This window comes from Rhodococcus sp. NPDC057297 (assembly GCF_042667435.1).
Lineage (GTDB): Bacteria > Actinomycetota > Actinomycetes > Mycobacteriales > Mycobacteriaceae > Rhodococcoides.
Map to the genome: position 1 here is coordinate 115,344 of NZ_JBHUZE010000001.1, position 111,684 is coordinate 227,027.

The window sequence follows — 111,684 nt, forward strand, 5'->3', positions numbered from 1 at the left end:
TACTCGAGGCGCACCTCGCTGAGCCAACTGCCCGCGTACACCAGGTAGGTCCAGATGGTGCTCGTGTTCGTCTCGACGCGTTCACCTGCGTTGAACACAGGCCCGTTGCCCGCCAACAGGTTGCGCACCGTGCGGAGGACGATCAACCCGTCGTCGGCGATCCAGCGCCGTTCCCAGGCACCGATGAAGAAGAGCACCGACGTCACGACGACGCCGACGGCGAAAATCGCCTTGCTCGTCAGGCCCCCGCGTGAAGCCTGCTGATCTACCTCAGCCGGCGACGTATACAGCGACACCGACTACTCCGATCCACGCAAGAGCCAGCACCTGCAGCACCCTGTCGCCGAGCGCGATCTCTTCGGGCTCACCGGCCTGCCCACCGTCGACGTCCACGGCGTAGCGCAGGATCGCGATCGTGAACGGAATCATCGAGATGGCGAACCAGTTCGAGTTCGTCTCGGCGTCTTGTTCGAAGGCCCACAATCCATAGCAAATCACGACTGCCGTGGCGGAGAGCGTCCAGACGAAGCGAAGGTAGGTGGTGGTGTAGTTCTCGAGGGATTTGCGGATCTTCGCGCCGGTGCTCTCGGCGAGCTGAAGCTCGGCGTAGCGCTTGCCTGCGGCCATGAACAGCGAACCGAACGCCATGATCAACAGGAACCACTGCGACAGCGGAATCGACGCGGCGACGCCACCGGCGATCGCGCGCAGCAGGAAGCCGGACGACACGATGCAGATGTCCAGCACGGCCTGATGCTTGAGGCCGAAGCAGTACGCCAGCTGGATCGCGATGTAGACGCCGATGACCAGCGCGAGCTTCCAGTTGGCGATGAACGAGAGGCCGATCGCACCGCCCAGGCACACCACAGCCATCGCGTACGCGAGGTTGACCGGAAGGACACCCGCGGCGATCGGACGGAAACGCTTGGTGGGGTGGGCCCGGTCGGCCTCGACGTCCATCGCATCGTTGACGAGGTAGACACCCGACGCCGCGAGGCAGAACACGACGAACGCCAGCGCGACCGGCGCCAGCACGTCGGCCTGCGTCACCGAACCAGCGGCGAGCGGCGCCGCGAGAACGAGAACGTTCTTGACCCACTGACGTGGACGAAGCGCCTTGATCACACCGTCGAGCAGATTCTTCGGTGGCGCTCCGACGGCGGTGGCTTCCTCGCTCATTTGTCTCCTTCGAACTTGCACACTGCGGCTGCAGACAAAGCGCCGAGCGCAGATCCTGCAAGAACATCTGTGGGGTAATGCACGCCGAGCACCAGCCGCGACAGCAACATCGGCGGTACCAGGACCGCAGGCAAGGGTAGCCCCGTCAACCGACCGAGCAACACGGCGGCTGCTGTGGTCGACGTGGCGTGCGAGGACGGGAAGCTGAGCTTGCTCGGTGTCGACACGTTGATCTTCACCGACGGATCGTTGGGACGAGGGCGCCTGATGACACGCTTGACGACTATCGACGCGGCGTGCGCGCCGACTGCTCCGACGGCCACTCCGGCCCACTGCCTGCGCCGGCCCGGGTCGGCGACGGCACCGATGCCGGCAACAGCCACCCAGCCGAGGGCGTGCTCGCCGAAGTGGGACATGCCCCTCGCGACCGACACCACGCCGGGCTGTGCACCGATCGTCGACTGGATCGCCGACAGGATGCGTACCTCGGCGGCGGATTCGGTCTGGTTCTTACGCCTCGTAACGAAAGACACGTTCCCAGGTTTCCTTACTGGTGAGGTGAGGGACGGCGTCGCGGTAGCGACCCTTCAGTTCGGGGAACCGGCGCGACAGCTCGGCTCGCAGCGACATCGCTTCCTTCAGCAGCGCTGCTGCCTTGTCTCGGTCGCGCTGGCGGTAGACGACCCCTCGCCCGTCGGCGGTGGTGACGGTGACGCCGTCCACCTGCGACAGCAGGAACCAGCGAGCGTCGAGCGTCGGGACATTGAGCTGCGGCCGCTCGTGGTGCCGCTCGTGGGCGGGCCGGACATTGTGCAGCAGTCCCGATGCGAGGCGCTTGACCTTCGCGAGCGGATTCTTCGGCTCGCCGACGGCTCCGACTTCCTCACCGGATGCGTGCGGTAGTTCCGTCGAGGATCCGACGACGACGGCGTCGGGATAGGTCTTGCGCAGGGCGTGCACTTCGCCGAGCGACGTCGGAAGGATGTCGAGAATGTGCTCGGGTCCGGCGAGGAAGTCGCGGATCGCCTTGTTCTGGATCGCGACCGTCGAGTACTCCAGGCACAGCAGGTGCTTGACGGTGGCCTTGACGGTGTCGACCACGATGCCGCGTCCGTTGCCCGGAGCGTGCAGCGCGGCGACCACCAGACGGTTACGGAGGTGGAAGTACGCCTGCCAGTCGATGGCGTCGTCCTTGTCGCTCCACGCCATGTGCCAGATCGCGGCACCCGGCAAGGTAACTGTCGGGTATCCGGCTTCCCGTGCGCGCAAACCGTATTCGGCGTCGTCCCACTTGATGAACAGCGGCAGCGGTTGGCCGATCTCCTCGGCGACGACGCGCGGGATCATGCACATCCACCAGCCGTTGTAATCGACGTCGATGCGGCGATGCAGCAGCTTCGACGAGCGCAGCGGGTCTTCGGAGAAATCGTGGTCGTACTCCACGTTCTGAGCGCCGGTCCACATGAAGTTGCCGCGATTGATCACTTCACCCATGACGTGCAGGTGGCTGCGCGCCTGCAGGTTCAGCATCTGACCGCCGACCAGGGTGGGAACCTTGGCGAAACGCGACATCGCGAGCGCACGCAGGATCGAGTCCGGCTCGATCTCGATGTCGTCGTCCATGAACAGAATGTGCTGCGCCGACGTGTTCTTCAGCGCCTCGTACATGATGCGGCTGTATCCGCCGGAGCCGCCGAGGTTCGCTTGATCGTGGACCGCCAACTTGCCGCCGAGACCGGCTGCGGCCTCGGCGAACCCGGGCTCGTCCTTGGCTTTGCGGGTGCCCTGGTCCGGCATGATGACGGCCTCGACGACGTCGAGGACCAGCGGGTCCGAGCCAAGCGCGACAAGGGCTTTCACCGCGTCGGTGGGCCGGTTGAACGTCGGGATGCCGACGGCGACGCTCGCCTCCCCCGGCGCGTCGATCGGCGCGTACCAGCCGGCGCTCTCGAGGACGACCTCGGAGTCGGAAGTGATGTCGAACCAGATCCAGCCACCGTCCTCGAAGGGACCGAGGTCGATCTCGAATTCCTGCGCCGCATCGCTCGGGGTCACTTCGCGGCCTTCGACGTGAATGCGCGACGCATCGGCCTTCGACCGGTAGACGTCGACTCGGCAGTGCCCGGAAACCTCGACACGCAGCACGACGGACTTCAGGATGCTGTAGCGACGCCAGTAGCTCGCCGGGAACGCATTGAAGTACGTCGCGAAGGACACCTCGGACTCCGCACCGATGGCGACGGACGTACGCGAGACCGAGTGTGCCCGTCGGGCATTGGTTTTGGCTTCTTCGAGGTACAGGGTTCGTACGTCGAGCGGCTCCCCGGACCGCGGCAGCAGAATCCGCTGCAGCAGTGATTTACCGAGAACAGGTGCTACGTCGGCGATTCCGTCGTCGAGCAGATGTTTGGCCGTCATTTGTCCCCCGCCAGCGACGCACCGGTCTCGAAATGCGGTGCGAGCGTGTTGTCGTACAGGTTCAGCGCACTGGCGATGGCCATGTGCATGTCCAGGTATTGGTAGGTGCCGAGCCGGCCTCCGAACAGCACCTTGTTCGACGCGGTTTCGGCCTTGGCGCGATTCCGGTACGCCTCGAGCTTCTGCCGGTCGTCGGGGGTGTTGATGGGGTAGTACGGCTCGTCGCCGCTCTCGGCGAACCGAGAGAACTCGCGCATGATGACCGTCTTGTCGGCCGGGTACTCCCGCTCGGGGTGGAAGTGACGGAACTCGTGGATGCGGGTGTAACCAACGTCGCCGTCGTTGTAGTTCATCACCGGCGTGCCCTGGAAGTCACCCGTCGGCAGCACCTCTGTCTCGAAATCGAGTGTGCGCCAACCCAGTTCGCCCTCCGAGTAGTCGAAGTACGCATCCAACGGGCCGGTGTAGACGATCGGCGCGTCCGGGCTTTCCTTCGTCAGTTCCTCGCGGACGTCGAACCAATCGGTGTTCAGACGAACCTCGATGAGGTCACTGGCCGCCATGTTCTCGAGCCACGCGGTGTACCCGTCCACAGGAAGGCCCTCGTAGGTGTCGTTGAAGTAGCGATTGTCGAAGTTGTAACGCACCGGCAGGCGCGTGATGTTGCCCGCGGGCAGATTCTTCGGATCGGTCTGCCACTGCTTCGCCGTGTAGTCACGGATGAACGCCTCGTACAGAGGGCGGCCGATCAGCGAGATGGCCTTCTCCTCGAGGTTCTGCGCATCCTTCGCGTCGAACTCGCTGGACTGCTCCTCGATGAGAGCTCGAGCCTCCGCCGGCGAGTAGTACTTGCCGAAGAACTGAGAAATAAGGCCCAGCCCCATCGGGAACTGGTACGACTGACCCTTGTGCATCGCGAACACACGGTGCTGATAGCTGGTGAACTCCGTGAACTTGTTGACGTACTCCCACACACGCTTGTTCGAGGTGTGGAACAAGTGGGCACCGTACTTGTGGATCTCGATACCCGTCTCCGGCTCCGCCTCCGAATAGGCATTACCGCCCAGGTGGTGGCGACGATCCAACACGAGCACGCGCTTGCCCAGCTGGGACGCTGCACGCTCCGCCACGGTCAGGCCGAAGAACCCCGATCCGACGACGATCAGGTCGAATCGGCCGGTCACGGATGCATCGGATGAGGTGGGCTCAGGGCTTACAGCAGTCACGGGCAACCAGGGTATCCGACAGCCGAGCATTCACTTCCCATGGTCACTCCTGCAGGCTCCGCTCCCGACTTCCCATGGTCACTCCTGCAGGCTCCGCTCCCGACTTCCTATGGTCACTCCTGCAGGCTCCGCTCCCGGCCTCCCATGGTCACTCCCGAAAGACCCCGCAGGTACTCGTCAGCGCCGAGCACGCAGTACGTAGATATCCATCACCCAGCCGTGTCGAGCCTTCAGCTCGGCCCGGATCGACACGATCTCGTCGACCACGTCGTCGAGAACGCCCGCCACCAACTTTTCATCTTCCGTTCCCAGGTTGGCACCCCAGTAGATGTCCCACGGCCGCGATCCGACCAGCTCCCGGCAGGCCAGGCCGCCGTCGAGCATCACGACGAGGTTGTCCGCCCCCGCCGCGACGTCCTTCTGCAAGGCCCGGCCGGTGGTGATCACGATCGGTCCACCGATGCGGTTCAGCACGATGCGATGCGACGCCGCCAGCATCGACACACTGCTCACACCTGGCGTGACGTCGAACTCCACGCCCAATTGCTCGACGACACGAATAGTGCTGTCGTAGAGCGACGGGTCACCCCACACCAGAAAACCCACGACAGTGTCCGACGGCAGGCCGTCCAGGACCTCCCGGTACGCGTGCGCCCGGGCCTCGTGCCAGTCGGTCACCGCCGTGCCGTAGTCACTCGGCGTTCGATCCCGCGCCGGGTCCGGCACCTGAACGACCCGGTAGTCCCCCGTCACATGGCGCCGCAGAATCTCCGTCCGCGCCTCCGCCAGATCGCCGACTCCGTCGCCCTTGTCGGCAACGAGAAAGACATCCACCTGCTGGAGCTTCTCGATCGCCTGCACCGTCACCTGATCCGGATGCCCGCCACCGACACCGACGAGATGGACCTTCATGTCCTGGCTCGGTTCACGTCGTACAAATGAGACTCCACAGCAAGCCTCTCGGGTCGTTCCGCAGGCTCCACTCCTGGCCTTTCGGGTCGTTCCGCAGGCTCCACTCCTGGCCTTTCGGGTCGTTCCGCAGGCTCCACTCCTGGCCTTTCGGGTCGTTCCCGTCCGGGAGTACGGCCGAGGGCCGGGCCGACCAGAATCACCGCTGCTTGTTTCAGACCTGCGGCGTCGACCTGATCCGCGATGTCGGCGAGGGTGCCCGTCAACGTCAACTGGTCCGGCTTGCTGGCGTGGAAGACGACGGCGGCCGGGCAGTCGGCACCGTAGTACCCCGCCAGCTCGTCGGCGAGCTGCCTCGTGCGCGTGATCCCCAGATGCAGCGCGAGCGTCGATCCGGTCGCTGCGAACGCGGCCAGCTTCTCGCCGTCGGGCATCGCCGTCGAACGGGCGTGAGCTCGAGTCAGCACCACCGACTGCGCTATCTCCGGGACCGTGAGCTCGACGCGCAACTCGGCCGCAGCAGCCGCGTACGCGGGCACACCCGGCGTGACGTCCCACGGAACACCCGCTTCGTCGAGACGCGCGGACTGCTCGGCGAGCGCCGAGTAGAGAGATGGATCACCCGAGCACAGCCGTGCGACGTCTTCCCCGCGCTCGTGCGCGCCGACGAGTTCCGCAGTGATCCGATCCAGGTCGAGCTTCGCGGTATCGACTTTCCGGGCGCCCGGAGGGCAATGGTCCAGAATCGCGTCATCTATGTAGGTACCTGCATAAACGCATACCGGGCTGGTGCGCAGATGCTCGACGGCTCGCAGCGTCAGCAGATCTGCTGCGCCCGGTCCCGCACCGATGAAGTGAACAGTCACGGAACAAACCTATGCCGACGCGCCGCGGGCCGGTCAATCCATGAGCTGGCTAACTCTCAAGCTAAGGTTTAGCCTTGTGTCGGATGAGGTTGATGTGACTCCTGTGACAGAAGAGTAGTCAACCTCGAAGCAATTCGCAAGCCTGTTCGAATCGTGTCGGACAGGCACGCACCAACAACCAGGGAGTACCGCCTTGCACCGTCGAACGAAGCCGTCGATCGTTCTCGGCGCTGTCGCCTTGCTGGCCGTCGCGAGTCCCGTGGCGGTCTACAGCATTTCCGGCGACTCCGCGTCCACCGATGTTCGATCGGCAAACGAGACCACCCCTGTGACCGTGCCGACCAAGATCGTCGAAACAGCACTGACTGCGGCACCGGACATCGTCATTCCTCTGCAGGAATTGACGGGTCTGCCGTTGCCCGACCTGCGCCTGTCCGATCTGAAGTACCTGCCGCTTCCGGACAACATCACCATCCCGCCGATCCAGATTCCCGAAATCCCCGGCATCACCGTGCCGTCCCCGACGAGCCCGTCGGCTCAGGCGCCGGTGCCGGGCCGCAACGACGTCGCGGCCCCGATCGCCCCGCCTGCTTCTCCCCCGGCCGGCGACGACCCGGGCGCCCCGCTCGGAGCGGTCGTGAAGGAACTGCGTCAGGACGATCCGTTCAGCATGGTCGCGTTGACGTCGACCGCCGTGGACGGTGCCGTCGCGCAGGTTCGTCGCCAGCTCGACGACGGGTCCTGGGGCCCGTGGATCGCAACCGAGCCGATCGACACCGCAGCCAGCGACGTGGCGGCCGAGCCGGACAAGAAGGGCACCGAGCCCATCTTCGTCGGAGCCACGAAAGCCGTTCAGCTTCTCCTGACACCGCCCGCCACTCCGGCAGCGCCGGCACCCGAAGCGGCACCTGCCCCAGCACCTGCTGCGGCCCCCGCACCGGAGCAGGAGCTGGGATACACCCCGGCGTCGGTCTCGAAGCCGCTGCGCCAGCAAGAGACCCCGGTGGCAGATGCGCTGGCCGACATCAGCGCCGTACTGATCCAACCCGGCAGCTCCCCCGCCGACTCTGCACTCTCCGACATCGCGACTCCAGTCGCAGGCAACGCAGGACCGAAGGTCATTTCGCGGTCGCAGTGGGGCGCCGACGAGTCGATTCGTTGCGCCACACCGACGTACGACGACTTCCTCGGCGGCGCGACGGTGCACCACACCGCGGGCAGCAACGACTACTCCAAGAACGAATCGGCCGAGATCGTGCGAGCCATCTACGCCTACCATGCACAGACGCTCGGCTGGTGCGACGTCGGCTACAACGTGCTCGTCGACAAGTACGGTCAGATCTTCGAAGGCCGCGCAGGTGGACTGGACCGTCCCGTCCAGGGCGCGCACGCCGGTGGCTTCAACGAGAACACCATGGGCATCGCGATGATGGGCGACTACTCCAGCGAAGCACCGTCGACCGAGACCCTCGATTCGGTGGGCAAGTTCCTCGGATGGCGTTTGGGCAAAGCAGGTCTCGACCCACACGGTGAAACGACGATGACGAGCGAAGGCACCAACTTCACGTTCGTCGGCAAGGGCCAGAGCGTCGACCTGCCGGTCATCTTCGCGCACCGCGACGTCGGCAACACCGCATGCCCCGGTGACGGTGCCTACGCCCGGATGGACGAAATCCGCGACATTGCCGCCGCCAACCTCGGAGGCGGCGGAAGCGTCGACACCGCCCCGGCACCGTCCGACAGCACGGACACCGAGGTCAACTCCGACTCGTCCGTACCCACCTCCGATGCGAGCAGCACGCTGGGAGAGAACATTCCAGGACTCGTCGACGAGTTGGTCCGTCTCGCCAGTTCCAACCCCATCGCCCAGAAGTGGCTGGCGTCCGGCGGCGAAACCGGCACCCTCGGTACACCCGTCAGTGGCCTCGTTCAGGTCAAGGGCGGCGGAGAGGCCGCCCAGTTCGCCAACGGCTCGATCTTCACTTCCCTTGCCGGCCAGGCTGTTGCAGTGATCGGAAAGATCTTCGAACAGTTCATGGCACTCGGCGGAGAGAACGGCGAACTCGGCTTGCCGACCACCGACGAGTACCGCGTCCCCGAGGGTCTGCGCACCGACTTCGAAAACGGTTCACTGATCTTCAACGAGCTCACCGGCATCGTCACCACGGTCATCAAGACCTACAACGACACCTACGAGCAGCAGATGCAGAACCCCGTCGCAGCCCCGATCGAGCCGGCCCCGGCCCCGGAGCCCGCACCGGTCCCGTAAATCACCACCCACAGTCGAGCGGCGATTCCGATCCACGAATCGCCGCTCGACTAGTCTCCGCCCCTCCCCCACCGACCCCACCGATGACCGACCCCACCGATGACCGAATGAACCGATGACCGAATGAACCGTTCGGTCACTTGAAGTGACTGAACGCCACGTTCGCTCCCGTCCGGGGGGCGACACCCGCATTCGTACGCGCCCGATGCAATGGATTGCCCGATACTTCGACGAATAGCGGAAGTCCGCCGATTTCGGAAGTATCGGGCAATTCATCTCACTGCGCATGCACCGGCGCCGCTCAGCTACCTGCCTTCCGGCAGCAGCGTCGACGCGATCGTCGTCAGAGCCTTGACTGCCGATGTGGCGTCGAGCTGGCACTGAGCTTGTACAACAGCACCATCGATCGCCACTGCGAGCGCTTGTGCCGCGCGGGTTCGGTTCGGGCCCTGCGGAAGTGTCGCTTTGATAGCCCCGACCATATCCGCCTTGTGGCGAGTGGCGATCTCGTGCACCTCCGGCAGTTCAGCCCCGATCTCGTTGACACTGTTGATGAAGGCGCATCCTCGGAAGGTATCCGAGGTCAGCCACTCCTCGACTGCCGAGACCACCACGGGCCTGCGACGGTTGCCTGCAGCGTAGCGGTCCAACGCGTCGACGAACCACTCCATCCAACGCCGATGCCGTAGGTCCAGGAACGCCAGGATCAGCGTGTCTTTGCTTGGGAAGTGGCGATAGAAGGTCACCTTTGTGACACCTGCCTCCGCGATCACTTTGTCCACACCGGTTGCTCGTATTCCTTCGCGGTAGAACAGCCGATACGCGGTGGCCAGTATGCGCTCCCGAGCGGGGAGGGCCGACACGTCGACCTGCGGATCAAGAGTCTGGGAGATGCTCACGTCGCAAGAGTAGACAAATCTGTCCACCGGCGCCACATGCATGTGGACAAGTCTGTCTACATGGCGTACGTTCTTGTCATGTAGACAGCGTTGTCTACATGGGCAGAGCACCTCGACCAACCCTTGAAGCAAAGGACGATCAATGACCGCAAATGTGGAAACCACCACGAAGCCACCGGTTCCGCCGTTCACCGACGAATCAGCGGTGCAGAAAGTCAGGCTGGCCGAAAATGCCTGGAACAGCCGAGATCCCGAGGTGGTTGCGCTGGCCTACTCGATCGACAGCGTCTGGCGGAATCGGTCCGTTTTCGTGACCGGCCGTGCGCAGATCGTCGAATTCCTGAGCGGTAAATGGAACCACGAGCACGAGTACCGCCTCATCAAGGAACTGTGGGCGCACAGTGACGACCGCATTGCCGTCCGCTTCGCCTATGAGTATCAGGATGATTCGCGTCAGTGGTTTCGAGCCTACGGCAACGAGAATTGGCTCTTCGACAAGGACGGCCTGATGACGCACCGCCACGCAAGCATCAACGACGTACCGATCGACGAAAGCGAGCGCAAGTTCTTCTGGGACCGGAATGCACCGCGACCGGCAGAGCATCCGAGCCTGTCCGACCTCGGCTTGTGACCACCTGATGCGCCGCGTTCCGCTCCGCCCGCGCACCAGCCAACCGTCGAGGCGAGGGCGACTGAATGAACCGTTCGATCACTTGGAGTGACCGAACGCCACGTTCGCTCCCGTCGGGGGGTCAAATCCGCATTCGTACACGCCCGATGCAATGGATTGCCCGATACTTCGACGAACAGCGGAAGTCCGCCGATTTCAGAAGTATCGGGCAATTCATCTCACTGCGCATTCACCGAGTGCACTTCACAGTGCGACGTCACGATGTCGACGGCACCGGTCAGCGATTGCCGTCATAATTTCTTCGGTTGGATTGGACAGCATCCATATTGTCCTGTGCCCAAGTTCTGAGGTGGCGGGCGGTGTGGTGGAGTGAAATGCCGAGTTCGGTCATGTCGTAGTCGACCGTGACGGGTACGGTCGGTGTGACCTTTCGGGTGATCAGCCCGTCTCGTTCCAGAGATCGCAGTGTCTGGGTAAGCATCTTCTCGCTGACTCCGGCGATGATGCGAGAAAGCTCCGAATATCGGAGAGCTGCCGGGTGTGCTGTGCCGTCCGGTCCATCGCCCCCGAGCGCGCACAGGACCAGCACAACCCATTTGTCGGAGAGCCGATCCAGCAATTGACGGCTCGGGCATGCCGCGAGCATTGCGTTGTAGGCGTTCTTGTCTCGGTCGCGCTTCTGGGCAGCAGTGGTAGTGGCCACGAGGATCTCATTTCACGTGCGGTGGGCTACGCACCCTCAGGTGCGTACTTCCCATCAGAGAGTTGCTCTCCAATACTGGATCACATGGGGGGCGAACGCTACCCCGCACCAGAAAGAAGGAAGGCAGACCGATGACTACGAACTCCACCACACTTCCCGGTGGCACCTGGAGCCTCGGCGACCGCGCTGTCACTCGCTTCGGTTATGGCGCCATGCAGCTCTCAGGTCCCTGGGTGATGGGACCTCCAGCCGATCGCCACGGTGCACTCGCAGTCCTACGTGAAGCAGTCGAGCAGGGCATCACTCACATCGATACCAGTGCGGCCTACGGCCCCCACGTCACCAATGAGCTGATCCGTGACGCGCTCAGCCCCTACCCTGACTCGGTTCTCATCGCCACCAAGGTCGGAGCGAACCGCGACAGTGCGGGCGGATGGCCCACCGCTCGCACGCCCGACGATCTCCGTAAGCAGGTCCACGAGAACCTCGTAGACCTGGGTGTGGATCGCCTCGATCTGGTGAACATGCGCATGGGCGACGCCGATGGGCCGCAGTCCGGTTCGATCGGAGAGGCCATGGAGACTCTCGCCGAACTCCAGCAGGAGGGACTGATCACCCATCTCGGGGTCAGCAATGTCACCGCAGACCAGGTGGCCGAGGCTCGGACGGTCACGCCGATCGTGTGTGTACAGAACATGTACAACCTCGCCAACCGATCGGACGACGCTCTGATCGATGACCTTGCCGCGGACGGCATTGCCTACGTTCCCTTCTTCCCCTTGGGTGGATTCACACCTCTGCAGGCTGACGCCCTGTCCTCTGTCGCAACAAGACTCGATTCAACACCGATGGGCGTCGCACTTGCCTGGTTACTACAGCGGTCGGACAACATTCTGCTCATCCCGGGTACGTCCAAAGTTGCGCACCTGACGGAGAACATCACCGGTGCCGCACTGACACTGTCCGATCAGGACGTCGCTGAACTCGACGGCATCAGCGGCTGATCGCGCCGGCCGCGGGCGGAAACTCCAGCGCCCGACGCGCCCACCTCCAGGTGGGGACGATGCCGGCGGTGATTGTGCGGGAGCGACGAGACCGGCCAGGCTCGGTGTCGCGGTAGCGCGAAGTCCCGAAGCCTGGGCGACGGAGGTCACCACCAGCGTTCGAGGACCCTTGCCACGCCGTCGTCGGCGTTGGTTGTGGTGATTTCGTCGGCCGCTGCAGCTGCTTCGGGGTGTGCGTTGCCCATTGCGACGCCCAGGCCGGCCATTCGAAGCATGGGGACGTCGTTGGGCATGTCGCCGAATGCGGCGATGTCGGCGGCGGGGACGCTCAAGCGTTCGGCGACGAGGGCGAGGCCCGATGCTTTGGTCACGCCGGGTGCGGAGAGTTCGATTAGTCCGTTGTCGGTGGAGAAGGTGATGTCGGCCCGGCCGTCGAGGAGAGGTGCCAAAGCGGAGACCATGTCCCCGCTGGACGCGCTGGAGAGCCGGATCAGCAGTTTCACGGCAGGGACGTCGATGACCTCCGCCAACGACACTTCGGTGTTGTCGGGGTTGAGCCATGCGTGTTCGTAGCCGGGCGAGCTGACGAACTGCGGTGTCGCAGCGTCGTGCGCTGTTTCGCCGACGCGTTCCGCGGCCAGCCCGCACCCGGGCAGGGCCTCGTACGCGAGATCCGCGAGCCAGCGCAGCGTCTCGCCCGTCAGAACCTCGGCGTCGATGATTCTGTCGGTGCCGGCGTCGTAGATCACGGCGCCGTTCGCGCAGACGCACATGGGCGCGAAGCCCAGTTGATCGACGACGGGTGGAATCCAGCGCGGCGGGCGACCCGTCGACAGCACGAACGGTGTGCCGTCCTCGACCATCGCCAGTACAGCGCGTCGGGTGCGCTCGGTGACCTTCTCGCGGTGGTCGAGGAGCGTTCCGTCGACATCACTGGCGACGAGGCGGGGTGCGCGGCTGGTGGTAGGCATCGAGGTCATTGTGCCTGAGATGGCTCCGGCAGTGCCCGCCGCTGGGTCCCTTAGACTTGCGAACCGACGAGGGAGGGAGCCGACGATGCCCGGGGTGTCCGAGGACTCGCCCGACGCTCGGATCGTTGCGGCGCTGGTCGCAGGCGAACTTCCGGGCCTCGGCGACGCGTACGACAGGCATTCCGGCCACCTGTTCAGCTACGCGAAGGCAATGCTGGCCGACGAGGACGCCGCTGCCGACGTCGTTCACGACGCGATGCTGATCGCAGCAAGGCGGATCTCCGTCCTTCGCGATCCGGAACGATTCCGATCCTGGTTGTACGCGATCGCACGGGGCGAATGCCTGCCTCGGCGACGCCGCGACCGGTGTGACTTCAGATCCACGATCGCGTCCGACGCCACCGACGAGGAACGGTCCGTTCAGGAGGTCGTCGCGACGGCGGCAGCGACCTCCAGCCCCGAGCATCGTGAAGTCCTCGACCTGAGCATTCGCCACGGTCTCGCCGACGCCGAGGTCGCCGCCGTGCTGGGGATCGGGACGCATCGCGCGTCGACCCTGATCTCGCGCGCGCGCGAGGAGCTCGAGCGTTCGACCGGCACCGGCCGGATTCGCGTCGCCGGAGCGGCCGCGATTCTCAGGCTTTTCCCGCTGGCAACCGCGCCGTTCGGCCTGCGCGAGAAGATATTGACCGACTCCGAGATGGGGGTCGTCGTGAATACGACCACCCTCGATCGGACCGACCGACACGGCTTCCCGACGCATGGTCCGGCCTCCGGGAAGGTCGTGTGGGCGGCGGCGGCCGGATCTGCTCTGCTGATCGCGGCGGGGATCGGATTCCTGGTGGCAGAGCCCGCGAGCCGCCCGACGGCACCGGCGCAGGTCGACGTCGCGCCCGGCCCCGTCCCGAGGACCATCCCCGCCACGACGAGCGAATCGCCGTCCCCGTCGCCCGCGCCGCCGACGACTACCCCCGCCCAGGTCAACACCGTGGTCCCGGAAGCGCCTGCCCCCGTCGTCGTACCTCCCGCACCGGCGCCCGTCACCACCACTGCCGTAGTGCCGACGACGACTGCCCCACCGGTGACGACCACCGAGCCACCCGTCACGACGACCGAACCCACCTCGACGACGTCGAACGCTCCCGTCACCACGACGACCCAACCGCAGCCCGAGAACGGCTGAGTTTCTCAGCATCGATCCGTACACTCGGCGGGATGCTCATGACGCAAGATGCTGCGAGGGCGGCTCGCTGGCGCGGATTCCACGCGTATCTCGACGTTGCCGTCGTCGTGCTCGTGTTGATCGCAACGAACCTCATCGCGCATTTCACGACGGTGTGGGCCAGCATCGCGACGGTCCCGATCGCCGCGGTCGTTCTCGTCGCCTTGACCAGGCGCCGGGGTCTGGGCTGGTCCGAGCTCGGTCTGTCGCCCAAGCAGTGGAAGACCGGTTCGATCTACGCTCTCGCAGCCGTGGGGCTGGTCCTCGCTGTCATTGCGATCGGCGCACTGTTGCCGATCACACGGCCGTTCTTCATGGCCGATCGATACGCAACCATCTCGGCCGCGCTGGTCGCGTCGATGATCGTCATCCCGCTGCAGACCGTCATCCCGGAGGAACTCGCCTTCCGCGGCGTTCTGCACGGCACCCTGGGACGGATCTACGGGGCGCGCGGAGTGTTCGCGGCCGGCTCGCTGCTGTTCGGCCTCTGGCACATCGCGTCGTCGCTCGGCCTCACCGCCAACAACACCGGCTTCAGCAACTTCCTCGGCGGCGGACTGTTCGGCCAGGTCGTCGGCATCGTCGGGGCGGTGATCGCGACAGCTGCGGCGGGATTCGTGTTCACCTGGCTTCGCAACCGGAGCGGCAGCCTCATCGCTCCCATTGCCTTGCACTGGTCCCTCAACGGCCTCGGCGCCCTCGCCGCTGCGTTGGTCTGGCACGCCTCGACCAGCTGAGCAGTCGAGGGACAGTCGACTATTCCTTCGCCCTCCGGGCCTTTTCGTCCGCTTCGATGATCGCTGCTTCGTCGAGGGTGGGTGCGCTGCCGCCCAATCGTGCGGGTACCCACCGGGCACCTGCCGGGTGCTCGTAACCTTGCTGCGCCGCGCCGAGAGCGCTTTCCAGTCCACTGCGCAGGGCTGTGGTGAGTTCGTCGGGGGTTCCGTGCGGCGCAATTGCTTGTCCGACGGCGATGTGCACGGGAAAGTTGTGTCTGCCCAAAGCTTTCGGCATGTCCTTGGTCATGATGCGCTGCGACCCCCAGATGGCGACCGGAACTACCGGAACGTTCGCTTCCAGCGCCATCCGCGCTGCGCCCGATTTGAACTGCTTCAGCTCGAAGCTTCTGCTGATGGTGGCCTCCGGGTACACGCAGACGAGCTCACCGTCCCGAAGCGACTGCACGGCAGCGGCATACGACTCGGCTCCGGCTGCGCGGTCGACTCCGATCGCTTTGCAGTGACGCATCAGGAACCCGACGACGGGATTGCGCCCGAGTTCCTTCTTCATCATGTAGCGAACTCGTCGCTTACCTTGGCGCGCAACGAGTCCGACCTGCATGAAGTCGAGGTACCCGGTGTGGTTGACGGCGAGTACGACGCCACCACTTCGCGGAATGTTCTCGGTTCCCCGATAGGTGATGCGTAGGCCCTGCACAGCGGTGATCGCACGAACCAGCCCGGTCAACGCGGCATACACCGGTTCGCGCGACATGGCGTCAGCCCTCCCTTTTCGCCTTTCTTGCTGCCGCGTCCGCGGCGTCGAGCTTGTCCGCTTCTTCGAGTGTCGGAGCGCTGCCACCGAGGCGTGCCGGCACCCAGTACGCACCCTGCTCGTGCGGGTATCCGTCCTGCAGTGTCAGCAGCATCTCTTTCATCGTGGAATGCAGCTTCTCGGTCAGCTCGTTCGCCGGGCCGACAGGCTCCAGCGGCGCGCCGACGGCGATGCGGATAGGAGTGTTGGTGCGGCCCAGCCTCTTGGGGAATCCTTTGGTCCAGACGCGCTGCGCACCCCAGATGACCGTCGGGATGATGGGAACACCTGCCTCGATGGCCATGCGTGCCGCGCCCGACTTGAATTCCTTGATCTCGAAGCTGCGGCTGATGGTCGCTTCCGGATACACCCCGACCAGCTCGCCCTTGCGTAGATCAGCGACCGCGGCCTTGTAGGACTCCGCGCCGGCGCCGCGATCGACAGGAATGTGCTTCAGGGACCGCATGATGGGACCGGAAATCTTGTTGTCGAACACTTCCTTCTTGGCCATGAACCGGATGTACCGCTTCACCCGCCGGGGCGGCAGCCCGGCATAGGTGAAGTCCAGGTACCCGGTGTGGTTGACGGCGATGACCGCGCCGCCACTGGCAGGAATGTTCTCCTCCCCCTCCACCTCGAACTTCAGGCCTTGGGACGCGAAGACGACGCGGGCGATGCCGATGACAGTTCGGTAGACGGGTTCCACAGTCGGCTAGCGTAGTCGTATCGGGCGGTCGCGAGAAGAACGCTCCGGGGAGAAGCCGTGAACGGGGAAGGTCAGCTGAACATGAGTTCGCTTAGCAGAATCGCTCGTGCCGGTGTAGGGCTGCTGGGGGCAGTCCTGGTACTCACCGCATGCGAGGGTGACGGCCAGCAGGGCATCCCCACCGATCCACCGTCGGCACCCACGACGGACGAGACGGCCACAGCGACAACCCCGACAACGACCCCGACGACGACCCCGACGACGACCACGCCCGAACCGCCTCCAGGACCCGCCGTCGGCGACGTTCCGGGCAATCCGCAGGCTGCGTCTGCCCTGCGGGCGTTCCTGACCGACCTGCAGGCCGGAGGGCCGCCGGCTGTGACGCCGACGTGTTGGACCGTGCCGCCGGCGGACATTCCGGTGCGATACTCCGACGTCGCCTCGATTCTCGACGCGGCCGGTCAGCCCGGCGTCGACGGTCAGTACGCGGTGACGTGGACCGGCCCGGTGTCGACGGTGTCGATCAAGCGCAGCGAGATCGCCTCCGGTTATGCCTGCCCGAGCGTCTACCCGACCGGCACCGCACCGGTCTTCACCGACCTCGACGCGACGTACACCGTCGAGCGGTACCTCGGGCGATTCACGGGAGCGCCGGTCGACCCCGCCGACCTCGAGGGCGACTACCCCCTCGTCTGCGACACTCGCCCGACGTGGGATCCACAGGGAACAGGCGTTCCCACGCCCGCGCCGCTGGCGAACAACCCGGGCAGGCTCACCGGGTCGGCGTCGTACGACCCGGCGAGCGTCTACGTCGCCTTCACCAACGGGGACTACAAGACGGTGTACGCCGACGTGACGAACGTGTCGGGATTCGAACAGAACCAAGTGTTCACACTGGGCATCGGGGCCAACGGGTACTGCATAGGCGACATCGCCTGACGCAGCGTCCACGAACGGGGGGTACGACACGATGCTGGGGATCGACACCAAGATACTGCTGCTGCTCGCCGGGCTGATCCTGCTGTGGGCACTGGGCCTCGGCGTGTGGAAGTACCGTCAGATGGCGACGTCGCCGACGGCTCTGGCTCACCCCTACGTCGACATCGCACACCGCGCCGCACTGATGTACTCCTTCGCGACCCTGATCCTCGCAGCCCTGGCAGAGTTCTCCGGTTTTCCGACGGCCGTGAACCTGATCGCCGGACTGGTCGTCACCTTCTTCTTCGTCGCGGCCATCGCCAGCTACATGGTTCACGGACTGTTGAAGGACACGGACAACCAATTCGAGAACCCCGTCCACGGCACCCACGGCTTCATGTGGACCCTTGCCGTCGCCGAAATCGGAGGAACCGGGGTGCTGGTTGCCGGCTTCGTCGTCGGGCAGTTCTTCTGAACCCATGGCTACCCGACGTGTACGTTCGGCCGTCGATCTCGGTCGGGTTCCGCCCGGCGCAATACTTCTCTGGTCACCGGAGCGACTTCGCCGACGCCGATGAAGAGGAAACGCAGTAGGTTCACCAGCGGATTGCCCTCGGACCATTCGAAGTAGACATCGGGGCGTACATCGGTCACGTCTCTGATCTGCAGCAGCACTGCGGCAATGGAATTGGGTACGGCCGAGGCGTCGACCCACAGCACCCGGTAGTCGCCCTTCTGCTCTCCGTGGACGAGGAGGTCCGAGCTGAAGTCCGAGGCGTCCCGGATGTTGGCCTCCAGGAACAGGATCGGCTCGTCCGCGGGAATGTTGCTGTCGCGGCGCTGCTGCTTTTCCTTCGCGGCGTACTCCGCCGGGTCCAGATGCCGGGCGTCGTGGCAGACGATGCGTATCCGGCCGCGTGCGGCTGCTTCCTCGATGAACTGCAGTGACTCCTCGTCGAATTCGACGGAATCTGTGCGTAGTTCGAACGACCTCGTGACCCTCGACCAGAACGACACGGTCATGATCACCAGAATGAAGAACGACGCCACCTTGACGCCGTCGGGACGCTCGAAGATGTTGGTGACGGTGGTGTAGACGAAGACGACGGCGATGACCGAGAAGACCCACATCTGCACACGCTGACGGTTGCGCGCAGCGGAGATCGCGACTGCAACCGACGCGGAGGTGATGAGTACCAGAACACCCGTCGCGTAGGCAGAGCTCTGAGCGTCGACGCTTGCCTCGAAGTAGAGCGTGACGGCCATCGCGATCAACGAGAACACAAGCACCAGTGGTCGAATCGCGCGAGCCCACTCCGGTGCCATGCCGTACTTCGGCAGGTAGCGAGGGACCAGGTTGAGCAGTCCCGCCATCGCCGACGCCCCAGCGAACCACAGGATCGCGATGGTGCTGACGTCGTAGGCGGTGCCGAACACTTCGCCGAGGTATTCGTGCGAGAGATAGGACAACGCGCGTCCGTTGGCTCCCCCGCCGCTCTCGAACTCGTCCTGCGGAATGAGGACCGTGGTGATGATGCTCGACGTCAGCAGGAAGCCACTCATGATGAGGGCAGCCGTGGTGATGAGTCTTCTGGCGTCGCGAATCCGGTTGGGAAGCGCATCGTCACCGTCGGCGGCGATCTGAGGCATCACGGCGACGCCGGTTTCGAAACCGGACAGGCCCAGTGCCAGTTTGGGAAAGACGATGAGGGCGACGGCAATCATCATGAGCGGGTTGCCGTGCTGCGCGGTCATGGCGTGCTGCCAGTCGGACAGCAGCGACGGATTCTTCGCGATCTCCCAGAATCCGACGAAGACGACGACGAGGTTCAGCGCGAGGAACGTCCCGACGAGGACGACGGCGATTCCGATCGCCTCGGTGAACCCTGTGAGGAAGACCGCGGTGAGCAACGCAAGCAGCACCAGGGTGACGATCACCTGCGCACTGTCCAGACCTGCTGGTGCGAATGGGTTTTCGATCACGTGCGCCGATGCGTCGGCCGCGGACAGCGTCATGGTGATCAGAAAGTCGGTAGCCGCGAAGCCCAACAGAACGAGCACCAACACCTTGCCGCCCCACTTCGGCAGCAGCTTCTCGAGCATCGCGATGGAACCTTCACCCGTCGGGCTCTCTCGGGCGACGCGCCGATAGACCGGGAGAGCCCCGAACAGCGTCAACACGATCAGTACGACGGTGGCGAGCGGTGCAAGAGTGCCCGCGGCGAGGGCCGCGATTCCCGGCTGATAGCCGAGCGTCGAGAAGTAGTCGACGCCCGTCAGGCACATCACTTTCCACCACGGGTGGGTGTGTTCGGCTTCGGTGGGTTTGCGGTACGGACCCAGATGCCCGGATGGGTTCTCGGTCACCTCACCGAGGAACCACGAGCGCAGACGCACCATGCGACAGAGCGTAAACCCGCCGGGCGGCACGCGGCGGAACTACTGTGGATCCCATGACTCACGTGGTGGTAGCGGGTGCCGGTCTTGCCGGAATTGCATGTGCGCACGATCTAGGCCGAAAGGGCGTCGACGTCACCCTCGTCGACCGCAACGACTATCACCAGTTCCAGCCCTTGCTGTACCAGGTGGCGACGTCGCAGCTGCCCGCCGAGGACATCGCCCGGCCGTTGTCGTCGATCTTCGAGTCGATGAAGTCGGTGCGCGTCGTCCAGGCCGAGATCACGGATCTGAACTTCTCCGAACGCTCCCTCGTAGCGGGTGGCGAACGGGTGTCCGGCGACTACCTGGTGGTGGCTGCGGGTGCGACGGCCAACTTCTTCGGCACACCGGGCGCCGAGGAACACTCGTTTCCGCTCTACTCCGTCGCCGACGCCGAGAAGCTGCGTCACCACGTCAGCGACCTACTCCGGGGCGAACACGACCCGCTGGACGTGGTGATCGTCGGAGGCGGTCCTACCGGAGTCGAAACCGCGGGCGCGTTCGCCGAGCTGTTCACGGCGCTGCGCAAGATGAACCACCCGGGCGGTCGCGGCGAGGCGTGGTTGATCAACCACGGGCCCGCGCTGCTCGCGCCGTACAGCGAACGCTCCCACGAGTACGCCCACGACAAGCTCGTTCAGCACGGTGCGAAGGTGCGGCTCGGCGTCGGTGTGGCATCCGTCGACGCCGACGGTGTGCTGCTCTCCGACGGCTCTCGCCTGGCCTCCCGCACGGTCGTCTGGGCAGGCGGGGAGTCCGCGTCACCCATCGCGTCCACGGCGTCGGTGACGCCCGGCCACGGCGGCCGCATCGACGTACTCGCCGATCTGACGGTACCGACGTTCGACGACGTGTACGCCGTCGGCGACGTGGCCAACATCCCCGGTTCCGACGGAAAGGCATTGCCTCAGTTGGGATCCGTCGCGCAGCAGGCAGGAGCGTGGACCGCCCGCAACATTCTGCTGTCGATCGCGGGTGAACCTCGAAAGCCGTTCGCCTACAAGGACAAGGGCATCATGGCGATGATCGGACGCGGCGCCGCCGTCGCCGAGGTGGGAGCGCACCGTCACCAGGTGGAGGGTCCCCTCGCGTTCGCGGCCTGGTTGGGTGTGCACGCCGCCCTGCTCAGCGGCGCTCACAGCAAGGTCGACGCCTTCCTGTCCTGGGCGTGGGACTATTTCGACAGCGACCACGCTGCCATCGTCGAATGCCACGGCGACCCCAAACGCATCGCCTGGGCAGGCGACGCCAAGCCGACGATCTGACGCTAGGGCCTGCTTCGGGCGTAGTGCACCACTCGGCGCGCCGATCGTGCGACGGCCTCGTCGATCAGACGTCCGTTCTTGTCGACGCCGACGCCGGATGTCGCGCGCGCAAGGGCCTCCAGGATCTCCTCGGCCTCCTGCACCGCCTCCGACGTCGGTACGAAGGCATCCCGTGCCGGAGCCACCTGGGCCGGGTGGATGCACGCACGGCCGCGGAATCCCAGCCTGCGCAGTTCCACGGTGTCGGCAGCGAACGCATCGGTGTCGCGGAACTCGACCGAGACCGCGGCAAGGGGCGGTTCGAGTCCCGCTGCCGCGCTCGCGACGACGACCTGACTGCGTGCGAACAGCAACGCGCGACCGTCGCCGCCGGGCTCGATGGACAGGTCGGCGGCGAGGTCGACCTCGCCGATCTGCAGGAACCGCAGCCTCGGGCCCGTCGCGATCGCCGGTAGGGCGAGTAGCCCTTTTCCCGTCTCGATCAGCGCCGAGAGTTCCGCGTGCGGTGCGACCGAATCCAGAATGCGCGCGGCTGCTTCGATCTCCTCCAGCGATTCGACCTTGGGTAGCCAGATCCCGGTGAGGTTCGGGCCGGCAACCGCACGAATGTCCGCATCCTGCAGAGCACCCGGATTCACCCGCACCCAGATCTCGACCTGGCCCGGTTCGCAGGCCGCCAACCACTTGGCGACGGTGCTGCGCGCCTCGTCCTTGTTCGACGCCACGACTGCGTCTTCCAAGTCCAGGACCACGGCGTCCGCTCCGGATCTCGACGCCTTGTCGAAACGAGCGGGTACGTCGCCCGGCACGTACAGGAACGTCAGTGCGGTCATCCGATCACTCCGTGGCCTGCCACGAGTGCCTTGGCGATGACGGTGCGCATGATGTCGTTGGTTCCTTCACCGATCGCCATCAGTGGGGCATCTCGGTACAACCGCTCGACCACGAATTCCGTGGAGTATCCGTAACCGCCGTGAATGCGCATCGATTCCAAGCTGGCTTCGATCGCGGTTTCGGAGGCGAAGTACTTGGCCATCCCGGCTTCCATGTCGACGCGTTTGCCCGAATCAGCCTGTGATGCTGCCCAATACGTCATCAATCTCGCGGCTTGTAACCGTGTGGCGATGTCGGCGATCTTCAGTTGGATGGCCTGGAAGTCCGCAATGGGTTGGCCGAATGCAGTGCGTTCCTTCGCGTACTTCAGTGCGGCATCGTAGGCGGCCTGGGCGATTCCGACGCTGCGGCCCGCGATGTTGAGTCGCCCGATCTCCAGCCCGGACAGCGCCTGCTGCAACCCACGACCCTCGACACCACCGAGGAGGGCCGACGCTGGAACGCGGACGTCCTGGAGGTGGATTTCGCACGACTCGGTGCCCTTGTAACCGAGCTTGCCGAGATCGCGCTGTACTTCGAATCCCTCGGTCTCGGTGTCGATCAGCAACAAGCTCATGCCCTTGTGCGCTGGATCGGCGGTGTTGTCGGTCTTCACCAGCGTCGGCAGGACATTCGCGTAGCGGGCGTTGGTGATCCACGTCTTGGTCCCGTTGACGATGTAGTGGTCACCGTCGCGCTTGGCGGTCGTCCGAATTCCCTGCAGGTCGGTTCCGGCACCGGGCTCGGTGAGGCCGACACCGGTGCGATACACACCTGCCGCGAGTTTCGGGAGCAACTGTTCCTTCTGCTCCTGGGTACCGTGCTTGGCGATCATCCAGCAGGACAGGTTGTGACTGCCGAGGATGCCCGCCACACCCATCCACCCACGTGCGAGTTCCTCGTAGACCAGAGTGAAGGACACCTTGTCCAGGTCCAGTCCGCCGAACTCTTCGGGAGTGGTGATTCCGAACAGGCCCATCGCTTTGAGATGTTCGACGATTTCCGTCGGGTATCGGCCGCTGCGCTCGTATTCGCTTGCAACCGGGATGATTTCCTTGTCGACGAACTTTCGCAGTGCGGATCGAAAGTCCTGCTGTTGCTCGGTGAACGTGAAATCCATGACGTGTCCTAGGAGTCGGTTGTTCGGGAGATCTCCGCTGCCAGATCGAGCACGCGGGTCAGGTCGGGTTCGAGTTCGAGATGCGCGACGATGTCGGCCAGCTCGGCGGCGCGTGGATGCTCACCACAGTTGGCCAGGAACTTGGCGCGCAGTTCGTCGTCGGTCAACGGCGAACTCGGCGTCCCTCGGCTGCCACCGACCTCACCGGTGAGCGTGGAACCGTCGCGCAGGGTGATGACGGCCTTGCCCGGTGCTGCGGCGGCCGGACCGTCGGTGGGCGCGTCGATCACCTCGACCGCCTTGGCGATCTGCAGAACATCACTGCGCGAGATCGATTCGTCGGTGTAGGTCGCGATGGTCACCGACCCGTCGACGAGCAACGCGGCCACGCTCCACGGCAAATCGAACTTGGCATCGTAGGTACTCCGCGGTGCGGCCGTACCCGCGTGCTCGCCGCACACGAAGGGCGACGAATCCGGATGTACGTGTACCTGCACGGACACGATGTCCGACGGGTCGACGACGGTTCCTGCCGTCGCTGCGGTCACGGCATCGAGGGTCACGTGCATGAGCTGGCACGCCGGGTACGGTTTGATGCCGATCTGCGTTGCTTCCCAGCGTGTTCCGAGATCCTCGGTCAGCACGGCGAAGTCGACGGGCCGATCGGCAAGCGCTGCGTACACACCCCGGCGACCGTCGAGCACGGTGCGTGGTCCGGTGGCACCGGCGGCGGCGAGACGGGCGGCGAGAATGCCGTCGACACTCGCGCTACCCGGGTGCAGCGACTTGGTGTCGGCTGCCGTGTCGAGGAATTCGAGGAGCCCGCCGCTCGAGGATCCGGCGATACCCAGTGCGTCGACGACGGTGTCCTCGTGCGAGCCGACGAGTTTCGATGCCACCACGGCTGCGGCGAGTGGTCCTGCTACCGCAGTGGCGTGCAGGCCTCGTGCATGGAATCCGTGCGGACTGACGGCGCCGAGCCGGCACACCGTCTCCATGCCGATCACCGACGCCGTCACCACCTCGGCACCCGTCGCGCCTACCTCCTGGCCGACAGCGAGTGCGGCGGGAAGCACCACTGCAGTGGCATGCACGAGTCCGCCGGCGTGGGTGTCGTCGAAATCCAGTGCGTGCACCATGATTCCGGTTGCCATGGCAGCGGCAGGCGCAGAGAGTGCGACGTCTCCGCTGAGCGCTCGGGCTTCACCCGGCCCACCGAGCGCGTGCGCGACGGCCCACCCGGGAGCGCCCGCACCCAGCCTCCGCGCGGCGATGGCGTCGCCGATCCCGTCGAGGAGGTGCCGTTTCACGGCATGGGCGACGTCATCCGGAACGTCGTCGGAACCGAGTGAAACAACCCATCCAGCAAGGGTTTCCGATGCAGTGCTCATACGGTGATGCCTACTGCATTCTTTCCGAACGCACCGCTGCGGCGAAGTTCGGCGGCTGTCTCGGCGTCGTAGCCGAGCGAGTCGAGCACGTCGTCCAAGTGTTCTCCGCGGAGCGGGGCGCGGGTGTAGACGGCGGGCTCGCTGCCGAATCGAACGGGCGATGCGACCTGTTTGATCGTGCCGAGATTGGGGTGTTCGGTCTCCACGATGAGGCCGCGAGCGAGAGTGTGCGGTTCGGTCAGCGCCTCGGCGATGTCGTTGATCGGCCCGGACGGCACACCCGCCGGGCCGAGCAGCGAAAGCCAATGCGCCACGGACTCCGTCGCGAAGATCTTCTCCAGTATCGGCAGGAGAGCGTCGGCGTTCTTTCCGCGTTCGGTGAAGTTCGCGAACCGTGGGTCCGACGCCAGGTCCGGCGCACCGATGGCCTCGACAAGGCGCTGCCAGAACTTCTCCTTCGCACAACCGACCACGAGCCAACCGTCCGACGCCTCGAAGGCCTGGAACGGAACGAGCGACGGATGAGCCGAGTTCTTGGTCCGGACCGGTTCGAACCCTTCGTTGAGATGCCACGTGGCCGGATAGGTCAGCAGTCCCATGGCCGTGTCGTACAACGACAGATCGCAGTCGCCGCCGACGCCGTCACGCCGTGCCGCATGAAGGCCGGCGAGAATGCTGATGGCCGCCACGAACCCGCCCGAGTAGTCGACAAGGGACAGACCGGATTTGGTCGGTGGACCGTCGGGATCACCGGTGACGGACATCCACCCGGCCAGGCCCTGGAGAATGTAGTCGTACCCCGGTTCCTTCGCGCGTGGGCCGGTCATGCCGAAGCCGGTGAGGCTGCAGCACACGATGGCAGGATTCAGATGCTTCAGGTCGTCGTAGGTGATGCCGATCTTCGCCGGCACGTCGCCGCGGAGATTGGAGTAGACGACGTCGCTTTCTCGCACCAGATCCTCGAAGACGCGGCGACCGGACTCGGTGTTCAGGTCGATGGAGATACTGCGCTTGTTCCGGTTGAAGGTCTCGAAGAACAGCGAATCCTCACCCGACGCGTACGGAGGCACGTACCTCCCCACGTCACCTCCGACACCGGGGTCCTCGACCTTGAGGACGTCGGCGCCGAGGTCCGCCAGGTGGAGGCTGCCGAACGGGCCGGCACCGTACTGCTCGAGCGACAGGATCCGTACGTCTTCCAGTGGTCTCATTTCGCCACCCCGTTGGTGCCGGTCGAGACGAGGGCCGACAGTTCCAGTGGTCCGGCCTTGGCGTCGGGGAAGTAGTTCTGGCCGATTCCGCTTGCGCGAGTGGCGATCATGACCGACCGCTTCCAGGAGATGATTTCGTCGCCGTCCTGATTCAGCCCGCGCGTGATCATCGAGATGATCCCTGCATACGGCCTGGACTTGGATTCGCGTTTGTCCGTGCAGAGACTTTCCGCGTACAGGGTGTCGCCTGCGTACAGCGGGTGACTCATCTTGATGTCGGTGAACGCGAGGTTGGAGATCGCGTTCTGACTCATATCGAGCACCGAGATACCGAGAACAACGGCGACGGTGAGCCCGGAATTGACGATCACTCGTCCTTCGGTGATCGGATTCTGTTCTGCAACATGCGCGTTGAAGTGATTCTGGTTGGTGTTCATCGAGAGCAGCGTGATCCACGTGTTGTCGGCTTCGCTGATGGTGCGACCGAGCGGATGCTGGTACACGTCGCCGACGACGTAGTCCTCGAAGAATCGTCCGAGCGTTGCGGGGTGAGTTGCCACGGTGCCTCCTCAGGCTTGGGCTGTAGCGTTGCTCACACCATAAACATCAGATGTTTAACGAGTCAAGGGTTGCGCGAAGTCGATAATGGGTGCAGCTCCGCCGTCTTCTCGGCCAGGAGGCCACGTCTTGACGGGCTAAACATCTTATGTTTAAAGTTAGATATCTGTTACTTACGTCTCATTCACCACTGTGAGTGGCCGAGGTCATCGAGGCGGCGCTGCGCCGCTCGAATCCGCAACAAGTCTACGAGGCCTGCCATGTTCCTTCATCGAACCGCCGCCCTGTCGGTGGCGTTGACACTCGCTCTCGGACTCACCGCCTGTGGGTCGGATCCGGGTCCCGACGCCGACCCCGAGAACCCCGTCACCATCGACGTCACCGTGTCCGCAGCCGCGGAGATCTACAGCATCCCGTGGCTGGTCGCCCAACAGCAGGGCCTCTTCGAGAAGCACGGGGTCATCGTCGAGAACATCGTTCCGGGCAAAGGCGGTAGCGCCACCATGCGCACGCTGCTCGACGGAAACATCCCCATCGGCGAGGTCAGCTATCCCTCCATCGTCCAGGCCGACGCAGGCGGTTCCGAACTTCGGATCGTCGGAGGTGGTACCCAGGGGCCGTACCCGATGAACTTCTACGCACTGGCATCGAATCCGTCGATCAACTCCATCGAGGACGTACGCCGGTGGGCGTACACCCGCCCCAACTCCGCCTCCGATGCGCTCACTCTTCTGCTACCCGACCTCGCGGGTGTCGACGCGAGCAAGATCGAGCGGGTGTCGTCGGGCGGCATCGGTGAAGGCCTGGCTCTCCTGGAAGCGGGCTCCGTCGACATCGCGCTCATCCCCTCCATCGTCGCCGAGCAGCGACCCGAGGACTTCAAGCTCATCGTCAGCAGCCCCGACTACATGCAGAGGTTCCTGCAGTCCACGATCACCACCACGAAGGACTACGCCGAATCCAATCCAGGTGTCGTCCGCGCCATCAACGCCGGTTACACCGAGGCCGTGGCGTCGATCAAGGCCGATCCCGAAGCCGCGGCGCAGATCTACGCCGCGTACACAGGGTTCGACGCCGAGTCGGCACTGGCGGTGGTGGAACGTGCATCTTCGGTCGACACGTGGGGCGGCGGATTCGACCCGGCTTCCGTGACATCCGCACAGGCAGGCGTCGAAGCATCCGGTAGCGACCGCGAACCCGACTTCTGCACTCTGTTCGACCCCGATTTCCTGGCCGACGGCGTCGCACGCGACATGCCGATCGACTGCACCACCTGACGTCCACTCCGCCTGCACGAGAGGGTATTCCACGTGACACAGACAGACGATCGACCACGCACCACCACCACACCGAACATTGCCGTCGCCGACTCGGTGTCCCGGCACTTCGGCGACGTGACCGCTCTGCACGACATCGACCTGACGATCGGCCGGGGTGAGTTCGTCTCGATCGTCGGCCCCAGCGGATGCGGCAAATCCACGCTGCTCGAGATCTTCGCGGGCCTGCAGGACCACGACGGGGGCACCGTCACCGTCGACGACCGTCCACTCACCGGCCCACGGAGCAAGACCGCCATCATCTTCCAGGAATCGGCGACGCTTCCGTGGCGGACCGTCCGCGACAACGTCGCGTTCGCGCTCGAGGTCAAGGGCGTCGGAAAGAAGGAACGACGGGCACGCGCCGACGAGCTGCTCGCCACCGTCGGACTGTCGAAGTTCGGCGATCATTTTCCGACGCAGTTGTCCGGCGGTATGCGCCAACGCGTCGCCATCGCCCGATGCCTGTCGATGGAACCCGATCTGATTCTCGCCGACGAACCGTTCGGCGCGCTGGACGAGCAAACTCGGCTCGTCATGTCCTACGAGCTCTTGAAGATCGTCGAAAAGCTCACGTGTGGAGTCCTGTTCATCACCCACAGCATTCAGGAGGCGGTGTTGCTGTCCGACAGGGTGCTCGTGATGAGCGCGCGGCCGGGCAGATTCATCGACGAGATGCCCATCGATCTTCCGCGGCCGCGGTCGGAGGACGTCTTGTCCAGCCCCGAGGCCATCACCGTTCACGAGCGAATCTGGTCGACTCTGCGGGACGAGGCCAAGAAGACGATGAGCGTGGAGCCATGACGACCACGTCCACCGCGGCAGAAACTACGCGACAACGCTCCGTCGTACCGGGTTATCTGCGTCCCGCACCGAAAGCCGTGCTGAAGATTCCAGCTGCCGGCTGGACCGCAGCGGTCATCGTCCTGGCTGTGCTGGTGGTGGAGGTGTACGCACGCTCCCCATTGGCCTCGCCACTCGACATCGTGCCGGTATCCGACATGGCCGCCACAGCACTACAGCTCATGACCGATCCGGATTTCCTCGTCGACGCACTCGGGCGGACCCTCGGCATCATCGTCGTCGCATTCGTTCTCAGTTCGCTGCTCGGAATCGGCGCGGCCTACCTGCTGTGGCGGTTCGATGTGTGGGACAGAGCATTTCAGCCCTACCTCAACGTGTACTACGCTGTGCCCACCTTCGCGCTGTACCCCATCATGGTCGTACTCTTCGGTAGCGGCATCGCCCCCATCGCCATACTCTCGACCATCTTCGCGTTCGGTGTCGTCGCGATGAATGCTCGAACAGGGTTCAACTCCGTCAGCCCCATCGTCGCCAAACTCGGGTCGACCTTGAGATTGACTCGGTGGCAGTACTTCCGGTCGATACTCCTGCCCTACGCATTGCCCAACATCGTCACCGGGCTCAAGCTCGGCCTGTCCTACGCCATCATCTCCGTGCTCGCCAGCGAGTTCATCCTGTCGACCCAAGGCCTCGGTCACTACATCTCCATCGCCTACGACAGCTTCGACATCGCCGAGATGTACGCAGGAATCCTGGTCGTCACCGCCCTCGCCCTTCTCGCCACCCTCGGCATCTCCGCTGCCCTGAACCGATTCGATTGGAGGCGTCGCCGATGAGCACCGTGACCGCGAAGGTTGCCACCGCACCGAGTGCCGCACCGACACGCTCCCCCTCGACGAAACCCAGCCTGCTGCGGCGGTTCGCACCCCCGGTCGTCGTCGCAGTCCTGGCCGTCGCTCTCTGGTGGCTCGCCGCCGTCGTGGCGGACAGCCTGATCTTTCCGACGCCCGCCGAGGCCATGTCTTCCCTCGCCGACGACCTGGGCAAAGCCGAATTCCGTGCGAACGTTCTCGATTCGTTGCGCATCCTCGCCCTCGGCTACCTCGCGAGCACCGTGGCCGGGTCGCTGCTGGGACTCGCTCTTGGAATCAGCCCGTTCTGGACTCGGTCGATCCTTCCCATCTTCTATTCCATCAACAGTATTCCCAAGATCGTCCTGTACCCGATCTTCCTGTCGTTCCTCGGAATCGGCGAACTGAGCCGAGGCGGTTTCACGTTCTACGCGGCCTTCGTACCCATGTTTCTCGTCGCCGTCGAGAGCACCGCGTCGGTCCAGCAGATCCACCTGAAGATGGCAGCGTCACTCCAGGTCAGCTGGCCACGGCTGATCCGTCAGATCGTCATCCCCTCGGCGCTGCCGGCGTTGGCCACCGGAATGCGCATGACGTTCGGCCTGGCGTTCCTGGGATTGCTTCTCGCCGAGATGTTCTCGTCGTCCAGCGGCATCGGCTACGAACTGCTACGCAACGTCAGCCTGGTCCGCATGGAGAACATCATGGGCACCGTCGTACTGATCATGGTGATGGCGCTGCCACCCACCATCGCACTCCAATGGCTCGAGCACCGCATCACCGCCAAGTTCGGCGGATGACCCCGCGCGTCAGCGCAGAACATCCGTTCCGACGAAGGGCACCAACGCTTCCGGTACCCGCACGGTACCGTCGGCCTGCTGGTGATTCTCGAGGATGGCGACGATCCACCGGGTCGTCGCCAGGGTGCCGTTGAGCGTCGCCGCGATCTGAGGCTTGCCGTGCTCGTCGCGGTACCGAACGCCGAGACGACGCGCCTGGAAGGTCGTGCAGTTCGAGGTCGAGGTGAGCTCGCGGTAAGCGTTCTGGGTGGGCACCCATGCCTCGCAGTCGTACTTGCGGGCGGCCGACGAACCGAGATCGCCACCGGCGACATCGATGATGCGGTACGGAAGCTCCACCGCGGCAAGCATCTCGCGCTCGAACTCGAGCAGCTTCTTGTGCTCGGCCGCAGCGTCCTCCGGCTTGATGTAGGAGAACATCTCGATCTTGTCGAACTGGTGGACCCGGATGATGCCGCGGGTGTCCTTGCCGTAACTGCCTGCCTCGCGGCGGAAGCACGACGACCAGCCCGCATAGCGCTTGGGACCGTCGGACAGATCGATGATCTCGCCCGAATGATAACCCGCAAGAGCAACTTCCGACGTTCCGACGAGATAGAGGTCGTCGGCTTCGAGCCGATAGATCTCGTCCGCGTGCGCCCCGAGGAAACCAGTGCCTGCCATGATCTCCGGCCGCACCAGCACCGGCGGGATCATCATCGTGAAACCGTTCTTCACGGCCTTCTGCGCGGCGAGTTGCAGCATTCCCTGCTGCAGCAGGGCGCCGTACCCGGTCATGAAGTAGAACCGTGAACCGGACACCTTCGCGCCGCGTTCCATGTCGATCAGGCCGAGCGACTCGCCCAGTTCGAGGTGATCCTTCGGCTCGAAATCGAACGTCGGAATATCGCCGACGGTCTCGAGCAGTACGTAATCGTCCTCGCCGCCTGCAGGTGCGCCCTCCTCGACGATGTTGGAGATCTTCCGGGCCGCGACGTCGAGGGCCGCGTCGGCCTCGTTCTGCGTCGCCTCGGCAGCCTTGACCTGAGCCGCCAACTCGGACGCACCGGCCAGCAGAGCCGGGCGCTCGTCGGGAGACGCCTTGCCGACCTTCTTGCCCAGCGCCTTCTGCTCGGCGCGGAGTTGATCCCCGGCCAACACAGCTGCGCGACGAGACGCATCCGCCTCGAGCAACGCGTCCACCAGTGAAGGGTCTTCACCACGTGTGCGCTGCGAGGCTCGAACTACGTCAGGATTCTCGCGGAGGAACTTGAGGTCGATCACGGAGACAAACCTTACTTGCCGAGCAACCCCAGGTAGTCCTCGCGTCCGAACATCCGAGCTGCATCGATCGCCGACGGGTGACCCCCGGCCGGGTCGGCACCACCGTCGACGAGCGCCTTCACGACGTCGTCCTCACCCTTGAACACGGCACCGGCCAGTGGCGTCTGACCTTTGTCGTTCGGCCGATTCACGTCCGCACCCCGCTCGACCAGGGCATTCACCGTCGCCGCATGCCCGTGGTACGCCGCGAGCATCACCAGCGTGTCCCCGGCAGAATTGTTCAGATCGACCGGAACACCCGCATCGACGTACGCCGTCAGCGCCTCGGTGTCCCCCGCACGAGCCATGTCGAACAGCCGTCCGGCGAGCTCGGCAACGTCGTCGGCGTCATCAGGTCCCGTCATGACAGTAGAAGTTACTCGGGCATGATGGAAGGCGATGTCCAGCAAGCCCGAGAAACCGAACCAGCGCACCGTCACCGCCCACGTCGCGCGTCGTGGCCTGGTGCTCGTCGCCATCGGCGCCGTCGCCGCCGCAGCGATCACCCTCTTCGTCTCCGACGGTTTCTCCCAGCCCGAGAAGATCACGACGCATTCCGAAGCAGGTCCCGCCACCGACGGCCCGGTGTCCGCGTCGTCCTTCGGCTCGGCCGACCCGGGCACCTGCCTCGACTGGACGCCGACCGACGACCCCGAGACCGACCGCCAGGATCTGGCGGAAGTCTCCTGCGCCGAGCCGCATCGATTCGAGGTCGCCAAGGATGTCGACATGACCGCCTACCCGGGCCTCGAGTTCGCCCCGGGAGCCGCGTACCCCGGGGCCCTACGGTTCGGGCAACTACGCGACGAACACTGCATCGACGTCGTCGACGACTACCTCGGCACCAAGTTCGATCCCAGTGGCAAGTTCAGCGTCGGGCTCATGTTCCCCAGCCAGGCCGGGTGGGCGTCGGGCGAACGAACGTTGCGCTGCGGAATCCAGCAGTCCTCCAACACCGGCATCCCGCAGGAGATGAGCGGCTCGGTCCAAGGTCAGGACCAATCGAACGTGTGGGACGTCGGAACCTGCATCGGCATCAACCAGAACGTCCCGGCCGACCCCGTCGACTGCGCCCAGGCACACGCCTTCGAAGTCGCATCGATCATCGACCTGCAGCAGCAGTTTCCCAGCGGCATCCCCACCGAAGCCGACCAGGACGCCTACCTCGAACAGACCTGCACCGAAGCCGTCAACGGCTACCTCGGCTCGGACACCGCGCTGCGAGACAAGACGCTCACCCTCTTCTGGAACACCATCGACGTCACCAGCTGGCTCGCCGGCTCACGCCAGGTGAGCTGCTCCATCGGCAAGGAACTCGACGAAGGCGGCTTCGCGACCATCGCCGGATCCGCGAAGGGCGACATCCTCATCAACGGTGAAGCCCCCGTGCCGCCCCCCGCCGCTCCCGACGGCCGAGCCCTCCCCACTCCGCTGCCCGGCGCAGCGCCGATCACTCCCGGAGGGTGACATTCCCACCGACATGACCCGCGCCGAGTTCGAAGAAGCCGTCGCCGACGCCCTCGACACTCTCCCGCCCGACATCACCGACCGCATGGACAACGTCGTCATCCTCGTCGAAGAAGAACACCCGACGGAAGACATCCTGGGCCTGTACGAAGGCGTCGCCCTCACCGAGCGCTACGAATACAGCGGGCACCTACCGGACGTCATCACGATCTACCGGCTACCCATCCTCGACATGGTCGACGACGCCGACACCGCCAAACGCGAAATCGCCATCACCGTCGCCCACGAAGTCGGCCACCACTTCGGCATCGACGACGAACGCCTCCACGAACTCGGCTTCGGCTGACCCCCGGCCCGGCTGCGGGCGGGAGGCGCTAGGCCGAGACGGATTCCCGCGTAGGAGACGAGGCGCGGTCGGTGAGGAAGGCGAAGACCAGGCCGAGGCCGAGCCACAGTGTTGCCTGGGTCGCCAGGGACGACAATCGGAATTCCCAGAGCAGTGTGGCGGGGAAGTCGTCGCCGACCTCGTTGATTCCGGGTAGCAGGACGTACCCGAGTGCCGCAACGACGAGGAAGGTCAGGGCCGGGGCCCCGATGCGGATGGCGACGGAGGTCTGCGTCGACACGAGCCTGGCAACGTAGACACCGATGCCGACAGCGGCGAGTCCCAGAACCACTGCTGCCAGCCACAGCCAGGTTCGTTGGGTGATCGTGTCCGGGTCTCCGACGGCGGGTGGGTTCGCGGGGTACTTGAAGAACGGGACCGCTTCGATAGCCACCCACCCGAGGAACGCCGTCGCGAGCGCGAGGATCGATCCGGGCAGTGCGGTGAATCGTCGGGCGTAGTGCAGTACCGCGGCGAAGATCGCTCCCAGAGCGAGACCGGCCAGCCCTGTCGCGAGGAACAGTCCGGCGCGTTGTCCGTCGCGGCTGACGAGCGCTTCCTCCTCGTCGTGCGAGTGTCCGGCCGCGGCCTCTTCACCGTGCGAATGCTCGCCCGCGCCTGCGGCTTCTTCGATGGCGATGGCCGAGTCGATGTGTGGCTCACCGATGGTGAAGGCCACCGCTCCAGCGAGTAATCCGGCGATCAGGCCGGCCAGCAGACCGCGCACGAGAAGCTGGAGGAACGTGCCTCCGAGTGTGGTCAGTGGCACGGGAGCCCCAGCAGGTGGCGTCCGTCGTGCATCAACTCGTGCATGTACATCCCGCTTCGCGAGATGGCGCCCTGGTCGAAGCCGACCAGGTAGAGCACGAGGAATGCGAGAAGGATGACCGCTCCCACCACGAGGGCGAGGGCTGCGGACTCCGCGGATCTGCTGGGATGGACGACTGTAGCCATGATTCGGTGTTGCCTCCTGGGATTGTGCGTCCCGTAGAAACGTCCACGACGTGTGAGTTTTCTGGCTGACAGGCCGGGGCCTGCTCACAGTGGCGCAACCGCTCCGGATTTTCATCGGATTACCTGCACACGTCGCACTTACCCGCGAACTGTGGCACCGATCTCCCACAGCTGTCAATCGAAACTACAGTGACGAGCGTGGGCAATTCGGTGCTGCGACTGACGCTGGTCAGCCATGCCGTCACCGCAGCGCAGCGTGGGGCGCGCTTCGAATCGGACGAACCGGTCATTTCCCCTGTCGCCGTTCGGTATCCAGGCATCGCCGACGCCGTCCTGATCGCTCCTGAACTGCGCGCCCGGCAGACTGCGGAGGGGCTCGGATTGACGGGCTCGACCACGCAGGCGATCGCGGACATCGACTACGGCGACTGGCGTGGCTCGACGATGGATGAACTCCCCGAGCCCGACGTTCTGGCGTGGCTGACGGACACTTCGTTCGCGCCGCCCGGCGGTGAATCCGTCGACGATCTCTTCTCTCGGGTCACCGGTTGGATGGATCGTGTCGCCTCCGATCCGATGAGGGTCTGTGCGGTGACCCATCCCGCGGTGATCAGGGCGGCGGTCGTGAGAACTCTCGACGCACCGAGGCTGTCGTTCTGGCGCGTCGACATTCCGCCGCTGACCTCGACGACAGTGCAGTGTCGGGCGGGTCGATGGACGCTCCGCTCGGTCGCGGAAAAAATTAGCTGAGCTTTTTCTCGTTCTGCTGGAACCGATCGGGTTCCGGTCTCGTCCAATCCATACGAAGGGCGAATTCTCGGCAGCGAGGGCCGCCCCGCATCGCGAAAACAACGTGAACGAGGAGTGAGCATGCCAGGTACCGTGCGGGTCGATCCTGTGGCCCTCGACGCTGCTGCAGCGGATCTCGATGCCGCGGCCGCGCGGTTGCAGGCGAACCTCACCGCGGTGTCACTGCCCATTCAACCGATCCCCTCCGGTAGCGAGGAAGTTTCTCTGCTCGCCAACCGGTTCTTCAGGAATTCGGCGGGCACGTTCTCCCCGGCCGCGGCCCAGGCGGTGGAGGAACTGATCGAGACGGCAGCCGCCCTCCGTGCGCAGGCCGCGGCCTACCGCAACGTGGATTTCGAGCACGGAAAAGCGCTGGGCAGCTGACAACCTCCGCGCGCCGAAGAACCTTCTTTCACGCCCACTCATCCTTGGGAGCAAAACGATGACACTCGGAGTCACCGGTGTGGTGTGGATGCCACGCTTGGCGATGGTCAACTCGACGTCGCTGTTGGCAGGTGCGGGCGCTGCGCCGTTGGCCACTGCCGGCGGAGCCTGGCAGGCCGTCGCTGCTGCGTACGCGGACACCTCGATCACCCTCACTCGCGTGATGGCCGTACTCGCCGCCGGGTGGGAGGGTGAGGCCGCCAATGCCGCTCAGGAGCGACTCGGTGGTTTCCTCGCTTGGACGCAAGGCGTCACGGCGAAGGCCACTCAGATATCCGGAATGGCTGCCGGCGAAGCCGCGGCGTACTCGACGGCTGCGCTGACCATGCCCAATCCCGTCGAGATCGGCGCCGTGCAGAGCGCCAAGATCGCCGCCTACGGTGCCGGTGGTGCGCTCAACGGGAGCGCCCAGGCGCTCGAAGTCGCCGAGCGAGCCCTCGACGTCCGGGCGGGCCTGGTCATGGAGGGCTACGAGGCCGCGACGACACCCCTTGCACTGCAGGTATCGTTCGATCATCCGCCGAAGATCGTCAACGACTCTGCCGTGAGCGGAGCCGTCGACAGCGCCGGTCGCCCCATCGACTCTGCGCGATCTCATTCGGAGACAGGCATCTTCGGCTTCAGCGCCAACACATCCCCGGCTCAGGCAGCTCTCGCCGCCGTCGGGTCCGCGCTGCAGAATCCCGCGTTGGCGAGTGCCGCGGGCCAGATTGCGAGCACGGCAGGTTCGGTGGCCGGGTCGTCGGTCACCACCGTGGCGTCGGCGGCAACCAACATCGGCAGCGCCGCGGTGTCGTCGCTGATGAGCTCCAACTCCAGTTCCACCGGGCAGGCGTCGTCCCCTGCATCGTTCAGAACGGAGTCCCCGACGGCGGGGACGACGTCCACCCGTGCGGTGTCCGCGTCGAACGTCGGCGTGCCGGGCGCCGGTGGGCTGCGCTCGGGCGGCGGATTCGGTTCGGCTGCAGGTTCACTCGGCAGTCCGGTCGCAGGGGCACCGAGTTCGGGCCCCGGGGTGGGCAGCGAACGCGCAGTCGGAACCGGGTCCATGTTCGGCTCTGCCGCACCGGACGGCGCCGCGGCGGCACGGGGAGCCCACGGCGCAGGACCCGTCGGTGCAGGCCACAGCGGCAACAACGAAGACGACGAACACGACACGCCCGGTTACCTACGTCAGTTCGAGCATTTCTCCGACGGGCGCACGGTTGCTCCCTCGGTGATCGGGGCCGATCCGTCCTGGAACGATCGTTGATCGACTTGGGAACCCAACCGCTCGGCCATACTCTCCCGTTCGCCGAGTTGGACGCGGACAGAACAGATTTCCTCGTCGACAGTTTGAGCATCGTCGAGCTGCCTGTCGTTCTCGACGTGTTCCCTCGCTACGACTCGTTCGAGAAGAAACACGAATCGCTTGCACGCGGCCATGCAGGCCTGGTCCAGGACAATCTGATCGTCGACGGCTTCATCCACCCGGACCTGGAGGCGTGGCTCCGGATTCTCGAGCAGCCACGATGGTACGTATCGGCACGTCGAGTTCCCACGCCGTACACGGAGGACAGTCCGATTCTACGAATCTGCCTGGCAGGCAACAGCACCGGCACCGTGATCGCAACCAAGACGGAAGGCCGTCTACGGCTGCGCATTGCAGCTGCCGACGCGGCCGTCGAACTGTTCACCGAGCTCGGTAGTGGCCGGGCGCTGGAGTTCCGTGGCGTGTCGGCTCCGACGGATGGACTCGCGGAGGCGCTCGACGCTGCGCCTACCGACTCCCGAGCTACCGCGTCCCGCCTGGCACACCTCGGAATCAACGGCGACGTGGCCCGAGAGGTGGCGTCGGCGATCAGTATGTGTTCGGCGCAGGCCGAGATCACCTCGGTCACCGTCGAATCCGGGAACAGATCGGCAGGCGCTCACCCCGTCGCCATTTTCGACACCCCCCGGGGACGGATTGCCGCGACGTCGAGCCGCGCTGCCGACGGGAGCCACTGGACCACCCTGTCTCCCGGCACCGACACCCGCATCACGGCGGCCCTGTCCGAACTGATCGGCAGGGCACTCTGATCGCCAGGACGCTCCGATCGGCAGGGTTCTAGGAGATCGGGTTGTCCGCCGTAGTGCTTCCCTTGCCTTCGAACGGCGGCAGGAACGTGCCCCAGCGCTCGCAGGTCCAGCCCGTGCCCGACGGCACCAGCTCGATCGTCTCGGTGTTGTCCAGATGGTTGTCCGCAGCGAATGTGCCGTCGACATCGGCGAGGACGGCGGCGACCAATCTGATCACGGCGCCGTGGCTGACCACGACGACATCGGCGGACTCCGGGGACGTCAGGTACTGCTCGCGCAGCTCGTCGAGAACCGGCACGTATCGGTCGAGGATACTGCGCCCACTGTCCCCGCCGGGGACCGTGGCGTCGAGATCGCCTGCGTGCCAACGTCCGTAGATTTCGGTGAAGCCCTTGTGCGCGGCGTCGTCGCCCCGGTCCTCCCATTCACCTGCCTGCGCCTCGTGAATACCTTCGCGCTGTTGGGGCTCGAGTCCGGTGGCGTCACCGATGTGCGTCGCTGTCTGCACGGCACGGATCGCGAAGGACGACACCAGAACGCTCGGAGGCGTCGCCGCGATCGAGGCGCCGTAGCGCCTGGCTTGTTCGTGACCGTGATCGGTCAGCTGTGCCCCCGGCAATTTCGTGTCGAGGAGCTTGTCCACGTTGGAGAACGTCTGTCCGTGACGGACGAGTACGAGCTTGCCCGTCATCGATCCTCCTCTTCGTCTCGGTGCGCACCCCCACGAAGCGCACTCAACCATTCGATCTCCTCCTCCAACGACGGAGGACGGTGCCCTGTTCCCGTCGCGACGGGCCAAGATCCGAGGAATCGCAATTTCATCTTGCGGTGCAATGCACGCAGTGCCTCACCGACGGCTTCGTCGTCGATGTGACCGGCGAGGTCGAGATAGAACCAGTAGGTGCCGAATTGCTCACGCGTCGGCCGTGATTCGATGCGCGTGAGATCGATGTCCCTGATGCCCAACTCCGCGAGAGCCCGGTTGAGCACACCGGGAACGTTGTCCGGCATGAGCACCAGCGCGGTGCGATCGGCACCGGTTCGCGGCGGCGCGGATCTCGGCGGCGCGACGAGCACGAATCTGGTGCGCGCGTTGTCGACGTCGGCGACACCCGCGGCAAGCGTCGGCAATCCTGTTTTCTCGCCGGCCAGCGGCGTGGACACCGCCGCGTCGGCCAACCCGGCCGCAACGTCCTCCGCCGCAGCGGCATTCGAGGAGGCGAATTGCACCTCCGCACCCGGGATCGTGGCGTCGATCCATTGCCGAACCTGCGCCGCGGCAATCGGATACGCACGAATCGTACGAACGTCGGACAGCGCCACACCGGGCGCGCCGAGAATCGAGAACGCGACGTCCACCTCGGTCTCGGCGAGAATCTGCAGCCTGCTGCCCGCCCCGAGAGCGTCGAGAGTGGGCGAGACCGAACCCTCGACGGAACTCTCGATGGGCACCACCGCTGCGTCGACGTCGCCTGCCCGGACCGCGTCGAGCGACGCCGGCGGACTACCGAGTGGACGTCGTTCGATATCTCCGACGAAACCGAGATCCGCGAAGACGCCCTGCGCTTCGAACTGGCCGAGTGCCATCTCGGTGAATGTTCCCGATGGACCGAAATACGCGATTGTGGGCACGGAAGACGAGATTACGCCGACGGTGCCGGAACCAAGCCCGCTGCCGCGAGATCGTGATGCGCGGCGGTGGCATCGTCGACCTCGATGCCGAGAAGTACCGTCCGCACCGCCTCTGCGGCCTCGGGCCGCAATGCCGCCAACGCGGCCGTGTCGGGGTTCGCCCATGCGGTGGCGATGTCGTCGCCGCGCAGGGCTGCGACGGTGGCGGACAGCAACGCGATGACCTCGGAACTGGACCGCGCCCGCGCGAAGAATCCGCCGTCGGCGTGGGCGACGACGGCGAGCACGTCGGCGACCTGCCGCGGCGACGCCGACGCGATCAGACCGGGGATGCGGTGCGCTTCGACGATCTGCGTGACCGCGTCGAGCGTCGGTCCGTCACCGAGGTCGGGAAACAGAACCAGCGGCGACGGGACGCGCAGGGCGGTGGCGTCGTCGATGGTCTCGGCGTCGACGTCGAGGTGGAACCGGACGGCTTCGTAGACGGCGCGGGATCCTCGGAGTTCCTCGGGATCGATGTCGAGGTCGACGACGAGTCTGCCGAGCGCGGGTTCCCCCGGGTGGTCGCGCAACACCGATGCGGACACGATTGCCGGACCGCTCGTCACCTCGTCGGCATCCCGCGCGACGCGCTCGGAGCTGCGGGAACGCTGGTGGAGGAGGCCGGCGACGAGGGCTCCCGGTTCCGGCCGGTGGGGTACGCCCAGGGTCAGGGGAATGGACACGGCTCTCACGCTAGCGCGGAGGAATTTTGGACGTGCACTTGCGATACCGGCTTCCGTGATTTAACTTAGGTTTGCCTCACCTACTAGCAATCGCATCGGAGGAGCCCATGATCGGCGCCACGACGACCGGACCGTCCACCGCAGAACGAGTCCGCAGCGCCTGTGCGCGTGCCGAGGATGCGGCATTGGCGATCGAAGGCAGCGAACCCGTCGTCACCACGCTCCATCACCTACGTTCCAACGGTGAAGTAGTGCTGGCGGTGCCCAGCGATTCTGCTACCGGCGCCATTGCGTGGCAGTCGACCCGTGCAGGGGTCCCGGCTGTCCTCGAACTGACCGATCACGCACCACTGGCGTTGCGTGAACCGGTTCGTTCGTTGGTGTGGCTGCGCGGCGAGCTGCGGCCCGTACCGGAGTCGCTCATGCGACCCATGGCCGGTGCCGTCGCCGCCGAGCACCCACACCCCGCACTGCTCGACGTCGGACATTCGACGGTGTTACTGAGGCTGATCCTCACCTCGGCCGTCGTCGCGGACAGCACCGGCGCCGAGCCGGTCGCCGTCGACGACCTGCTCTCCGCCGAGCCGGATCCGTTCTGGGAGATGGAAACCAGCTGGCTGCAGCACCTCGACGAGGACCATGCAGATCTCGTCAACCAACTTGCCCGACGCCTCCCGCCGTCGCTGCGGCAGGGACGCATCCGACCTCTCGGCATCGATCGATACGGCATCAGGTTGCGCATCGAGAGCGACTACGGCGACAACGACGTTCGCCTCGGTTTCGCCGAACCCGTCGACGACACCATGGCACTGAGCCGTGCACTCCGCGTACTCGCTGGATGCCCGTTCCTGAACGGATTGCGCGCACGGGGCTAGCTCATACTTGATCCGTGATCGATCTGAAGGGCTGGATCAACCCGCCGAACTCGGCCGTCGACCCACCGCTGGAACCGCGAGAACGACGAGTGATCAAGATCGAGATCGCGATCGTTCTGCTGGTGACCTTCGGGCTCAGCGGCGCGAGCAGCATCCTCTCCCTCGTCGAAGATGCCTTGCTCGCGGGCAGTCTGTCCGACCAATCGGTAGCGCTGAACACGTCGAACTCCTCCCTCGGTGTCATCGATCTGCTGTACCAAGTACTGCGCATCCTGCGACTGTGCGCGTGGGGGGCCCTCGGTCTGTACCTACTGTGGCGCGCGGGGCTGGGGCCCAGGCTCGTCGGGCTCGCGAAACCGAAGCTCCGGAAGGATGTGCTGGCCGGCGTCGGGCTCGCCGCGCTGATCGGCCTGCCAGGCCTGGTGTTCTACCTCGTCGGAAACGCCGTCGGACTCAATCTCACCGTTGTCCCCAGCACGATCGACGACACCTGGTGGCGCATTCCCGCCCTCGTGGCCTTCGCCTTCGCCAACTCCGGCGCCGAGGAGATACTCGTCGTTGCCTACCTGATCTCCCGATTGCGGAAGCTCGGACTCGGCGAGAACTCGTCACTGCTGCTCTCCGCCCTGCTCCGCGGCTCGTACCACCTCTATCAGGGCCTCGGAGCCGGCGTCGGGAACTTCCTGATGGGCCTGGTGTTCGGACGGTTCTGGCAGAAGACCAACCGTCTGTGGCCCCTGCTCATCGCCCACGCCCTCATCGACATCGTCGCTTTCGTCGGCTACGCCCTCCTCCGCGACCATCTCTCCTGGCTACCCTAGATTTGTAGGTACATTCGACGGGTGAACGACGACGACCGCAGAAGACGAGGCACCCCGCCACAGGGTCCACCTGCTGCGCCTCGAAATCCAGGGCGTCGTACACCTCCGCCCGGCTACCGGCCACCGCCGCCGGCCGGGTCTCAGCCGCCGGCCGGTTCTCCGCCTCCGGCCGGTCATCGTCAGCCGCCGCCTCCGGCCGATCGCCGCCCGCCTCCCGCCGGCGGCCGGCCGCACGACGGTTATCGGCCGCCCCCTCCCGGTCCTCGCCCGCCGCTCCCGCCGCGGCAGGAGGGCACTCAGATCATTCGACGCGACGGTCGGCCGGACTCGCACCGGCCATCGGCGTCGCAGCAGGCGTGGTCGCAGGCACCCGAGCCGGGAGTCGTTTCACGCGATCGCACCGCCGGATATCGCCCGACCGAGCAGTATCCGCCTCGGGACAGAGCCGATCGCTACAACGGCGATCACGCGCCGCGGCAGACTCCTCAGCCGTACGTCGAGGAACCTCCACGTCGCCGAACTCCTCCGCCCCCGCAGCGGGCCCTTCGACGGCCCGAGCCAGCGAAGCCTCCGCGGGTTCGCAAGAAACGGCACTGGGGTCGACGCTTCGGCCTGACGTTCCTGGTGCTGCTTCTGGTCGTCGGCGGGTTGGTCTACTACGTGGACAGCTCGCTCACCCGCGTCGATGCGCTGACGAGCTACGACGGACGCATCGCGGACACACCGGGCACCAACTGGTTGCTCGTCGGCTCCGATTCTCGAACCGGTTTGACGCCCGAGCAGGAGGCATCGCTGTCGACGGGTGGCGAGACAGGTCCGTCTCGCACGGACACGATCATTCTCATCCACATTCCCGAGGGTGGCGGCGCCACGACGATGGTCAGCCTCCCGCGTGACTCGTACGTGTCGATCCCCGGTTACGGCCAGGACAAACTGAATGCGGCATTCGCGTTCGAAGGCGCGCCCCTGTTGGTGCAGACAGTGGAAGGTGCGACGGGTCTGCGCATCGACCACTACGCGGAGATCGGTTTCGGCGGCTTCGCGGGAATTGTCGACGCTGTCGGCGGCGTCGACGTCTGCCTGCAGAACGCGATTTCCGATCCCCTCGCCGGGATCGATCTGCCCGCCGGATGCCAGGAACTGGCCGGATCGGACGCCCTCGGATTCGTTCGCACCCGCGCGACCGCGCTCGCCGACATCGACCGCATGAACAATCAACGCCAGTTCATGTCCGCCCTGCTGGACAAGGCGACGAGTCCGTCGACGTTCCTCAATCCGTTCCGTCTGTGGCCTTTGGTCAAGGACGCAGCCGGGTCTCTCAGCGTCGACGACGGTGATCACATCTGGAATCTCGGCGCCCTCGCCTGGGCCATGCGCGGAGACCTCGTCACGACGACGGTGCCCGTCGCTGGATTCGAGAACACCGACGTCGGCAACGTCCTGCTGTGGGATTCCGACCGCGCCTCGCAGTTCTTCGGACTGCTGGCGGACGACCAGCAGATTCCGGAGGACCTCAGGACGTCAGGGCCCTGACGCAGGAGTGGAGCCTGCCGAACGACCAGGCTCGAGCAACCCCCAGCGGTAATCTGGGGTGCATGACTTCGAGCGACGGCAGCAACGCTTTTCACGACCTACTCCGCGCTCAGGTGCATCACGAGTTCACGGCGTCTCATCAGTACTTCGCGATTGCAGTGTGGTTCGAGACCAACGATCTCCCTCAGCTCGCGGCGAGGTTCTACGCACAGGCGGCCGAGGAACGCGGGCACGCTTTGATGATCGTGCATTACCTCATCGAGCGAAAGGTGAAGGTCGGGATCTCGGGGATCGGCGACGTCGTCGACGAGTTCTCGAAGGTCGCCGAACCTGTCGAGTTGGCGCTTGCTCAGGAGAAACGGGTGACCGAGCAGATCACCGCACTCGCGCGTACGGCACGGGACAACGGTGACTACATCGGCGAGCAGTTCATGCAGTGGTTCCTGCAGGAGCAGGTCGAGGAAGTGGCCAGCATGAGGAGCCTGCTGAACATCGTGCACCGGGCAGGCAATCAACTGTTCGACGTCGAGACGTACGTTGCGAGGGAGACCGCCGCGCGAGTGAACCGCACCACAAACGCTCCGAAACAAGCCGGCGCAGTATGACTTTCTCGCTGGTCATAGTCAAGAATTAGGGCCTGTTTATTTAGGCAACCTTGACCTCAATAAGGGTGAACTTGGGTGACAACAGCCCCTGACCTGCATATTCTCTTCACCATGAGCGCAGACGTCAAAGAAACCAACCACTCCAAATTCCACGCACTCCTCCGCGATCAGATCCGGAACGAGTTCAACGCGTCGCACCAGTACATCGCCACGGCGGTCTACTTCGCCAACACCGACCTGCCGCAGTTGGCCAAGCACTTCTACGCGCAGGCCGTCGAAGAGCGCAACCACGCCATGATGATCGTCCAGTACTTCCTGGACCGCGACATCACCGTCGAGCTCACCGGAGTCGACGGCGCGAAGTCCGTCTTCACCGATGCCCGCGAGCCGATCGCTCTGGCGCTTGCCCAGGAAGAGACCGTCACCGAGCAGATCATCGCGCTCGCGAGCACCGCACGCGAAGAGGGCGATTATCTCGGCGAGCAGTTCATGCAGTGGTTCCTCAAGGAGCAGGTCGAGGAAGTTGCGAGCATGAAGACGCTGCTCAACGTCGCGGACCGTGCCGGACACAACCTGTTCGACCTCGAGCAGTTCGTTGCTCGTGAGTACAGCAACACTGTCCCCTCGGACAGCGGTGCACCTCAGGCTGCCGGCGGCGCCATCTAAGTCGCACGTCCCGCGCTCGTGAGTGGAAATGTGTCCTAGCGGACACATTTCCACTCACCACGGATTACCTGAGCGTCACCTGACGCCCGCGCAGTCCGTCGCGCGACCGCCGCTGCTCCGAGGTCAGCGGCGCATCCACAGCCAAAGCCTCGGCAAGCTTGCTTCCGAACTGAACGGTGGGCGCGGCCCATTCCGTCGGGTGCATCTCCGGATCCAAATCGAACACGGGCACGAGCAGCCCGTGAGTCCGGAACGAACCGGCGTATCGAGAGCCCTCGCCGAGCGTCAGATCACCGGCAGCGTGCAGACGCGCCAACGCGAGCATCAGCTCGTCCTCGCTTTCCGGACGAACCCACCGCAGGTGCGCTTTGTCGCCCGCATCGACCCACCACGCCGCAGTCAGGCCCTCACCTTCGAGGCGAGCCGACGGCATGATGGCCCCATTGGCACGCTCCACCGTCGCCGCGACGTCGGCAGCAGGCTCAGCGCCCTCGGGAAGCCACCAGTTGAAATCCTGGTGCACGGTGATGTCGAGTTCCAGCGTCGGATCCAGCACCTCCGACAGCGCAGGAGTGTTGCCGTCCGGCCCAGCCGACTCCAACGACTCACCCGGCTGCGCGATGGACGCCCACGACAACGCACTGGACAGGTCAGCCGCGACATTCGGCGAATGCACCTGAACCTGCAGGCCAGCGAAGCCCCGCACGTCCCCGCTCTCCTCGCGCACCAGCGCAGCAACCGCACCGGGCAACACCGTCGCCACCGTCAGCGTGCGACCGTCGACCACGACCGGTGCCGTCGCCGACGGAACGAACTCACGCATCGCAACGAGATCGCACTCGGCCTGCACACCATGGAACGGCCGCACCGGCGCCGCGGACAGGTTCTCCCGCTCGGCCGCACGCTGAGCGAGCTTCGCTGCGCGATTACTGTCCTGCTTCGGACCACTGTTTCTTTTGCTCTTACCCACGACCGAAACCTACAGGGTCTCCCCACCTGCACGTCCAGCAAGCCCAATGCTCCAGCTCACTCCGCAGGCTCCGCTCTGCCTCACCGGCTCACTCCGCAGGCTCCGCTCCCGCCTTACCCGGTCACTCCGCAGGCTCCGCTCCTGCCAACCAGGCGCGGGTGCGCGCTGGGTTGTTCGTGGCAATCCACCCGACGCCCAGTTCACGGCACAGGTCGACATCAGCCTTGTCGTCGACGGTCCACACATACGTCGCGCGTCCCGACGCCGCAGCCCGGTCGACTATCGACGGGTGCTCGCGCAGGCTCTTGATCGACGGCCCTACTGCCGTGGCACCGACGGTGGTGGCCGCGCCGCCCCCGAGATAGTGCGACGAGTCGCCGAGGAGAACTGTCGGCAGCATCGGCGCGGCTCGTCTGATTCGCCACACAGCGGTGGCCGCGAAGGACATGATCACTGCCCGCGAATGGTCGGCGGACGCAGGTTGGCCGATGCCGAAACGGTGGAGTTCGGCCAGCACCTTGCTCTCGATGAGCGACCCGTAGCGCACCGGATGCTTGGTTTCGATGAACAGCTTCGTCGGTTTGGACGTCCAGTCCAGCACCAGCTGAATCAGGTCGCTGAGTGTCAGCAGATCGGCGGGCTCGGCGCCGTCGCCGTAGTCGTAACCCCGGAGGGTGTCGTAATCCAGCTCGCTGACGATTCCGGTGCCGGAGGACGTGCGGTCGATTCTCCGGTCGTGCACGCACACGATGTGGCCGTCGCGGGTGAGCCGAACGTCGCACTCGAGGCCGTCGGCACCGTCGCGAAGCGCCAGATCGTACGCAGCGAGCGTGTGCTCCTTCTTTTCCGCCGACGCTCCGCGATGCGCAACGACGAACGGTCCACGACGATCTCCGCTCACGACGCCGCCGCCTTCTCCGTTTCGGTGACCGAACGTGACGTTCGGTCACTCTGAGTGACCGAACGGTTCGTTCGGTCCGGGAGGGGGACGTCGGCGACGGTTTCACGTGGAACCGAGACGACCCATCGCGTCGGCGAGGGTTTGTGGGTCCCGCGCCAGCCGAGGTCGTCGATGCTGTGGAGGAGGTGGACGGTCCACAGGGCGGTGAGGACGCCCACCAGGGCGACGATGGCGGAGAGCAGTACGCCGTCGGCCTGTGCTTGGAGGGAGTCGCGCAGCCGCCAGAGGGATGCGGCGACGACGAGTGCCCAGTTCAGGACCCACAGTCCCCACCAGATGCGGATGTCACGGACCAGACGTGGCTTGCCGACGCCGGCTTTGGCGTCGGCCAACTCGGTGAGAAAGACCCCAGGCAGCGCGAGAGACAGCACCGGAACGAGTGTTCCGACGAAGATGGTGCGCGACGAGCGTGGATCTCGTGTTCCGGCTCGTTCGAAGAAGATCCGTCGTCGATCCACCAACCAGCAGGCGGATCCGACGGCTGCGGCGATTCCGATGACGATCGACGCGGTCTCGGCGAACAGCACCAACGCATCGGACGTCACGAGGGTCGTCTGCCCGACGAGGCGCGTGCGGTTGTACAACAGGATTCCGTACCGGAACAGCTCCGCTGCTGCGGCGAGGCCGAGCAACGACGCGGCCAGTACCAGCAGACCGGGCGCGGCGCCTGCCCAACGTCGAAGTCGCGGTTCCCGTTCCTGGACGTTCGATACGGGTTGATCTATCAGACCCCAGCGCGGGATCTCGTCATACTTCGGTGTCGCGGTGCGGCGTGGATGCGACGGACCGGCCGGCCGCGAGGTCTTGTTCCGTGGTTTCTTGGCGACCCAGCGGAAGTTGCGGGTACCGGTTGCGGGCGCTTGCGCGGACACCGGAGACAGCAGCACGCCGTGGCAGCGCGGACACCACACTGCCGGTCGCGTTCCGACGGGCCACCGCGTCGCGCAGCGGGCACAGACCTGAAAAGCGGACACTAGACGATTCTCGCCTCGGCGCCGTCGTCGCGCACGAGTGGACGGCCTGCGTGCTGCCACGCCGACATGCCGCCGTCGACGTTGGTGGCCTCGTATCCGATCTGCGCGAGGTATTCGACGACGCGGAGCGAGCGCCCGCCTGCCTTGCACACGACGTACAAGTCCGCGTCGGCGTCGATCTCACCGATGCGGGACGGCACTTCGGCCATCGGGATGTGCACGGCACCGGGTGCGTGGCCCTGTTGCCACTCCTCGTTCTCACGGACGTCGAGCAGAATCACCGACTCGCTCAGCTCGGTGGGTAGCTGGGCGACGGTCACTGAGGGCAGATCCGGAGCAGACACAAAACGATCTTGTCACGCAATCCACTGGCCCTGCCACCCGTTCCCTGTGGATGGAGGGAGGAAGTTATCCACACTATCCACAGACCGATCCACAGAAACCGGACATCTGCCGGTTTCATCCACAGGCCCGGAGGGTCTCAGCTCGATTCCCTAGACTCGATTCCATGGCCTCCATCGAACTTCGTATCTTCACCGAACCTCAGCAAGGCGCCACCTACGACGATCTTCTTCGCGTCGCCCAGACTGCAGAAAATCTGGGCTACGGCGCGTTTTTCCGCTCCGATCACTATCTGGCGATGAACTCGGACGGCCTGCCCGGTCCGACGGACGCGTGGATCACGCTCGCCGGAATTGCACGCGAAACGAAGACGATCCGCCTCGGAACTCTCGTCACATCGGCCACCTTCCGTTATCCCGGGCCGCTGGCCATCAGTGTCGCGCAGGTCGACGCGATGAGCGGGGGCCGAGTCGATTTCGGTCTCGGCGCGGGATGGTTCGAGGAGGAGCACTCGGCGTACGGCATTCCGTTCCCGCCGCTGGGCGAGCGCTTCGACAAGCTCGAGGAGTCGCTGGCCGTCATCACCGGCCTGTGGGAGACCCCCGTCGGCGAGACGTTCTCGTACGACGGCAAGCACTTCCCCATCGTCGACTCGCCTGCGCTTCCCAAACCCGCGCAGTCCCCACGCCCACCGATCCTGATCGGCGGTGGCGGCAAGAAGCGCACCCCGGCGTTGGCCGCGAAGTACGCCGACGAGTTCAACATCCCGTTCGCCTCGCTGGAGGCCACCGGAACGCAGTTCGATCGAGTGCGAGCGGCAGCGGCCCAGACCGGACGAGAACTGGTGTATTCGAGCGCGCTCGTGCTGTGCTGCGGCAAGTCCGAGGAGGAGATCGCTCGACGCGCCGCTGCGATCGGTCGTGACGTGTCCGAGCTGCGGGAGAACGGTGCAGCTGGTTCCCCCGCGGAACTGGTGGACAGGATCGGGCGTTACGGCGAACTCGGGGCATCCCGGGTGTACCTGCAGGTCCTCGACCTGGCCGATCTGGACCATCTGGAACTGGTGGCGTCGGAGGTCATGCCTCAGCTCTGATCCCTCAGCTCTGATCCCTCAGCTCTGAACCCTCAGCTCTGAACCCTCGGCTCTGAACCCGCTTCGGCCCGTGCGCGCCTGCCTCAGGCGTGCGCGGGTCGACGCAGTCGGCCGCCCAGCCAGCGTGCAGCGGGAGTCTCGACCCATCGGTAGACGATTTCCGACACGGCGGCCGTGGCGACGAGAAACGCGAGGACCGCGCCCGTCGGGCCGGTGTACGGAACGACGTTCTCGTACACCCGATAGAGAATCAGGGTGTGGACCAGGTAGATCGCGTAGCTGCGGGTCCCCGTCCAGCGGACGATCGCCCAGTGCGCGATCCTGCCGTCGTACCGCGCGAGGAGCAGGACCAGACCGGTGACGACGACGATGGTCCACATGTACTGATCACCCGCCCAGTACGCGTGGACGTCGGTTGCCAGTCGCACCACCTCGGCCTGCGCGATGACCGAGACGACAACCCATCTCCAGCTGATGATCCTGGCCCAGCCGAGGTAGACGATCTGCCCGAGGAACAGCGTCGGGAGCGTCGCGGCGATCTTCGACAGCATCGGCACCGACCACGGCTGCGGGATGTAGAGGTTGTAGATCAGCACCGCCGCACACAGAAAAGCACCGACGAGGGGAACGACGACGGGCCACTTCCGCAGGATGTCGCGGGCCGCGACGCAGTACAGATAGAACATCAGCTGGACCGTCAACGTCCAGGTGACGCCCAGTACGGCGACTTCGGGCTTCAAGAAGAATCCGCCGAGCACGAAGCTGAGCGCGGCTTCGGAGTTGCTGATCCCGTTCTGACCGCTGAACATGCCGTTGATACCGAGACGCACCAGCAGAATGGCCAGCGCGACGGAGACCCACAGGGCCGGGACCAGGCGAGAGAGCCTGCTGACCGCGAAATCCCGTCGCGATTGCCGCATCGCCGAGCGGGTCACCAACAGTCCGGTGAGGAGCATGAAGATCGCGACGCCGACGAACGAGAGATGGTTGTTGAGGCCGGCTTCCTGGATGAACACCCGGTAGACGACGTCGATCATCCACCAGCCTTCACCGCGGTCATCGATCAGGTAGAACGAGATGTGCGAGTAGAGAACGGCGAGCACCGCGATCAACCGCAGCAGGTTGGCGCCGTCGAGTTGAACCCTCGGCGCGTACACGTCCGTGACCGCCTGTCGGGCGTCGACCGCATCGGTCGACCTGCGATGGGGGCTCACGGCGGCCAGTCTAGATTCCTGTTCACCTGCCGGACCAATCGTGGCGCCGAGCTGTGACCTCGCCGTGACCTCCCGAGGCTGCCACGCAGGCGTGGTTTTATTCCGAGAAATGCGTCTCGAGTACAACAGTTGCACTGGGGGTACTAATGAGATTGGGTTGAACCCGAGAGAAGATCCGCAGCATTACGCGCCGCACTTCGTTCGATGAAGCCGGCGTCGACAAAGAAGGGAACCACGTGTCCGAGTACACCTTGCCCGACCTTGATTTCGATTACTCCGCCCTCGAGCCACACATCTCGGGCGAGATCAACGAACTGCACCACTCCAAGCACCACGCAACGTACGTCGCCGGCGCCAACACTGCGCTCGAGAAGCTCGCTGCAGCCCGCGAAGCCGAGGATCACGGCTCGATCTTCCTGCTCGAGAAGAACCTCGCGTTCCACCTCGGCGGCCACGTCAACCACTCCATCTGGTGGAAGAACCTCTCCCCCAACGGTGGCGACAAGCCCGAGGGCGAGCTCGGCGCAGCTATCGACGACCAGTTCGGTTCGTTCGACAAGTTCCGCGCACAGTTCACCGCTGCAGCCAACGGTCTGCAGGGCTCCGGCTGGGCCGTCCTCGGCTACGACTCGCTCGGCAAGAAGCTGCTGACGTTCCAGCTCTACGATCAGCAGGCCAACGTGCCGCTGGGCATCATCCCGCTGCTCCAGGTCGACATGTGGGAGCACGCCTTCTACCTGCAGTACAAGAACGTCAAGGCCGATTACGTCAAGGCGTTCTGGAACGTCGTGAACTGGGCCGACGTCCAGGCTCGCTTCGAGGCAGCCACGTCGAAGACTCCGGGTCTGATCTTCCCGTAACTCTTCCGCACCGCAGAGGGCCATCACGCATCGCCGTGGTGGCCCTTTTCGTATTGTGCTCGTTAGCACTCGACACGGCTTGTGTGCCAGCACGTTTCTGGGTCATATTGGGGTGTACCCAGCGTGGCGTACCGGATATTTCTGGGCGAACGAGGAGTGCACATGAGCGATCGCGATCTGATCGGCGTTTCCCCTTTCCATGCCGCAGGGCTGCTGCGCGGGTTCGTGATCTCCGGGCGGTGGCCGGATACGACGAAGGAATGGGCGCAGTTTCTCGTGCTGGCCGTCCAGGTCGCATCGATGCCGGGCCTACTCACGACGTCGACGGTCTTCGGGGCACGCGAGGAGCTTCCCGACGATCCGGCCCCCGGAACCATAGGTCTCGTCCTCGCCGAGGGGCCTGTCGTGGGTGAGACAGCTGTCACACCCGAACGGTTCGCGCACCACCAGCCGGCGGCGATGTTGATGCTGCATCCACCGTCGGAAACCACCCCGTCGCTACCCGAATGCGCGGGTGCGGCGTCCGGATGTGTCCTTCTTCCCGGCCTGCCGCATCTCGGACTCGATCACCGTGCTGCCTGGGTGGAAGCCGAATCCGACGGGACCGTGACCTCGATGGTGAGTCGCATCGGCCTCGACCCGATCAGCGATCCCGACACTGCAGTTTTGGCCATGCTCCTCGCCTCCTGAACGGGGCCCGTACAAGAGTTTTCGGGTCCCCAAACTTGCTGCGGCATTGGACTTTTCGATGTCGTCCTCCTACTGTTGACAGCAGCGAAGGGGAGTAGCCCCCAATCACAGTGTCGACATACTGGTCCGCAATCGGGCCCGGCACCGTGAACCGACACCGCACACGCACACGCTGCGTGCTCGGCGCCGGTGGGCGAGACCTTCGGTCATTCAGACGACCGAAGGAGTGTCTCCACATGCTGTCCGCGTTGCTGCTGAGTTTCGCAGTCATCTTCGTCGCCGAACTCGGCGACAAATCACAGCTCATGGCCATGACGTTCGCCTTGCGCTACAAGTGGTACGTCGTCATCGGCGGCATCACGATCGCCACCACCGTCACCCACCTCGTGTCGGTCGCCGTCGGCCATTTCCTCGGACTGTCGATCCCCACTCACCTGATCTCGATCGTCGCCGGTATCGCCTTCGTCATCTTCGGACTGTGGACGATCAAGGGAGACAAGCTTTCCGACGACGAAGGCGACAAGGCCTCCAAGGTCACCCGCTCGGCGTTCATCGCAATCGCGTCGGCATTCTTCCTCGCCGAACTCGGCGACAAGACCATGCTCGCCACCGTCACCCTCGCCGCGGACAACAACTGGGTCGGAGTCTGGATCGGCTCGACCGTCGGCATGGTCGCAGCGGACGCCCTCGCCATCGTCGTGGGCGCAGTCCTGGGCAAGCATCTGCCGGAGCGCATCATCCAGTTCGGTGCCGCGATCCTGTTCTTCGTGTTCGGCGTCTCGCTGTTCTTCGAGGGCGTCATGCCCGGAACGTCCGCGCCCGTGATCGCCGGCGGCGTCGTTCTCGCCCTGTCGGTAGCCGTGTGGGGGGCAATCGCCGCTGTCCGGCGCCGTCGCCCTGTGCCGGCCGAGGTATTGAACGACAAGTAAGAACCGACGTATCATCTGCCCCGATCAGAACCAGGGGCACATGACAACCATCGACGACATTCCCAGCAGGAAGCTGCGCAGTACCACCCACGACGACAACACGTCGTCGGAGCGGCTTCTCCGGACGGTAGCGCGCTTCGTCGCCGCCGGTTACCTCATCTACTTCGCGATTCTGCTGCCGGATTTCCTCCGCACGGCGTATGTCACGGAATCCTGGTGGACGCCCACAGCGATGATCGCCGTGTTCGGAACCGGTCTGTCCATGGGTTTCGCCTCCCTGGCCGCGGACACCAAGTGGATCCGAGTCACCGGTGCCGTCGCGACATTCGCCTTCCTGGCCGCTGCACTGAGCTGGTGGGTCGCATGGGACACCTCCGTCGTCGACACCAACGGGATGCCCCTGGCGTCGTTCCCCGGCCTGGCGGGACTGGCCGCGGCCGCGTCGCTGCCGTCGTGGCTGGCCTTCGCACAGTTGACCGTCACTGTCGTCTCGGTTCAGCTCAGCATCAACATCCTCCGCGGTCCACTGCTGGACGGCCCGTTGCTGGCGGACATCACGTTCGCGCTGATGTTCTGTTCCATCTTCGTGGCCGCCACCCTCGGCGTCATCCGCACCGCGCGCATTCTCGACAGCACGCGCGACACCACCCATCGACAGGCGGCGACGGAGGCTGCGGTCAGCGCCCGGGCCGTCGAGCGGGAACGTTTCGACGCGCTCATCCATGACGGGGTGTTGTCCTCCCTCCTCGCGGTGGCTCGCCTCGGTCGCACCGAGGGAGTGATCCGACAGACCGAACACACTCTCGCTCAGCTGGACTCGCTGCGAAATCACTCGTCCGCCACGACGTTCGATGTCGACGAGGCGCTCGCCCGGTTACGTTCGGCCGCAACGAATGTCGACGAGGAGATCGAAATCGCCGTCGAATCACGCACCGACGCTTTGTATCCCGCCGAGGTCATCCGCACGGCCAGTGCCGCCTTGGCCGAGGCAGTTCGCAACAGCGTCACGCACGCAGGTTCCGACGCGACGCGGGTCGCGACGTTGTCGCTGCGAAAGGACGACATCGACATCGTGCTGTCCGACGACGGGTCCGGGTTCGACCCCGCATCGGTCGCGCCGCATCGCATGGGGATCGCGGTGAGCATCGTCGGACGCATGCGCAGCCTGCCCGGTGGGTCCGCGCGCGTCGAGTCCGACAAAAACGACGGTGGCACGACGGTGTCACTGCGTTGGTCGGCCCCGTCGTGATCGGCACCGTCGTGAACGGCACCCGGAGCAGGGACGACGCGTGTCAGGACGGCTCGGGCCAGGATATTCGCGACCTCATCGGATTACGGTCGCGATTCGCGACGGGACTGGTCGCCCTCTACATCTTCACGTGTTTCCTCTGCGCGGCAGCAACGTTGGACGGAGTGAGCTCCCCGTGGCCGATCTTCGTCTCCGCTGGGTTGTGCTCGATCGGTGCGATCACGATGATCACCGCACCAGGAGATCCACTGCCGTGGCGGTACACCGTTTTCATCGCTGCCCTCGGCCCCGTCAGCTGCGCGTTGATCTACAGCGTAATTCCCGTTCCGGTCAGCAGCCCGCTGCAGACCTGGCCGCTGGGCACGAGCGTCGCACTGTTCACGGCCCTGTGTGTGCGAGGGCGAACGTCGGCGGCGTGGGCCGGGCTGGGGACGACGGTTGCCGTGACGATCTTCTGGTCCGTCCAGACCGGGCAGGGCGCCGCCTACGGCATCGCCTTCGGCGTCATCAACGCTGCCCCACTGCTGATGTCGACGTTCTTCGCGTTCACGCTCCGGCCCCTCGCTCGCTCCGTCTTCGCGCTACGTGACCAGTCGACGACGCGAGTCGCATCCGAGGCGGCCGCCGCAGCCGTGCTCGAAGAGCGTGACTCGCAACTGCGTCGGCTCGACGAACTCGCTCGCCCACTCCTCGAACGCACAGTCCACGGCCCCGACCTGGCTCCCGAGGAGATCGCGTCGTACACCCTGCTCGAAGCCGAGTTGCGGGATTCGTTGCGTGCACGTGCACTCGTCACCGATCGTCTACGCACGTCGGTTCGGACGGCACGCGACCGCGGAGTCAGCGTCGTACTCCTCGACGACCGCGCCGACGTCGAACTCGACACCGCGGTGCGCGACCTCGTCGTCGACTCCGCAGCAGAGCACATCGACCGGATGCCGAGCGGATCGGCGACCCTGCGGCTGCTCCCCGCAGGCCGACCCGCCCTCGCCACGATGCTCGTCGATTCCGAACGGACCTACCGAATCGAATACGAGCACGACGGTCGAGCCCACGAAATCAGTAACTGACACCGAGTGTGATCCACTCCACTTCTGTCACGCCGCTGGGCGCGTCTCACTGCCGTCCGGTTATGGTGCAGGACGAGACAATCACGGTCAGCGCTGATCGTTTGCGCCGATCGTCCACCGCTCTAGTCGAGGAGATGTGTACGTGGAGATTTCGGGAACAGCAGCGTTGGTCACAGGCGGGGCATCCGGCCTCGGTGCGGCAACGGCCAAGCGCCTCGCCGACGCCGGGGTGACGGTGTTCGGCCTCGACCTGGCCCAGTCGATCGAGCGGGCGGGCGACAGCGTGCCAAACGGCGTCACGCTCATCGCCGCCGACGTCACCAGCGAAGCGGACGTCGAGGCAGCCCTCGACACCATCACCGCGTCCGGCGTGCCCCTGCGCATCGTCGTCAACTGCGCCGGTGTCGGCTGGGCGGGACGCATCCTGTCGAAGAAGGGCCCGCACGAGCTCGAGCTCTTCCGCACCGTCATCACCATCAATCTGCTGGGCACGTTCAACGTGATGCGTCTCGCCGCCAACCGGATTCAGTCACTCCCGACGGTCGACGACGCAGGCCAGCGCGGCGTCATCATCAACACCGCCTCCGTCGCCGCCTTCGAAGGCCAGATCGGCCAGATCGCGTACACGGCATCCAAGGGCGGAGTGCACGCAATGACCATCACCGCCGCCCGCGACCTTGCCCAGGTCGGCATCCGCGTCAACACCATTGCCCCCGGCATCGTGGACACCCCGATGCTCGCCGGCGTCACCGAGGAGTACCGCAAGGGCCTCGAAGCGAGCGTCCCGTTCCCCTCACGCCTCGCACAACCCGCGGAATACGCACAGCTGGTCCAGATGCTCGCCGAGCACGACTACCTCAACGGCGAAACCATCCGAATGGACGGCGCAATCCGCATGGCGCCGCGGTAGAGGTCTACCGGGCCGGACAGCCGGGATCTCAGGCTCGGGCGCGTAACGATGCGAGGGTGGGAATCTCGAGGTCCGCGCGGTCGGTCATCCACTCGCGCAGGACTTTCGTGGCCTGGACGTCGTCTTCGTTGTAGACGAGCAACCGCTCGCGCTGAGTGAGGTCGGGTTCTCCGTCGTAGCCGACGGCGTCGCGGTACCAACCCATGGACGCCTCGCCGCCGGCTTCGTCGTCACGCCAAGTGAACCCGGCAACGGGGGCGATTTTCTTCAGCCCTTTGCCGCCGGGGCAGATGAATTGGTCGCTGACGGCCTGGTAGATGTCCACCCATTGTTCACTGTCGATGAATTCGCGGATCTCGGCTTCGGTGGGAACGCCGGGTACGGCGCTGAAGCGTCGGGCAGAATCGAGGAGCCATTTGTCCTCGGCCTGACGCGAGTAGCAGTACGCAGCAAAGGTTTTGCCGCGTGCAGCGGCGTCGCGGCGCTTGCCCATCAGCCAGCCCCAGAACTCTGCGAACGATCGTCCTTCGTCGACGGTCGGCAACGGATCCCAGGTCACGAATCCTCGGTAGACCGCGGGCTGCCCTCCCTGCTCGGTGAGCAGCGTGCCCCACAGGTAGGCGCCGTGCTCCTGGAAGCTCTCCATGTCCACGTCGACCTCGACGTCGGCGCGGTGCACGGTCGTTTTCTCGGTCCGACGCAGAAGCGGCACGTCCGCTCGCCACGCCGTCGCTGCGGCAACGGCGTCGTCGAAACTGCCGAACGGCCAATCCTCCGGCTCCGGGCCGGTCCAGTCCGCGAGGTCGTCGATGGTGAAGACGCCTTGCCTGCGCAGTACCTCGGCCCGCATCCCCGACGCCACCAGTGACACGTCGCGATTGGCGGTCAGCTGCGGTTTGCAATCCGACCACCACGAGCACGATCGGCATTCGCTTACTTGGGACGGCACGGTGAAGCTCTCACCACGCGCCACCGCGAGGCGGTCCGCGAAGCGCGAATCGTATTCCGCGAACACGGTCTCGAGGTCGTGAACGAGGATGCACTCGGCGCGGTATCCGATTGCGCCACCGACCGCGGTGGACGATGCGAAGCCCTCTCGCTCGAGCATCCGATAGAGATGCGCGAGCCGCAGTTGGTCCCGCAGCTGGCTTCGCACCTTGCGACTCTCGTCGACGCTCGGTGCCCACTCGCCGAACGGGGTGGTGGTTGCCCCGCGGCCCGGGTCGGTGACCTTGTGATTGACGACGATGACCGGGATGTATCCGGAACCGGACGGATCGAGCATCAGCATCTCGCTGCGACCGCGTCGACCGTGCTCGTGGTCGAGAGGAAGCACGGCATTCCAGATCCAACGGGCCTTCCGTCTACACGCGGCCAGGGTCAGTTCCGCCGCGGTCCTGGCGTCGGGGGCGTCGATCTCCGTCCACCCGGGTGCGGTGGCCGCGAAGGACGTACGAGTGGCTTCGCGATGCGCTGCTGCAGCCTCACGCCGTTGCCGTACGCCAGGGTTCTCCGGTTCGTCGCGCTGCAGCGCTGAGTAGGCCGTGTCCAGGTACAGCCGATGACGGCACCGCGTCAGGGACCCGGCGTCGATGAGTACCGACGACCGTATTCCGGCTGACCGTGTCGCCGCGACAGGCTGGCTGTTCACAGTTGATGAGCCTATGTCCCCCCACCGACACGCCCCATGCGACCCACCGCTGCGTCAGCGATAGGCTGTGTGTCAGCCAGCGCGAATACCGCGCCCGAACCGTACCGAAGCTGACGTTAGGGGCCTTGTCGATGGGGTTGTTCCGCAAGCGCAAGGGTCGTGCCACTCGTAAGGCCGAGGCCAAGGCGCTCAAGCACAAGGCAACACTCGAGGCCAAGCTCGGAGCGAAGAACGAGCGCAAGCAACTGAAGTCCATCGCGAAGGCGCAGAACAAGCTGAGCGCGGTCGAGGCCAAGTCGCAGAAGAACGTCGAGAAGGCGCAGATCAGGACCCTTCAGGCGCAGCAGAAGGCGGCGCTGCAGGGGTCGTTCAACGCGGCTCAGGTGCGCAAGTACATCTCGATCGCACGGGTATTGATCCCCGTTCTGACCCCCATCGTCTACCGCGGCGCTGCGGTCCTGCGGAACCGTCTGGACGAGCGCAAGGCAGGCAAGCTGGGCGTCAACCCGGCCGAGCTGAGCGAGTACAGCGGCTACGGCGCGAAACTGAGCGCACGTATCGCTGGTTCGGAGAAGTCGCTCGCCCAGGTCACGGCCAACAGTTCCGACGCCGAGACTCGCAAGTTCTCCGACGCGATCTCCCAGCGTCTCACGGATCTGGGTACCGCGGTGCGGACGTCGGAGCAGATGCCTCCCGCACGTCGCAAGGCTGCGCACAACGCCATCTCGGCCGAGCTGGACGGCATCGAAGCCGACCTTCTGGCTCGTCTCGGCGTTCGGTAGTACTTCCGGTTCCATGAGGTCGCCCGCTGCTTCGCTTCGCGGCGGAGCTGTCGGCGCGACGACGGTGTCGCTGTCCGTGGCAGCGCACGGGTGGGCCGACGGTGGTTACCCCTCGGGTTCGGCGGCCGTGCTGGTGCTGATCGTGGGTCTCGGGATCGGCGTCGTCTCTGCTGTGCCGCGGTCCGGCCGCGCGACCGTGCCGTTGCTACTTGCGGGGTTGTTGCTCGGTCAGTTCGCGTCGCACGTCGCCCTTGTCGTCGGGGATCCGCACGCGGTGATGCACGGCCACACGATTCTGCCGAGCCCGACCATGGCTGCATTCCATGTTGCCGCATCGGCACTGGCCGCGGTGTCGGTGTGCACGGCCGAGCGGCTGTACGGGCCGATCACGGCCGTGGTCCGATCGGTAGTGGATCCACCGCGTCGCCTCGCTGTTCCACCCAGACTCACCATCGCGGCCTCGAACCCGGTCTCCGCCGCAACATTCAAGTTCACGACATCCATCTCGAGACGTGGCCCGCCGACGTCGGTGTGAATCTCCGATCATCTCTGCCACATCGTCTTTCGAGAAAGTACCCATCGCCATGAACAGCTTGATTCGTCGTGCCTCGATCATCGCAGGCACCGCATCACTCACCCTCGTCGTCGGAGCGGGTGCGGCCTCCGCACACGTTTCGGTCGTCGCACCCGACGCCGCGCAGGGCGGATACGCCGTCCTGACCTTCCGCGTTCCCACCGAATCGGACACCGCTGCGACGTCGTCGGTCAAGGTCGAACTCCCGGGCCTCAATTCCGCACGTACCCAGCCCATTCCGGGTTGGACTTCGGTCGTGGACAAGAACGCCCAAGGCCTCGCCACCGCAGTCACGTGGACTGCGAGTCCGGGCGCAGAGGTGCTGCCCGGACAGTTCCAACAGTTCCTGTTGTCCGCGGGTCCCCTGCCCGAGGAGGAGACCGTCAGCTTCCCGGCCGTCCAGACCTACAACGACGGCGAGGTCGTCGAGTGGACCGAGGAACCGGCCGACGATGGAAGTGAACCCGAATACCCGGCGCCGTCGCTGACGCTCGCGGCCGCCGGTTCCGACGGTCACGGCGGTCATTCGGTATCGACTTCCACCGAGGCGTCGGATTCCACCGAGACAACACAAGGTTCCGAATCCGACACCACAGCACGCTGGCTCGCCGGCGGAGCACTGGTTCTCGGTGCCCTCGGTGCCGCACTCGGCATCGGCGCGACCGTGCGAGGACGCCGGTCATGAGAAAGCTGATCGTTGCCGTAGTCGCGATCTCGGCGCTGCTGATCGGCGCGCCCACGGCATCCGCTCACTCCGTGGTCACCGGGTCCACTCCGGCCGACGGTTCCGAGATCGCCGCAGGGCCTGCGCAGGTGGCGGTCTCGTTCAACGAAGTTCCGCAGTCGCAGTTCGCAACTCTGAACGTCGTCGGACCGGACGGCAACCTGTGGTCCAAGGGTGACCCGCGGATCGAAGGCCAGAGCATCGTCGTCGACGTCGGCGAACTCGGCCCGGCCGGCGAGTACACAATCGCCTACCGCGTGACGTCGGCCGACGGTCATCCCATCAGCGGCACGATCGGGTTCACGTTGACCACCGAGGGTGCAGGTACACCAGGTGCCGCGGCGTCCGCTACCGGAGGCGGCGAGTCCGACGACGACAGCGGCGGAGGAATCCCCGTGTGGATCTTCCTCGTCGCGGGTGTCCTCGTCTTCGCAGGTGGTCTCGCTTACGCGTTGCGCAAGCCGAAGGACAAGTAGCTGAGCGCGTTCCGCCGGTGGTGGGTGCTCGCCGCAGGGGCGGCGGGCATCGTCGGGGTGGGCCTGGCATGGTTGCTCGCCCACCCCGACGGCCCCGACCCGTCGTCGGTGCTCCGCGTTGTCGCGGACTGCCTCGGGGCGACGACGCTCGGGCTTGCTCTGCTGCGCACGGATCTGTTCCCGGATCGGTCGAAGCCTCCGGTGTGGCGCACCGCCGTCGTCGTCGGTGGCCTGTGGACCGCAGTCGAGACCGCGCTGCTGGCGACGGCGGCGACGGAGTCGTTCGGGGGTGGGATCACCAGACTGTCGGTGACGAACTTCGCGACGTTCCTCACCGACATCACCGTGGGGCAATTGGGTGTGGTGACCGTTGCATGCATCGCAGCGGCGGTGACGTATTCGTTGTTCGCGTATCGGACGGCGATGCCCTCGAACTCTGCGAGGCAGCGTGGGCGCTGTCTGTCCCCGGTACCCGTCGTCGTCCTCACCGTCGTCGCGCTCGTGGCGCGTCCTGTCACAGGGCACATGTCGCAGCAGGTCCTCGGCGCGTTGTTCGTGTCCGTGCACACCGTCGCGGCGTCGGTCTGGATCGGCGTTCTGGCCGCGATGGCCCTGACCTTGCGTGCGCGGGGCGCCTGGGCCGCAGTGTTGCCCGTGTATTCGCGCCTGGCGTGGTGGTCGGTGTGGATTCTCGCCGTGAGCGGCACCGTCAACGCTGCTGTGAAACTCGGTGGCCTGTCGGCCCTGGTCGACACCGGATACGGCCGTATCGTCCTCGGCAAGACCGTTCTTCTCGTCGTCCTCGTGGTGCTTGCCCGACGGTTGCGCGCCACCTGGCTGGTGTCGGTGGCCGCTCATCGCACGAAAGCCGACGAGTCGACTGTGCGTGCCGCCGTCCACGTCTGCGTGCTTGCTGTTGCATTCGGTTTGGCTGCTGCTCTGGCAACGACGGCGTAGTCCTTCACGACCCGTCGGCGTAGTCCTTCACGACCCGTCCACTTCGCGTTTCCCGCGGCGACCGACTCGCGTCGTTCGGGACGGTCACGATGTCAGCTTCGTCGTTCGTCAGGAGCTTGTCACGTGATACCTTTTCGCCGCCCGGCCGTGGGCGTCCTCGTTTCGATTGCCTCGATAGCTGCACTGTCCGCGTGCTCCGAGCCTGCCGATCCCGCTGCTGCCGGCACGGAGTCCAGCGGCGGCACCCTCACGGTCTACACCTCCGAACCGCAGGCGAAGATCGACGCACTCAACGCGGAGTTCACTGCCGCGAATCCGGACATCGAGATGCAGGTCTACCGCGCCGGTACCGGAGACCTCAACGCGCGCATCGCTTCCGAGCGTGAGACGGGCTCGATCGGCGCGGATGTGCTTCTGGCTGCGGATGCACCGACGTTCGAGGGGTACAAGGACGAGAACCTGCTGCTCCAGTACACCCCCGCGGACGTGTCCGCGTTGAACCCGGAGATCGTCGATCCGGACGGATATTACGTGGGAACCCGAATCATCCCCACGGTGATCGCGTACAACACCGGAGCCGTGTCGGAGCCGCCGACGTCGTGGCAGCAACTCGCCGATCCGAAGCACAAGGGACAGATCACTCTTCCCAATCCCGATGTCTCGGGTGCGGCGGCATTCAACACCGCGGTGTGGTTGAACGAGGAGTCCCTCGGCCAGCCCTGGCTCGAAGGTCTTGCTGCGAACGAACCGATCGTCGCCGAGAGCAACGGCCCTGTCGGACAATCCGTTGCGGCAGGTACTCAGCCGATCGGAATCGTCGTCGACTACCTGGTTCGCGAACTCGCGGAGAAGGGTTCGCCCATCGCGCTCGAGTACCCGACGGACGGCGTTCCGTACATCTCCCAGCCTGCGGGTATCTTCGCCGATTCGAAGAATCAGGACGCAGCGAAGAAGTACGTGGACTTCCTCGTCGGCAAGCAAGGTCAGGAGCTCGCGGTCGAGCAACAGTACCTCCCGGTGCGCGGTGACGTCGGAACTCCCGATGGCGCACCGGCTCTCGCCGATCTGAATCTGCTGAACCCGGATCTCGACGAGATCACCGCATCTCAGCCCGAGGCGGTCAAGAGGTTCACCGAACTTGTCGGATAGTTCCTATGTGAGTGGAAATGTGTCCTGGAGGACACATTTTCACTCACAGGGTTTGTGGTCTCTGAGATTGCTGCTGTGGGTCGTGGTGTCGGTTTCGATCCTGGCGCCCATCGGCGCGGTGGTGTCGATCGGGCTGGGCGGCAACCATCTTCGTGAACTGATCGACGGCGGTATCGTCGACGCTGCAGTCAACAGCGTGGTGTCGGCGGGACTGTCGGCGTTGTTCGCCGTGGTGATCGCCGTCGCGATGGCCCTACTGCTCGACCGGACGGATCTTCCCGGCCGCTCGGTACTGCGGCTCGTCCTTTTGTCGCCGTTGCTGATTCCGCCGTTCGTCGGTGCGATCGCGTGGACCGGTCTGCTCGGGCCGAGCGGGATGATCAACTCGTTCTGGGCAGAACGGTTCGGCGGACCGCTGTGGAACGTCTACGGCGGAGACGGCGTGGTCTTTCTCCTGACCATCCACTCCTATCCCATTGCGTACCTGATCGTCGCAGCAGCTTTGCGCCGCATTCCCGGTGACCTCGAAGAGGCTGCGCAGATGTCCGGGGCAAGCCCGCTGCGCGCGCTGACGTACGTGACGCTGCCGTTGCTGCGGCCGGCCGCGGTCGCGTCGTTCACCTTGGTGGCGGTATCGAATCTGGCGGACTTCGGAATTCCCGCCCTCGTCGGGCTGCCGGATCGATACGTGACGTTGTCGACGATGGTGTATCGGTTCATCCAATCCGGTACCGTCGCACAGCCATTGGAGGTGGTCTCGGCCATCGGAATCGTCCTGTTGCTGCTGGCGGTGGTGGCGGTAGTGGTGGACCGAGGACTCAGCCGCAGGAGTGCAGCTCTCGACGGGCCGGTCACTCCCCCGACTCGGCTCACGCTGGGGCGCAGCCGGTCCGCGGTGGGTGTCGCCACCTGGATTCTCGCACTGAGCATCACGGCACTGCCGATCTTCGCGCTCGCCACCCAGGCGTTGCTGCCCGCGCCCGGTGTTCCGCTGACGTGGGCCAACCTCACTCTCGACTCCATCATCGCAGCAGTCACAGCACCTGGAACGGTTGTGGGCATTCAGAATTCGCTGATGTTGGCGCTCGGTGCGGCGGTGATCTGCGGAGTGGTCGGCCTGACCCTGGGCGTGGTCACGACACGCACCCGCTCACGCGACAACACCGGTCTCGACCTGGTCGCGATGCTCCCGCAGGCCATACCGGGTTTGGTCATCGCAGTCGGGTGGCTGATCGTCGGACGTTGGACCGGCTTGTTCGACACCCGTTGGGTGATCCTGTGCGCCTATGTCATGGCGTTCCTCGCGATCGTCGTGCAGGCCGTCAGGGCGCCGCTGCTCTCGACGCCGGTTCAACTCGAAGAGGTCGCCCGCTCCTCCGGCGCCTCGCCCGCGCGAGCCCTGTACGACGTCTCGTGGAAGATGACGATCCCCGCTGCCGCCTCCGGTGCCGTGCTGGTCGGCTTGACGGCGGTACGTGAGCTCACCATGTCGGTTCTCCTCGTCGCCCCCGGCACGCAGACGCTCGGGGTGTCGATCTTCAACCTGCAGCAGGCGGGCGACTACAACGCGGCGTCGGCCCTGTCCCTGCTCGTCGCCCTGGTCGGGATCGCCGGACTCGGCCTCGTCGCGGGCGTCACCGACCGAAAGAAGAGTGCCTGATGTCCGCCATCTCCCTCGATGCCGTCGACCTCGAATATCCCGGTGGCGCCGTCGGTTTACGCGCCATCGACCTTCGCGTCGCCGACGGTGAATTCCTCGCGCTGGTAGGGCCGTCCGGTTCAGGCAAGACGACCCTGCTGCGCACGGTCGCGGGATTTCTGACGCCGACGACGGGCACCGTCACCATCGGCGGCGACGTCGTGGCAGGTGGGCGGCGCCCGATCGCGCCCGAACATCGCGGACTGGGCATGGTGTTCCAACAGCACGCCCTGTGGCCGCATCGCTCCGTCGGGAAGAACGTCTCCTACCCGTTGGAGCTCGCGGGGATGTCGCGCTCGGATCGCACACGGCGCGTGAGCGAAGTCCTCGAACTCGTCGGTCTCCCCGGCCTGGAGTCGCGCAACCCCGCGACCCTGTCCGGCGGACAACGGCAGCGTGTTGCGTTGGCACGTGCCCTCGCGAGGACGCCGCGGGCGCTGTTGCTCGACGAGGCGCTCTCGGCGCTCGACGAGCCTCTGCGCGATCGACTCCGACTGGAACTCCGCTCGCTGACGCGCGCCGCCGGACTCACCGTCATCCATGTCACGCACGACCGAAACGAAGCATTGGCGCTGGCCGACCGCGTCGCGGTGCTCGACGGCGGCTCGATCGCGCAGATCGGCACACCGGAGGAACTGGTCCAGCGGCCTTCGTCGGCTTTCGTCGCCAAGTTCCTGTCCGACGCCAACATCATCACCGGCATCGTCGACGGCGGCAGGTTCCACGCGGACGATCACCCGCTCGAGGTGATGCTCGATGTCGTCGAGCACGCGAGACAGGGTCGTGGAACGTTGACCGTCATGCCGTCGGACATCGCCCTGGGACCGGGTTCGCCGCACGACTGCGCGGCAGGCGTGATCACGTCGTCTCTCTTCGGCCGTGAATCGAGCGACGTCGTCGTCGCCTCGCACGGAGTCGACTTTCGCTGCGCGGTTCGCGGGCCGCGCCCATCGGTAGGTGAGGCCGTCACCATGACCATCGAACGCGGAATGTTCACGGCGACTTCGGGGTAGTCCTTACCGTCGTACGCGGAGTCGGTCGGCTCCCTCGCGTGTCGCTTCGTCCGGATTGTCCGCTCTCGACGCCGGTGTGATCCACGAGATAGGTAAAATAGTTGTTTACCTCATCTATTTATCTATATGGTTGCGGACAGCAAGTAATTGACTCGAACCGTTGGAGCCCTCATGGCAGTAAGAACTACCACCGCGGAGGCGCTGGTCGAAGAGGTTTTCCTCTTCGGTCGCGCGCTCAAGCGGGCCGTGACCACCGGAGATGAGGAATCACCCCTGCCGCAGGCACTGACCGGAGTTCTGGCCATCCTCGCGACGGAGGGTGAATGCAGACAGACCGACCTCGCCAACAGGCTCTGCGTCAGCCAGTCCGCCCTCAGCCGGCAGATCGCAGACCTGGTGGATCTCGGATACATCGACCGAACGCCCGATCCCGACGACAAACGCGCATCCAGAGTGCGCGTCTCGTCCGAAGGCGGGGAGAAACTCAAGGTCATCTGGGACCGTCGCGCGAATCGACTGCGCGAGATGTTGAGCGACTGGAGCGAGACGGAGGCGCTGGCCGCCCTCGATTCGATCCAGAAACTCAACAACACATTCAACGAAGACGCGCAGGACACAGCGCACTTGAAACTGATTGCGAGATAGAACAATGTCAACCACCGAAGCTCCGCCCAATATTCAACAGGCCGATCCCGACGCCATGTCCCACCGGCAAATCCTCGAGGCCCTCACCGGATTGCTCGCCGCGCTGTTCACCGCGCTGCTGAGCACCACGATCGTCTCGACGGCTCTGCCCACCATCATCGGTGACCTGCAGGGATCGCAGACCGCCTACGCCTGGGTCATCACCACCGCCCTACTGGCCAACGCCGCGTCGACGCCCATCTGGGGCAAGCTCGCCGACCTCTTCAACAAGAAGGTCCTCGTCCAGAGCGCGATCGTCATCTTCGTCATCGGCTCGTTGATCGCCGGCTTCGCCCACAACGTTCCGCTCCTGCTCGGCGCTCGCGTCATCCAGGGCATCGGTATGGGTGGTCTGACGGCACTCGTCATCGCCATCATCGGCACCATCGTCTCCCCGCGTGACCGCGGTCGTTACTCCGGTTACACCGGCGCTGTCATGGCTGTATCCATGTCCGGTGGTCCGATCCTCGGCGGCGTGATCGTCGACAGCCCCCTCGGCTGGCGCTGGTGCTTCTTCGTCTGCGTTCCGCTGGCCGTCATAGCCCTCGGACTGCTCCAGAAGACGCTCCACATCAAGACCGAGCGCAAGGACAACGTGTCCATCGACTGGCTCGGCGCACTTCTTCTCACCGCCGGTGTTTCGGTTCTGCTCGTGTGGGTGTCGTTCGCAGGCAAGGCCGACTACTACGCCTGGATCTCCCGTGAGACTGCATACCTGGTCGGCGGCGGACTCCTGCTGCTCGTCCTGACGGTCATCGTCGAGGCACGTCACAAGTCCCCGATCATCCCGCTGAAGATCGTCACCGAACGCACCACCGGACTCGCCATCATCGCGTCCATCGCAGTCGGTGTCGGCCTCTTCGGAGCCACCACCTTCCTCGGCCAGTACTTCCAGACCGCACGCGGCTACTCGCCCACCGAAGCCGGATTGCTCTCCATCCCACTGGTGTTCGGTATGCTCGTCGCCTCGGTCGGATCCGGCCAACTCATCACCAAGTTCGGAAAGTGGAAGCCGTTCATCGTCACCGGATCGGTACTGCTGGTCATCGGATTCCTGCTCCTCGGAACCATCGACCACGCAACCAGCCTGTGGACCGTCGGCGTCTTCATCACCATCGTCGGACTCGGAACCGGCATGTTGATGCAGAACCTCGTTCTCGCAGTCCAGAACACGGTGAGCGTCCACAACATCGGCGCAGCCTCGTCGACAGTCGCATTCTTCCGTACCTTCGGCGGCGCGATCGGCGTCTCGGTTCTCGGTTCGCTCCTCGCGACCCGTGTCGCCGAGAAGTCCGCGGCAGGCCTCGCCGAACTGGGCGTCGACGGTGCTTCGAGTGGTGGCGGATCCTTGGACCTCACGTCACTGCCCGCACCGATCCTCGCCGTCGTCCGCACCGCCTACGGTGATGCAACCGGACGGATCTTCCTGATCGCCGGATTCGTCGCCATCGTCACGCTCATCGCGGTCATCCTCATCCCGAACCGCCCGCTGCGCAAGACGATCGACTTCGCTCAGGCACCGGTCGAAGGCGAAGAGACCATCGAGATCCCGTCCTTCGGTGACACTCGCGAATACGTCGCAGCGGAACTCGACGGAACCGGGCGCCACGAAGCACCATCGGGTTCGGCACCGTTCGAGGGCCTCAGCACCGATGCACGTGATCGACTGCTGAACCTCTTGCTCCCCGAGCCCAAGGACACCCTCGAAGCACTCGACGAAGCCGAGGCCATCCGCGCCGAAGTAGTCGCACTGCAGCAGGAACTCGACGCGAAAATGCTCGACTTCGACGCCGTCTGCGAGCGACTCCGTCGCCTCGGACTCAGCGAAGATCAAATCGCCCGAGTGCTCGGTGACGCACACGTCCCTGAAAATCACACGCGCCCCGATCCTCGTCAGCACTACGTCAACTCCGGACTGAACGGCCACAGCGTCAACTAGTTCGACAGCACGAAAGAGCCCGCACACCCCCCGGTGTGCGGGCTCTTTCGGTATCGGAGCACTCCCACTTCGGAGCACTCCCTTCCCCAGATTCCGGAGCACTCCCCTCCCCACATTCCGGAGCGAACGTAGCGTTCGGTCAGTCAGACTGACCGAAGCCCACTTTCGCTCGGACGGATGGTCGTGGACTGACGGATGGTCGTGGACTACCGCCCCGGAAGGTACTTCAGTGCCTTCACGAAGGGAGGCATGATCTTCGCCCACAACTTCGGAGGCAATCCGCGCGGGCCGCCGAGGTTGAGCAGACGCGTCGTGGCAATGGTCTGCGATTCGGTGTACTTGAGCAGGCCGTCGGGTCCGTGGCGGCGGCCCATTCCCGAGACGCCCATTCCGCCCATCGGAGCGCCGGTGGTGCCCCACGCGGGTGCATAACCTTCGTCGACGTTGACCGTTCCCGAATGCAGCTGAGCCGCAATGGCTTCACCCTGAGCCTTCGTCTTCGCCCAGACGCTGGCGTTGAGTCCGTATTCGGTGTCGTTGGCCTTGGCGATGGCTTCGTCGACGTCGGTCACCGGGTAGATCGACACGAGCGGCCCGAAGGTCTCGCTTGCGGCGCACTCGGCGTCGGCGGGCACGTTCGTCAGGACGGTCGGCTCGTAGAAGAGCGGGCCGATGTCGGGGCGTGCGTTTCCTCCTGCGATGACCTTGGCGCCCTTGACCTTCGCATCGTCGACGTGCGCGGAGACCGTCTTGACCTGGTCCTCGGAGATGAGGCTGCCCATCTCGATGCCGAACTCGTAGTCCGCACCGAGGGTCATGTCCCGAACCCGCTGACCGAATCTCGCGGTGAACTCGTCGGCGATCGACTGCTCGACGTAGATGCGCTCGATGGAGATGCACAGCTGGCCCGAGTTGGAGAAGCACGCACGCACGGCGGCGTCGGACACTTCCCGCAGGTTCGCCCCGCGCGCGACGATCATCGCGTTCTTTCCGCCGAGTTCGGCGGAGAAACCGATGAGCCGACGCCCGGCCTGCTCGGCGAGGAGCTGGCCGGTTGCGGTGGAGCCGGTGAACATGACGTACTCGGTGTTCTCGACGATGGCGGTGCCGACGACGGAGCCAGGGCCGGGTACGACGGCGAACAGGTCACGCGGCAGGCCGGCCTTGTACAGAAGTTCCACGCAGGCCAGCGCGCAGTAGGGGGTCTGGGAATCCGGCTTGAGCACGACGCCGTTGCCGGCGAGCAGCGCGGCGATGGCGTCGGACACCGCGAGGGTCATCGGGTAGTTCCACGGGGAGATGACGCCGACGATTCCCTTCGGCTGGTACCGCACCGTCGTCTTCGTCAGCACGGGGAGCATGCCCGCGACCCGCTTGGGGGCCAGCAGCTTGGCCGCGGTGCGGGCGTAGTGACGCGACGTCATCGCGATATCCAGCACTTCCTCCTGCGCGGCGGCGCGGGACTTGCCGGTCTCCGCCTGCGCCATGTCCATCAGTTCTTCACGATGGGCGAGAACCAGGTCGCGGTACCGGTGGAAGATCTCGGCGCGCTCGGACACGGGGCGCTTGGCCCATGCCTTCTGCGCGACGCGAGCGCGTGCGATGGCACCGGTGACGTCCTCGGCGGTTCCGACGGGAATGGTCGCGAGCTCTTTGCCGGTGAACACCTCCGTGATGGATTTCGTCGGCCGCGCGTCGACGTCGGGAATGGCGATCAAATCGGCGAGCCGCGAGAAGGTCGCAGCGCTCGGAGCTGGCATTTCGGTACCCCTACTGGTGAGTAGTTCTTGGAGTTACACATAACCTACATCGTCGGTGGCTGGGATCACAGTGCCGATTCCGCTGCCCTGGTCGGCACCCGTCGACGTGTGGCACCATGGGCGGTGGTCTTTCCTAGGCGTCGGGGCGCACTGGAGACGAAGCAGGGTGGGGCAATCTCATGAGAACGACCACACGCAGGGGACTCGTCGTCGCCTGCGCAGCAGCTCTAGCGCTCGCGTTGGCACCGTCGGCGCAGGCAGATCCGGTGGGTGACCTCGTCGCCCCTCCCGCGAATCCCGACGCCTATCTACCCACTCCGTTGGGGGATCCCTGGTTCACCCCTCCGGCAGGTTTCGAGAGCAGCGAACCCGGCACCGTCTTGAACACGAGAAGCGTTGCGGTACAACCCGGTACAACCTCGACACAGTTGCTGTTCCGTTCGACGGATTCGAAGAACAATCCCATCGCCGCCGCGACGACGATCCTGGTTCCCGACGCGCCGTGGACCGGCGGCGGCCCCAGGCCCGTCGTCGCCTACAACGAGGCGACGGATTCGTTGGGCAACGCGTGTGCGCCGTCGTCGACGCTGCCGCGCGGAACCAACAAGGAACTCGACCGGATGCAGGAGTTGCTGGGGCGCGGGTATGCCGTCGTCGTCACCGACTATCAAGGCCCCCGCCAGGCGTACTCCGCCGGGCTGGTCTCCGGTCACACCGTGCTCGACGGTCTCCGAGCGTCCCGGACAGTCGGCATCGCACCGGACGCCCCCGTCGCGATCACCGGATACTCGGGTGGTGCGATCGCGTCGGGATGGGCGGCGCAGTTGGCGCCGTCGTATGCGCCGGAGTTGAACATCGTCGGAGTCGCATTCGGCGGGCCTCCCACCGACTACAAGATCCTGCAGCGTTCGCTCAACGGCGGCATCGGCTCCGGGCTGTTCACCGCCGCGACCATCGGTCTGAGCCGGGAGTACCCGGAGATGCGTTCGCTGGCCAACGACAACGGTAAGCGGCTCGCTCTGGTCCAGAAGGATCAGTGTGTGGACGTCCTGTCCTACAGCGGACTCGCACTGTTCGACCAGCGGAACCTGTCCAACGTGCCCGACGTGTTCAACCACCCGATCACGCGCGCGGTGGTCGAGGAGAACCGAATGGGTCAGATCAAGCCCGAGGCACCGATCTACATCTACCAGGGCCTGCAGGACTTCCTGATCCCGAAGGAAGGCGCCGAGGCCGTGCAGGATCAGTGGTGTGCGGCCGGTGCGTCGGTCCATCTGGAAGAGATTCCAGGAGACCACACGGTAGCCGAGGGCGGCGGTAGGCCGGGCGCGTTCGAGTGGCTTTCTCAGCGTCTGGCAGGCGTCCCCACCGGAGGATGCGAGAGAGTGGTCCGGTAACTCTTGACCCTCACGCCACGGGAGGCTGCACAGTGTCTTCTGTGAGCGATTCGGAAACGATGCTGGTGGGCGAAGTGGCCCGCCTCGTCGGAATCAGCGTGCGGACGTTGCACCACTACGACGAGATTTCTCTGGTGGTGCCGTCCGGACGCACGGCGAAGGGTTATCGCAGTTATTCGGCAGTAGACGTCGAACGGTTGCATCAGGTGTTGACCTACCGCGAACTCGGGTTCGCGCTGGACGACATCGCTACCCTTCTGGACGATCCGTCGGTCGACGCGATGGCGCATCTGCAGCGTCAGCGGGAGCTACTCGACGCACGGATCGATCGCTTGCATCAAATGGCTGCGGCCGTGGACAAGATGATGGAGGCAAAGAAGATGGGAATTCAGTTGAGTCCCGAAGAGCAACGCGAAGTGTTCGGGGAGAACTGGACCGGCGAACAGTACGCCGATGAGGCAGAACAGCGTTGGGGTCAGACCGACGAGTGGAAGCAGTCCCAGGCGCGCACGGCGTCGTTCACGAAGGACGACTGGAAGCGCATCAAGTCCGAAACCGATGCGCTGGAAGCAGATTTCGCTGCGGCGTTGGCCTCGGGAGTGGCTACCGACTCACCACAGGCGGCGGCTTTGGCCGAACGCCATCGCGCGAGCATCGAGCACTTCTACGACTGCGGATACGACATGCACGTCTGCCTCGGCGAGATGTACATCGCCGACGAGCGCTTCACCAAGCACTACGACGACATCACGCCCGGGCTTGCGCAGTACATTCGCGACGCCATCGTCGCGAATGCTGCTGGCAAGTAGGCAATTTACCCCCAGTTGTGCGTTCTCGAGCCCAGGAAACGCACAATCGGGGGGAGATCGCCGGTCATTGCCACGGAATCCTGTAGGGCTCTTCGTCGTCCGGTGGGGGAGTCTGCTTGGCCGGGAACCAGATCAGCGCTGGGTCTCGTTTCAGCTCGCCGACTTCGGGCGGTACAGGCCTGGACAGGGTTTCGATCTCGTCCCATGAGCACTCTCCAGCCGCTACGCGCCCGGCGTACGCCCGCAGTTCGGATGACGCACTCGCCAGCGACGCGATGGCGAACATGAGAGCACCGTCGACGTTTCGCGGTTCGTCGATGGACGAGAGCGGGGTCCGTTCGACCTCGGCCCGCGTCTGTGCCATACGATCGAAGGCATCGGTCATCTTCTGTACCGCGCGGCGCAGGATCGGGTCGTCCGGTGCGGTCATGCGTCTTCCCATGGTTGTCTACCTGTTCCAACCGAGAAAGACTCCTTCGGAACGTTGTAGACGGGCTCGGCGGACGCGGTGTCGTACACGTCCTTCACCAGTCGAGCGTTGTGGATTCCCTTGGTGATCGGTTCGAGTTTCTGCTGGAACTGCTCGTTCAAGTAACCGCTGGGACTGGCAACGAGCGAAAGGAATTCGTTGAATGCGTCGGTGACCATCCGAATGTCATCGAGCAGCTTCTTGGCGAGGGTGTATCCCGAATACAAGATGTCGGCGATCTTGTATATCTGGTAAAGGCTCCCCAGCGGGGATACCTTTTTCGACAAGAACTCGGCAACCTTGGCGGGGCTGGACACATCGACTTGTGCTTCGAGACGTTCTCTCATCGTAGTCACGAGTGTGAACACCGACTTGCGAATTTCGTCGGCGGCTCTGTCCGCGACAGCTTCGATGACGCGACCGCACGAACCCTCCCAGCGCATCGCTGCGATCTGCCGTGCGGCGTAGTCTTTGTACGCGACGGCAGCCAACCCGTCCCAGAACTCGTCGACGCGTGAAGTCCCTTCGGCGAGAGAATCACCGCCGGCGGACATCGCCTCCCCCGCAATCCGGTATGCCGCACCGAGATGTCTCAGATCGTTCCAGTTTCCGCCTATCGGATCGATGAGTTCGCGAAGCGGACTGTGCCCGATCAGCTCCTCGATCGCGTAATCGAGGTCCCCCAGCCACCCTGCTGCATCGGCGATGACGTCGGCTACGTCGTCGGGGAAGTGTGCGGGAGCCGGATAATCCATACCCTCCGGAGACCCGTAATGTGCACAGTCGCTGTAGGGTTCGACATTTCCCCGCGCCGGTCGATCCGCGTCACCTGGGTCCGGGTACGGCACCGGTACCAGGTCCGTGTGCGCGTTGAGCGCCTCGTAGTTCTTCTTTTCCTGATCCGCGTAAAGCCAGGCCGCGGTATTGAGCTCGTCACCCAATCCGGCGCAGTTCGTTGCCAAATGGACATGCCGATCGCGCCACACATCGCGGAGAGCATCGAACGTGACGGCCAACGAACCGAACAATTCCCCGTTGTCGACCCCTGTCAATTGTCCGTGGTCATTGAAATACCGATAGGACGTCAGCGTCTGCTGTCCGATCTCGGCCGTAAGCCGGCCGAGCCCGGCGACTTCGTCGGGAAAGGCTTTGAATCTCTCGTTCATGCGACTTCACCTGACTTACTTCGTTCGACGAAGACTGGAAACGATGTCCTCGATAGTTGCGGAGGACAGATCACTGGTGTCGTGTTTTTCGCTGAGCACCATGAACACAGCGACCGTTGCGTTCGAATATCCCTGTGTGGCAACTACATCGAAGGAAGCTTGCTCCGGATCGCAATCGAAGTCCCGGTTGAGATTCGATGCACTCACCGAGTACCTGACTGCCGTAGCGCCGTCGATCTCGAACTGGGTCGGATCCGAGTACTGGAGAATCACCGAATCGCTGGGATCGTCTCGGAAGATCAGTTCTGCTGACCGGCTGAGCTCGAAGGCCGCCGTCTGTACGTCGAGGCCGTTCCGACCGGTAATGCCGGTATGTGCCTTGGTGGCGCCATCGCGGAATTCGGGACAGTAGTCGTACCCGAAGTCGGCTATGTCTCCGAACCTGACCGACCCTCGATCGCCTTCCCAACCCACTACACCCCCGCGATGGAACCTCCAATCCCCCGGCACCGTGTAGCTGAGTCCGTATTTGGTGTCGATGGGAATGGGATCGCCCTCGGGCACCTCGATTTCCGGCGGCGCGAATTCCATCGACGGGAAGCCCGGTGGCAGGGTTGCGGTAGGTGCCGGTGCTGCCGTCGACGAAGGACGGGAGGTAGGCGGTGCCGCGACGCCTTCGAACCTGCCCGGTGCCTGCGGCCCCAATTTGGGCAACAGTGCGACAGCGGCATACAGCAACGCCAGAACCAACGCCGTGCGCAGCAGCTGCTTCTTCAGCCCCATGTTCACTCCCCCCGAAGTCGGCACACGCTAACACGCCGGAGCGACAACCCTTGGGTGGATACTCGTGGACATGAACCTGACGATTCGCTCGGCCCTTCTGTCCGCCGCTGTCGGTAAGGCAAGTGGGTTTCGCAGTTCCGTGGGAATCAGCGTCGGGCTGCTGACCTGGTTCCGAGGGTCGAAGTACGAGCGTTGGGCGATCGGTGGATCAGCCGTGGCCACGGCGGGAGAACTCGTCGGGGACAAGTTGCCGTCGACGCCGTCACGTCTCGATCCGGCTCCCCTGGGTGGCCGTATCGCGGCCGGCGCCGGGGCGGCCTACGCGATTGCCCGACGCTCGGGCGACGATCCGATCCCGGCGGCCGTAGTCGGGGGCCTGTCAGCCGTCGCCGGTTCCTACGCCGGCCACGCATACCGCGGATGGGCGTCGAAGCGGGTTCCGCCGGTCGCCGCCGCGCTGGTGGAGGACGTCGTCGCGCTGTCGATCGGTGCAGTCGTTCTGAAGGAAGTCGGAGCGTAAGGTCCGTGAGGTGAAACCGAACTTCTGGCAGTACCTGGGCTACCAGTTCGGCCGAGTGCTGCCGCCGTCGATGCAGGATTGGGTGCGCGAGGATCTGGTCGGTCACGGTGCCCAGGCTCGCTACCTGATCCGCTTCACGCTGCCGGTGATCCCATTTCTGTGCCTGTTCCTGTTGGTTCCCGGGCCGTTGTGGATCGGGTTGGCGATGATGGCGCTGCTGTTCATTCCGCTGGTCTACTTCGCGATCGCGCTCATGAACGTGTATCGACGCCACCGCCTCCTGGTGCACGATTTGGATCCGCAGCTGCTTGGTGCCAGCACCCAGGCGAAGTTGGATCGCACCCGGGACGAGTACGAGAGGCGTCACGGAAGGCTGGACTAGGCAGGAGTGGAGCCCGCAGGAACGACTCCAGTGAGCAGGAGTGGAGCCCGCAGGAACGACTCCAGTGAGCAGGAGTGGAGCCCGCAGGAACGACTCCAGTGAGCAGGAGTGGAGCCCGCAGGAACGACCCACTTATGCTGTCCGGTATGACTTCCGTCGAATTCAAGGCAACTGCTGACCTGGCCGACGAGATCGGGCCTGAAATCCGCAGCTGCGATACACAATTCATTCAGTTCGGCAAGAACACCGAGTTCGCCGGGCCGATCACGACGATCAAGTGCTTCCAGGACAACCTGCTCGTCAAGCAGACTCTCGGTGAGCCGGGTAACGGTGGAGTCCTGGTGGTGGATGGCGATGCGAGCATTCACACCGCGCTCGTCGGCGACATCATCGCAGGCAAGGGAGTCTCCAACGGCTGGGCCGGGGTCATCGTCAACGGTGCCATCCGGGACTCGGCGATTCTGCGGACTCTCGACATCGGCGTGAAGGCACTCGGCACCAATCCCCGTAAGAGCACTCAGACGGGCTCCGGGGAGAAGAACGTTCCGATCGAAATCGGCGGTGTGACGTTCAATCCGGGCGAGATCGTCTACAGCGACTCCGACGGCGTGGTCGTCGTATAACTCGCCGAAAATCCACCCACCTGTTGTGCGTCCGCTAGCCCTCGGAACGCACAACAGGTGGGTGGATTTCGCTTCGGATCAGCGACGCACCCGCGGAACCCCGCGCCATTCGTCGAACAGGAACAGAGCGAGCGCGACGACGAGCATTCCCGACGCGATCCAGGCCGCGCCTACACCCAGGCCCCGTACGGCGAAGGCGCCGAGTACGGCACCGGCGAGGAATCCTGCGATGACCGATCCGAAGTTGACGGCCCGTAGTCCGGCGGCGGCGTCACGGTCGGACAGTCGGTGGTAGATCGCCTGCGAGAAACTGCGAAGGTTGCCGGTGGTCATCGTCGTGCTGAAGGCCTGGTCGACGAGCACCCTGAAGGTCGTCACCTGCAGAGCAGCGACGAATGAGATGGACACCGTGACAACGGCATTCGGCACTGATTCCGGGACGAAGCCGACGGCGAACAGCACCAGGATCTCGATGACGAGGACGGCGCGGATCGGCCGACGAACGATCCGGCTCACGGCGGGGCTGGACAGGGATTCGGCGACGAAGACACCGACGACGAATGCCATCAACGGCGGGAGGTATCCCGCCGCGGACCGCCAATGGCCCCCTGCGGCATCGATACCGAAGAGGACCACGTTGGCGGTCTGGGCGTTCGCGAACACTCCGTCGCGCGTCATGAAGGTGTAGACGTCGACGAAACCGCCGACCGCAGCCAGAAGGACGCCGAGTCGGACGGACTCCGAGGTCACGACCGGCTGTCGATTCTGTTCCGGCACGGCCGGATGCTACCTCGCTTCGTGAGTGGAAATGTAGGCTCTGGCCTACATTTCCACTCACATAGGTTATTTGACGAAGTTCAGCAGCGCTTCGTTCACTTCCTGGTAGTGCGTCCACAGAAGTCCGTGGGGGGCACCTTCGACCTCGACGTACTCGGCCTCGGGGAATGCCTTGGCGAATTCGCGTCCCGTCGAGTCGATGGGGAGGATGTTGTCCTTGGTGCCGTGCAGGATCAGGGTCGGCTTGCCGGACTCGCGCACCTTCTGCACGTCGCCACGGAAGTCTTCGAGCCACGTCGGGACCACAGCGTAGGCGGCTACCGGTGCGCTTCCTGCCGCGGTGGCGAAGTTGGCGCGCACGGTTGCTTCGCTGATGCGGCTGCCCAGGTTCTCGTCGAGGTTGTAGAAGTCCTTGTAGAAGTTGTCGAACCACGCGAAGCGGTCTTCGCGAGCGGCTGCGTCGATTCCGTCGAAGACCGACTGCGGGACGCCTGCCGGGTTGTCGTCGGTCTGCAGCAGGAACGGTTCGAGCGATGCCAGGAACGCGAATTTTGCGACGCGATCCGTGCCGTACTTGGCGGCGTAGCGTGCCAGTTCCCCGGTGCCCATCGAGAAGCCGACGAGGATGACGTCGGTCAAGTCGAGTTCGGTGAGGACCGCGTTCAGGTCGGCGGCGAAGGTGTCGTAGTCGTAGCCGGTCACGGGCTTGCTGGACTTTCCGAATCCGCGACGGTCGTACGTGATGACCCGGTAGCCGGCTTTGAGGAGCTCACGGCTCTGGCGCTCCCAGGAGTTGCCGTCGAGCGGGTAGCCGTGAATGAGCACCACTGCCTGCCCGCTGCCGTGATCCTCGTAGTAGACGTCCACAGGTGTGCTGTTTTCCGTGCCCACATTGACGAAAGCCATGTTGTTGCCTTTCCCTCGGGATCTTCCGAGCGGAGAACGGACGTTCTCCCGCCATGGACTACGGTAGAGAACGATGGTTCTCTGCGCAAGGAGGTGGTGGCAGTGGAAACGAGCGACGCACGATCGGCCGTCTTGGTAGCCGCTGACGAGCTCTTCTACACACGTGGAGTCCAAGCAGTGGGTATGGACGAACTGCGCACCGCCGCCGGAATCTCGCTCAAACGCATGTACTCCCTGTTCCCGTCCAAGTCGGACATCGTGGCCGCGGTACTTGCCGGCCGCACCGCGGTGTGGAACGAGCGCATCCTGATGGAGGCCTCCAAGCACGACTCGCCGCGAGACAAGGTCCTCTCCATCTTCGACTTCCTGGACGCCTGGTTTCGTGAAGACAACTTCCGCGGATGCGCCTTCATCAACTCGTTCGGCGAGCTCGGTGCAACCATGCCGGCCGTCGCCGACGCCGCACACCGGCACAAACGCGAATTCGTCGAGTACGTGACCGATCTGGCCGTCGAAGCAGGATGCCCGCAGGATCTCGGCCTTCAGATCGCATTGCTCGCCGAGGGCGCGCAGACCACCGCAGCCATCTCGGAATCTCCCGAGTCCGCAACCGCGGCAAAGCAAGCCGCGACGGTCCTTCTCGACGCGGCGAGCCGATGAGCGCGGCCGGCCGATGAGACTGAAAGCGTGCATCAACGGCCCTCGAACACCAGCCGAGCACAGCGCAATACCGGTCACCCCGGACCAGATCAGGACAGAATCCCTCGCCGCGGTGAACGCAGGCGCCGAGGCAATTCACCTACATCCGAAGACTCCGGACGGCACCGATTCGCTTGCCGCAGAACACGTGGCCACCGCAGTTCGCGCTGCCCGCGAAGCCGGAGTTCCGGTCGGCGTCACTACCGGAGCGTGGAGCACACCCGACGCCGTATCCCGGCTGGCCGCAGTCGAATCCTGGACCACCCTGCCCGATTTCGCGTCGGTCAACTGGCACGAGGAGGGCGCGGCGGATCTGGCAAGACTGCTGGTGCGCCGAGGTGTCGGCGTCGAGGCGGGTCTGTGGACCGCCGCAGCCGCACGCGCATGGCGGGCCTCCGGCCTCACCGGAGACTGCATACGGGCCTTGCTGGAAGTCCAGCCGGGAGATACCCCGGACGTCGCCGACGAGCTCGTCGCACTCACCGAATCGAGTGGGGTACCGCTGCTGCTGCACGGCCAGAACGACACGTGTTGGGCCACTCTACGATCGGCAGTTGCACGCGGATTGGCCACACGCATCGGCCTGGAAGACACCCTCACCCTGCCCGACGGCTCCCTTGCCACCGGAAACTCCGATCTGGTGACCTCTGCGCTCGCATTTTTCCGAGTCTGACGAAGTCCGCCGGTAATGTCCGAAGTGTGAACCTTCGCTCGGCAGTACTCCCCCTTGCAGCTGCCCTTGTGCTTGTCTCGTGTTCTGCTGAGCAGAGCTCGCCTGCACCCACCGATCCAGGAACCATTCGCACTGCCGACGCCCAGGCCGTCGTCGACCAGTTGGTGAGCGCGGGAGCGCCGGCCGCCGTCATCGCCCTTCGGGACGGCGACAGTGAATGGGAAGGCGCGGCGGGCGTCGTCGAACGCGGGTCCGACGAGGCCGCGTCGGCCGAAGATCCTCTGAGAATCGCCAGTATCACCAAATCCATGGTGGCGGCCGTTGTTCTGCAGTTGGTCGACGAGGGGAAATTGACCCTGGAGACAACCGTCGACGACGTGCTTCCCGGTCTTCTGCCCAAGCCGGTGACCGTCCGTCAGCTGCTCGATCACACCAGCGGTTTGCCGAACTATCTCGAGACTCTCGTGCCGTCCGACGCAGCGGGGCTCGTCGAGGCCGCCGACGACACCTATTCCGACGACGAACTGATCGCGCTCGCGCTGGCACAGCCGTGGCCCGCGGCTCCTGGTGCCCAATTCTCCTACTCCAACACCAACTACGTCGTGCTCGGCCAGATCGTTGCTCAGCTCGACGGCAGGAGCATCGCAGATTCGTTGGACGAGCGGGTGTTCGAACCACTACAGATGACGTCGACGTCCTATCCGAGCGTCGCCGCCATTCCGGAGGACGGCCTGCACGGGTACATCCTCGAAGGTGACACTCTCATCGACATCAGCGATGTCGATCCGTCGATCTGGTCGGCAAGCGCGGCCGTCGTCTCCACCGTCGGCGACGTCAACACGTTCTTTCGCGCTCTGTTCGACGAGACCCTGCTACCGCGAACGCTCGTCGACCAGATGCAGCAGGTGACCCCGTCGGGGTACGGCCTGGGTTTGCTCGTCGGCGGTGACGCGTGCAATCCGGGGGCGGCCGAGGTGGTGTTCGGTCAGCGCGGCAACGGTTTCGGGTACCGCACACTGTCGTTCTCCAGTCCCGACGGCGGCAGGCAGGTCACTCTCGGATGGACGGCGTCGGCCATCGACCCGGCGACGGATCCATTGGAGCAACCCGCCCTGAACGGTCTCGTGGCCGGCCTCGCCGCCACCTGCCCGGCGTGAACGTCAGAGAACGGTGACCCAGCCGTGCGCCTGGTCTCCGGTCAACGCGTCCTGATGGCGCTTGCGCAGCGTCGACGAGACAGGGCCGAGCACGGGCGCGGATCCGACGGCTCGGCCGTCGATCTGGAAGACGGGCGCCACTCCTGCTGACGTGCCGCACACGAACACCTCGTCGGCGATGTACAGCTCGGTGAGGTCGACGACGCGTTCCTGCACTTCGAGTCCTTCCTCGCGGGCCAGCGTGAGGATGGTCCGGCGGTTGATGCCGTCGAGGATGTCGCTCGTGACATCGGGAGTGATCAGGGAACCGTTTCTGACCAGAAAGATGTTCGCGGCGCTGAGCTCGCAGACGTGGCCGTTGATATCGAGGAAGATGCAGTCGTCGAAGCCGCTGTCGATGGCGTCCTGCTTGGCGAGCACGGAGTTGACGTACGCGCCGTTGACCTTGGCTCTCGACGGGATGGCATTGTCCGGGATTCGGCGCCACACACTGGTTTTCAGGCGCATCCCGTCTTGCGGGACGATGGGCACCGCGTCGTACAGGAAGATGGACACCGTGGTGCTCAAACCACGGACTCGTGTGCCCGGAATGGACTCGTCCACATGGACGGTCGCTCTGACGTACACCTCGCGCTGAGGGTCGTTGGCCTGGACGACCTCGCGCACGACCTGGGTGAATCGTTCGTACGTCCACTGCTGCGCGAACGTGTCGATCCCGATTATCCTGCAGGACTCCAGAAGCCTCTGGAAGTGATCCTGAAGTCTGAACGCCGTGCGCGTCTCCGCCGATACGTGCACCGGGAACACCGTGTACACGCTGAGCCCGTACAGGACTGCGGAAGTGGCGACCCCCAGCTTCGCGTCATGGGCTTCGACGATGCCGTTTCCGAAGAACACTTTGCCGTGAGGAGTAGCCATGCGGGGATGCTATCGGCTGCCGCAGCACCGGCGACACCGATTATCCGGCGTAGGGTCTGTAGTCATGGTTCCTACCAGAACACTGTGGCAGAACGGCCCCACCGTCGGCGCAATCGGCCTCGGCTGCATGGGCATGACCTGGGCATACAAAGCTGACGAGCACTCCGAGAGTCCCGACCGCATCATCGGCCACGCTCTCGATCTCGGGGTGAACTTCATCGACACCGCCGACGTCTACGGACCGTTCACCAACGAGGAAGTGGTGGGCGCAGCCATCGGTTCCCGGCGCGGCGAGGTCACCTTGGCAACCAAGGGCGGGCTCGAATCACACGTCGGCGACGCTGGGGAACCGGTCATTTCGGGCCCCAACGGTCACCCGGACCACCTACGTTCGGCCATCGACGACTCGCTCAGGCGACTCGGAACGGACTACGTGGACCTCTATTACCTGCATCGCCCCGATCCGAAGGTCCCCGTCGAGGACAGCATCGGCGCGATGGCGGAGATGGTGCAGGCCGGTAAGGTGCGCGCACTGGGCGTTTCGGAGTTCACCGTCGATCAGCTGGACCGTGCACAGTCGGTACATCCCATTTCAGCCGTGCAGTCGGAACTGTCGTTGTGGACGCGGGATCATCTCGCGACGTCTCTGGCGTGGACCGAACGCAACGGCGCCGCCTTCGTACCGTTCTCACCTCTCGGTCGCGGTTTTCTCACCGGCAACTTTCGTGGATCAGCGCCTGCCGCGGACGACTTCCGCGCGCAATTGCCCAGGTTCAAGCAGGAGAACCTGGATGCGAACATGGCCATCGTCGACGCTGTCGCCTCCGTCGGTCACGAGGCGGGAGCCACCCCTGCGCAGGTTGCCCTGGCGTGGGTGCTGGCACAGGGTGAGCACGTCGTCCCCATTCCCGGTACGCGGCGCTCGTCACGACTGGACGAGAACGCAGGCGCCGCGTCGGTACGCCTGACCCCCGCTCAGCTGCAGACTCTCGACGACCTCCCGGACCCGGCGGGGGCGCGTTACTGATCTCTCCGGGTGTCGAACACGCCTTCCTTCTCCCGAACTTGTCGGACTCCGGTGATACCAATGGAGCTACAGGCCAAGACGTGCAAGAGAAGGGAGTGTCGATGCGAACCGTCGAAGATCGTTGTGAAGGAACGCTCGTCATCCACGCAGTCGGCGACGCCGAATGCACGGAGCCGGACTGCGTGGACATGGAGTACGTCCGTCATTTCCTCGTGCTGGACTGCGAGGAGGTCACCGGCGGATGCCAGTGCGTCGGTGTGATCGACCTGGCCGAGGCGTCGTAGGCGAACTCCGCCCCACTGGGGCGAGCTGAGCAGCCGTGCAGAAGAACCGGCCCTCACTCCCAGACGATTCGTTCAGCCAATTCGAGCAGTTTTCGACGGCGGGTCGGGCTGGTCTCCCCTATCCGTGCGATCCGTCCGTACAGGTGCGCTCGGAAATCGGTGAGCGCGGACAGGTTCTGTTGGTCCGGGCCGGTGACGGCGCAGTTGTGCAGGATTGCGCGCAATGCGTCGTACTCTTTCCGCGGCACCGACGGCCAGTCGTTCACCACCAGGCCGGTGAGCTGCTGGCGCTTGTGTGCACGACGCACGCGGGTCTTGTACGGATGGACCGCGAGGCCTTCGTCGGCGATGATCGTGCTCGCGCTCCAGATGATCTTGTCCGCGTCGATGTCGCCGGAGAATGCCAGGTCGTCGGCGTACCGTGTGTACCTCGCGCCCAGGGACTTCGCCAGCGCGGTCAGCCGAATGTCGAGCCGCCGCGAGACGAGGTTGGCGAGCGCAGGGGACGTGGGAGCGCCTTGCGGTAGATGGCGAGTGCGCAACAACGACGCAGTGGCGTAGGGAAATCCGTTCAGCTGTTCTGCGGGCGTAGTCGTCGTACAGAGGTAGGCAAGGTTCCACGCAACAGATTTCGGATAGCCGAGCGCATCGAACACCGCGACGACACGCTCGATTCCGATCGAGGGAAAGTAATCCTTCAGATCCACCGAGACCACGACGGTGTGCCCCGCATGCGGAATCCCGAACGTGCGTGGGCTTCGGCCCTTGACGAATCCGTGCGCAGCACTGTGAGCAGGAACGTTGTCGAGTATGCGCCGCAGTATCTTTCGCTGGATTTCACGCAACCGCGGTTTGGGTATCTCGAGAATTCGGAATCCGACTCGCTTGGGTACGGGCGTGACGCGGTAATGCCGAAGCGGCGTCGCGGCCGTCCGGAGCCGGGACTGTGCGTCGGTGAACCACTCGATTTCGCTGATCGTCAGATCGAGCGATTCCGCCAGGTCTCCGGTACTCGCGTACCGAGGGACGTCGAACAACCACGGCTTGAAACCACCTGTGCGACGTGATGGTTCGACGGTGGCAGGCTCGGGTAGCAGTGGGAGCCCGGTGATGAGTCCGCGGAGCGATTCCGGGTCGTACGGCGCGACCGGCGACAGGTCGATCAGACGATCCGCCAGACGCGGCGCCTTCTCACCCAGAATCGGCAGGAACGCCTCTTCCAGGCCACCACGCGTCCACGGAGCATCCGCAGCGAGCGACGCGAGCCACGCCGCCATCTGCGGGCTGAACTGACGGCTCATCGAGGCACCCGTTGCAGGTGCAGCGGCGCCGGACGACCTGAATCTTGTGTACTCGGCGCCGTCAAGCACGCGGAGCGTGCGGACCGGCGTCGGACGCAGTGACCAGTTCTTCTGTCTCGCCCAGGGGTTACCCCTGAGATCGGCCCAGCGGACCGACTCTCGCCCGTGCACCGCTGCATGATCTCCACTGTGCCAGACGAAAACCGTCGTCCGTGATTACTTGCTCTGATCTACACATGCTCGGACACCAGGACTGCTGAGGTGTCGGCGTTCAGTGCTTCGAAGATGTGGGGCGCGTCGCCGGGGTAGCTGATGTAGTCGCCCGGGTGGAGCTCGACGGGCTCGTCGGTGGGCCCCACGAGTGCTCGGCCGGCGGACAGGATCACGTGTTCGACGACGCCGGGTGAGTGTGGGTCGGATCTCCGAGGCTCGCCGATCTGTGCGCTGACGAGATAGATGTCGCGGCGTGCGTTCGGTGGGCAGGAGGCGAGCAGCGTCGCTACGTAGTCGGCTGTGTCGGAAGAGAACTTCGGCCCCTCTCCTGCTCGGATCAGCTGCACGCGTGGTTTCACCGGCTCGACCAACCGAGCGAACGGGACGTTCAGTGCCACGCTCAGCGCCCACAGTGTTTCGACGCTGGGGTTACCTGTTCCTGATTCGAGCTGGGACAGGGTCGACTTGGCTACTCCTGCGCGTCGGGCCAGCTCGGCCAGCGACAGCCCCATCCTCGTTCGTTCGCGGTGCAGGGACGCGGCGATGGCGGCGATCGGAGCGGACATGGTTGTTCATTCTATCGGTACAAGCGTCCATCTTGACGAACACAGCACTTGGGGTTCATTATTCTGTCCATGCGTTCGATCTGGCGAACCCGCCGTGACATCGGCCTCGTCTGCCTCGCCGACGGCCTCGTCGGTGCGTCGTTCGGCGCCATCGCCGTCGGCGCAGGCCTTCCCATCTGGGTTCCTATAGCGATGTCGGTACTGGTCTTCGCGGGTGCGGCTCAGTTCATCGTCGTCGGAGTGCTCGCAGCAGGGGGAAATCCGCTCGCCGCGATGGCCGGCGCACTACTGGTGAACACGCGTCTCATTCCACTCGGATACTCCGTCGGAGATTCGTTCGGCGGAGTGTCCTGGACTCGCAAAATTCTGGGTGCTCACCTCGTGACGGACGAAAGCGTGGCGTTCGCAACCGCCGAGCCCGATCCCCAGCGTCGACGATCCACGTTCTGGCTGTGTGGCGTCGGCCTGTTCGTCGCGTGGAACATCGGGGTGCTGGGCGGGGCATTTCTCGGCGGGAGGATCACCGATACCGCTGCCCTCGGACTGGACGCCGCATTTCCGGCGGTGCTCATCGCGCTCGTTGCTCCCGCGCTCCGCGATCCGTTGACGAGAAACACCGCTCTGCTCGGCGCGGTGATCGCCGTAGCTGCGGCGTTGATTCTGCCGCCGGGCCTGCCGGTGTTGCTTGCCCTGGCAGCGGTGGTGCCCGCGTTCGTGGCAACGAAAGCAACGACATGAACTACGTGCTTCCCATGGTCGGACTCGCGGCGGGAACCCTGGCGTTTCGGCTCGTCGGACCGTACCTTCGCAGCCGAACGACTATCTCGCCCCGCGTCGAGCGACTGGTGTCCGTCGCTGTGGCCGTCATCTTCGTGGCGTTGATCGCAACGTCCGCACTGATCGTGGACTACGGGTTCGCCGGGTTCGCCTGCCCGGCCGGTGTGCTCGTCGCCGCCGTTCTTGCCTGGCGCAAAGCACCGTTCGTGACGATCGTCGTAGCAGCCGCCGCTACAACTGCGGCGCTCCGATGGTTCGGAGTTGCGTGATAATGGGCGCCATGAATCCCACCCCCACCGGCCTCCTCCGCGCCACCGCATCGGGCGTCGACGTGGAGATCACCCGCGAGATCACGTCAAGCCGCGACGACGTGTGGAACAGCGCCACCGATCCCGATCGGACCGCCCTGTGGTTCGGACCGTGGGAGCGGCTCGCAGACAATCGAATTCGTGTCCAGATGGTATTCGAAGACGGCGAGCCGTGGATGGAGATGAACATCGACGCCTGCGAGCCACCGCGGCGACTTGCGGTGTCCACCGCCGACGGATGGGCGCTCGAACTCGTGCTGACCGGGGATGGTCCGGTCACCACCGTCACCCTGATTCACCATCGTGAGAGCACCGACGGAGTCGGTGAGATCGGGCCCGGTTGGGAGTACTACCTCGACATGCTGATCGCATCACGGACAGGCGCCGAGCAGCCGACATTCGAGGAGTACTACCCCGCCCAGAAGGAGTACTACGAGTCGCTCACGCCTCGGTAGCGGCGCGAGGCAGCGATGATTCTGGCGATGCCGTCGGCGACGCGCGCGATCTCGTCGGCGCCGACCTCCTCGCCGACGGAGTCCGCCCAGGCATGCTGATCGTCTCGCAACGTGGCCACCGTCTCGCGCCCACGCTCGGTCGGCTGAAGCAGCTTCGCCCGTCGATGTCGGGGATTGTCGACGTATTCCGCCCACCCCTTGTCGACGAGGATGTCGGCGGTGCGTTGCACACTCTGACGTGCCAACCCCAGGCCGACGCGACGGGCGATCTCGGCCACGGCGAGCGGTTCGTCGAGGGTCGCACCCAGCACCTGCCACCAGGCAGGCGTCAAACCTGCGGGTGCTGTGATGTCCTGTGCGGCAGCGAGGAATTCACCGTTCAGCTCGAAGGCGGGAAGCACGATGGACGTCAACGCATCACCGGCGGGAGTTCTGGTCATGCCCCGGCCAACTGCTCGTAGTACCTCTTCTCGCCGGTCGTGTAGAGCCCGTACCAGGCGTCGACGATGCTCTGCGGGAACAGTTCCAGCGCCTCGAACACAGCCTTGGCGAACTCGAGCGGCGCCGTACCCGGAGCAGTGATGAGAGTGCCGTCGGCGACGGTGCGCTCGTCCCGGTACCGATCGGTGCCGGTGTACTGCTCTGTCGCCGTGAGGAATTCCGGAGCATTGCTGGTGTGCGGCCGTGAGTTCAACACGCCGAATCGAGCGAGCCCCAGCGTCGCACCGCAGATGCCGCCGACGGTGACGCCGCGATCCAGCAAGTCCACAGCCAAGCCCAGGACCTTGTCGTGCCCTTCCCCCCACGTTGCACCGCCGGGCAGAATCAACGCCGCGACGTCCGCCGTGTCGAGGTCGGCGAGGTCGCCGTCGGGCAGGATCTTGATTCCGCCGAGGCTAATGACCTGTCCGCCGCCGTCGGACAGGACCAACAGGCGGTAGCGCTCGTCGCCTTGCTCGTTGGCCATGGCAATGCCGGCGACCAGATACGAGTACTCCCAGTCCGCCATCGTGTCGGTCGCGTAGAGAACGATGTTCTTCGCCATGACTACCTCCGTGACTGACAGTGTCCTGTCAATCTACGATCATGACAGCACACTGTCAATGTAGGCCACGCGACGCCGAATCCGGGTACACGCAACTACACACGGGCATACTGGAAACATGGTCGTCCGCGCTCGCTGGCCCAAGAGCCTCCCGCTGCAGCCGCTCCCCTCCGAATCGTGGGCAAAACAAGAGCCCACGTGGAAGGGCGCCAATCCCCAAGTCATCGAATCGGCGTTGAAGCGAGCCAAGACCCGGCCGTCGGGCAACTGGTTCGTCTTCGCCGCGAGCCGCGACGTCGGGACCAAGGAACCGTTCGGCAGGACTGTCGGCGGAATGGAGCTGGTGGCCTGGCGCGACGAGAACCGCGGCATTCACATCGCACCCGGATCCTGCCCGCACCTCGGTGCGCCGCTCGACAAGGCGAAGATCGAGTGCGACACCCTGATCTGCCTCTGGCACGGCATGCCACTCGGACCGAAGGGACGCCCCGGCTGGCGACCCTTCCCGGCCTTCGACGACGGGATCCTCGTCTGGGTTCGCCTCGACGACCTCGGTGGTGAAGAGCCCACGGATGCGCCCCTCGTACCCGTCCGGCCGCCCGCCGCCACGAGCGTCGATGCCGTGATCACCCTGACCGGCATCTGCGAGCCCGACGACGTCGTCGCCAACCGACTCGACCCGTGGCACGGTGCGTGGTTCCACCCGTACTCGTTCGCCCGGCTTCGCGTACTCGACGCCCCCACCGACATCGACGTCCCCGACGAGGACGACCGCTTCCTCGTCGACGTCACCTTCCGCGTCAGCCGCGGCGTCGGCGTCCCGGTGACAGCAGAATTCGTCTGCCCGGGCCCACGCACCATCGTCATGCGCATCGTCGACGGAGAAGGTGCGGGCAGCGTCGTCGAAACCCACGCGACGCCCCTGGGCCCCGGTCCCGACGGCAAGCCTCGAACCGCCGTCATCGAAGCCACCGTCGCCAGTTCCGACCGCAAGGGCTTCCGGATTGCCCGACGCGTGGCGCCGTTGTTGCGTCCGCCGATGGGCTGGACAGCCGCCAGGCTGTGGAAAGACGACCTCGACTATGCGGAGCGTCGCTACATGCTCCGGTCGAAGGGGCTCTGACGGAAGACTGAACTACGACGAGGTCGGCGCCACGCGTTCTGGGATCTTGCCCGACGGCTATCACCACGTCCGTCGACGTGAACTGATCGGCTCGGGACGCATTGCCTTCGACGCTGCAGCTGAAACGCTGATGACCTGGGACATGCACCGGCGGTCGTTGCCTCGGGTGCGGCCGTCTCGTGGCCGGGTGGAAGTCGGCTCGACGGTGTCACTCGTGGCGGGGTTTCGCTGCGAGGTGGTGTATCTCGTCCAGGAGCCCGGCCGCATCGGCTTCGCCTACGGAACCTTGGGCGGCCACCCCGAATGCGGCGAAGAGTCTTTCCTGGTCGAGTTCGACGCCGGTGATGTCTACTTCGTGATCACAGCCTTCTCCCGACCCGGGACCTGGTACGCGCGGCTGGCAGGTCCGGTGGGCCGTTGGGCGCAGCAGCGGATCACCGATCGTTACGTTGCGGCGCTTCGCAGTTGAGCTGCCGCTCAGACGACGCGCGCGATTTTGTCGAAGACTCGGTATCGCCCGCGGGTCGGGACGGTCCAGATGTCGTGCCCGGCGAGGCCCCAGCTCTGCAGCAGGGTGTTGGCGGCGTGCAGACCGGTGGTTGCGGCGCGTTCCATGAGGGCGACCGGCAGGTCGATGCGGATGCCGTCGCCGGCCAGCACGAGTCCAGGTTCGGGCGTACGCACCGTCGGCCTCCTGGCGAAATCACCCAGGCCGAACAACGGACAGTCGTTGCGCCATTCCGATCGAGCCGCGATCACGGTGGCATCGCGGGTCTCCGGATAGATCTCGTGCATGCGCGCCATCAACTGTTCGCGGGTGACGTCCTCGGATTCGGTTGCTGCGTAGGCGTGCAACTCCACGACGGATCCGCCGGTGCGGGAGGCCCACTCAGCGGCTTCGTCCTCGAATCGTTCGAGGACGCTGATGTTGTCGATGGGCGGCATTCCACCGGTACCGATGAACGGTGGACGGTCTGCGTCGACCGGCTTGTCGAGCCAGACTCGGTGTACGAGGAAGGGCGGAGTGTTCTGCAACGCTGCGACATCCGCGCGCCACTCGTCGGTGCCGAGTGAGCCGACGAGACTCTGCAGCCCCTTGATGTCGGCAGCCAGGACCACACCGTCGAACGTCTCGCCGTCGACGGAGAATCCTCGCTCGATCGACGACACCGAGGTTCCCATTCGGAAACCGACTCCGAGCCCACGCAGATACTCGCCCAACGGTTCCCACAGAGTCTGCGGGTACGGGCCGGTAGGCACGTCGAACACGAGCCCCTCGGACGAGCCGAGGAAGTACAGGTGGAACATCATCGCCAGCTCGGCGGCCGACATCTCCTCGGGATCGGCGAAGAAGCTCCGCGAGAACACTCCGAAGGCCAGGTGCCGTGCAGCCTCGGGGAAGTTGATGCGTCGCAGAAATTCTGCTGCCGGGACCTCGTCGAGCTGCTCGTACGTCCCGGGAACGCTCACGGTCATGAGCGGCAGCGCGGCAATACCGTTCAGCGCCTTGAGGTCCCGCCACCGGAACGTCGGACTCTTCCCGACGAAGGCGACGGCGTTCAACCCCGGCGTCGACGGCAGGCCTTTGAATCCGTCGATTCGGCCGTCCGCGTCGATCAGCGGGTAGTCCTCGACGGCATGCAGGCGCTGCAGACCCGGATCGGTGCGCTTCAACACATTGCGGAGGTTGTAGTACTGCCGGAAGAACGCGTGGAAGCCTCTGCTCATGGTGGCCGTCGAACCGTCGTCCAACGTGGTGGACCATCCGCCGACGCGGCCGCCGAGGAAGTTCTCCTTCTCGAAGACCTCCACGGACACACCACGTTCCGCCAGGGCAGCTGCCGCCGACAGTCCGGCGATACCGCCGCCGACCACCGCGACGCGCGGAACCGACGCCAACGACGACGCCGACGCGTACCCCGCCGCCGCTGGATGCAGAACGCTCTTCTTGTCAATCACGCGGCCGCGCCCCCAGGAAAGTGTGCACGATGCCGTTCTGCCACCCCGTCATCGTTTCGGTGTCGAGCGAGGTGAACCCTGCGTGCTGCATGCGTCGAGCGAATTCCGAGACACCGTCGAAACTGGTGACACTGCGCCACAGATGGCGGTAGAGCGTGAAGTCGCGGGTCGCGGCGTACCCGAGCGGGATGATGATCGCCCAGCAGACCAGCGTCCAGACGATCTTCGCGCGCAGCGACTCCTTGACCGAGTACTCGTGGAACGCAATGGACGATCCTGGCTTCAGCAGGGACAGCAGTGATCCGAGAACGGCGTCCGGATCACCCACGTTCCGAACCAGATACGCCGCCAGAATCCCGTCGAAGGGCCCTTCGACGCCGTGAGAGGCAAGGTCCTCGACCCGCGAATGAACGAATGTGACGTTCGATGGCCACTGCTTGCTCCGCGCCACCTCGAGCATCTCCGACGACGCATCGGCCGCGATGATCTCCGCATGAGGCGCGGCCTTCAGCAGCGCAGCCGTGGAAGCACCGGTGCCGCAGCCTATATCGAGCAGACGCAGACCGGCGCCGAGCCCGGGAAGCCGCAGCCGCTCGGCCGACTTCGCGAGATGCGCGTGGTAACCGGGGTTGGCTCCGACGAGCCGGTCGTACGATTTCGCGTCCTGATCGAACGCACTGGGCACCTGGTCACGGGGCAGACCCCGTCGGCCTACGCTCACCAGCCACCACCGTTGACGACCCGAGCAGACGGGCCTCCCTCGATCGAGACGATGTCGCCCTGATGCAGCTGCCGGCCGCGCCGAAGATCCACCTCACCGTTGACGCTGACCACCCCGTCGGCGATGAAGCTCTTCGCCTCGGCGCCGGATTCGATCAGGTTCGCGAGCTTCAGAAATTGTCCGAGCCGAATCGACTCGTCTCTGATCGGTACGTCCACTGCATCAGCCATGCCCCCATCTTGACTCATGCGGGAGCGAAGCGCCGCAATCGCAGACTGTTGGTCACCACGAACACCGACGAGAAGGCCATTGCGGCACCCGCGAGCATGGGGTTGAGCAGGCCCGCAGCCGCCAGCGGAATGGCCGCGACGTTGTACGCGAACGCCCAGAACAGGTTGCCCTTGATCGTCGCGAGAGTCTTTCGCGACAACCTGATGGCGTCGCCGACGGCTCGCAGGTCCCCGCGCACCAGCGTCAGGTCGCTTGCCTCGATGGCGACGTCGGTGCCGGTCCCCATGGACAACCCCAGATCGGCGGTGGCCAACGCGGCGGCGTCGTTGATGCCGTCACCGACCATCGCCACGACCCTGCCTTCGGACTGCAGTTGCGCGACGACGTCGACCTTCCCCTGCGGGAGCACTCCGGCGAAGACTTCCTCGATCCCGACGTCGGCAGCGATCTTCCTCGCGGCAGCCTCGTTGTCACCGGTCAGCATCACCGGGGTCAGTCCGAGCTCACGCAGTTCCGCGACCGCCTGCTTCGACGTGGGCTTCACCGAGTCGGCGACGACGAGCACTCCCCGGGCCTGTCCGTCCCACCCGACGGCGACGGCAGTGCGGCCGTCGCGTTCGGCGTCGGCGAAGGCGGCGGCGAGGTCCGCGGGAAGGGTCATGGACCAGTCGGCCAGCAACGAGGCGCGCCCCAGAACCACGGCCCGACCGTCGACGATTCCCGTCACGCCGAGGCCGGACACGGCCGCGAAATTCTCGACGTCCGGCAACGCGCCGCTGCGGCGGGCGGCATCGGCGATGGCTTTGCCGATGGGATGCTCCGAACCTGCTTCCAGAGCCCCGGCCACGAGCAGCAGCTCGTCGTTCTCGGGAATCACCGAGAGCAGGGACATCTGGCCGGTGGTGACGGTGCCGGTCTTGTCCAGCACGACGGTGTCGATGCGCTTGGTGGACTCCAGGATCTCCGGTCCCTTGATCAAGATGCCCAGCTGCGCGGCGCGGCCGGTGCCGACCATCAGTGCCGTCGGAGTCGCGAGCCCGAGGGCACACGGGCACGCGATGATCAGAACGGCGACGGTAGCCGTGAAGGCCGCGGCGACGGATCCGCCGGTGCCGAGCCAGAATCCGAGTGTGCCGGCTGCGATCGCGATGACGATCGGAACGAAGATTCCCGAGATTCGATCGGCGAGCTTCTGCGCCTGCGCTTTCCCGGTTTGCGCGTCTTCGACGAGCTTGGCCATCTGGGCCAGCTGGGTGTCCGAGCCGACGCGGGTAGCCGTCACGACCAACCGGCCGCCGACGTTCACCGTCGCACCGACGACCGTGTCGCCCAGCGACACCTCCACCGGCACCGACTCACCGGTCACCATCGATGCGTCGACGGCAGAGGATCCGGATTCGACGGTTCCGTCCGTCGCGATCTTCTCGCCCGGCCGGACCACGAACGTGTCGCCTACCGCGAGATCTTCGACGGGAACCTGCTTCTCGACGCCGTCGCGCAGCACCGTCACGTCCTTGGCACCGAGATCGAGCAGGGCGCGCAACGCTGCACCTGCCCGGCGCTTGGACCGAGACTCGAAGTACCGGCCGGCCAGAATGAACGTGGTGACGCCTGCTGCCACCTCGAGATAGATGTTGGCCGATCCGTCCATCCGGTCGATGGTGAGCTCGAACGGGTGTTTCATGCCGGGAACGCCCGCGGTGCCGAAGAACAGTGCGTACAGCGACCATCCCAGCGCAGCCGACGTTCCCATGGACACGAGGGTGTCCATCGTCGAGGTGCCGTGCCGCAGGTTCGTCCACGCGGACTTGTGGAAGGGATACGCACCCCACACGACGACCGGTGCCGCCAGCGTCAGCGACAACCATTGCCAGTTGGTGAACTGCAGAGCCGGAATCATCGCCATCGCGATCACCGGCACCGACAGAACCGCCGAGACGATCAGACGCTGCTTCAGCGGATCCGTCTCGGGCGTGGAGTCCGGCTCGGCAGCGGGGAGTGTCGCGGTGTACCCCGCGGCCTCGACAGCGCCGATCAGATCCTCGACGGGCACACCGTCGGACCGAACCCGCGCCTTCTCGGTCGCGTAGTTCACCGTCGCGGTCACTCCGTCGAGCTTGTTGAGTTTGCGCTCGATTCTGTTGGCACACGACGCGCACGTCATGCCGCCCAGAATCAACTCCGTCTCACTCATGGTCCACCTGCGCGTGTTCGTGACTTGCGGGTGCCTCACCGACAGGGCCGACCGCGCCGCCGATCACGAATGCGGCAAAGAACACCAGTGTGATTCCGAGTACGAAGCCTGCCAGTTTGATCGTCGTGTTCACGCGAAGCACCTCTTTCGTCTCACCTGTTCTACCATACCCCCCTAGGGTATCGGGAGGTCTCGATCCGGTCACGGTGTAACGCGGGGTTCCTCCGCGGCGACTTCCGTGTAGCCACCGCGTAGTGCAGCGGCGGTGTAATCGGTTCGGGGAACAACTGATTGGGAAGCCATGTCTCTACGCGTTTCGACTCGCAGACCTGTGAATCGTCGACGGCTCGTCACCAGCGCCGTTGCGTTCGTATCTCTGGGCGCCCTGGCCGTCGGTGCCGCCGTCCTCACCACCGACAAGCTGTCGTCGTCGGACGCCGAGGTCGAGCTCGCATCGACCGCGACCTGCTACGACATGGTCAGCATCGCCGTCGGTGGCCGAGGCGACTCGCCCGAGGCCGGCAAGACCAAGATGCTCGAAACCCCCACCGGAACGCGACTGCCCGCAGCGCTCGCCGGCGATTTCGAGAGCGACTGGATCGACCAGATGGTCGGCGCTCCCAACGGCCAGGTGAAGGACGGCTCCTACGCAGCCGTCTACATCGAGTACCCGGCCAACATGGCCAGCTACGAATCCTCGGTCGAGACCGGCGTCGCGAACACCAAGACGGTCATGAACGCCATCGCGGCGTCGTGCCCCAAGACCCGCTTCGCCATCGTCGGCTACAGCGAGGGCGCCGACGTCACGCGTCGCGCAGCGATGGAAATCGGCAACCAGCAGGCCGACACCAACGGCAAGTTCGGCATTGTCGACCCGGGCAACGTGGTCGGCGTCGTCATTCTCGCCGATGCAGGCCGCAAGGACGGCGAGACCGCATTCCCCGGTTCCGCGTCGGGCACCAACCCCGACGGTTTCGACACCAAGTACCAGAACGGCTCCGGTCCCGCCGGCGCCGGCGCTCTCCCGTCCACGCAAGGCGGCTTCGGTGTACTCGACGGCCGCGTCGCCTCGTTCTGCTCACAGGGCGACCTGACGTGCGCGATGCCCAAGAACACCTCGCTGCTGCACCTGGCCGCCAACGTCGGACGCCAACTCGACGTCGACGCCATCCAGCGCGACAACACCCTGACCCCCGCCACCGGCGCCGACCTCGCCATGGTCCTCGGCAAGATCGCCGTCGCCGCCTTCGCCGACATCACCAGCCAGGACAACTGGCTCGCCGGCGACGAGACATTCCTCGACGTGCTCATCAAGGTCTCCGAGCCCGGCTACAAGCCGGCCGACCCGACCACCAAGGTCGCCGCGAAGCCCGAAACGGACGAGAACGGCGAACCGCTGCCCGCAGAGAGCGCAGTCAACCTCGCCTACCTGCCGTCGAAGATCGCCAAGGAAATCATCGGCTTCATCGGATCCAACACCGACACCATCCCCGTCGCGATGAACGATCCGTACGGTCAGACCCTCGGACCGGGCTCCGGACACCACTTCGACTACTGGCGTGACGCCGACAAGGCCAACGGCAAGCCGCTGACCTCGGCCGAATACGCTGCCGCATGGCTGACCCAGCTCGCCAAGGACGCCCAGGCCGGCAAGCCCATCAAGTCCAAGGAAGTTCAGGAGCAGGCCCGCCTGACCGTTCTGTCCGCCACCGCGACCCCCACCACGACCGCGCCGACGAGCACCTCCACAGCTGCTCCCGTCGTCGCACCCTACGTCGCCCCCTACGTCGCACCTGTGGTGCCGGAGGCAGGCGTTCCCGTCCCGATCGTCGACCCGGCCGCTCCCGTCGAACCCAACCTGACCGCGGTACCTCTCGTACCCGCCCCCGACGCCGCGGGCGCAGTCGTCGACGGCTCGGTCGTCACCACCCCGCCGGCTGCTACCTCAGCAGCTCCGACCACCACAGCCGTCCCCACCACCACCGTCGTACCGGCTGGGTAGTCGTACTCCCTTTCCCATTCGGAGCGAAAGCGCCGTTCGGTCAGTCTGACTGACCGAACGGCGCTTTCGGTCTTCCAAGGGAACTGTCGGGGGAAGGTCCGGACCGATCAGGAATCGAGAAGTGTCCGACGCCGAGGCCTACTAGCGTCTTTCCACATGAACATCACCATTCATTCCTCGTTCCTTCCCCATGACGATGCCGATGCGGCGCTGGGGTTCTATCGCGATCTCCTCGGTTTCGAGGTGCGCCTGGACGTCGGGTACGACGGCATGCGCTGGCTCACCGTCGGGCCGGTCGGACAGCCGGACACGGCGATTGTCCTGACGCCACCGGCAGTAGATCCCGGCATCACCGACGACGAGAAGAAAACCATCCTCGAGATGATGGCGAAGGGCACGTACGCGGGCCTGCAGTTGGCGACGCCCGACCTGGACGCCACGTTCGACGCGCTGCAGGCCGGGGGCGCCGACATCGTGCAGGAGCCCATCGATCAGCCGTACGGTCTTCGTGATTGCGCCGTCCGCGACCCTGCGGGGAATCTGCTGCGAATCCAGCAGGCCCGCAGCTGACGGACATGCTTGAATTCGCATGATTGGATGCCAGTCCCACCGAGAAACGGAGATGTCCTGATGGCCCGACGCGCCAGTTCGACGACCGAGGTCCACAAGGCCGACAGCCACGATCTGATCCGTGTGCAGGGCGCGAGGGTGAACAATCTGCGCGACATCAGCGTCGAGATCCCCAAGCGCCGGTTGACGGTGTTCACCGGCGTTTCGGGGTCCGGCAAGTCGTCGTTGGTGTTCTCCACGATCGCCGCGGAATCCCAGCGGATGATCAACGAGACGTACAGCGCGTTCGTGCAGGGGTTCATGCCGTCGCTCGCGCGGCCGGACGTCGACGTGCTCGACGGGTTGACCACCGCTATCATCGTCGACCAGCAGCGAATGGGTGCCAATCCGCACTCGACCGTCGGTACCGCCACCGATGCGAATGCGATGCTGCGAATCCTGTTCAGCCGTGTCGGAAAGCCCTACATCGGTTCGGCCCAGGCCTTTTCGTTCAACGTCGCGTCGGCGTCCGGGGCGGGTGCGGTGAAGGTTGAGAAGGGCGGGCGTCAGACCACCGAGAAGCGAACCTTCTCGGTCACCGGCGGCATGTGCCTGCGCTGCGAGGGGCGCGGATCGGTGAGCGACATCGACCTGACCGCTCTGTACGACGACAGCAAGTCTCTCAACGAGTCCGCCATCACCATCCCCGGCTACAGCATGGACGGCTGGTACGGCCGGATCTTCCGTGGCAGTGGATACTTCGACCCGGACAAGCCGATTGCCAAGTACAACAAGAAGGAACTGAACGACCTTCTGTACCGCGAGCCGACGAAGATCAAGGTCGAGGGCATCAACATCACCTACCTCGGCCTGGTCCCGCAGATGCAGAAATCCATGCTGTCCAAGGACGTCGACGCGATGCAACCGCACATTCGTGCCTTCGTCGAACGCGCCGTGACCTTCCAGACCTGTCCCGAATGCGACGGCACCCGCCTCAACGAGGGCGCTCGATCCTCGAAGATCAAGGGAATCTCCATCGCCGACGCCTGTTCCATGCAGATCAGCGACCTCGCCGCCTGGGTCAGCGGTCTGAAGGAGCCGTCGGTGGCGCCGCTCCTCGACTCTCTGCGGGAAACGTTGGACTCGTTCGTGCAGATCGGGCTGGGCTACCTGTCCCTGGAACGGCCCGCCGGAACCCTGTCCGGCGGCGAGGCCCAGCGCACCAAGATGATTCGCCATCTCGGATCGTCGCTCACCGACGTCACCTATGTGTTCGACGAACCGACGACAGGCCTGCATCCCCACGACATCGAGAACATGAACCAGCTCCTTCTGCAGTTGCGAGACAAGGGAAACACGGTTCTGGTCGTCGAGCACAAGCCGGAGACCATCGTCATCGCGGATCACATCGTCGACATCGGCCCCGGCGCCGGGACCAACGGCGGTCAGATCTGCTTCGAGGGGTCCGTCGACGACCTCCGCACGAGCGACACCGTCACCGGCCACCACTTCGACGACCGTGCGGTGATCAAGGATTCTGTACGCGAGTACTCCGAGGTCATCGAGATCCGCGGTGCGGACTCGCACAACTTGCAGAGCGTCGACGTCGACGTGCCTCTGGGCATCCTGGTCGTCGTGACAGGCGTAGCCGGCTCCGGCAAGAGTTCACTGATACACGGTTCGCTCGGAGAGCTCGACGACGTGGTCTCGGTCGATCAAGGTGCCATCCGTGGGTCCCGTCGCAGCAATCCTGCGACGTACACCGGGCTGCTGGAGCCGATCCGCAAAGCGTTCGCGAAGGAGAACGGCGTCAAACCTGCTCTGTTCTCGGCTAATTCGGAGGGCGCGTGCCAGGTCTGCAACGGTAACGGCGTCATCTACTCGGATCTGGCGATGATGGCGGGCGTCGCCACGATGTGCGAGGAGTGCGAAGGAAAGCGGTTCCAGGCGTCGGTGCTCGAGTATCACCTCGGCGGTAAGAACATCAGCGAAGTGCTCGCCATGTCCGTGGCGCAGGCCGAGGAGTTCTTCGGTAACGAAGTGAAACTGCTTGCTGCTCACAAGATTCTGGTCCGGCTTGCCGACGTCGGCCTGGGTTACATCAAGCTCGGCCAGCCTTTGACGACGTTGTCCGGCGGCGAACGTCAACGCCTCAAGCTGGCCGTTCACATGGCCGACAAGGGCGGGATCTACGTCCTCGACGAGCCGACGACCGGATTGCACCTCGCAGACGTCGAGCAATTGCTCGGACTGCTCGATCGCCTGGTCGAGTCCGGAAAATCCGTCATCGTCATCGAACATCACCAGGCCGTGATGGCCCACGCCGACTGGATAATCGATCTCGGGCCCGGCGCAGGCCACGACGGCGGGCGCGTCGTTTTCGAGGGAACTCCGGCTGATCTCGTCGCCGACGGTTCGACGCTCACCGGGCAGCACCTGGCTGCCTACGTGGGGAGCTGACGGCACGCCCGGTTTCGGGGCAGAATCGAGCGCATGACGACACTGCTGTTCGTGCACGGCGCCGGTGGTTTCACGGAGGACAGATCGCTGGCCGACGCCCTTGCGGGGGCGTCGGGTGTCGACGTGGACATGCCCGAGTTCTCCGACGAGGACATGTCTTTCGAAGCGTGGGCGCGTCCACTGCGAGCTCGATTGGAATCGTTGGACCCGTCCGACATCCTCGTGGCGCACTCGTTCGGTGCGTCCGTATTACTACGCGTCCTCGCGGAGCGGCAGTGGGGCTTCCATGAGCCGGTCACCCTGCTGGCCATGCCGGATTGGGGGGCCGGCGGGTGGGACGTTCCCGAATACGCGTTCGACGGACCCGAGCCCACTACCTCTCTGGCACTTCATCATTGCCGCGACGACGAGGTGGTCCCGTTCGAGCACCTGGCGTCGAACGCGGCGTTGTTGCCGTCCGCTCGCATCGTGGAGCACCCGTCGGGTGGTCACCAGTTCCACGGAGCGGATTGGCCGACGATGTAGTTCGAACATATGTTCGACAAATGGCGGTTTTCGGGCTATGGTGGAGTCATGCTTTTGGGGGAGAGCGTCGACGATGTAGCCGGGGACCTTCGGGTCGATACGGCGCGTGGTGTGTTGCCGATCGAGGACCCTGCGTTGCGTGCTGCGGTGGAGGAGATGGAGTTCGCGTGGGGTGCGGTTGCGGAGGCGTCGTTGGATGGTCGGGTTGTCGGTGATGCGGACCGGCGTGCGGTGTTGGTGCGGATGGAGACGGTGTCGCGGGCGATGTACGGCACCTCGCACACGTGGTTGACGGAGTTGGTGGACGGTGACGGTTTGGCGGTGATGCCGGAGCGGTCGAATCCGTCGCGGTTGGCGTCTTTGTTGCGGATCGACTCCGCAGTCGCGGGTAAGCGCATCAAAATCGCGGGAAAATTGGCGCGGCGGCGTTCGTTGACCGGGGAGCAGCTCGATGCGTTGTTGCCGGTGACTGCGCGAGCGCAGTGCGAGGGTCATCTCGACGCTGCGCATGTGCGGGTGATCGAGAAGTTCTTCGACACCCTGCCCGCTGGGATCGATCACGAGTCGTTGGTGCAGTCGGAGATCTTGTTGGTGGACTTGGCGAAACAGGTCTCGCCGGAGCAGTTGAAGGTTGCGGCGCACAGGTTGACGGCGTTGTTGGATCCGGATGGAGAACTGCGGGACAAGAAGGACATCGCGAGGAAATGCTTTCTTAGACTCGGCCCGCAGGAGGTCGACGGGACCTCGAAGATGGCCGGTGTCATCGACGCTGAGTTCCGTGCGTATCTGGAGCCGGTTCTCGCCAAACTCGCCCGCAAGGGAGTGTTGAACCCCGACGAGCCGAAGCCCGTGCACGACACCGACCTGAGTACCGCCTACCCCGGCAGCATTCCCGACAGCACCGACCGCACCGACAGCACCGACGATGACGGGCAGAACGAACCGGACGACATCGGCTCGGACGACGACGGTGCAGACGGTGAGGGCGCGGACGGTGAGGGCGCGGACGGTGAGGGCGCGGACGGTGAGGGCGCGGGCGAGCAGGATTGCGACGCCACGAGTTCCGGTACTGCGGGATCCGGTACTGCGGGATCCGGTACTGCGGGATCCGATGCCGCTCGGGCGGGTGCTGCGGGATCCGATGCCGCGGGATCCGATGCCGCTCGGGCGGGTACTGCGGGATCCGATGCCGCTCGGGCGGGTGCTGCGGGATCCGATGCCGCTGGGGCGGGTGCTGCCGGGTCGGGTACTACTTCTGCAGGGTCGCCGGGTCCGCTTACGCTGTTCGATCCCGAGGAGACTGCTGCTGCTGCGGAGCTGGAGGCGCGCGCCGGCCGGGACCTACGCACCCAAGGCCAACGGAACCACGATGCCGTCAAAGCGGTGTTCCGTCAGATCCTCGCAACCGGCACCCTCGGAACCCACCGCGGACTACCGGTCACTGCGGTGATCTCGATGTCCGCCTCCGATCTGGCCACCGCGTCCGGGCATGCCGTAACCGGCACCGGATCGCTGGTCTCGATTCGCGACGCCATCCGCATGGCCGCCCACGCCCACCACTACCTCGCTGTTTTCGACGACAACGGACGCGCCCTCTACCTCGGGCGCGGTAAACGACTCGCCTCGGCCGATCAACGCATCGTCCTCATCGCCCGCGACCGCGGCTGCAGTTTCCCCAATTGCACGCGCCCCGCCACCTGGAGCCAGGTCCACCACATCGACGAATGGGCTGACGGTGGCAACACCGACATCGACGACCTGACCTTCGGGTGCGACTGCCACCACCCCCTCGTCGGCGACGGACCGAACCAGTGGGCGACCACCACCACCGGACCTGATCATCCCCAACCCGGCCGCACCGCCTGGCATCCACCCGAATCCGTCGACCCCCGACGCAAGGGGCTCGTCAACCACTACCACCATCCACAGGAATACCTCTACCCATCAGACGATCCCGACCCCGAGACCCGGACCGGATAGCTCGGCCCCCGGCACCATCGAATCGAACACCCACCCGTGAGCGGCACAACCACCACCTGTGCCGCTCACACCCATGGCCTCAGCACCCCGTGACCTGAGCACCGGCCCGGGAATCTCCCCGCGGACGGATGAGTGTCCCCAATACGACGATGCCGCGTTACCATTCCGGGGATGGGGGAGATCGAGGATCCGAGGCAGCGTTTGGCGCGTCTGGTGATCGAGCGTGTCACGGTCGAGGGCGGAGCTGGGGCTCGGCTGGATTCGTCGGCGTTCGCGGTGAGGTACGACGAGGCGTCTGTCCTACCGCTCGACAATTTGTTCCACGACACCGCGGGAGCGTCGGAGCTGGCGCTCGAGTCGCATGTCGCGCATTTCGTATCGACGACGATGTCGTCGAACTTCTGGCCCGGTGACTGGCACGAGGCGCTACCGAGGCTGCGTCCGGTGTTGAAACCGTCGACGTACGCGTTGGGCTCACCGTCGGGTTTGCTGTTGTCGCGGCGCGTGTTCCCGTTGGTCGACGAGCTCGTCGCGGTGGACATGCCATCCCACAGCTCGATCGTGTCGTGGGACACGATCGAGACGTGGGGTGTGGATCCGTCCACGGTGTTCGCCGCGGCCCGGTCGAATCTGGCCACCGTCACCCAGCATGCCGATCCGACGAAAGGCCGCGCCACTCAGCGGTTGGTCGACCGCGGCGGGCAGTACTACACGTCGTGGCTGTTGGACTCGGGGTGGCTCGAGTCGCACAGGTCGCGGTTCGGTTGTGCACCTGTGGCGTTCGTTCCCACGGTGGACACGCTGTACGTCGTGCCCAGCGACGACGAGGACCTGCTGGCCAGACATTTCGGTCTCGCCGAGGAGCAGTACCTGCACACATCGCGGTTCCTGTCACCGCAGGCGTACACCGTCGACGACTCGGGTGCTGTGGTGACGCTCGACGTCACGGCGCCGGACAATCCAGGCAGCGCTCGGGCCCGCTGCGTGCACATCTCGAAAGAATATGCAGCACAGGCCGACTGGCTACAGCGTCAGTACGAGCTGGATCGTGTGCACTCCGAGATCGGCACGGTCACCGTCAAGTCGACCCCGTTCGGTCCCCGTACGGTCACGATCTGGGCCGACGAGGTGGACTGCACGCTGCCGGAGACCGACCTCGTGGCGTTCTGCCGCGAGGGCGTCGAGCCGTTCTTCGTCCAGTTCGCCGACGTGGCGTCCATCAGTGGTGTCCAACCGATGGCAGGCCTGGACCCGGCTCGCTATCGGGTTCCCGCCTGGCCACCGCCGGACATCGTCGAACGGTTACGCGCGCACAGCATCCTGGTGTGACCTACGACGGTCGGTCGAGCGTGTACTCGTTGACGACCACGCCGGATCCATACGGTGTGCTCGCGACGAGATTCAAGCCCGCGACCGAGTATTCGCGGTCGGCGAAGAGGCGCTTGCCCGATCCCAGCAGAATCGGGTTGATCTTGAGGATGATCCGATCGATCTCGTCGACGAGTGCGGACGCGAAGACCCCTCCACCGGCCAACCAGATGTCCGATCCGCTCTGCTGCTTCAGCTCCCGCACCAGTGCAACCGGATCCCCGTTCGTCACCGTCACCTCCGGCACCGCATCGTCGGCGGTGTGGTTGCGGGAGAACACGTACTGCTTCAGATGCTCGTACGGTCCGCCGCGCCGGTGTTCACCCTCCGCCGCGTAGGTTCCCCACCCCATCATCACCGTGTCGAACCTCGTCAGAGGCGGCGTCAGGCCGGTGGCCTGGAGGCCGAGCGTCGGGATCGTGTCGGTGTACTCCCGCAGGATCATGTCGATGTGATCGCCTGTCTGCGGGAACGCATCGAACGTGTCGTCCGGGGCAGCGATGAAGCCGTCGAGGCTGGCGGCTACGTAATAGACCAGTTCACGCATGAGAATCTCCAATCACGACGGATGTAGTGGTTCGACTCAGAGAGTACGACACCTGTCGTGGTTGCGCTAGTCTTTTTCCATGGCTCGTAATTCGCAACGCAGATCAGAGCTCGCCGACGCCGGCATTTCGATCCTGGCCGCCGAGGGCGCACGCGGGCTCACCCACCGTGCCATCGATGTGCAGGCAGGCGTACCGAAAGGCACCACGTCGAACTACTTCAAGACGCGCGAGGACGTCATCGCCGGGTTGATCGAGCGCATCGGCGAACGCCTCGCCCCGGATCCCGACGTGCATGCCCCGCTCGCCGCGAAAGCGCCGAGTGCGGCATTGTTCGCCGAGTACACCCGCGACATCGTCGCGCGGCTCCTGACCAACCGAGAAGTGACGCTGGCACTGTTCGAACTGCGGCTGGAGGCGTCGAGACGGCCGGAGATCGGCGCCGTTCTCGGCGCATGGCAACGCTCGAGCTTCCGCGGCGACGTCGAATTCAACCTTGCCGCAGGACTTCCCGGGGGCGCCAAGGAGATCGCACTGTTCCACTACGCGATCGACGGCCTCTTGTTGGACCGGCTGACCTACCCGATCGACCCGGAGACCTCGACCGACGACATCGTCGACGATTTGGTGAACGGCCTGCTCAGGTGAACTCGACTCCCTGCGCGAGAGGCAGCTCATTGGAGTAGTTCACGGTGTTGGTTGCCCGTCGCATGTAGGATTTCCATGCGTCCGAACCGGATTCGCGTCCGCCACCGGTGTCCTTCTCGCCGCCGAAAGCACCGCCGATCTCCGCTCCCGACGGTCCGATGTTGACGTTGGCGATGCCGCAGTCGGATCCGGCTGCGGACAGGAACCGCTCGGCCTCACGCAGATCCGTGGTGAAGATCGACGACGAAAGACCCTGTGGCACATCGTTGTGCAACGCGATGGCCTCGTCGAGCGTCTCGTAGGTGAGAACGTACAGAATCGGCGCGAACGTCTCGTGACGCACGATGTCCGTCTGTGCAGGCATCGTCACCACCGTCGGCTGGACGTAGTAGGCGTACTCGCCGAAGATGTCGACGCGCGAACCGCCTGCCTTCACGACGCCACCAGCGCCGACGGCAGCGTCGAGCGCCTTCTGGAAGCCGGCGAAGGCCGGCGCGTCGATCAGCGGCCCGACGAGCGTGTCGGCGTCCAGGGGTGAACCGATGGACAGCGATTCGTACGCCTTCGCGATCCGCCCGACCAGCTCGTCGGCGATGGAGGAGTGCACGATCAGTCGTCGCAGCGACGTACACCGTTGCCCTGCAGTACCCGCCGCGGAGAACACGATCCCCCGGGTCGTCAGATCCAGATCGGCGGACGGGGTGACGATGGCGGCATTGTTGCCACCGAGTTCGAGCAGGACCCGACCGAACCTCTCCGCGACGCGGGGCGCCACGGCTCGGCCCATGCGTGTGGACCCGGTCGCGGACAGGAGCGCCACGCGGGAATCGTCGACGAGCGCTTCACCGGCCACGCGGTCGCCGATGACCAACTGCGCAACGAGAGGGTCGACGTCCGCGTTGGCGGCGGCACGCTCGAACAGCGCCTGAACAGCGAGCGCGGTCAGGGGCGTCTTCTCCGACGGCTTCCATACGACGGTGTCGCCGGCGACCAAGGCGAGAACGGTGTTCCACGACCAGACTGCGACAGGAAAGTTGAAGGCAGTGATGACGCCGACGACCCCGAGCGGATGCCACTGCTCCATCATGCGGTGGCCCGGACGCTCGGTTGCGATGGTGTTGCCGTACAGCTGACGCGAGAGCCCGACTCCGAAATCGCAGATGTCGATCATTTCCTGGACCTCGCCCAGACCCTCGGACAGGATCTTTCCCGCCTCGATGGAGACCAGCTCGCCGAGATCGGCCTTGTACTCACGCAGTAGCTCGCCGAGTTCACGGATCAGGCCACCTCGAACCGGAGCGGGAACGGCGGACCACTCGGTGAACGACGATGTCGCCACGGTGACGACGGCGTCGACATCGGCAGCGGTGGCCGCGGCGAGGGACGCGAGATTCCCACCGGTGATCGGCGAACGGGCGACGACCGGCAGTTCCGACCTGGGCACGTCGAGGTCGGCGGTCACCCCCAGGCGTCCCAGGATTGCGCGGGTACGGACGCTCAGCTCGTCGTGCTTGACCGGGGAAGTCATTGTGAAGATCACCTTTCGTCGCCGTGGCAGCGACATTCAATCTAGCGGACGGGTCACAACGCAGTAAAAGTTCCTGCAATATGCGTTTCTTTACGGAATATTATCGGGTACGTTGGCGATCATGACGCAGGTATTGCACACCCCACATGCCTCCGGTTCCTTCGGCGCTTCGGACGTTCACGCCGCGATCGGCCGCCACATGCTCGCCGACGGCTTCGAGATGGTGCTGGACCTGACGGCGTCCCGCGGATCCACCCTCGTCGACGCGCGGGACGGCACCGAGTACCTGGATCTGTTCACCTTCTTCGCATCCAATGCTCTCGGCATGAATCACCCCCGGCTGACGGACGATGCGCAGTTCCGAGCCGACCTGCTCGAGGCCGCGATGAACAAGCCGAGCAACTCCGACATCTACTCGATCCCGATGGCTCGGTTCGTCGACACGTTCGCACGGGTGCTCGGCGATCCGCGGCTACCTCACCTGTTCTTCGTCGAAGGTGGTGCACTCGCCGTCGAGAACGCGCTGAAGGTCGCCTTCGACTGGAAGAGCCGCTGGAACGAAGCGCACGGGTTGGACGCCGGCCTGGGCACGCAGATACTGCACCTCGAGCACGCATTCCACGGGCGATCCGGCTACACGATGTCGCTGACGAACACCGACCCCAACAAGGTGTACCGCTTCCCCAAGTTCGATTGGCCGCGCATCCCGTCGCCGTACATCCGGACGGGCGCGGACATGGACGCGCTGGAGGACGACGCCCTGGCCGCGGCACGCCTCGCGTTCGAAGCCAACCCGCACGATATTGCCTGTGCCATCGTCGAACCCATTCAAGGCGAGGGCGGCGACAACCACTTCCGGCCGCGGTTCCTGCAGAAACTACGGCAGCTGTGCCATGAACACGACGCACTGTTCGTCGTCGACGAAGTGCAAACGGGTGCCGGAATGACAGGCACCGCCTGGGCTTTCCAACAGCTCGGCGTCGTACCCGACGTGGTGGCGTTCGGAAAGAAAGTCCAGGTGTGCGGAGTCATGGCAGGCGGCCGCGTCGACGATGTCCCGAACAACGTCTTCGAGGTCTCGTCGCGCATCAATTCCACCTGGGGTGGCAATCTCACCGACATGGTGCGGGCTCGTCGCATTCTCGAGGTGATCGAGTCCGAGAACCTGATCGAGCGCGCCGGTGCGCTCGGTGAACGCGTGCTGGGACGGATGCGGGACATCGCGACGCGGCACGCCGTGGTGACCGAGGTACGCGGCCGAGGTCTGATGTGCGCCTTCACCCTTCCCGACGCCACCACCCGCGACCGCCTGATCGACGACCTCCGCGAGACCGAGCACGTCCTTGCTCTCGGATGTGGCGGAAGCTCGGTCCGCTTCCGGCCGGCACTGACGATCAGCCAAGCGGACCTGGACCGAGGACTCGACGCGGTGGAGCGGTGTGTAGCACGGCTTCAGGAACACCGAACCTAGATGGGAGCGGTACTTTCGGCCCAGGGTCCGGTGGTCACGTAGCGGCCGACGGCCCAGGCTCGGTCGGCCGGGGGCACGACGGCGTCGACGACCTTGCCGTCCTGGTAGTAGCTCCGGTGGTCGATCAAGCCGGAGTCGACGGCATCCTGCCAAGCAGCGGTCGGTCCTTCGCCGAACCAGAGCCACGGGGTGATGTCGTCCATGACGACGACGGTGTCCGTGGTGCTGAACGCGCGCGCGTCCGCCAGGTCCGCACGCGCGCCGTCCAGCGAATGGTCACCGTCGACGAACACGACGTCGAAGCGCACGTCGGGATTCGAGCGGGCGTACTCGGTGACGGTGGAATGCGAATCTCCCCGGATCAAGGTGTGTCGGCCCGGGAACAGTTCGTCGATGTGAGCTTTGGCGGCATCGCTGTACTCGTATTCGGCCAGATCGAACGACACGACCGTGACCGTCGGCGACGCGGACAGGAAGGCCCACGTCGAAAAGCCTGCGTTGAAGCCGATCTCGCAGATCAGCTCCACGCCGTCATCGGCCGCCAATGAACTCAGATAGGCAAGCTCCGCCTCGTCGGCGCCGTACTCGAACGGCTGGCCTGCAGTGACGGTGCGTTTCACCATCGCCTCGAGCTCACTCAATCCCACATCGACCTCCGTCTCGATTCGTGTCTCGCCAGTCCACTACCCCCAACGCCGCCAACCGAACCCCCGCTTTGCTCCTGAACACCTGGTCATCCCGACGGGCCGAGCACGCCGACCCGTCACCGAATGGTGCTCGCGCGGCGCCGACCCGTCGCTGTACGTCAACGTCGGGCTGGGTTGGATCAAGGATCGGTTCGCGGGAGTGCGACCACTTCCGGCTGTGCAGGAATCCGAGCCGATAGTAAAGTTCCCTTCGCGAAAGACCGACCGGTCTCTACTTGGAGGGAAGTTCGATGCCGTACCTCGGCCTGATCATCATGATCTTGTGGGTGTTCTGCCTGATCGACGTCATCACCGCCGACGAGGGCGGTGTACGGCACCTACCCAAGATGATGTGGCTGCTGTTGGTCATCTTCATCCCGCTCGCCGGATCCATCGTGTGGCTTCTGGTGGGACGGCCCGTCGACGGTGGAATCTGGGGCGGAGCAGGCGGCGGAAGTTCGGCTCGACGCAGCAACTCGCCGTATCCCGAATACGACACGCGCCCCGGCCGGGCAACAGGAACCACGGCCGAAGCCGACGAGGAATTTCTGCGTCAGTGCCGGGCCCGCGCCGAGGAACAGCGTCGTAAAGCTCGCGGCGACGGCGCCTGACGGCGGGGTCATCGAACAGCTCTTGTGACGAGTGGCTTGTAGGTGACCTGCGGATACGTGCCGGTCTCGTCCAATTCCACCGCCGCCCGCACGTGGTAGACCTCCTGCACCAGCTCCTGGGTGATCACGTCCGACGGCCTGCCGACGGCCACGACTTCTCCTGCTTGCAGCACCACGATGCGATCGCAGAACATCGACGCCAGATTCAAATCGTGCAATGCGATGAAACTGGTCAACGGCAGGCCCGAAATCAACGCCAGGATGTCGAGTTGGTGCTGGATGTCGAGGTGGTTGGTGGGCTCGTCGAGCAGCAGTTCGGTCGGTTCCTGCGCCAACGCACGAGCGATCTGCGTGCGTTGACGCTCACCGCCGGACAGGGTGTGCCACAACCGATCCGCCTTCGACGTCATCCCCGTGTCCGTCAGGGCCTTGTCCACGGCGATGTCGTCGGCTGCCGAATCTCCGCCGAGCAACCCGTGATGCGGGATTCGACCGAGTCGCACCACGTCGCGCACCGCGATGTCCACCTCGGTGTCCGAATGCTGATCCACCATCGCCACACGTCGAGCGATCTGCTTACGCCGCATCGACGCCATCGGCGCGCCGTCGAGCGTGACGTCACCGGAATCGGGTGAGACGATTCCCGCCAGAATCCGCAGCAGCGACGACTTACCGGACCCGTTCGGTCCGATCAGCCCGACGGTCTCACCCGGATGCGGACCGAAATCCACTCCGTCGAGGATCTGGTTGTGGCCGCGAGACCACCGCACGGATGCGGCCTCGATCGTCATCTCGTCCTCCGCATTCTGAAGAGAATCACCGCGAACGCAGGCACGCCGATCAGCGCGGTCACCACGCCCACCGGAATTTCCTGCGGCTGGAACACCGTGCGGGCGATCGCGTCGACCCACACCATGAAGATCGCGCCGACGAGCACCGTCGTCGGCAACAGGCAACGATGCCGGGCGCCGACCAGGAACCGCGCCGCGTGTGGCAGAACCAGTCCGACGAATCCGATCGCTCCGGCGGCACTGACCAACGTCGCGGTGATCAACGCGGTGATGACCAACAGCACGATCCGAATCCACTTGACTGACACTCCCAGCGACGCCGCGGCGTCGTTGCCGAAGGTGAACGCGTCGAGCGCCGACGAATACAGCAGGCACACGACGATGCCGATGGCACAGACGATCCCGCACATCATCACATCACCCCAGTCGGCGCCGCCCAGGGATCCGAGCAGCCAGAACAGAACCCCTCGTGTCTGTTCCGCGTCGGCCGACGAGATGACGATGAACGACGTCAACGCCGAGAACAACTGCGTCCCAGCCACTCCGGCGAGCACTACCCGATCGGTGCCTCCCCCGGCACCGGCGGCGAGCAGCATCACCAGCAGAAACGAGAACACTGCGCCGACGAACGCGCCCGTCGACAACGAGTACATGCCGCTGCCGATTCCGAGGACAGCGACCAGCACCGCGCCCGTCGACGCACCGGACGAGATGCCCAGCACGAACGGATCGGCCAACGGGTTACGCAGCAGCGATTGCATGATCGCGCCGCACAGAGCCAGACCGGCGCCGCACACTGCGGCCAGCAGCGTCCGCGGGAGCCGAAGCTCCCAGACAATTCCATCCTTGATCCGGCTCACGCCGGAACTTCCGAACCCCATGTGCTCGAACGTGATTCGGTAGACATCGGCCACCGACAGATCCGCCGGTCCGATCGTGATCGCAACTGCAATCGACAGCACCAGAACGACGGAGCCGATCAGCAGCAGCGGAAGCAGAAAGCTCCGCCGTACCGACGGCTCCGCCTGGGGCACGGTCAATTCGCCAAGCCCCAGCCCTGCAGCGCAGCAGCGACCTTCTCGACGCCGTCGACGGTGCGGATCGAAGGATTCAGATCCGCCCCGTTCACGACGATGTAGCGCTTGTCGGTCACGGCAGGAAGGCGCTGGGTCACCGGGTTGGTCTCCAAGAACTCGATCTTGGAATCCAAGGCGTCACCGGCCAGCGACCGGCGGCTCAAATCGGCGAGCACGAACGCCGTCGGGTTGCGGTCCGCCACCGACTCCCAGCTGACCTGCGGCCATTCGTCGGTGGTGTCCGAGTAGATGTTCTCCGCGCCCACCGAATCGGTGATGATGCCCGACGACCCGCAGCACCCCGCCATGTACGGCGTCGCAGTGTCGGCGAACCAGTAGACCAACGAGGTGCCCGACGCATTCAACGTGCCCGACGCCTTCTCGAACCGCTCCTGCAGTTCGGCGACGAACTCCTCACCGCGCTCGGACACGTCGAAGATGGCCGCGAGATCACGAACCTCCTGGTAGACGGATTCGATCTCCAACGGCTGAGTACGAGCACCATCCGAATTGACGCTCTCGTCGGTCTTGCCGTTGCAGTCCGTCGGCGACAGGTAATTGGGCACACCGAGCTGCTCGAGCTGACCACGCTCCGCCACCCCGCCAGGCCCGAGGGTCCCGCCGAACGACGCCGACACGAAATCCGGCTCGGCGTCGAGCACCACCTCCAACGACGGCTTGTTGTCCGCCAAACGCGGAACACGCTCGTTGTCCGCCGCCAGGTTCTCCCGCACCGGATCCGTCCACGTCGCCGACCCGACCATCCGATCCGCCAAACCGAGACTCAACAGAATCTCCGTCGACCCCTGATTCAGCGACACCGCTCGCTGCGGAGGCGCATCGATCACCACCTCCTGACCACAGTTGAAGATGGTCAACGGAAAATTGCCGGACGATTCCTGCACCGCCTCCGACTCGGAACCGGAAGAACAAGCAGACAGAACAAGAGCTGCTGACAGCACAGCAACACCAAGGGGGACACGAATAGCCATGAGGTGGCGCAAACTTCCTACTAAGGGCCCTGTTCGCGGAGCCGCGGGACATACGCTGCAACAGGCAAGCGATCGGACTCCCACACTCGTGGTCACCGTTGCGCGTCAGTCCCGGATTCACACCGGATTCCCTCACCCGTCACACAGATCACCACACAAGCGACCCTGGGGTCACTTTAACCCCCCTTGACGTTTCCCCTCGACCCGGTCGTTCAGCTCTCGTCTTGTTCCCGGACCGAACGTGGCCCCTGTTCGTGAACCGAACGTGGCGTTCGGTCAGTCAGACTGACTGAAATCCGCTTTCGCTCCTGCAGAAGGCATGATGGGGGCCGTGGATTTGTCCGTCGGCCGCCCGATTTCCGACGCCGAAGCCGACTCGCGGTGGGCCGCCTGGTCACCCTTCGATGTGGCGGAACGACTGGCAACCGTTCGAGCACCGTGGTGCATCACCGCGGGATGGGCGCTCGAGCTGTTCACCGACGACGCGGCTCGCGTTCACAGCGACGTGGAGATCGGTGTGCCGGCACATCGGTTCGGCGAGATATCCCTGGCGCTCGACGGTTACGAGTGGGATGTCGTCGGGGACGGGCGGTTGTGGCCGTATCCCGACCATCTGGACAGTCACTTCCAGACGTGGCTGCGCGACGACGCCGGCACCTATCGGCTGGACGTCTTTCGCGAACCACACGCCGGGGACCACTGGGTGTACCGACGTAACCCGGCGATCTCCCTGCCGTACGACGTCATGATCCGGCACACCTCGGACGGCGTCCCCTATTCCACACCCGAAGTGGTGTTCCTGTTCAAGGCCAAACACTGTCGGGCACAGGACGAACTGGACTTCCGTCGCGTCCTCCCCCATCTCGACCAGGCAGTGCGCGCACGTCTGCAGTCCTGGCTTCGACCCGTCCGCCCCGGACACCATTGGATCGGAATACTCGACGCTTCGCCGTGAAGCGAACGCGGTGTTCGATCAGTCAGACTGACTGAAATCCGCTTTCGCTACTGCAGGGGGCGCGTTCGATTCGGCGGGAACCGCGCCTGGGAAGGTACTGCGCCCGGCGATGACGGTGATGAGAGCTCCGATGACGAGTAGGCCCGCGAGGGCGATGACGTCGGCGATGGAGGCCCTGTCGACGACGATTCCGCCCACGAGGGCTCCCGAGGCGATGGCCACCTGGAATGCGACGACGTAGACGGCCGAGGCGCGGTCGGGGTCGGCGCGCGTGGTGTTCAGGACGGTCGACTGCAGGCAGACCGGGACGGTGGTGAAGGCCAGACCCCACAGTCCGATGCCCAGGACAGTTAGTGCGGCAAGGGAACCCGGGGCGGAAAGCATGGTTGTCCACAGCAGTGCCAGTGCGGCCAGAACGACGGACAGTGCACCGATGGTGGATCGCCTCGGCCATCGATCGAAGGTTCTGCCGACGATCCAGATTCCGACGACTCCGCACAGCCCGTACAGCAGCAACATCACGGTCAGGATCGTTCCGACGGAACCGAGGCCGCGGTCCACGATCAACGAGAAGTAGGTGTACGCGACGAAGTGGCCGAGCACTGCGAGAAATGTTGCGACACAGATCATCACCAGGGATCGGTCGAGTACGCGCACGCGGACTGTCGGGCCGGAGCCGACGTCAGCGACCTTCATCGTCGGCAGAACCGCGAACAGTGTCACCGCGATGATCGCCGCGACCACACCGATGCACACGGCCGCTGTGCGCCAGCCGAGCCACTGGCCGAGTGCAGCGGTCAACGGATTGCCTGCTACCAGCGCCAACGACGTTCCGGCGTAGACCGTCGCGATGGCCTTACCTTTGCGTTCGGGGGCGACGAGCGAAGCCGCGACCGGTGCGACCACTGCCCAGAACACACCGTGCGTCGCAGCACAGACCATTCGGGCTATGACCAGCATGGGGTACCCGATGGCGACGGCAGACAGAAGTTGCGACACGGCG

At 65.0% G+C, this 111,684-nt stretch carries 119 protein-coding genes and 2 riboswitches (2 of these 121 running past the window's edge); of the genes, 65 read left to right on the top strand and 54 right to left on the bottom strand.

The genetic code is table 11. From position 1 onward, the window contains the following. From zomB to ACFULT_RS00525, 7 genes are all read right to left on the bottom strand, one after another. Nucleotides 1-296, bottom strand: the 5' portion of a protein-coding gene (zomB, locus tag ACFULT_RS00495) for a flagellar motor control protein ZomB (RefSeq protein WP_037112559.1). Its footprint begins 1,567 nt before the window's first position; only the first 296 of its 1,863 coding nucleotides appear in the window; its start codon is at nt 294-296; its stop codon lies beyond the left edge, outside the window. After that, nucleotides 271-1,179 (bottom strand): decaprenyl-phosphate phosphoribosyltransferase, encoded by a 909-nt coding sequence (locus tag ACFULT_RS00500; protein WP_037112557.1) that lies wholly within the window; start codon nt 1,177-1,179, stop codon nt 271-273. Before ACFULT_RS00500 ends, zomB begins: the two co-directional genes overlap by 26 nt. Continuing rightward, on the bottom strand, nt 1,176-1,712 hold the full coding sequence (locus tag ACFULT_RS00505) for a phosphatase PAP2 family protein (RefSeq protein ID WP_052059503.1): 537 nt from the start codon (nt 1,710-1,712) through the stop codon (nt 1,176-1,178). The genes ACFULT_RS00500 and ACFULT_RS00505 overlap by 4 nt, the downstream gene beginning before the upstream one ends. Next, a complete protein-coding gene (locus ACFULT_RS00510; protein WP_378480331.1) occupies nt 1,690-3,597 on the bottom strand; it encodes a glycosyltransferase in 1,908 nt (635 codons plus the stop codon). Before ACFULT_RS00510 ends, ACFULT_RS00505 begins: the two co-directional genes overlap by 23 nt. Continuing rightward, nucleotides 3,594-4,853, bottom strand: a complete 1,260-nt coding sequence (gene glf, locus ACFULT_RS00515; RefSeq protein WP_371828887.1) for a UDP-galactopyranose mutase — start codon at nt 4,851-4,853, stop codon at nt 3,594-3,596. Before glf ends, ACFULT_RS00510 begins: the two co-directional genes overlap by 4 nt. Nucleotides 4,854-5,000: 147 nt before the next feature. Beyond that, on the bottom strand, nt 5,001-5,735 hold the full coding sequence (cobF, locus tag ACFULT_RS00520) for a precorrin-6A synthase (deacetylating) (protein WP_037112553.1): 735 nt from the start codon (nt 5,733-5,735) through the stop codon (nt 5,001-5,003). After that, the gene (locus tag ACFULT_RS00525) at nt 5,732-6,598 is read right to left on the bottom strand and encodes a cobalt-precorrin-4/precorrin-4 C(11)-methyltransferase (RefSeq protein WP_378480332.1); all 867 of its coding nucleotides are present in this window, start codon (nt 6,596-6,598) and stop codon (nt 5,732-5,734) included. Before ACFULT_RS00525 ends, cobF begins: the two co-directional genes overlap by 4 nt. 193 nt (nt 6,599-6,791) lie before the next feature. Here ACFULT_RS00525 and ACFULT_RS00530 point away from each other — a divergent pair, with 193 nt between their 5' ends. Further along, nucleotides 6,792-8,867, top strand: a complete 2,076-nt coding sequence (locus ACFULT_RS00530) for an N-acetylmuramoyl-L-alanine amidase (RefSeq protein WP_378480333.1) — start codon at nt 6,792-6,794, stop codon at nt 8,865-8,867. A 305-nt stretch (nt 8,868-9,172) separates the two neighbouring features. Here ACFULT_RS00530 and ACFULT_RS00535 read toward each other — a convergent pair whose 3' ends face one another. Further along, the gene (locus ACFULT_RS00535; protein ID WP_378480334.1) at nt 9,173-9,766 is read right to left on the bottom strand and encodes a TetR/AcrR family transcriptional regulator; all 594 of its coding nucleotides are present in this window, start codon (nt 9,764-9,766) and stop codon (nt 9,173-9,175) included. 142 nt (nt 9,767-9,908) lie between these two features. On the opposite strand from ACFULT_RS00535, the gene ACFULT_RS00540 reads away from it, so the two are divergent. Continuing rightward, nucleotides 9,909-10,397 (top strand): nuclear transport factor 2 family protein, encoded by a 489-nt coding sequence (locus ACFULT_RS00540; protein ID WP_033189346.1) that lies wholly within the window; start codon nt 9,909-9,911, stop codon nt 10,395-10,397. A 277-nt stretch (nt 10,398-10,674) separates the two neighbouring features. Here ACFULT_RS00540 and ACFULT_RS00545 read toward each other — a convergent pair whose 3' ends face one another. After that, nucleotides 10,675-11,100: a winged helix-turn-helix transcriptional regulator gene (locus ACFULT_RS00545; RefSeq protein WP_378480335.1), complete on the bottom strand. Its 426-nt coding sequence runs from the start codon at nt 11,098-11,100 to the stop codon at nt 10,675-10,677. Between the two features lie 131 nt (nt 11,101-11,231). On the opposite strand from ACFULT_RS00545, the gene ACFULT_RS00550 reads away from it, so the two are divergent. Beyond that, nucleotides 11,232-12,104, top strand: a complete 873-nt coding sequence (locus ACFULT_RS00550; protein ID WP_378480336.1) for an aldo/keto reductase family oxidoreductase — start codon at nt 11,232-11,234, stop codon at nt 12,102-12,104. 146 nt (nt 12,105-12,250) lie between these two features. On the opposite strand, the gene ACFULT_RS00555 is transcribed toward ACFULT_RS00550, so the two are convergent. Next, complete coding sequence (locus tag ACFULT_RS00555) at nt 12,251-13,084, bottom strand: HAD family hydrolase (protein WP_378480337.1); 834 nt, start codon at nt 13,082-13,084, stop codon at nt 12,251-12,253. Nucleotides 13,085-13,160: 76 nt separating this feature from the next. Between ACFULT_RS00555 and ACFULT_RS00560 the strand changes: the two genes are divergently transcribed. Together ACFULT_RS00560 and ACFULT_RS00565 are read left to right on the top strand one after the other, a co-directional pair. Further along, on the top strand, nt 13,161-14,258 hold the full coding sequence (locus tag ACFULT_RS00560; protein ID WP_378480338.1) for an RNA polymerase sigma factor: 1,098 nt from the start codon (nt 13,161-13,163) through the stop codon (nt 14,256-14,258). Between the two features lie 32 nt (nt 14,259-14,290). Then, nucleotides 14,291-15,034, top strand: a complete 744-nt coding sequence (locus tag ACFULT_RS00565) for a CPBP family intramembrane glutamic endopeptidase (RefSeq protein ID WP_019667113.1) — start codon at nt 14,291-14,293, stop codon at nt 15,032-15,034. A gap of 19 nt (nt 15,035-15,053) precedes the next feature. Here the strand turns inward: ACFULT_RS00565 and ACFULT_RS00570 are convergent, their stop codons facing one another. Then, complete coding sequence (locus ACFULT_RS00570; RefSeq protein WP_037112543.1) at nt 15,054-15,791, bottom strand: 1-acyl-sn-glycerol-3-phosphate acyltransferase; 738 nt, start codon at nt 15,789-15,791, stop codon at nt 15,054-15,056. 4 nt (nt 15,792-15,795) lie between these two features. Then, complete coding sequence (locus ACFULT_RS00575) at nt 15,796-16,536, bottom strand: 1-acyl-sn-glycerol-3-phosphate acyltransferase (RefSeq protein ID WP_037112542.1); 741 nt, start codon at nt 16,534-16,536, stop codon at nt 15,796-15,798. Between the two features lie 81 nt (nt 16,537-16,617). Between ACFULT_RS00575 and ACFULT_RS00580 the strand changes: the two genes are divergently transcribed. Continuing rightward, entirely contained in the window at nt 16,618-17,475 is an 858-nt protein-coding gene (locus ACFULT_RS00580; protein ID WP_378480339.1) for a hypothetical protein, read from the top strand. Between the two features lie 31 nt (nt 17,476-17,506). Then, nucleotides 17,507-17,929: a hypothetical protein gene (locus ACFULT_RS00585; protein ID WP_378480340.1), complete on the top strand. Its 423-nt coding sequence runs from the start codon at nt 17,507-17,509 to the stop codon at nt 17,927-17,929. A gap of 8 nt (nt 17,930-17,937) precedes the next feature. Here ACFULT_RS00585 and ACFULT_RS00590 read toward each other — a convergent pair whose 3' ends face one another. Continuing rightward, nucleotides 17,938-19,854, bottom strand: coding sequence for an amino acid transporter (locus ACFULT_RS00590; RefSeq protein WP_378480341.1), 1,917 nt, complete (start codon nt 19,852-19,854; stop codon nt 17,938-17,940). A 53-nt stretch (nt 19,855-19,907) separates the two neighbouring features. Between ACFULT_RS00590 and ACFULT_RS00595 the strand changes: the two genes are divergently transcribed. Then, on the top strand, nt 19,908-21,158 hold the full coding sequence (locus tag ACFULT_RS00595) for an NAD(P)/FAD-dependent oxidoreductase (RefSeq protein ID WP_378480342.1): 1,251 nt from the start codon (nt 19,908-19,910) through the stop codon (nt 21,156-21,158). A 2-nt stretch (nt 21,159-21,160) separates the two neighbouring features. Here the strand turns inward: ACFULT_RS00595 and ACFULT_RS00600 are convergent, their stop codons facing one another. The 5 genes from ACFULT_RS00600 to ACFULT_RS00620 are packed head-to-tail and all read right to left on the bottom strand — an operon-like array spanning nt 21,161 to nt 26,313. Then, entirely contained in the window at nt 21,161-21,991 is an 831-nt protein-coding gene (locus tag ACFULT_RS00600; RefSeq protein WP_378480343.1) for an HpcH/HpaI aldolase/citrate lyase family protein, read from the bottom strand. Then, complete coding sequence (locus ACFULT_RS00605) at nt 21,988-23,151, bottom strand: acyl-CoA dehydrogenase family protein (protein WP_020111785.1); 1,164 nt, start codon at nt 23,149-23,151, stop codon at nt 21,988-21,990. The genes ACFULT_RS00600 and ACFULT_RS00605 overlap by 4 nt, the downstream gene beginning before the upstream one ends. 8 nt (nt 23,152-23,159) lie before the next feature. Next, nucleotides 23,160-24,542: an MmgE/PrpD family protein gene (locus tag ACFULT_RS00610; protein WP_378480344.1), complete on the bottom strand. Its 1,383-nt coding sequence runs from the start codon at nt 24,540-24,542 to the stop codon at nt 23,160-23,162. After that, complete coding sequence (locus ACFULT_RS00615) at nt 24,539-25,753, bottom strand: CaiB/BaiF CoA transferase family protein (protein ID WP_378480345.1); 1,215 nt, start codon at nt 25,751-25,753, stop codon at nt 24,539-24,541. Before ACFULT_RS00615 ends, ACFULT_RS00610 begins: the two co-directional genes overlap by 4 nt. Beyond that, nucleotides 25,750-26,313 (bottom strand): MaoC family dehydratase, encoded by a 564-nt coding sequence (locus ACFULT_RS00620; RefSeq protein ID WP_019667102.1) that lies wholly within the window; start codon nt 26,311-26,313, stop codon nt 25,750-25,752. The genes ACFULT_RS00615 and ACFULT_RS00620 overlap by 4 nt, the downstream gene beginning before the upstream one ends. A gap of 258 nt (nt 26,314-26,571) precedes the next feature. Here ACFULT_RS00620 and ACFULT_RS00625 point away from each other — a divergent pair, with 258 nt between their 5' ends. Genes ACFULT_RS00625 through ACFULT_RS00640 form a run of 4 tightly spaced genes read left to right on the top strand, consistent with a single transcriptional unit; the run spans nt 26,572 to nt 30,082 of the window. Beyond that, nucleotides 26,572-27,588: an ABC transporter substrate-binding protein gene (locus ACFULT_RS00625; RefSeq protein WP_037112528.1), complete on the top strand. Its 1,017-nt coding sequence runs from the start codon at nt 26,572-26,574 to the stop codon at nt 27,586-27,588. Between the two features lie 33 nt (nt 27,589-27,621). After that, a complete protein-coding gene (locus ACFULT_RS00630; RefSeq protein WP_037112527.1) occupies nt 27,622-28,431 on the top strand; it encodes an ABC transporter ATP-binding protein in 810 nt (269 codons plus the stop codon). Beyond that, a complete protein-coding gene (locus tag ACFULT_RS00635; RefSeq protein ID WP_378480346.1) occupies nt 28,428-29,267 on the top strand; it encodes an ABC transporter permease in 840 nt (279 codons plus the stop codon). Before ACFULT_RS00630 ends, ACFULT_RS00635 begins: the two co-directional genes overlap by 4 nt. Further along, on the top strand, nt 29,264-30,082 hold the full coding sequence (locus ACFULT_RS00640; protein ID WP_037112522.1) for an ABC transporter permease: 819 nt from the start codon (nt 29,264-29,266) through the stop codon (nt 30,080-30,082). Before ACFULT_RS00635 ends, ACFULT_RS00640 begins: the two co-directional genes overlap by 4 nt. A 9-nt stretch (nt 30,083-30,091) precedes the next feature. Here ACFULT_RS00640 and serS read toward each other — a convergent pair whose 3' ends face one another. Together serS and ACFULT_RS00650 are read right to left on the bottom strand one after the other, a co-directional pair. Beyond that, nucleotides 30,092-31,345, bottom strand: coding sequence for a serine--tRNA ligase (serS, locus tag ACFULT_RS00645; RefSeq protein WP_378480347.1), 1,254 nt, complete (start codon nt 31,343-31,345; stop codon nt 30,092-30,094). Between the two features lie 11 nt (nt 31,346-31,356). After that, entirely contained in the window at nt 31,357-31,749 is a 393-nt protein-coding gene (locus ACFULT_RS00650; protein ID WP_378480348.1) for an ankyrin repeat domain-containing protein, read from the bottom strand. 34 nt (nt 31,750-31,783) lie between these two features. On the opposite strand from ACFULT_RS00650, the gene ACFULT_RS00655 reads away from it, so the two are divergent. Both ACFULT_RS00655 and ACFULT_RS00660 read left to right on the top strand, forming a co-directional pair. Next, nucleotides 31,784-32,851, top strand: a complete 1,068-nt coding sequence (locus tag ACFULT_RS00655; RefSeq protein WP_037112515.1) for a septum formation family protein — start codon at nt 31,784-31,786, stop codon at nt 32,849-32,851. A gap of 13 nt (nt 32,852-32,864) precedes the next feature. Further along, on the top strand, nt 32,865-33,197 hold the full coding sequence (locus ACFULT_RS00660) for a metallopeptidase family protein (protein ID WP_019667094.1): 333 nt from the start codon (nt 32,865-32,867) through the stop codon (nt 33,195-33,197). Between the two features lie 28 nt (nt 33,198-33,225). Here ACFULT_RS00660 and ACFULT_RS00665 read toward each other — a convergent pair whose 3' ends face one another. Next, on the bottom strand, nt 33,226-34,005 hold the full coding sequence (locus ACFULT_RS00665) for a CbtA family protein (protein WP_037112512.1): 780 nt from the start codon (nt 34,003-34,005) through the stop codon (nt 33,226-33,228). Next, nucleotides 33,996-34,190, bottom strand: coding sequence for a CbtB domain-containing protein (locus tag ACFULT_RS00670; protein WP_019667092.1), 195 nt, complete (start codon nt 34,188-34,190; stop codon nt 33,996-33,998). Before ACFULT_RS00670 ends, ACFULT_RS00665 begins: the two co-directional genes overlap by 10 nt. A 57-nt stretch (nt 34,191-34,247) precedes the next feature. Continuing rightward, a riboswitch (cobalamin riboswitch) is annotated at nt 34,248-34,311 on the bottom strand. A gap of 77 nt (nt 34,312-34,388) precedes the next feature. On the opposite strand from ACFULT_RS00670, the gene ACFULT_RS00675 reads away from it, so the two are divergent. From ACFULT_RS00675 to ACFULT_RS00690, 4 genes are all read left to right on the top strand, one after another. Further along, the gene (locus ACFULT_RS00675; protein WP_378480349.1) at nt 34,389-34,940 is read left to right on the top strand and encodes a histidine phosphatase family protein; all 552 of its coding nucleotides are present in this window, start codon (nt 34,389-34,391) and stop codon (nt 34,938-34,940) included. Nucleotides 34,941-35,060: 120 nt separating this feature from the next. After that, complete coding sequence (locus tag ACFULT_RS00680; RefSeq protein ID WP_170945216.1) at nt 35,061-35,363, top strand: PE domain-containing protein; 303 nt, start codon at nt 35,061-35,063, stop codon at nt 35,361-35,363. A 58-nt stretch (nt 35,364-35,421) separates the two neighbouring features. Further along, nucleotides 35,422-36,675, top strand: coding sequence for a PPE domain-containing protein (locus tag ACFULT_RS00685; RefSeq protein WP_378480350.1), 1,254 nt, complete (start codon nt 35,422-35,424; stop codon nt 36,673-36,675). Between the two features lie 5 nt (nt 36,676-36,680). Then, nucleotides 36,681-37,484: an ESX secretion-associated protein EspG gene (locus tag ACFULT_RS00690; protein ID WP_378480351.1), complete on the top strand. Its 804-nt coding sequence runs from the start codon at nt 36,681-36,683 to the stop codon at nt 37,482-37,484. Between the two features lie 28 nt (nt 37,485-37,512). On the opposite strand, the gene ACFULT_RS00695 is transcribed toward ACFULT_RS00690, so the two are convergent. The 3 genes from ACFULT_RS00695 to ACFULT_RS00705 are packed head-to-tail and all read right to left on the bottom strand — an operon-like array spanning nt 37,513 to nt 39,841. After that, on the bottom strand, nt 37,513-38,175 hold the full coding sequence (locus ACFULT_RS00695) for a histidine phosphatase family protein (protein WP_378480352.1): 663 nt from the start codon (nt 38,173-38,175) through the stop codon (nt 37,513-37,515). Continuing rightward, nucleotides 38,172-39,116 carry a prephenate dehydratase gene (pheA, locus tag ACFULT_RS00700; protein WP_378480353.1) on the bottom strand — a complete coding sequence of 315 codons (945 nt, stop codon included), beginning with the start codon at nt 39,114-39,116 and terminating at the stop codon, nt 38,172-38,174. The genes ACFULT_RS00695 and pheA overlap by 4 nt, the downstream gene beginning before the upstream one ends. 11 nt (nt 39,117-39,127) lie before the next feature. Beyond that, nucleotides 39,128-39,841: a hypothetical protein gene (locus ACFULT_RS00705; protein WP_378480354.1), complete on the bottom strand. Its 714-nt coding sequence runs from the start codon at nt 39,839-39,841 to the stop codon at nt 39,128-39,130. Nucleotides 39,842-39,948: 107 nt separating this feature from the next. Between ACFULT_RS00705 and ACFULT_RS00710 the strand changes: the two genes are divergently transcribed. The 5 genes from ACFULT_RS00710 to ACFULT_RS00730 all read left to right on the top strand — a co-directional run bounded on the left by ACFULT_RS00710 (nt 39,949) and on the right by ACFULT_RS00730 (nt 44,341). Beyond that, complete coding sequence (locus ACFULT_RS00710; RefSeq protein WP_378480355.1) at nt 39,949-40,716, top strand: DUF2470 domain-containing protein; 768 nt, start codon at nt 39,949-39,951, stop codon at nt 40,714-40,716. 14 nt (nt 40,717-40,730) lie between these two features. Further along, entirely contained in the window at nt 40,731-41,537 is an 807-nt protein-coding gene (locus tag ACFULT_RS00715; protein WP_378480356.1) for a CPBP family intramembrane glutamic endopeptidase, read from the top strand. Nucleotides 41,538-41,840: 303 nt separating this feature from the next. Next, nucleotides 41,841-43,070 carry an LCP family protein gene (locus ACFULT_RS00720; RefSeq protein ID WP_378480885.1) on the top strand — a complete coding sequence of 410 codons (1,230 nt, stop codon included), beginning with the start codon at nt 41,841-41,843 and terminating at the stop codon, nt 43,068-43,070. Nucleotides 43,071-43,132: 62 nt separating this feature from the next. Beyond that, entirely contained in the window at nt 43,133-43,675 is a 543-nt protein-coding gene (locus ACFULT_RS00725) for a ferritin (RefSeq protein WP_037110553.1), read from the top strand. Nucleotides 43,676-43,786: 111 nt separating this feature from the next. After that, the gene (locus tag ACFULT_RS00730) at nt 43,787-44,341 is read left to right on the top strand and encodes a ferritin (RefSeq protein WP_019667080.1); all 555 of its coding nucleotides are present in this window, start codon (nt 43,787-43,789) and stop codon (nt 44,339-44,341) included. A gap of 64 nt (nt 44,342-44,405) precedes the next feature. Here ACFULT_RS00730 and ACFULT_RS00735 read toward each other — a convergent pair whose 3' ends face one another. The 4 genes from ACFULT_RS00735 to ACFULT_RS00750 form a co-directional block, all read right to left on the bottom strand. Beyond that, nucleotides 44,406-45,311 (bottom strand): DUF5926 family protein, encoded by a 906-nt coding sequence (locus tag ACFULT_RS00735; protein WP_037110554.1) that lies wholly within the window; start codon nt 45,309-45,311, stop codon nt 44,406-44,408. 121 nt (nt 45,312-45,432) lie between these two features. Next, a complete protein-coding gene (locus ACFULT_RS00740) occupies nt 45,433-46,212 on the bottom strand; it encodes a glycerophosphodiester phosphodiesterase (protein WP_037110556.1) in 780 nt (259 codons plus the stop codon). After that, nucleotides 46,209-47,246: a DUF4328 domain-containing protein gene (locus tag ACFULT_RS00745; RefSeq protein WP_378480357.1), complete on the bottom strand. Its 1,038-nt coding sequence runs from the start codon at nt 47,244-47,246 to the stop codon at nt 46,209-46,211. The genes ACFULT_RS00740 and ACFULT_RS00745 overlap by 4 nt, the downstream gene beginning before the upstream one ends. Continuing rightward, complete coding sequence (locus ACFULT_RS00750; protein WP_020111775.1) at nt 47,246-47,566, bottom strand: rhodanese-like domain-containing protein; 321 nt, start codon at nt 47,564-47,566, stop codon at nt 47,246-47,248. The genes ACFULT_RS00745 and ACFULT_RS00750 overlap by 1 nt, the downstream gene beginning before the upstream one ends. A gap of 188 nt (nt 47,567-47,754) precedes the next feature. On the opposite strand from ACFULT_RS00750, the gene ACFULT_RS00755 reads away from it, so the two are divergent. Then, the gene (locus ACFULT_RS00755; protein WP_037110559.1) at nt 47,755-48,681 is read left to right on the top strand and encodes an LLM class F420-dependent oxidoreductase; all 927 of its coding nucleotides are present in this window, start codon (nt 47,755-47,757) and stop codon (nt 48,679-48,681) included. 83 nt (nt 48,682-48,764) lie between these two features. Here ACFULT_RS00755 and ACFULT_RS00760 read toward each other — a convergent pair whose 3' ends face one another. Beyond that, nucleotides 48,765-49,838, bottom strand: coding sequence for an acyltransferase family protein (locus ACFULT_RS00760; protein ID WP_378480886.1), 1,074 nt, complete (start codon nt 49,836-49,838; stop codon nt 48,765-48,767). Nucleotides 49,839-50,131: 293 nt separating this feature from the next. Between ACFULT_RS00760 and ACFULT_RS00765 the strand changes: the two genes are divergently transcribed. From ACFULT_RS00765 to ACFULT_RS00790, 6 genes are all read left to right on the top strand, one after another. After that, nucleotides 50,132-50,755 (top strand): superoxide dismutase, encoded by a 624-nt coding sequence (locus ACFULT_RS00765; RefSeq protein ID WP_019667073.1) that lies wholly within the window; start codon nt 50,132-50,134, stop codon nt 50,753-50,755. Between the two features lie 162 nt (nt 50,756-50,917). Beyond that, nucleotides 50,918-51,445, top strand: coding sequence for a hypothetical protein (locus ACFULT_RS00770; RefSeq protein WP_037110562.1), 528 nt, complete (start codon nt 50,918-50,920; stop codon nt 51,443-51,445). A 236-nt stretch (nt 51,446-51,681) separates the two neighbouring features. After that, the gene (locus tag ACFULT_RS00775) at nt 51,682-52,374 is read left to right on the top strand and encodes a TMEM165/GDT1 family protein (RefSeq protein ID WP_037110564.1); all 693 of its coding nucleotides are present in this window, start codon (nt 51,682-51,684) and stop codon (nt 52,372-52,374) included. A gap of 40 nt (nt 52,375-52,414) precedes the next feature. Then, nucleotides 52,415-53,623 carry a sensor histidine kinase gene (locus ACFULT_RS00780; protein ID WP_378480358.1) on the top strand — a complete coding sequence of 403 codons (1,209 nt, stop codon included), beginning with the start codon at nt 52,415-52,417 and terminating at the stop codon, nt 53,621-53,623. After that, nucleotides 53,605-54,693, top strand: a complete 1,089-nt coding sequence (locus ACFULT_RS00785; RefSeq protein WP_378480359.1) for a hypothetical protein — start codon at nt 53,605-53,607, stop codon at nt 54,691-54,693. The genes ACFULT_RS00780 and ACFULT_RS00785 overlap by 19 nt, the downstream gene beginning before the upstream one ends. Nucleotides 54,694-54,835: 142 nt before the next feature. Further along, complete coding sequence (locus tag ACFULT_RS00790) at nt 54,836-55,603, top strand: SDR family NAD(P)-dependent oxidoreductase (RefSeq protein WP_037110583.1); 768 nt, start codon at nt 54,836-54,838, stop codon at nt 55,601-55,603. 28 nt (nt 55,604-55,631) lie between these two features. Here ACFULT_RS00790 and ACFULT_RS00795 read toward each other — a convergent pair whose 3' ends face one another. Further along, a complete protein-coding gene (locus tag ACFULT_RS00795; RefSeq protein WP_094720204.1) occupies nt 55,632-57,254 on the bottom strand; it encodes a TM0106 family RecB-like putative nuclease in 1,623 nt (540 codons plus the stop codon). 131 nt (nt 57,255-57,385) lie between these two features. On the opposite strand from ACFULT_RS00795, the gene ACFULT_RS00800 reads away from it, so the two are divergent. The 10 genes from ACFULT_RS00800 to ACFULT_RS00845 all read left to right on the top strand — a co-directional run bounded on the left by ACFULT_RS00800 (nt 57,386) and on the right by ACFULT_RS00845 (nt 67,251). Beyond that, nucleotides 57,386-58,036: a DUF6474 family protein gene (locus tag ACFULT_RS00800; protein WP_019667066.1), complete on the top strand. Its 651-nt coding sequence runs from the start codon at nt 57,386-57,388 to the stop codon at nt 58,034-58,036. A gap of 13 nt (nt 58,037-58,049) precedes the next feature. After that, nucleotides 58,050-58,571 carry a hypothetical protein gene (locus tag ACFULT_RS00805; protein ID WP_378480360.1) on the top strand — a complete coding sequence of 174 codons (522 nt, stop codon included), beginning with the start codon at nt 58,050-58,052 and terminating at the stop codon, nt 58,569-58,571. A 49-nt stretch (nt 58,572-58,620) separates the two neighbouring features. Next, nucleotides 58,621-59,295 carry a YcnI family protein gene (locus ACFULT_RS00810; RefSeq protein ID WP_378480361.1) on the top strand — a complete coding sequence of 225 codons (675 nt, stop codon included), beginning with the start codon at nt 58,621-58,623 and terminating at the stop codon, nt 59,293-59,295. Further along, entirely contained in the window at nt 59,292-59,810 is a 519-nt protein-coding gene (locus tag ACFULT_RS00815) for a copper resistance protein CopC (protein WP_378480362.1), read from the top strand. Before ACFULT_RS00810 ends, ACFULT_RS00815 begins: the two co-directional genes overlap by 4 nt. A 24-nt stretch (nt 59,811-59,834) precedes the next feature. After that, on the top strand, nt 59,835-60,767 hold the full coding sequence (locus ACFULT_RS00820; RefSeq protein WP_378480363.1) for a CopD family protein: 933 nt from the start codon (nt 59,835-59,837) through the stop codon (nt 60,765-60,767). Between the two features lie 123 nt (nt 60,768-60,890). Further along, nucleotides 60,891-61,916, top strand: coding sequence for an ABC transporter substrate-binding protein (locus tag ACFULT_RS00825; RefSeq protein WP_378480364.1), 1,026 nt, complete (start codon nt 60,891-60,893; stop codon nt 61,914-61,916). A 52-nt stretch (nt 61,917-61,968) separates the two neighbouring features. Beyond that, a complete protein-coding gene (locus ACFULT_RS00830) occupies nt 61,969-63,576 on the top strand; it encodes an ABC transporter permease (protein WP_378480365.1) in 1,608 nt (535 codons plus the stop codon). Then, nucleotides 63,576-64,628 (top strand): ABC transporter ATP-binding protein, encoded by a 1,053-nt coding sequence (locus ACFULT_RS00835; RefSeq protein WP_378480366.1) that lies wholly within the window; start codon nt 63,576-63,578, stop codon nt 64,626-64,628. Before ACFULT_RS00830 ends, ACFULT_RS00835 begins: the two co-directional genes overlap by 1 nt. A 171-nt stretch (nt 64,629-64,799) precedes the next feature. Beyond that, the gene (locus tag ACFULT_RS00840; protein ID WP_037110572.1) at nt 64,800-65,273 is read left to right on the top strand and encodes a MarR family winged helix-turn-helix transcriptional regulator; all 474 of its coding nucleotides are present in this window, start codon (nt 64,800-64,802) and stop codon (nt 65,271-65,273) included. Nucleotides 65,274-65,277: 4 nt separating this feature from the next. Next, nucleotides 65,278-67,251, top strand: a complete 1,974-nt coding sequence (locus ACFULT_RS00845) for an MDR family MFS transporter (protein ID WP_094720199.1) — start codon at nt 65,278-65,280, stop codon at nt 67,249-67,251. 206 nt (nt 67,252-67,457) lie between these two features. Here ACFULT_RS00845 and ACFULT_RS00850 read toward each other — a convergent pair whose 3' ends face one another. Next, the gene (locus ACFULT_RS00850; RefSeq protein ID WP_094720198.1) at nt 67,458-69,011 is read right to left on the bottom strand and encodes a succinic semialdehyde dehydrogenase; all 1,554 of its coding nucleotides are present in this window, start codon (nt 69,009-69,011) and stop codon (nt 67,458-67,460) included. A gap of 179 nt (nt 69,012-69,190) precedes the next feature. Between ACFULT_RS00850 and ACFULT_RS00855 the strand changes: the two genes are divergently transcribed. After that, complete coding sequence (locus ACFULT_RS00855; RefSeq protein ID WP_378480367.1) at nt 69,191-70,408, top strand: lipase family protein; 1,218 nt, start codon at nt 69,191-69,193, stop codon at nt 70,406-70,408. A gap of 59 nt (nt 70,409-70,467) precedes the next feature. After that, nucleotides 70,468-71,217, top strand: coding sequence for a MerR family transcriptional regulator (locus tag ACFULT_RS00860; RefSeq protein ID WP_378480887.1), 750 nt, complete (start codon nt 70,468-70,470; stop codon nt 71,215-71,217). A gap of 64 nt (nt 71,218-71,281) precedes the next feature. Here ACFULT_RS00860 and ACFULT_RS00865 read toward each other — a convergent pair whose 3' ends face one another. The 3 genes from ACFULT_RS00865 to ACFULT_RS00875 are packed head-to-tail and all read right to left on the bottom strand — an operon-like array spanning nt 71,282 to nt 73,635. Next, a complete protein-coding gene (locus tag ACFULT_RS00865; protein WP_378480368.1) occupies nt 71,282-71,647 on the bottom strand; it encodes a hypothetical protein in 366 nt (121 codons plus the stop codon). Beyond that, entirely contained in the window at nt 71,644-72,852 is a 1,209-nt protein-coding gene (locus tag ACFULT_RS00870; protein WP_378480369.1) for a hypothetical protein, read from the bottom strand. Before ACFULT_RS00870 ends, ACFULT_RS00865 begins: the two co-directional genes overlap by 4 nt. 15 nt (nt 72,853-72,867) lie before the next feature. Beyond that, nucleotides 72,868-73,635 carry a hypothetical protein gene (locus tag ACFULT_RS00875; RefSeq protein WP_378480370.1) on the bottom strand — a complete coding sequence of 256 codons (768 nt, stop codon included), beginning with the start codon at nt 73,633-73,635 and terminating at the stop codon, nt 72,868-72,870. A gap of 70 nt (nt 73,636-73,705) precedes the next feature. On the opposite strand from ACFULT_RS00875, the gene ACFULT_RS00880 reads away from it, so the two are divergent. The 3 genes from ACFULT_RS00880 to rraA all read left to right on the top strand — a co-directional run bounded on the left by ACFULT_RS00880 (nt 73,706) and on the right by rraA (nt 75,160). Next, nucleotides 73,706-74,155 carry a hypothetical protein gene (locus ACFULT_RS00880; RefSeq protein ID WP_378480371.1) on the top strand — a complete coding sequence of 150 codons (450 nt, stop codon included), beginning with the start codon at nt 73,706-73,708 and terminating at the stop codon, nt 74,153-74,155. A gap of 10 nt (nt 74,156-74,165) precedes the next feature. Continuing rightward, the gene (locus ACFULT_RS00885) at nt 74,166-74,537 is read left to right on the top strand and encodes a DUF5313 family protein (RefSeq protein WP_037110580.1); all 372 of its coding nucleotides are present in this window, start codon (nt 74,166-74,168) and stop codon (nt 74,535-74,537) included. A gap of 134 nt (nt 74,538-74,671) precedes the next feature. Further along, entirely contained in the window at nt 74,672-75,160 is a 489-nt protein-coding gene (rraA, locus tag ACFULT_RS00890; RefSeq protein WP_037110581.1) for a ribonuclease E activity regulator RraA, read from the top strand. A 78-nt stretch (nt 75,161-75,238) separates the two neighbouring features. Here the strand turns inward: rraA and ACFULT_RS00895 are convergent, their stop codons facing one another. Together ACFULT_RS00895 and ACFULT_RS00900 are read right to left on the bottom strand one after the other, a co-directional pair. Continuing rightward, complete coding sequence (locus ACFULT_RS00895) at nt 75,239-75,937, bottom strand: YoaK family protein (RefSeq protein WP_378480372.1); 699 nt, start codon at nt 75,935-75,937, stop codon at nt 75,239-75,241. A 66-nt stretch (nt 75,938-76,003) separates the two neighbouring features. Next, on the bottom strand, nt 76,004-76,843 hold the full coding sequence (locus ACFULT_RS00900) for an alpha/beta fold hydrolase (protein WP_176459973.1): 840 nt from the start codon (nt 76,841-76,843) through the stop codon (nt 76,004-76,006). Nucleotides 76,844-76,936: 93 nt separating this feature from the next. Here ACFULT_RS00900 and ACFULT_RS00905 point away from each other — a divergent pair, with 93 nt between their 5' ends. From ACFULT_RS00905 to ACFULT_RS00915, 3 genes are read left to right on the top strand one after another with little or no spacing between them, the layout of a single operon-like run. Beyond that, the gene (locus tag ACFULT_RS00905; RefSeq protein WP_037104809.1) at nt 76,937-77,503 is read left to right on the top strand and encodes a TetR/AcrR family transcriptional regulator; all 567 of its coding nucleotides are present in this window, start codon (nt 76,937-76,939) and stop codon (nt 77,501-77,503) included. A gap of 13 nt (nt 77,504-77,516) precedes the next feature. Next, the gene (locus tag ACFULT_RS00910) at nt 77,517-78,215 is read left to right on the top strand and encodes a 3-keto-5-aminohexanoate cleavage protein (protein ID WP_378480373.1); all 699 of its coding nucleotides are present in this window, start codon (nt 77,517-77,519) and stop codon (nt 78,213-78,215) included. A gap of 26 nt (nt 78,216-78,241) precedes the next feature. Continuing rightward, nucleotides 78,242-79,372: a serine hydrolase domain-containing protein gene (locus ACFULT_RS00915; protein WP_378480374.1), complete on the top strand. Its 1,131-nt coding sequence runs from the start codon at nt 78,242-78,244 to the stop codon at nt 79,370-79,372. Between the two features lie 3 nt (nt 79,373-79,375). Here ACFULT_RS00915 and ACFULT_RS00920 read toward each other — a convergent pair whose 3' ends face one another. Further along, nucleotides 79,376-80,290, bottom strand: coding sequence for an aminotransferase class IV (locus tag ACFULT_RS00920; RefSeq protein ID WP_052059116.1), 915 nt, complete (start codon nt 80,288-80,290; stop codon nt 79,376-79,378). Between the two features lie 64 nt (nt 80,291-80,354). On the opposite strand from ACFULT_RS00920, the gene ACFULT_RS00925 reads away from it, so the two are divergent. Then, on the top strand, nt 80,355-81,317 hold the full coding sequence (locus ACFULT_RS00925; RefSeq protein ID WP_378480375.1) for an aldo/keto reductase: 963 nt from the start codon (nt 80,355-80,357) through the stop codon (nt 81,315-81,317). A gap of 101 nt (nt 81,318-81,418) precedes the next feature. Continuing rightward, entirely contained in the window at nt 81,419-81,601 is a 183-nt protein-coding gene (locus tag ACFULT_RS00930; protein WP_378480376.1) for a hypothetical protein, read from the top strand. Nucleotides 81,602-81,654: 53 nt separating this feature from the next. Here the strand turns inward: ACFULT_RS00930 and ACFULT_RS00935 are convergent, their stop codons facing one another. Together ACFULT_RS00935 and ACFULT_RS00940 are read right to left on the bottom strand one after the other, a co-directional pair. Continuing rightward, entirely contained in the window at nt 81,655-82,878 is a 1,224-nt protein-coding gene (locus ACFULT_RS00935; RefSeq protein ID WP_378480888.1) for a reverse transcriptase family protein, read from the bottom strand. Between the two features lie 254 nt (nt 82,879-83,132). Then, complete coding sequence (locus tag ACFULT_RS00940) at nt 83,133-83,681, bottom strand: helix-turn-helix domain-containing protein (RefSeq protein ID WP_037104796.1); 549 nt, start codon at nt 83,679-83,681, stop codon at nt 83,133-83,135. A gap of 69 nt (nt 83,682-83,750) precedes the next feature. Here ACFULT_RS00940 and ACFULT_RS00945 point away from each other — a divergent pair, with 69 nt between their 5' ends. From ACFULT_RS00945 to ACFULT_RS00955, 3 genes are read left to right on the top strand one after another with little or no spacing between them, the layout of a single operon-like run. Then, nucleotides 83,751-84,419, top strand: coding sequence for an AzlC family ABC transporter permease (locus tag ACFULT_RS00945; protein ID WP_378480377.1), 669 nt, complete (start codon nt 83,751-83,753; stop codon nt 84,417-84,419). Then, nucleotides 84,416-84,727: an AzlD domain-containing protein gene (locus ACFULT_RS00950; RefSeq protein ID WP_037104792.1), complete on the top strand. Its 312-nt coding sequence runs from the start codon at nt 84,416-84,418 to the stop codon at nt 84,725-84,727. The genes ACFULT_RS00945 and ACFULT_RS00950 overlap by 4 nt, the downstream gene beginning before the upstream one ends. Nucleotides 84,728-84,738: 11 nt before the next feature. Next, complete coding sequence (locus tag ACFULT_RS00955) at nt 84,739-85,221, top strand: SRPBCC domain-containing protein (protein WP_378480378.1); 483 nt, start codon at nt 84,739-84,741, stop codon at nt 85,219-85,221. Here the strand turns inward: ACFULT_RS00955 and ACFULT_RS00960 are convergent. Beyond that, complete coding sequence (locus ACFULT_RS00960; protein WP_037104789.1) at nt 85,197-85,661, bottom strand: MarR family winged helix-turn-helix transcriptional regulator; 465 nt, start codon at nt 85,659-85,661, stop codon at nt 85,197-85,199. The genes ACFULT_RS00955 and ACFULT_RS00960 overlap by 25 nt on opposite strands. Beyond that, complete coding sequence (locus ACFULT_RS00965; RefSeq protein WP_378480379.1) at nt 85,658-86,266, bottom strand: DJ-1/PfpI family protein; 609 nt, start codon at nt 86,264-86,266, stop codon at nt 85,658-85,660. The genes ACFULT_RS00960 and ACFULT_RS00965 overlap by 4 nt, the downstream gene beginning before the upstream one ends. 118 nt (nt 86,267-86,384) lie before the next feature. On the opposite strand from ACFULT_RS00965, the gene ACFULT_RS00970 reads away from it, so the two are divergent. Beyond that, nucleotides 86,385-87,389, top strand: coding sequence for a DUF5914 domain-containing protein (locus tag ACFULT_RS00970; protein ID WP_037104786.1), 1,005 nt, complete (start codon nt 86,385-86,387; stop codon nt 87,387-87,389). Then, nucleotides 87,349-87,858 carry a DUF1990 family protein gene (locus tag ACFULT_RS00975; RefSeq protein WP_378480380.1) on the top strand — a complete coding sequence of 170 codons (510 nt, stop codon included), beginning with the start codon at nt 87,349-87,351 and terminating at the stop codon, nt 87,856-87,858. The genes ACFULT_RS00970 and ACFULT_RS00975 overlap by 41 nt, the downstream gene beginning before the upstream one ends. 8 nt (nt 87,859-87,866) lie before the next feature. Here the strand turns inward: ACFULT_RS00975 and ACFULT_RS00980 are convergent, their stop codons facing one another. Genes ACFULT_RS00980 through ACFULT_RS01000 form a run of 5 tightly spaced genes read right to left on the bottom strand, consistent with a single transcriptional unit; the run spans nt 87,867 to nt 92,627 of the window. Then, nucleotides 87,867-89,348: an FAD-dependent oxidoreductase gene (locus tag ACFULT_RS00980; RefSeq protein WP_378480381.1), complete on the bottom strand. Its 1,482-nt coding sequence runs from the start codon at nt 89,346-89,348 to the stop codon at nt 87,867-87,869. Beyond that, nucleotides 89,341-90,069, bottom strand: a complete 729-nt coding sequence (locus ACFULT_RS00985; protein WP_019667018.1) for a class I SAM-dependent methyltransferase — start codon at nt 90,067-90,069, stop codon at nt 89,341-89,343. The genes ACFULT_RS00980 and ACFULT_RS00985 overlap by 8 nt, the downstream gene beginning before the upstream one ends. Next, entirely contained in the window at nt 90,066-90,299 is a 234-nt protein-coding gene (locus tag ACFULT_RS00990; protein ID WP_019667017.1) for an RNA-binding S4 domain-containing protein, read from the bottom strand. Before ACFULT_RS00990 ends, ACFULT_RS00985 begins: the two co-directional genes overlap by 4 nt. Nucleotides 90,300-90,313: 14 nt before the next feature. Then, nucleotides 90,314-92,494: a heavy metal translocating P-type ATPase gene (locus ACFULT_RS00995; protein WP_378480382.1), complete on the bottom strand. Its 2,181-nt coding sequence runs from the start codon at nt 92,492-92,494 to the stop codon at nt 90,314-90,316. Next, a complete protein-coding gene (locus ACFULT_RS01000; RefSeq protein WP_378480383.1) occupies nt 92,487-92,627 on the bottom strand; it encodes a hypothetical protein in 141 nt (46 codons plus the stop codon). Before ACFULT_RS01000 ends, ACFULT_RS00995 begins: the two co-directional genes overlap by 8 nt. Nucleotides 92,628-92,795: 168 nt before the next feature. Here ACFULT_RS01000 and ACFULT_RS01005 point away from each other — a divergent pair, with 168 nt between their 5' ends. From ACFULT_RS01005 to ACFULT_RS01030, 6 genes are all read left to right on the top strand, one after another. Continuing rightward, the gene (locus ACFULT_RS01005) at nt 92,796-94,496 is read left to right on the top strand and encodes a cutinase family protein (protein WP_378480384.1); all 1,701 of its coding nucleotides are present in this window, start codon (nt 92,796-92,798) and stop codon (nt 94,494-94,496) included. A gap of 156 nt (nt 94,497-94,652) precedes the next feature. Further along, nucleotides 94,653-95,066: a VOC family protein gene (locus ACFULT_RS01010; protein WP_019667013.1), complete on the top strand. Its 414-nt coding sequence runs from the start codon at nt 94,653-94,655 to the stop codon at nt 95,064-95,066. 60 nt (nt 95,067-95,126) lie between these two features. Next, nucleotides 95,127-97,505, top strand: a complete 2,379-nt coding sequence (locus ACFULT_RS01015) for an ATP-binding cassette domain-containing protein (protein WP_378480385.1) — start codon at nt 95,127-95,129, stop codon at nt 97,503-97,505. Nucleotides 97,506-97,538: 33 nt separating this feature from the next. After that, the gene (locus tag ACFULT_RS01020) at nt 97,539-98,030 is read left to right on the top strand and encodes an alpha/beta fold hydrolase (protein ID WP_378480386.1); all 492 of its coding nucleotides are present in this window, start codon (nt 97,539-97,541) and stop codon (nt 98,028-98,030) included. A gap of 48 nt (nt 98,031-98,078) precedes the next feature. Then, nucleotides 98,079-100,010 (top strand): DUF222 domain-containing protein, encoded by a 1,932-nt coding sequence (locus ACFULT_RS01025; protein ID WP_378480387.1) that lies wholly within the window; start codon nt 98,079-98,081, stop codon nt 100,008-100,010. A 171-nt stretch (nt 100,011-100,181) separates the two neighbouring features. Then, entirely contained in the window at nt 100,182-101,339 is a 1,158-nt protein-coding gene (locus ACFULT_RS01030) for a hypothetical protein (RefSeq protein WP_037104107.1), read from the top strand. Between the two features lies 1 nt (nt 101,340). Here ACFULT_RS01030 and ACFULT_RS01035 read toward each other — a convergent pair whose 3' ends face one another. Continuing rightward, on the bottom strand, nt 101,341-101,925 hold the full coding sequence (locus tag ACFULT_RS01035; protein WP_378480388.1) for a dihydrofolate reductase family protein: 585 nt from the start codon (nt 101,923-101,925) through the stop codon (nt 101,341-101,343). A gap of 79 nt (nt 101,926-102,004) precedes the next feature. On the opposite strand from ACFULT_RS01035, the gene ACFULT_RS01040 reads away from it, so the two are divergent. Continuing rightward, on the top strand, nt 102,005-102,571 hold the full coding sequence (locus ACFULT_RS01040; protein ID WP_378480389.1) for a TetR/AcrR family transcriptional regulator: 567 nt from the start codon (nt 102,005-102,007) through the stop codon (nt 102,569-102,571). Here the strand turns inward: ACFULT_RS01040 and ACFULT_RS01045 are convergent. Further along, a complete protein-coding gene (locus ACFULT_RS01045) occupies nt 102,564-104,099 on the bottom strand; it encodes an aldehyde dehydrogenase family protein (protein ID WP_378480390.1) in 1,536 nt (511 codons plus the stop codon). The two genes, ACFULT_RS01040 and ACFULT_RS01045, sit on opposite strands and share 8 nt — an antisense overlap. A 121-nt stretch (nt 104,100-104,220) precedes the next feature. On the opposite strand from ACFULT_RS01045, the gene lat reads away from it, so the two are divergent. Continuing rightward, nucleotides 104,221-105,570: an L-lysine 6-transaminase gene (lat, locus tag ACFULT_RS01050; RefSeq protein WP_378480391.1), complete on the top strand. Its 1,350-nt coding sequence runs from the start codon at nt 104,221-104,223 to the stop codon at nt 105,568-105,570. On the opposite strand, the gene ACFULT_RS01055 is transcribed toward lat, so the two are convergent. Next, on the bottom strand, nt 105,567-106,217 hold the full coding sequence (locus ACFULT_RS01055; protein ID WP_378480392.1) for a class I SAM-dependent methyltransferase: 651 nt from the start codon (nt 106,215-106,217) through the stop codon (nt 105,567-105,569). The two genes, lat and ACFULT_RS01055, sit on opposite strands and share 4 nt — an antisense overlap. A gap of 290 nt (nt 106,218-106,507) precedes the next feature. Here ACFULT_RS01055 and ACFULT_RS01060 point away from each other — a divergent pair, with 290 nt between their 5' ends. Next, complete coding sequence (locus ACFULT_RS01060) at nt 106,508-106,867, top strand: PLD nuclease N-terminal domain-containing protein (RefSeq protein WP_037104097.1); 360 nt, start codon at nt 106,508-106,510, stop codon at nt 106,865-106,867. Between the two features lie 8 nt (nt 106,868-106,875). Here ACFULT_RS01060 and ACFULT_RS01065 read toward each other — a convergent pair whose 3' ends face one another. Genes ACFULT_RS01065 through ACFULT_RS01075 form a run of 3 tightly spaced genes read right to left on the bottom strand, consistent with a single transcriptional unit; the run spans nt 106,876 to nt 109,639 of the window. Next, nucleotides 106,876-107,658 carry an ABC transporter ATP-binding protein gene (locus ACFULT_RS01065; RefSeq protein WP_037104095.1) on the bottom strand — a complete coding sequence of 261 codons (783 nt, stop codon included), beginning with the start codon at nt 107,656-107,658 and terminating at the stop codon, nt 106,876-106,878. Beyond that, nucleotides 107,655-108,692, bottom strand: a complete 1,038-nt coding sequence (locus ACFULT_RS01070; RefSeq protein ID WP_378480889.1) for a FecCD family ABC transporter permease — start codon at nt 108,690-108,692, stop codon at nt 107,655-107,657. The genes ACFULT_RS01065 and ACFULT_RS01070 overlap by 4 nt, the downstream gene beginning before the upstream one ends. A gap of 2 nt (nt 108,693-108,694) precedes the next feature. Next, a complete protein-coding gene (locus ACFULT_RS01075) occupies nt 108,695-109,639 on the bottom strand; it encodes an ABC transporter substrate-binding protein (protein WP_378480393.1) in 945 nt (314 codons plus the stop codon). 132 nt (nt 109,640-109,771) lie between these two features. Continuing rightward, a riboswitch (cobalamin riboswitch) is annotated at nt 109,772-109,897 on the bottom strand. Nucleotides 109,898-110,048: 151 nt separating this feature from the next. Here ACFULT_RS01075 and ACFULT_RS01080 point away from each other — a divergent pair. Beyond that, nucleotides 110,049-110,681 carry a hypothetical protein gene (locus ACFULT_RS01080; RefSeq protein WP_378480890.1) on the top strand — a complete coding sequence of 211 codons (633 nt, stop codon included), beginning with the start codon at nt 110,049-110,051 and terminating at the stop codon, nt 110,679-110,681. An 18-nt stretch (nt 110,682-110,699) separates the two neighbouring features. On the opposite strand, the gene ACFULT_RS01085 is transcribed toward ACFULT_RS01080, so the two are convergent. Further along, a protein-coding gene (locus ACFULT_RS01085; protein WP_378480394.1) for an MFS transporter crosses the window boundary here: on the bottom strand, nt 110,700-111,684 show its 3' portion. Its footprint extends 248 nt past the window's final position; only the last 985 of its 1,233 coding nucleotides appear in the window; its start codon lies beyond the right edge, outside the window — the gene reads right to left on this strand; its stop codon occupies nt 110,700-110,702.

Bases quoted from the DNA above. Each gene is read 5' to 3' on its own strand.
- ACFULT_RS00805 (WP_378480360.1), top strand. From the start codon at position 58,050: ATGAGGTCGCCCGCTGCTTCGCTTCGCGGCGGAGCTGTCGGCGCGACG.
- ACFULT_RS00555 (WP_378480337.1), bottom strand. From the start codon at position 13,084: ATGACCTCGATGCCTACCACCAGCCGCGCACCCCGCCTCGTCGCCAGT.
- ACFULT_RS00640 (WP_037112522.1), top strand. From the start codon at position 29,264: ATGAGCACCGTGACCGCGAAGGTTGCCACCGCACCGAGTGCCGCACCG.
- ACFULT_RS00840 (WP_037110572.1), top strand. From the start codon at position 64,800: ATGGCAGTAAGAACTACCACCGCGGAGGCGCTGGTCGAAGAGGTTTTC.
- ACFULT_RS00920 (WP_052059116.1), bottom strand. From the start codon at position 80,290: ATGGCTACTCCTCACGGCAAAGTGTTCTTCGGAAACGGCATCGTCGAA.
- ACFULT_RS00755 (WP_037110559.1), top strand. From the start codon at position 47,755: ATGGCCTCCATCGAACTTCGTATCTTCACCGAACCTCAGCAAGGCGCC.
- ACFULT_RS00625 (WP_037112528.1), top strand. From the start codon at position 26,572: ATGTTCCTTCATCGAACCGCCGCCCTGTCGGTGGCGTTGACACTCGCT.
- ACFULT_RS00935 (WP_378480888.1), bottom strand. From the start codon at position 82,878: ATGGCGGCGTGGCTCGCGTCGCTCGCTGCGGATGCTCCGTGGACGCGT.
- ACFULT_RS00970 (WP_037104786.1), top strand. From the start codon at position 86,385: ATGGTCGTCCGCGCTCGCTGGCCCAAGAGCCTCCCGCTGCAGCCGCTC.
- ACFULT_RS00660 (WP_019667094.1), top strand. From the start codon at position 32,865: ATGACCCGCGCCGAGTTCGAAGAAGCCGTCGCCGACGCCCTCGACACT.
- ACFULT_RS00730 (WP_019667080.1), top strand. From the start codon at position 43,787: ATGAGCGCAGACGTCAAAGAAACCAACCACTCCAAATTCCACGCACTC.
- ACFULT_RS00850 (WP_094720198.1), bottom strand. From the start codon at position 69,011: ATGCCAGCTCCGAGCGCTGCGACCTTCTCGCGGCTCGCCGATTTGATC.
- ACFULT_RS01065 (WP_037104095.1), bottom strand. From the start codon at position 107,658: ATGACGATCGAGGCCGCATCCGTGCGGTGGTCTCGCGGCCACAACCAG.
- ACFULT_RS00560 (WP_378480338.1), top strand. From the start codon at position 13,161: ATGCCCGGGGTGTCCGAGGACTCGCCCGACGCTCGGATCGTTGCGGCG.
- cobF (WP_037112553.1), bottom strand. From the start codon at position 5,735: ATGAAGGTCCATCTCGTCGGTGTCGGTGGCGGGCATCCGGATCAGGTG.
- ACFULT_RS00580 (WP_378480339.1), top strand. From the start codon at position 16,618: ATGAGTTCGCTTAGCAGAATCGCTCGTGCCGGTGTAGGGCTGCTGGGG.
- ACFULT_RS00600 (WP_378480343.1), bottom strand. From the start codon at position 21,991: ATGACCGCACTGACGTTCCTGTACGTGCCGGGCGACGTACCCGCTCGT.
- ACFULT_RS00550 (WP_378480336.1), top strand. From the start codon at position 11,232: ATGACTACGAACTCCACCACACTTCCCGGTGGCACCTGGAGCCTCGGC.
- ACFULT_RS00845 (WP_094720199.1), top strand. From the start codon at position 65,278: ATGTCAACCACCGAAGCTCCGCCCAATATTCAACAGGCCGATCCCGAC.
- glf (WP_371828887.1), bottom strand. From the start codon at position 4,853: ATGCTCGGCTGTCGGATACCCTGGTTGCCCGTGACTGCTGTAAGCCCT.
- ACFULT_RS00860 (WP_378480887.1), top strand. From the start codon at position 70,468: ATGCTGGTGGGCGAAGTGGCCCGCCTCGTCGGAATCAGCGTGCGGACG.
- ACFULT_RS00655 (WP_037112515.1), top strand. From the start codon at position 31,784: ATGTCCAGCAAGCCCGAGAAACCGAACCAGCGCACCGTCACCGCCCAC.
- ACFULT_RS00670 (WP_019667092.1), bottom strand. From the start codon at position 34,190: ATGGCTACAGTCGTCCATCCCAGCAGATCCGCGGAGTCCGCAGCCCTC.
- ACFULT_RS00800 (WP_019667066.1), top strand. From the start codon at position 57,386: ATGGGGTTGTTCCGCAAGCGCAAGGGTCGTGCCACTCGTAAGGCCGAG.
- ACFULT_RS00570 (WP_037112543.1), bottom strand. From the start codon at position 15,791: ATGTCGCGCGAACCGGTGTATGCCGCGTTGACCGGGCTGGTTCGTGCG.
- ACFULT_RS00955 (WP_378480378.1), top strand. From the start codon at position 84,739: ATGAATCCCACCCCCACCGGCCTCCTCCGCGCCACCGCATCGGGCGTC.
- ACFULT_RS00950 (WP_037104792.1), top strand. From the start codon at position 84,416: ATGAACTACGTGCTTCCCATGGTCGGACTCGCGGCGGGAACCCTGGCG.
- ACFULT_RS00540 (WP_033189346.1), top strand. From the start codon at position 9,909: ATGACCGCAAATGTGGAAACCACCACGAAGCCACCGGTTCCGCCGTTC.
- ACFULT_RS01060 (WP_037104097.1), top strand. From the start codon at position 106,508: ATGCCGTACCTCGGCCTGATCATCATGATCTTGTGGGTGTTCTGCCTG.
- ACFULT_RS00815 (WP_378480362.1), top strand. From the start codon at position 59,292: ATGAGAAAGCTGATCGTTGCCGTAGTCGCGATCTCGGCGCTGCTGATC.
- ACFULT_RS00585 (WP_378480340.1), top strand. From the start codon at position 17,507: ATGCTGGGGATCGACACCAAGATACTGCTGCTGCTCGCCGGGCTGATC.
- ACFULT_RS00775 (WP_037110564.1), top strand. From the start codon at position 51,682: ATGCTGTCCGCGTTGCTGCTGAGTTTCGCAGTCATCTTCGTCGCCGAA.
- ACFULT_RS01015 (WP_378480385.1), top strand. From the start codon at position 95,127: ATGGCCCGACGCGCCAGTTCGACGACCGAGGTCCACAAGGCCGACAGC.
- ACFULT_RS00910 (WP_378480373.1), top strand. From the start codon at position 77,517: ATGAGACTGAAAGCGTGCATCAACGGCCCTCGAACACCAGCCGAGCAC.
- ACFULT_RS00510 (WP_378480331.1), bottom strand. From the start codon at position 3,597: ATGACGGCCAAACATCTGCTCGACGACGGAATCGCCGACGTAGCACCT.
- ACFULT_RS00960 (WP_037104789.1), bottom strand. From the start codon at position 85,661: ATGACCAGAACTCCCGCCGGTGATGCGTTGACGTCCATCGTGCTTCCC.
- ACFULT_RS00925 (WP_378480375.1), top strand. From the start codon at position 80,355: ATGGTTCCTACCAGAACACTGTGGCAGAACGGCCCCACCGTCGGCGCA.
- ACFULT_RS00940 (WP_037104796.1), bottom strand. From the start codon at position 83,681: ATGTCCGCTCCGATCGCCGCCATCGCCGCGTCCCTGCACCGCGAACGA.
- ACFULT_RS00865 (WP_378480368.1), bottom strand. From the start codon at position 71,647: ATGACCGCACCGGACGACCCGATCCTGCGCCGCGCGGTACAGAAGATG.
- lat (WP_378480391.1), top strand. From the start codon at position 104,221: ATGACGCAGGTATTGCACACCCCACATGCCTCCGGTTCCTTCGGCGCT.
- ACFULT_RS00900 (WP_176459973.1), bottom strand. From the start codon at position 76,843: ATGGCTTTCGTCAATGTGGGCACGGAAAACAGCACACCTGTGGACGTC.
- ACFULT_RS00835 (WP_378480366.1), top strand. From the start codon at position 63,576: ATGTCCGCCATCTCCCTCGATGCCGTCGACCTCGAATATCCCGGTGGC.
- ACFULT_RS00685 (WP_378480350.1), top strand. From the start codon at position 35,422: ATGACACTCGGAGTCACCGGTGTGGTGTGGATGCCACGCTTGGCGATG.
- ACFULT_RS00930 (WP_378480376.1), top strand. From the start codon at position 81,419: ATGCGAACCGTCGAAGATCGTTGTGAAGGAACGCTCGTCATCCACGCA.
- ACFULT_RS00945 (WP_378480377.1), top strand. From the start codon at position 83,751: ATGCGTTCGATCTGGCGAACCCGCCGTGACATCGGCCTCGTCTGCCTC.
- ACFULT_RS00635 (WP_378480346.1), top strand. From the start codon at position 28,428: ATGACGACCACGTCCACCGCGGCAGAAACTACGCGACAACGCTCCGTC.
- ACFULT_RS00965 (WP_378480379.1), bottom strand. From the start codon at position 86,266: ATGGCGAAGAACATCGTTCTCTACGCGACCGACACGATGGCGGACTGG.
- ACFULT_RS00595 (WP_378480342.1), top strand. From the start codon at position 19,908: ATGACTCACGTGGTGGTAGCGGGTGCCGGTCTTGCCGGAATTGCATGT.
- ACFULT_RS00590 (WP_378480341.1), bottom strand. From the start codon at position 19,854: ATGGTGCGTCTGCGCTCGTGGTTCCTCGGTGAGGTGACCGAGAACCCA.
- ACFULT_RS00975 (WP_378480380.1), top strand. From the start codon at position 87,349: ATGCGGAGCGTCGCTACATGCTCCGGTCGAAGGGGCTCTGACGGAAGA.
- ACFULT_RS00710 (WP_378480355.1), top strand. From the start codon at position 39,949: ATGATCGGCGCCACGACGACCGGACCGTCCACCGCAGAACGAGTCCGC.
- ACFULT_RS00615 (WP_378480345.1), bottom strand. From the start codon at position 25,753: ATGAGACCACTGGAAGACGTACGGATCCTGTCGCTCGAGCAGTACGGT.
- ACFULT_RS01035 (WP_378480388.1), bottom strand. From the start codon at position 101,925: ATGCGTGAACTGGTCTATTACGTAGCCGCCAGCCTCGACGGCTTCATC.
- ACFULT_RS00605 (WP_020111785.1), bottom strand. From the start codon at position 23,151: ATGGATTTCACGTTCACCGAGCAACAGCAGGACTTTCGATCCGCACTG.
- ACFULT_RS00810 (WP_378480361.1), top strand. From the start codon at position 58,621: ATGAACAGCTTGATTCGTCGTGCCTCGATCATCGCAGGCACCGCATCA.
- ACFULT_RS01040 (WP_378480389.1), top strand. From the start codon at position 102,005: ATGGCTCGTAATTCGCAACGCAGATCAGAGCTCGCCGACGCCGGCATT.
- ACFULT_RS01045 (WP_378480390.1), bottom strand. From the start codon at position 104,099: ATGACTTCCCCGGTCAAGCACGACGAGCTGAGCGTCCGTACCCGCGCA.
- ACFULT_RS00875 (WP_378480370.1), bottom strand. From the start codon at position 73,635: ATGGGGCTGAAGAAGCAGCTGCTGCGCACGGCGTTGGTTCTGGCGTTG.
- ACFULT_RS01005 (WP_378480384.1), top strand. From the start codon at position 92,796: ATGTCTCTACGCGTTTCGACTCGCAGACCTGTGAATCGTCGACGGCTC.
- rraA (WP_037110581.1), top strand. From the start codon at position 74,672: ATGCTGTCCGGTATGACTTCCGTCGAATTCAAGGCAACTGCTGACCTG.
- ACFULT_RS00725 (WP_037110553.1), top strand. From the start codon at position 43,133: ATGACTTCGAGCGACGGCAGCAACGCTTTTCACGACCTACTCCGCGCT.
- ACFULT_RS00780 (WP_378480358.1), top strand. From the start codon at position 52,415: ATGACAACCATCGACGACATTCCCAGCAGGAAGCTGCGCAGTACCACC.
- ACFULT_RS00695 (WP_378480352.1), bottom strand. From the start codon at position 38,175: ATGACGGGCAAGCTCGTACTCGTCCGTCACGGACAGACGTTCTCCAAC.
- ACFULT_RS00500 (WP_037112557.1), bottom strand. From the start codon at position 1,179: ATGAGCGAGGAAGCCACCGCCGTCGGAGCGCCACCGAAGAATCTGCTC.
- ACFULT_RS00870 (WP_378480369.1), bottom strand. From the start codon at position 72,852: ATGAACGAGAGATTCAAAGCCTTTCCCGACGAAGTCGCCGGGCTCGGC.
- ACFULT_RS01030 (WP_037104107.1), top strand. From the start codon at position 100,182: ATGGGGGAGATCGAGGATCCGAGGCAGCGTTTGGCGCGTCTGGTGATC.
- ACFULT_RS00565 (WP_019667113.1), top strand. From the start codon at position 14,291: ATGCTCATGACGCAAGATGCTGCGAGGGCGGCTCGCTGGCGCGGATTC.
- ACFULT_RS00610 (WP_378480344.1), bottom strand. From the start codon at position 24,542: ATGAGCACTGCATCGGAAACCCTTGCTGGATGGGTTGTTTCACTCGGT.
- ACFULT_RS01010 (WP_019667013.1), top strand. From the start codon at position 94,653: ATGAACATCACCATTCATTCCTCGTTCCTTCCCCATGACGATGCCGAT.
- ACFULT_RS00880 (WP_378480371.1), top strand. From the start codon at position 73,706: ATGAACCTGACGATTCGCTCGGCCCTTCTGTCCGCCGCTGTCGGTAAG.
- ACFULT_RS00995 (WP_378480382.1), bottom strand. From the start codon at position 92,494: ATGAGTGAGACGGAGTTGATTCTGGGCGGCATGACGTGCGCGTCGTGT.
- ACFULT_RS01020 (WP_378480386.1), top strand. From the start codon at position 97,539: ATGACGACACTGCTGTTCGTGCACGGCGCCGGTGGTTTCACGGAGGAC.
- ACFULT_RS00855 (WP_378480367.1), top strand. From the start codon at position 69,191: ATGAGAACGACCACACGCAGGGGACTCGTCGTCGCCTGCGCAGCAGCT.
- ACFULT_RS01080 (WP_378480890.1), top strand. From the start codon at position 110,049: ATGGGGGCCGTGGATTTGTCCGTCGGCCGCCCGATTTCCGACGCCGAA.
- ACFULT_RS00770 (WP_037110562.1), top strand. From the start codon at position 50,918: ATGAGCGATCGCGATCTGATCGGCGTTTCCCCTTTCCATGCCGCAGGG.
- ACFULT_RS01025 (WP_378480387.1), top strand. From the start codon at position 98,079: ATGCTTTTGGGGGAGAGCGTCGACGATGTAGCCGGGGACCTTCGGGTC.
- ACFULT_RS00680 (WP_170945216.1), top strand. From the start codon at position 35,061: ATGCCAGGTACCGTGCGGGTCGATCCTGTGGCCCTCGACGCTGCTGCA.
- ACFULT_RS00650 (WP_378480348.1), bottom strand. From the start codon at position 31,749: ATGACGGGACCTGATGACGCCGACGACGTTGCCGAGCTCGCCGGACGG.
- ACFULT_RS00990 (WP_019667017.1), bottom strand. From the start codon at position 90,299: ATGGCTGATGCAGTGGACGTACCGATCAGAGACGAGTCGATTCGGCTC.